Source organism: Enterobacter sp. CP102 (genome assembly GCF_025152625.1).
In the GTDB taxonomy this organism is placed as follows: Bacteria; Pseudomonadota; Gammaproteobacteria; order Enterobacterales; family Enterobacteriaceae; genus Enterobacter; species Enterobacter soli.
Window position 1 is genome coordinate 228,572 of sequence record NZ_CP104014.1, and the last position, 115,343, is coordinate 343,914.

Below are 115,343 nucleotides of genomic sequence, written 5' to 3' on the forward strand. Positions count from 1 at the left end.
AAGCCCCAGGCCTTTCAGCTCGGCGTATTCGTCCTCAGACAGGGGCTGAACTTCCATCTGTAACGACGAAAACTCGCGGCGAATGGCCGGAAGATGCTGGCGAAAATAGTCCATCCCGACTTTTCCCTGATGCTCTCCGGTCACCAGCAGCAGATGCTCGAACCCCATCTCGCGTATGGCGGCACACTCGCGGGCGATCTCCTGGTCATCCAGCGTTTTGCGTTTGATGCGGTTGCTCATGGAAAAACCGCAGTAGGTGCAGTCGTTGGCGCACAGGTTAGAGAGATAGAGTGGTACGTAAAAGCTGACCGTGTTGCCAAAACGCTGCCGGGTAAGACGCTGCGCGCGGTGGGCCATCGGCTCCAGATAAGCGCTGGCCGCAGGGGAGAGCAGGGCCATCAGATCCTCACGGGTCAGATGGCGGGCAGCTAACGCTCGCTCCACATCTGTTGATGTTTTACTGTTGATGCGCAGGCGAATATCGTCCCAGTTGAGCTGCCGCCAGCGGTCGGTAAAGGTGGTCATCAGAGCGCCTCCAGAAAGCCGGTCAGCGGGCTGGTGGCCTGTGCCTGAAAACTGCGTGACCCGGGACCAGACTGACGTGCCAGCACGCCTGCGTCCACCGCCAGACGAAACGCCCGCGCCATCATTACGGGGTCGTCTGCCACCGCAATTGCGGTGTTGACCAGGACGGCATCAGCCCCCATTTCCAGCGCCTGCGCGGCGTGGCTGGGAACGCCAATTCCGGCGTCAACCACCACCGGCACGGTTGCCTGCTCGATGATGATCTCCAGCATGGCGCGAGTTTCCAGCCCCTGATTGGAGCCAATAGGCGCACCCAGCGGCATCACGGCGGCGCAGCCCACTTCTTCCAGTCGTTTGCACAGTACCGGATCGGCCCCGCAGTAGGGCAGAACGGTAAAACCCAACTGGACCAGCTTTTCGGCCGCTTTCAGGGTTTCGATGGGATCGGGCAGCAGCCAGCGGGCGTCAGGATGAATTTCAAGTTTCAGCCAGTGCGTCCCCAGCGCTTCTCGTGCCAGCTGGGCGGCAAAAATTGCCTCTTCTGCGGTTTTGGCCCCGGAGGTGTTTGGCAGCAAGGTCACGCCAGCCGCCAGCAGTGGCGCGAGTATAGCATCGCTGTGATTACGCAGATCAACGCGCTTCATGGCGAGCGTCACCAGCTGGCTACCGCTCTCCCGGATGGCATCGACCATCAGCTGCGGTGACGCGAATTTCCCGGTTCCGGTAAAGAGGTGTGAATCAAAGGTTTTATCGGCAATACGTAACATCTCAACCCCCTGCGATAACCTGAAACAGCAGGATGTTGTCGCCGTCGCGCACCTGCTGATGCTCCCACTGCTCGCGCGGCAGGATCTGTTGATTAAGTGCCAGGGCTGTTCCCGGCTTCAGTTGACGCAATTTTTCGAGCAGCGCGGCGATGGTCAGCCCGTCGTCGCACTTCAGCGGTTCGTCATTAAACAGAATGCGCATTCTGGCCTCCACACACCGAGCATTGGCTTGCGCGGTGTAACGCCAGATGCCGCCAGCCGCCCGAGCGGGCGTCAAACAGCCGCAGCGTATTGCGCTCCGTCTCCATATCGCTGAGTAACTTAATGGCCTCCAGCGCCTGCAATGTCCCCATGATGCCTACCACCGGGCCAAGAATGCCCGCCGTGCGGCAGTTGCGTTCCGGCTCTGCATCATCCGGCCACAGGCAGCGATAGCAGCCCTGCGCCCAGGGCGGCGTGAGCACCATCATTTGCCCACCGAAGCCGACCGCACTGGCGGTGATAAGCGGCGTGTTATGTGTTACGCAGGCGACGTTGATGGCCTGGCGGGTTGCCATATTGTCGGTGCAATCCAGCACCACATCCGCCAGCGCCACTTCGCGTTGCAGGTCTTCACCCGCCAGACGCTGTTGCAGGGCGATAAGTTCGATATCAGGGTTGAGCTGGTTCAGCCGCTGCCGGGTGATACGCGCTTTGGGCTGGTTAATATCGTCGGTGGTAAAGAGGATCTGGCGTTGCAGGTTGCTGAGATGAACATCGTCATCATCCGCCAGCACCAGAGTACCCACGCCCGCACCTGCCAGATACAGCGCGGCGGGCGTCCCTAATCCGCCCAGCCCGACAACGAGCACCCGGCTTCCAAGCAGCTTTTTCTGGCCGTCGATGGCGATATCTTCCAGCAGGATCTGCCGGCTGTAGCGCATAAAGTCGCGATCATTCATCACCTGCTCCTGCCAGCGTTAAGAGCTGTGCGGTTGCCGCCTGCCAGTCTGGTGCCTGGGTAATGGCGCTGACGACGGCAATACTACCCACGCCGGTTTCGAGCACGGCGGGGGTGCGTTCAAGGCTGATACCGCCGATGGCGACGGTTGGGTAATCAGTCAGTCGCTGAATATGACCGGCCAGCTGCCCAAGCCCCTGGGGTGCTGAAGGCATCTGTTTGGTCTGTGTCGGGAAGACGTGGCCAAGTGCGATATAAGACGGGCGTGCGGCGAGCGCCACATCGATCTCCATATCGTCGTGCGTTGAAACCCCCAAACGCAGACCGGCTTTACGGATAGCGTCCAGATCGGTTGTCTCCAGGTCTTCCTGACCCAGGTGCACGCCGTAAGCCTGGTGCTTAATAGCCAGTCGCCAGTAGTCGTTGATAAACAGGCGGGCGTCATAACGACGCCCCAGTTCAATGGCAGCGACCACATCGGCCTCCACCTCTTCATCACGTTTATCTTTGATGCGCAGCTGGATGGTGCGAACGCCTGCCTCCAGCAGGCGTGCAATCCACGCAACGCTATCCACTACCGGGTAAAGCCCTAGCCGAAAGGGAACCGGTGGAAAATCGGGCTGATACATTACGCCTCCTCTTTTTTGAGGTAGATTTCGCCGCCTTTTGCGCGGAAGTTATCAGACATGTCCGCCATACCCACTTCAATAGCCTGTGACGCCGCGTAATCACGCACTTCCTGGGTGATTTTCATGGAGCAGAATTTCGGTCCGCACATGGAGCAGAAGTGCGCCACTTTGCCGGATTCCTGCGGCAGGGTTTCGTCGTGGTAGGCGCGGGCGGTGAACGGGTCGAGCGCCAGGTTGAACTGATCTTCCCAGCGGAATTCAAAGCGTGCTTTCGACATGGCGTTATCACGGATTTGCGCGCCCGGATGGCCTTTCGCCAGATCCGCGGCGTGGGCGGCAATTTTGTAGGTGATCAGACCCTGTTTGACATCTTCTTTGTTCGGCAGGCCGAGGTGTTCTTTCGGCGTGACGTAACAGAGCATGGCGCAGCCGAACCAGCCGATCATCGCCGCGCCAATCCCGGAGGTAAAGTGGTCGTAGCCTGGCGCGATATCCGTGGTCAATGGCCCCAGCGTGTAGAACGGCGCTTCGTGGCAGTGCTCCAGCTCTTCGGTCATGTTGCGACGGATCATCTGCATAGGCACATGCCCCGGGCCTTCAATCATCACCTGCACGTCATACTCCCAGGCAATTTTGGTCAGTTCGCCCAGCGTGTGCAGTTCGGCAAACTGCGCTTCGTCGTTGGCATCCTGAATCGAGCCCGGGCGCAGGCCATCGCCCAGCGAGAGCGAAACGTCGTAGGCCGCGCAGATTTCGCAAATCTCGCGGAAGTGCTGATACAGGAAGTTTTCCTGATGGTGCGACAGGCACCATTTGGCCATGATTGAACCGCCGCGCGAGACAATCCCGGTCAGGCGTTTGGCTGTCATCGGCACGTAGCGCAGCAGCACACCGGCGTGGATGGTGAAATAGTCCACACCCTGTTCAGCCTGCTCCAGCAGCGTATCGCGGAAAGCTTCCCAGGTGAGGTTCTCGGCGATGCCGTTTACTTTTTCCAGCGCCTGATAAATGGGCACCGTACCAATCGGCACCGGGCTGTTACGCAGGATCCACTCGCGGGTTTCGTGGATGTAACGCCCGGTTGAGAGGTCCATCACCGTGTCTGCGCCCCAGCGGGTAGACCAGACCAGTTTTTCCACCTCTTCTTCGATGGAAGAGGTCACCGCCGAGTTACCAATGTTGGCGTTGACCTTCACCAGGAAGTTACGCCCGATGATCATTGGCTCGGATTCAGGGTGGTTGATGTTCGCAGGGATAATGGCGCGCCCGGCGGCCACTTCGTCACGCACAAATTCCGGGGTGATGTTTTCCGGCAGACGCGCACCGAAACCTTCCCCAGGATGCTGATGGCGCAACACTTCACCACGAATACGTTCACGGCCCATATTTTCGCGGATGGCGATGAACTCCATTTCCGGTGTGACGATACCCCGGCGGGCATAGTGCAGCTGGGTTACGCATTTGCCCGCAGTGGCGCGTTTCGGGGTCAGCAGGCCGGCGAAACGCAGCTCGTCCAGGCCGTCGTCGGCCAGGCGCTCTTTGGTATACGCGGAGCTTTGCTCGTTGAGTTCTTCGCTGTCATTACGGGCGTCAATCCACGGCTGACGCAGCTTTGCCAGACCGTGCTGAACGTTGATCGCAATCTCAGGGTCGCCATACGGGCCAGAGGTGTCATACACCGGGATCGCTTCGTTATCTTCAAACTGCGGATCTTCTTTGCTGCCACCAATCAGCGTTGGGCTAAGCTGGATTTCACGCATCGGGACGCGAATATCCGCCTGAGAGCCGGTAATGTAAATGCGTTTTGAGTTCGGGAAAGCGGTGCCTTCCAGGGTGTCGATGAAGTGTTGTGCTTGTGCGCGTTGTTCGCGACGGGTCAGTTTAGTGGTAGACATAGCTCATTCCAAAAGTGAAGGACATGGCTTGTCAGACGACGGATGAAGCAAGAGGAGATCGCCCGGGGGCGATACAACAGCAGTGTGACTCTTGTTCCCTTCGCAGGTATTAGCCTGATCAGGTTCCGCGGATCCCGAATTAACGGTCTCAGCCCGCGTTTTTGCAAACGCTGGGCACTCCGACAAGAAAAATCCCCCTCGTGAGAGGGGCGAATGTTTGTAAACTACTCGTTAACGATTAAGAACTCAAGCAGGGCGCGCGACGTTCTCTTCGTTGCTGATGTTCAAATCATTATCCAGCGCCAGGGCGATCAGCTTGTCTTCCAGCGTGAATCGCTCTTCCAGAGCCTCGCCAAGATCGGACAGCGCCCGCTGGAACTCAAGATAGTTATCGTGATCGATAGCGTTCTCAAGCGTGGAATCGTAGTAGTCCATGATCTGCTGGGTGTTGGCTTCCAGCAGCGGATAGAGTTTGCTGGCCGCTAAATACGGCGTTGTCCCTTCCATTTCGCGGATAATGCGTTCATAAATATTGAAATGGCCGTCGGACAGATAGTCGACCAGGCCCTGACAAAAATCATCCAGCGCTTTTTCGTTGAGGCGCATGTACGATTCTTTGCCAGGCTTAATGCCGACCAGATTGTAATAAGCCACGAGCAGATGCTTGCGTACATGTAGCCAGCGATCCACCAGTTTGTTACTTCCTCCAACGCGCTCTGTCAGGCTTTCCAGCTGGTTTAACATGTTCGACTCCACAAGGTTTAGAATTGAATCTGCTTATCCAAAATGTAACCACGATGCTAACAACATGTCAGTGAAGCGAAGGTAGTGCAATAGATATGGATCGTATTATTGAAAAATCAGATCTCGGTTGGTGGTTAGTCTGTCACGAACAAAAATTATGGTTGCCCGCTGGGGAATTACCCTATGGCGCGGCAGAAAAATTCGATCTTGTGGGCCAGCCTGCACTGAGGATCGGCGAGTGGCAGGGCGATCCGGTGTGGATGATCCTGCAGGCTCGCCGTCAGGATATGGGATCGGTTCGTCAGGTACTCGATCTTGATGTTGGGCTGTTCCAGCTGGCTGGCCGCGGTGTGCAGCTGGCGGAGTTTTACCGCTCGCATAAATACTGCGGCTATTGCGGCCATACCATGCATCCGAGCAAAACCGAATGGGCGATGCTGTGCAGCCACTGCCGGGAACGCTACTACCCGCAAATCGCGCCGTGCATCATCGTTGCTATTCGCCGGGAAGACTCTATCCTGCTGGCGCAACACACCCGTCATCGCAATGGTGTGCATACCGTGTTAGCCGGATTCGTTGAAGTGGGTGAGACGCTGGAGCAGGCTGTGGCACGGGAGGTTATGGAAGAGAGCGGCATTAAGGTGAAAAACCTGCGCTATGTTACTTCACAACCGTGGCCGTTCCCGCAATCACTGATGACCGCCTTTATGGCCGAATACGACAGCGGCGAGATTGTTATCGACCAGAAAGAGCTGCTGGAGGCGAACTGGTATCGTTACGACGATTTACCGCTGTTACCGCCGCCGGGCACCGTGGCGCGCCGGCTGATTGAAGATACCGTCGCAATGTGTCGGGCTGATGCTGAGTGACATGTTACACTGAGGCCATGACGCTTAAGGAACTGCAAAAATGACCGAACTGAAGAACGATCGTTATCTGCGTGCGCTGCTGCGCCAGCCCGTTGATGTCACTCCGGTGTGGATGATGCGCCAGGCTGGCCGCTATCTCCCGGAGTACAAAGCCACCCGTGCCCAGGCGGGGGATTTTATGTCGCTGTGCAAAAACGCGGAACTGGCGTGTGAAGTGACGCTCCAGCCGCTGCGACGTTATCCACTGGATGCAGCGATCCTCTTTTCGGACATTCTGACTATCCCTGATGCCATGGGGCTTGGGCTGTATTTCGAAACCGGCGAAGGCCCGCGTTTCACCTCTCCGATTAAGAGCAAAGCCGACGTCGATAAGCTGCCGATCCCTGACCCTGAGGGTGAGCTGGGCTACGTGATGAATGCGGTACGCACTATCCGCCGTGAGCTGAAAGGCGAAGTGCCGCTGATTGGCTTCTCTGGCAGCCCGTGGACGCTGGCGACTTACATGGTTGAAGGTGGCAGCAGCAAAGCCTTTACCGTAATCAAAAAGATGATGTATGCCGAGCCGCTGGCGCTGCACGCGCTGCTCGACAAGCTGGCGAAGAGCGTCACGCTGTATCTGAACGCTCAAATTAAAGCGGGTGCGCAGTCGGTGATGATTTTCGATACCTGGGGCGGTGTGCTGACCGGGCGTGATTATCAGCAATTCTCGCTCTATTACATGCACAAAATCGTCGATGGCCTGCTGCGTGAAAACGAAGGCCGCCGCGTACCGGTAACGTTGTTCACCAAAGGTGGCGGTCAGTGGCTCGAAGCGATGGCAGCAACGGGCTGTGACGCACTTGGGCTGGACTGGACCACCGATATCGCCGATGCGCGTCGCCGTGTAGGCGACAAAGTGGCGCTGCAGGGTAATATGGATCCCTCCATGCTCTATGCACAGCCTGCGCGTATCGAAGAAGAGGTGGCAACCATTCTGGCGGGCTTTGGTCAGGGCGAAGGTCACGTCTTTAACCTCGGTCACGGCATTCACCAGGATGTGCCGCCAGAGCACGCGGGCACGTTTGTGGAGGCAGTACACCGGTTGTCTGCGCAGTACCACAAGTAAGGAATCGCTATGGATCTCGCGTCATTACGCGCTCAGCAACTGGAACTGGCATCATCGGTGATCCGTGAGGATCAACTCGATAAGAACCCGCCGCAGTATATTGGCGGCGCCGATGTGGGGTTTGAGCAGGGCGGGGAGGTGACGCGTGCCGCGATGGTGGTACTGAAGTACCCTTCGCTGGAACTGGTGGAATACAAGGTGGCGCGTATTGCGACCACCATGCCTTACATTCCAGGTTTTCTCTCCTTTCGTGAATATCCCGCGCTGCTGGCCGCGTGGGAGCTCCTCGCGCAAAAGCCTGACCTGTTGTTCGTTGACGGACACGGTATTTCTCATCCGCGCCGGTTAGGCGTTGCCAGCCATTTTGGCCTGCTGGTGGATGTGCCAACGATAGGTGTCGCCAAAAAGCGCCTGTGCGGTGCGTTTGAGCCTCTTTCTGCCGAAGCGGGCGCACTCGGCCCCCTGATGGATAAAGGCGAGCAGCTGGCATGGGTCTGGCGCAGTAAACCGCGCTGTAATCCGTTGTTTATCGCCACCGGGCACCGGGTCAGTCTGGACAGTGCGCTGGCGTGGGTACAGCGTTGCACAAAAGGATATCGTTTACCGGAGCCAACACGCTGGGCGGATGCCGTTGCATCACAGCGACCGGCTTTTATTCGCTGGCAGGAAATTCAGCGATAATTCAGGTAAACTGCCGCTAATTTCCGATTCGAGACATCATCATGTTACAAAACCCGATTCATCTGCGCCTTGAGAAGCTGGAAAGCTGGCAGCACGTCACCTTTATGGCTTGCCTGTGCGAGCGCATGTATCCCAATTACGCCGCGTTCTGCAAGCAGACAGAGTTTGGTGATGGCCATATCTATCGCCGTATTCTGGATCTCATCTGGGAAACGCTGACCGTCAAAGACGCGAAGGTGAACTTCGACTCCCAGCTGGAGAAACTCGAAGAGGCCATTCCGGTGGCGGATGATTTCGATCTGTACGGTGTCTATCCGGCCATTGATGCCTGCGTGGCATTGAGTGAACTGATCCACTCCCGTCTGAGCGGCGAAACACTGGAGCACGCCATTGAAGTCAGTAAGGCATCGATTACTACCGTAGCGATGCTGGAAATGACCCAGGAAGGTCGCGAAATGACCGATGAAGAGCTGCGAGCGAACCCCGCTGTTGAGCAAGAATGGGATATTCAGTGGGAGATTTTCCGATTGCTGGCAGAGTGTGAAGAACGCGATATTGAGCTGATAAAAGGGCTTCGTGCGGACTTACGTGAGGCCGCCGAGAGCAATATTGGTATAATTTTTAACCAATGAGTCAACAAAACGTGATTTAACGCCTGTTTTGTCACTCCTCGACTCTTCCCTTTCGCCCCCCGTCTGGTCTACATTTGGGGGGCGAAAAAAAGTGGCTATCGGTGCGTGTATGCAGGAGAGTGCTTTTTTGGCATTTTCGTCGCACTCGATGCTTAGCAAGCGATAAACACATTGAAAGGATAACTTATGAACAAGACTCAACTGATTGATGTAATTGCGGACAAGGCTGATCTGTCTAAAGTGCAGGCTAAAGCTGCTCTGGAATCTACCCTGGCTGCTATTACTGAGTCTCTGAAAGAAGGCGATGCTGTACAACTGGTTGGTTTCGGTACCTTCAAAGTGAACCACCGCGCTGAGCGTACTGGCCGCAACCCGCAGACCGGTAAAGAAATCAAAATCGCCGCAGCTAACGTGCCGGCATTTGTTTCTGGTAAAGCACTGAAAGACGCTGTTAAGTAAGACGCGTGGCAGTGAACAGTTTTAACGAAGGGGCGGTAACGCCCCTTTTGTCTGTCTGGCGTGGTGCACTCGCGCTGGCAGGCGTGCTGTTGCTGTCAGCCTGTAGTCATGACTCCTCTCTGCCACCGTTTACCGCCAGCGGCTACGCTGACAACCAGGGGGCTGTCAGGATATGGCGCAAAGATTCAGGCGGTGAGGTTCATCTCCTCTCTGCTTTCAGTCCGTGGCATAACGGCAATACTTCAACCGCAGAGTACCGCTGGCAGGACGACACCCTGTCGCTCATCGAGCTGAATATCTACAGTAAGACCCCCGAACATGTTCGTGTGCGCTTTGACGACCATGGCGAGCTGAGTTTTATGCAGCGTGAGGTGAGCGGGCAAAAGCAGCAACTTTCCAGCGATCAAATCGCCCTCTACAAATACCGTGCTGAACAAATTCGTCAGACCAGCGATGCACTGCGCCAGGGACGTGTCGTGCTGCGTCAGGGACGCTGGCATGTGGATGGTACGGTCACTACCTGCGAAGGGCAGACGGTGAAGCCCGAGCTCGAATCCTGGGCAACAGAACACATTCAACGCCGTCAGCGTCATTCATCAATGGAAGTGAGTGTGGCGTGGCTTGAGGCGCCGGAAGGCTCTCAGCTGCTGCTGGTGGCGAACGAAGATTTCTGCACCTGGCAGCCGACAGAGAAGAGTTTCTGAATTCTGTGGACTAAGCCGGATGGCGCTAACGCTTATCCGGCCTACGAACGATCCCCTCTCCCACAGGAAGAGGGTTAGGGTGAAGGTGTGAAATTACTCGCCCTGCTCACGCGCAATCGCGCGGTAACCAATATCCTGGCGGCTGAAGCTGCCGTTCCAGCGAATATCTGCCATCAACCCATACGCACGTTTCTGAGCCTCTGCAACGGTATTGCCAAGCGCAGTCGCGCACAGCACACGGCCACCGTTAGTCAGCACGCGATCGTCATCAGACAGTTTCGTACCCGCATGGAATACCTTACCGCCTTCGGTCTCTTCCAGCGGCAGACCGTGGATTTCGTCACCGGTGTTGTAGTTACCCGGATAACCGCCCGCAGCAATCACCACGCCCAGAGAAGCGCGTTCGTCCCACTCGGAGTTTTTCTCGTCCAGCTTGCCTTCGCAGGCCGCCAGGCATAGATCAACCAGATCGGATTTCATGCGCAGCATGATCGGCTGAGTTTCAGGATCGCCAAAGCGGCAGTTGAACTCGATAACCTTCGGATTACCCTGCTTGTCGATCATCAGGCCCGCATAGAGGAAACCGGTGTACGTGTTACCTTCGGCCGCCATACCTTTTACGGTTGGCCAGATAATGCGATCCATCGTGCGCTGATGCACTTCATCAGTCACAACCGGAGCCGGAGAGTATGCGCCCATACCGCCGGTATTCGGGCCAGTATCGGCATTGCCAACACGTTTGTGATCCTGGCTGGTGGCCATCGGCAGTACGTGCTCGCCGTCGACCATCACGATAAAGCTTGCCTCTTCGCCGTCGAGGAACTCTTCGATAACAATACGGTGGCCAGCGTCACCAAACGCGTTGCCTGCCAGCATATCCTGGACTGCGGCTTCTGCTTCTTCGAGGGTCATCGCCACGATAACGCCTTTACCGGCAGCCAGGCCGTCGGCCTTAATCACAATCGGCGCGCCTTTTTCACGCAGATACGCCAGAGCTGGCTCCACTTCGGTGAAGTTCTGGTATTCCGCAGTCGGAATATTGTGGCGAGCGAGGAAATCTTTGGTGAACGCTTTGGAGCCTTCGAGCTGCGCGGCTCCTTCGGTTGGACCGAAGATTTTCAGGCCCGCAGCGCGGAATGCATCAACCACACCAATGACCAGCGGAGCTTCCGGGCCAACGATAGTCAGGTCGATCTTCTCGTTCTGGGCAAAGCTCAGCAGCGCCGGGATATCGGTCACGCCGATAGCCACGTTTTGCAGCGCAGGCTCCAGCGCCGTACCGGCGTTGCCTGGCGCAACAAACACGGTTTTCACCAGCGGGGATTGTGCTGCTTTCCACGCCAGAGCGTGCTCGCGCCCGCCGTTACCAATCACTAATACTTTCATTGTCTGCTCCGTGGATTAATGGCGGAAGTGGCGCATGTCGGTGAAGATCATCGCAATGCCGTGTTCATCGGCCGCGGCAATCACTTCGTCGTCACGAATGGAACCGCCAGGCTGGATCACACAGGTGATACCCACAGCTGCGGCAGCATCGATACCGTCACGGAACGGGAAGAAGGCGTCAGACGCCATGGCGGAGCCTTTCACTTCCAGACCTTCATCACCTGCTTTAATGCCAGCGATTTTCGCGGAGTAGACGCGGCTCATCTGGCCTGCGCCTATCCCGATGGTCATGTTCTCTTTTGCATAAACAATGGCGTTGGATTTCACGAACTTCGCCACTTTCCAGCAGAACAGCGCATCACGCAGTTCCTGCCCGGTAGGCTGACGTTTGGTGACCACGCGCAGGTCGGCTGCTGTCACCATACCCAGATCGCGATCCTGAACCAGCAGGCCGCCATTCACGCGTTTGAAGTCCAGGCCCGGTACGCGTTCAGCCCACTGACCGCAAACCAGTACGCGCACGTTCTGTTTTGCAGCGGTGATTTTCAGGGCTTCTTCTGTTGCGGATGGCGCAATGATCACTTCAACAAACTGGCGGGAGATGATGGCCTGTGCGGTTTCAGCATCCAGTTCGCGGTTGAAGGCAATAATGCCGCCGAACGCAGAAGTCGGGTCGGTTTTATACGCACGATCGTAGGCATCCAGAATAGAGGTGCTTACCGCCACGCCGCATGGGTTTGCGTGCTTCACGATCACGCAGGCTGGCTCGCTGAACTCTTTTACACATTCCAGCGCGGCATCGGTGTCGGCAATGTTGTTATAAGAGAGCGCTTTGCCCTGAACCTGCTGTGCAGTCGCCACAGACGCTTCTTTTACTTCTTCTTCTATATAGAAGGCAGCTTGCTGGTGGCTGTTCTCACCGTAACGCATATCCTGCTTCTTAATGAAGTTCAGGTTAAGGGTACGTGGGAAGCGACCAGACGGCTCGTTGCTTTCGCCATGGTAAGCCGGGACCAGGCTACCGAAGTAGTTGGCGATCATGCTGTCGTAAGCGGCGGTGTGTTCGAATGCTTTAATGGCGAGGTCGAAACGCGTATCCAGAGTCAGGGAACCTTCGTTGGCATCCATTTCTTTAATAATGGCAGCGTAGTCGTTGCTCTTTACTACGATGGCGACATCTTTATGGTTCTTGGCTGCGGAGCGCACCATGGTTGGGCCGCCGATATCAATATTCTCTACTGCATCTTCCAGAGAGCAGCCTTCGCGGGCAACGGTCTGGGCGAACGGGTAGAGGTTAACAACAACCATATCGATTGGCGCGATATCGTGTTGTTCCATAATACCGTCATCCTGGCCGCGACGGCCAAGGATGCCACCGTGCACTTTCGGGTGCAGGGTTTTCACGCGTCCATCCATCATTTCCGGGAAACCGGTGTAATCGGACACTTCGGTTACCGGCAAGCCTTTATCTGCTAACAGGCGAGCAGTTCCGCCAGTAGAAAGCAGCTCTACACCACGTGCAGAAAGTGCCTGAGCGAATTCGACGATACCGGCTTTATCAGAAACACTGAGCAGAGCGCGGCGGATTGGACGACGTTGTTGCATGGTAAATCCCCTGGATTTCACGATTACAGAGAGCGTTAGATGAATTTTCCACAAAAAAACTCAGCTAACACCCCTAACGGGGCATCCTTGTCAGGCGCGAGCATTTTAACGAAAACGTTTGCGCAACGCTCGCGAATTTTCACTTTTTCGTAGCATTGTGGATAAGTCTGTGTGTAAAAAGGTATAAGGCGGGGTTTTGCTGTGGAATGCAGCAGTCAGTCATTTTTCTGCAATTTTTCTATTGCGGCCTGCGGAGAACTCCCTATAATGCGCCTCCATCGACACGGCGGATGTGAATCACTTCACAAACAACCCGGTCGGTTGAAGAGAAAAAATCCTGAAATAACGGGTTGACTCTGAAAGAGGAAAGCGTATTATACGCCACCTCGCAACGGTGAGCTGAAAGCCGCGTTGCACTGCTCTTTAACAATTTATCAGACAATCTGTGTGGGCACTCAAAGTGACATGGATTCTTAACGTCCTCGGACGATAAATGAATACCAAGTCTCAACGAGTGAACACGTAATTCATTACGAAGTTTAATTCATTGAGCATCAAACTTTTAAATTGAAGAGTTTGATCATGGCTCAGATTGAACGCTGGCGGCAGGCCTAACACATGCAAGTCGAGCGGTAGCACAGGGAGCTTGCTCCTGGGTGACGAGCGGCGGACGGGTGAGTAATGTCTGGGAAACTGCCTGATGGAGGGGGATAACTACTGGAAACGGTAGCTAATACCGCATAACGTCGCAAGACCAAAGAGGGGGACCTTCGGGCCTCTTGCCATCAGATGTGCCCAGATGGGATTAGCTAGTAGGTGGGGTAACGGCTCACCTAGGCGACGATCCCTAGCTGGTCTGAGAGGATGACCAGCCACACTGGAACTGAGACACGGTCCAGACTCCTACGGGAGGCAGCAGTGGGGAATATTGCACAATGGGCGCAAGCCTGATGCAGCCATGCCGCGTGTATGAAGAAGGCCTTCGGGTTGTAAAGTACTTTCAGCGAGGAGGAAGGCGTTAAGGTTAATAACCTTGGCGATTGACGTTACTCGCAGAAGAAGCACCGGCTAACTCCGTGCCAGCAGCCGCGGTAATACGGAGGGTGCAAGCGTTAATCGGAATTACTGGGCGTAAAGCGCACGCAGGCGGTCTGTCAAGTCGGATGTGAAATCCCCGGGCTCAACCTGGGAACTGCATTCGAAACTGGCAGGCTAGAGTCTTGTAGAGGGGGGTAGAATTCCAGGTGTAGCGGTGAAATGCGTAGAGATCTGGAGGAATACCGGTGGCGAAGGCGGCCCCCTGGACAAAGACTGACGCTCAGGTGCGAAAGCGTGGGGAGCAAACAGGATTAGATACCCTGGTAGTCCACGCCGTAAACGATGTCGATTTGGAGGTTGTTCCCTTGAGGAGTGGCTTCCGGAGCTAACGCGTTAAATCGACCGCCTGGGGAGTACGGCCGCAAGGTTAAAACTCAAATGAATTGACGGGGGCCCGCACAAGCGGTGGAGCATGTGGTTTAATTCGATGCAACGCGAAGAACCTTACCTACTCTTGACATCCAGAGAACTTTCCAGAGATGGATTGGTGCCTTCGGGAACTCTGAGACAGGTGCTGCATGGCTGTCGTCAGCTCGTGTTGTGAAATGTTGGGTTAAGTCCCGCAACGAGCGCAACCCTTATCCTTTGTTGCCAGCGGTCCGGCCGGGAACTCAAAGGAGACTGCCAGTGATAAACTGGAGGAAGGTGGGGATGACGTCAAGTCATCATGGCCCTTACGAGTAGGGCTACACACGTGCTACAATGGCATATACAAAGAGAAGCGACCTCGCGAGAGCAAGCGGACCTCATAAAGTATGTCGTAGTCCGGATTGGAGTCTGCAACTCGACTCCATGAAGTCGGAATCGCTAGTAATCGTAGATCAGAATGCTACGGTGAATACGTTCCCGGGCCTTGTACACACCGCCCGTCACACCATGGGAGTGGGTTGCAAAAGAAGTAGGTAGCTTAACCTTCGGGAGGGCGCTTACCACTTTGTGATTCATGACTGGGGTGAAGTCGTAACAAGGTAACCGTAGGGGAACCTGCGGTTGGATCACCTCCTTACCTTAAAGAACCTGCCTTTGTAGTGCTCACACAGATTGTCTGATGAAAAGTAAATAGCAAGGCGTCTTGCCGAAGCAGACTTCAGTGTCCCCTTCGTCTAGAGGCCCAGGACACCGCCCTTTCACGGCGGTAACAGGGGTTCGAATCCCCTAGGGGACGCCACTTGCTGGTTTGTGAGTGAAAGTCACCTGCCGATATATCTCAAAACTGACTCAGTGAGTCACATTTGAGATATTTGCTCTTTAAAAATCTGGATCAAGCTGAAAATTGAAACGACACATCTTAATGGTGTGTTCGAGTCTCTCAAATTTTCGCAAGTCGATGATGAATCGAAAGAAACATCTTCGGGTTGTGAGGTTAAGCGACTAAGCGTACACGGTGGATGCCCTGGCAGTCAGAGGCGATGAAGGACGTGCTAATCTGCGAAAAGCGCCGGCGAGGTGATATGAACCTTTGACCCGGCGATGTCCGAATGGGGAAACCCAGTGTGTTCCGACACACTATCGTTAACTGAATACATAGGTTAACGAGGCGAACCGGGGGAACTGAAACATCTAAGTACCCCGAGGAAAAGAAATCAACCGAGATTCCCCCAGTAGCGGCGAGCGAACGGGGAGCAGCCCAGAGTCTGAATCAGCTTGTGTGTTAGTGGAACGGTCTGGAAAGTCCGGCGATACAGGGTGATAGCCCCGTACACGAAAGCACACTTGCTGTGAACTCGAAGAGTAGGGCGGGACACGTGGTATCCTGTCTGAATATGGGGGGACCATCCTCCAAGGCTAAATACTCCTGACTGACCGATAGTGAACCAGTACCGTGAGGGAAAGGCGAAAAGAACCCCGGCGAGGGGAGTGAAAAAGAACCTGAAACCGTGTACGTACAAGCAGTGGGAGCACCTTCGTGGTGTGACTGCGTACCTTTTGTATAATGGGTCAGCGACTTATATTCTGTAGCAAGGTTAACCGTATAGGGGAGCCGAAGGGAAACCGAGTCTTAACTGGGCGTTAAGTTGCAGGGTATAGACCCGAAACCCGGTGATCTAGCCATGGGCAGGTTGAAGGTTGGGTAACACTAACTGGAGGACCGAACCGACTAATGTTGAAAAATTAGCGGATGACTTGTGGCTGGGGGTGAAAGGCCAATCAAACCGGGAGATAGCTGGTTCTCCCCGAAAGCTATTTAGGTAGCGCCTCGTGAACTCATCTTCGGGGGTAGAGCACTGTTTCGGCTAGGGGGCCATCCCGGCTTACCAACCCGATGCAAACTACGAATACCGAAGAATGTTATCACGGGAGACACACGGCGGGTGCTAACGTCCGTCGTGAAGAGGGAAACAACCCAGACCGCCAGCTAAGGTCCCAAAGTCATGGTTAAGTGGGAAACGATGTGGGAAGGCACAGACAGCCAGGATGTTGGCTTAGAAGCAGCCATCATTTAAAGAAAGCGTAATAGCTCACTGGTCGAGTCGGCCTGCGCGGAAGATGTAACGGGGCTAAACCATGCACCGAAGCTGCGGCAGCGACACTATGTGTTGTTGGGTAGGGGAGCGTTCTGTAAGCCGTTGAAGGTGGCCTGTGAGGGTTGCTGGAGGTATCAGAAGTGCGAATGCTGACATAAGTAACGATAATGCGGGTGAAAAGCCCGCACGCCGGAAGACCAAGGGTTCCTGTCCAACGTTAATCGGGGCAGGGTGAGTCGACCCCTAAGGCGAGGCCGAAAGGCGTAGTCGATGGGAAACAGGTTAATATTCCTGTACTTGGTGTTACTGCGAAGGGGGGACGGAGAAGGCTATGTTAGCCGGGCGACGGTTGTCCCGGTTTAAGCATGTAGGCGGAGAGTTTAGGTAAATCCGGACTCTTTTTAACGCTGAGGTGTGATGACGAGGCACTACGGTGCTGAAGTAACAAATGCCCTGCTTCCAGGAAAAGCCTCTAAGCATCAGGTAACATCAAATCGTACCCCAAACCGACACAGGTGGTCAGGTAGAGAATACCAAGGCGCTTGAGAGAACTCGGGTGAAGGAACTAGGCAAAATGGTGCCGTAACTTCGGGAGAAGGCACGCTGATATGTAGGTGAAGCCCCTGCGGGTGGAGCTGAAATCAGTCGAAGATACCAGCTGGCTGCAACTGTTTATTAAAAACACAGCACTGTGCAAACACGAAAGTGGACGTATACGGTGTGACGCCTGCCCGGTGCCGGAAGGTTAATTGATGGGGTTAGCGGCAACGCGAAGCTCTTGATCGAAGCCCCGGTAAACGGCGGCCGTAACTATAACGGTCCTAAGGTAGCGAAATTCCTTGTCGGGTAAGTTCCGACCTGCACGAATGGCGTAATGATGGCCAGGCTGTCTCCACCCGAGACTCAGTGAAATTGAACTCGCTGTGAAGATGCAGTGTACCCGCGGCAAGACGGAAAGACCCCGTGAACCTTTACTATAGCTTGACACTGAACACTGGTCCTTGATGTGTAGGATAGGTGGGAGGCTTTGAAGTGTGGACGCCAGTCTGCATGGAGCCATCCTTGAAATACCACCCTTTAATGGCTGGTGTTCTAACGTAGACCCGTAATCCGGGTTGCGGACAGTGTCTGGTGGGTAGTTTGACTGGGGCGGTCTCCTCCCAAAGAGTAACGGAGGAGCACGAAGGTTAGCTAATCCTGGTCGGACATCAGGAGGTTAGTGCAATGGCATAAGCTAGCTTGACTGCGAGAGTGACGGCTCGAGCAGGTGCGAAAGCAGGTCATAGTGATCCGGTGGTTCTGAATGGAAGGGCCATCGCTCAACGGATAAAAGGTACTCCGGGGATAACAGGCTGATACCGCCCAAGAGTTCATATCGACGGCGGTGTTTGGCACCTCGATGTCGGCTCATCACATCCTGGGGCTGAAGTAGGTCCCAAGGGTACGGCTGTTCGCCGTTTAAAGTGGTACGCGAGCTGGGTTTAGAACGTCGTGAGACAGTTCGGTCCCTATCTGCCGTGGGCGCTGGAGAATTGAGGGGGGCTGCTCCTAGTACGAGAGGACCGGAGTGGACGCATCACTGGTGTTCGGGTTGTCATGCCAATGGCATTGCCCGGTAGCTAAATGCGGAAAAGATAAGTGCTGAAAGCATCTAAGCACGAAACTTGCCCCGAGATGAGTTCTCCCTGACCCTTTAAGGGTCCTGAAGGAACGTTGAAGACGACGACGTTGATAGGTCGGGTGTGTAAGCGTAGCGATACGTTGAGCTAACCGATACTAATGAACCGTGAGGCTTAACCTTACAACGCCGAAGCTGTTTCGGCGGACGAGAGACAGAAGATTTTCAGCTTTGATACAGATTTAACAGAATTTGCCTGGCGGCTTTAGCGCGGTGGTCCCACCTGACCCCATGCCGAACTCAGAAGTGAAACGCCGTAGCGCCGATGGTAGTGTGGGGTCTCCCCATGTGAGAGTAGGGAACTGCCAGGCATCAAATAAGTAGAGAGGCCATCCGAAAGGATGGCCTTTTTGCGTTTACGAACCACCGTTTTTTGCAGGCCAGGTAAGGCAAAGCCGCCACCCGGCAAGTCAGACCGCACGATCCCTCCTTGAAACTTTCTCACCTTTCACTTGCAGGCTCGACATTCAGGCTATTTCTGCGTATCGTTAGCTGTCTGGATGTCTAAACGTTTATACGTATGCTGTGAGGATATAAGGTTATGCCGATTCGGGTGCAGGACGAGCTACCAGCCGTCAATTTCTTACGTGAAGAAAATGTCTTCGTCATGACAGCTTCACGTGCAACAGGTCAGGAAATTCGCCCGCTGAAGGTGCTTATTCTCAATCTGATGCCGAAAAAGATCGAAACAGAGAATCAGTTCCTGCGTCTGCTGTCGAACTCGCCGCTTCAGGTGGATATCCAGCTGCTGCGGATCGATGCCCGTGAATCGCGCAACACCCCTTCTGAGCATCTGAACAACTTCTACTGCAACTTCGACGATATCCGCGACGAAAACTTCGACGGCTTGATCGTGACTGGCGCACCGCTGGGTTTGGTAGAGTTTAATGACGTTGCGTACTGGCCGCAGATCAAGCAGGTGCTGGAGTGGGCAAAAGATCACGTCACCTCCACACTCTTTGTCTGTTGGGCGGTACAAGCGGCACTGAATATTCTTTATGGCATCCCGAAACAAACCCGCACTGAAAAGCTCTCAGGCGTCTACGAACACCACATTCTTCATCCTCATGCGCTGCTGACGCGTGGTTTCGATGACTCCTTCCTCGCCCCGCATTCCCGCTATGCCGATTTCCCGGCGCAGCTGATCCGCGATTACACCGATCTCGAGATCCTGGCGGAAACGGAAGACGGAGATGCTTACCTGTTTGCCAGCAAAGACAAGCGTATCGCGTTTGTGACCGGGCATCCTGAGTACGATCCAAACACCCTCGCGGCGGAGTTTTTCCGTGATGTTGAAGCCGGTTTGAGCCCGGAAGTTCCTTATAACTATTTCCCAAAAGACGACCCGCAAAACAAACCTCGGGCCACCTGGCGCAGCCACGGAAATCTGCTCTTCACTAACTGGCTCAACTATTACGTCTACCAAATCACGCCATACGATCTGCGCCACATGAATCCGACGCTGGAGTAATTCACTACTCCGGACGATCCTAAAGCGTTTCAGCTATTCAGATCAGGCACCTTCGGGTGCCTTTTTTATTTCCGAAATAACACTCAACATCGAGTAAAACTTTAACTCCTTATTAATCAATACATTGCATTCAATTAATAATTAAAATGGAAATTGTTTTTGATTTTGGAAAAATTATAGATAGTCTTAATTCTGCTGAGCGAAAACCACACAACGATCTTTCGCTCGCATCGGGGGAGTGTTTTTGGATCTTTGATGAGGAGCAGAATAATGACTCAACAGGCAACCACGGCCGACGAACTGGCCTTTAACCAGCCACATGGCGAACAAGAACAACAAATCTTAACGCCAGAAGCCGTAGAATTCCTGACCGAGCTGGTGACCCGCTTTACGCCAAAGCGCAATAAACTGCTGGCGTCACGCATCCATCAGCAGCAGGAAATAGACGATGGCAAGTTGCCTGGGTTTATTTCGGAAACCGCTTCCATTCGCCGTAGTGACTGGACAATCCGCGGTATTCCTGAAGATTTGCAGGATCGTCGCGTCGAGATCACCGGCCCGGTAGAGCGCAAAATGGTGATCAACGCCATGAATGCCAACGTTAAAGTCTTTATGGCCGATTTTGAAGACTCTCTGGCCCCGGACTGGCGTAAAGTCATCGACGGGCAAATTAACCTGCGTGATGCCGTGAACGGCACCATCAGCTATACCAACGAAGCCGGGAAAATCTACCAGCTCAAACCGAACCCGGCTGTTCTGATTTGCCGTGTACGTGGCCTGCACCTGCCTGAAAAGCATGTCACCTGGCGCGGGGAAGCCATTCCTGGCAGCCTGTTCGATTTTGCCCTCTATTTCTTCCACAACTACAAAAGCTTGCTGGCGAAAGGCAGCGGCCCCTATTTCTACCTGCCAAAAACTCAGGCCTGGCAGGAAGCGGCCTGGTGGAGTGAAGTCTTCAGCTATGCAGAGGATCGTTTCGACCTGCCGCGCGGCACCATCAAAGCCACGCTGTTAATTGAAACGCTGCCGGCGGTCTTCCAGATGAACGAAATTCTGCACGCGCTGCGCGACCACATTGTTGGCCTGAACTGCGGACGCTGGGATTACATCTTTAGCTATATCAAAACCCTGAAAAATCACCCCGACCGCGTGCTGCCGGATCGTCAGGTTGTCACCATGGACAAACCGTTCCTCAGCGCCTATTCGCGTCTGCTGATTAAGACCTGCCACAAGCGCGGTGCGTTTGCGATGGGCGGTATGGCGGCATTTATTCCAAGCAAAGATGCCGAGCGAAACAACCAGGTGCTCAACAAGGTGAAAGCCGATAAAGAGCTGGAAGCACGTAACGGCCACGACGGCACGTGGATTGCACACCCGGGCCTGGCCGATACGGCGATGGAGGTGTTCAACCGCGTACTGGGCGACAACAAAAACCAGCTGTTTGTCACGCGCGAAGAGGATGCGCCAACCGCAGAAGAGCAACTGCTGGCGCCGTGTACGGGTGAACGCACCGAAGAGGGGATGCGCGCCAATATTCGCGTTGCCGTGCAGTACATCGAAGCGTGGATCTCCGGTAACGGCTGCGTGCCAATCTACGGTCTGATGGAAGATGCCGCCACGGCGGAAATCTCCCGCACCTCTATCTGGCAGTGGATCCATCACCAAAAAACGCTCAGCAACGGCAAGCCGGTAACCAAATCCTTGTTCCGCCAGATGCTGGCCGAAGAGATGCTGGTTATCCAGGACGAACTGGGCGAGCACCGCTTCAGCAGCGGGCGTTTTGACGACGCTGCGCGCCTGATGGAGCAAATCACCACATCAGATGACTTAATCGACTTCCTCACCCTGCCAGGCTACCGCCTGCTTGCGTAATCCACCACATAACAATATGGAGCATCTGCACATGAAAACACGTACCCAACAGATCGAAGAATTACAAAAAGAGTGGACACAGCCGCGCTGGGAAGGCATTCGTCGCCCTTACAGCGCCGAGGAAGTGGTGAAATTACGTGGCTCGGTCAACCCGGAGTGCACACTGGCGCAGCTGGGTGCGGCCAAAATGTGGCGTCTGCTGCATGGCGGCTCGAAAAAAGGCTATATCAACAGCCTGGGAGCGCTGACGGGTGGTCAGGCGCTGCAACAGGCGAAGGCGGGTATTGAGGCGGTTTACCTGTCAGGCTGGCAGGTGGCGGCGGACGCGAACCTCGCCTCCAGTATGTATCCGGATCAATCGCTCTATCCGGCAAACTCTGTGCCGTCGGTCGTGGATCGGATCAACAACACCTTCCGTCGTGCGGATCAGATCCAATGGTCCGCGGGTATTGAACCAAACGATCCGCGTTATGTGGATTACTTCCTGCCGATCGTTGCCGATGCTGAAGCCGGTTTCGGTGGCGTGCTGAATGCGTTTGAGCTGATGAAATCGATGATTGAGGCCGGTGCAGCGGCCGTACACTTCGAAGATCAGCTGGCATCGGTGAAGAAGTGCGGACATATGGGCGGCAAAGTGCTGGTTCCGACTCAGGAAGCGATTCAGAAACTGGTTGCAGCGCGTCTGGCGGCGGATGTTCTGGGGGTTCCGACGCTGGTGATTGCCCGTACCGATGCGGACGCGGCGGACCTGATCACCTCTGACTGCGACCCGTACGACAGCGAGTTCATCACCGGCGAGCGTACCAGCGAAGGCTTCTACCGCACTCATGCTGGCATTGAACAGGCGATCAGCCGCGGTCTGGCCTATGCACCGTATGCAGACCTGGTATGGTGTGAAACCTCGACACCGGACCTGGCGCTGGCAAAACGCTTTGCCGATGCCATTCACGCGAAATATCCGGGCAAACTGCTGGCCTATAACTGTTCGCCATCCTTCAACTGGCAGAAGAATCTGGACGACAAAACGATCGCCAGCTTCCAGCAGCAGCTGTCGGATATGGGCTACAAATACCAGTTCATCACCCTGGCGGGTATCCACAGCATGTGGTTCAACATGTTCGACCTGGCCCACGCTTATGCGCAGGGCGAGGGGATGAAGCACTATGTTGAGAAAGTACAACAGCCAGAGTTCGAGGCCGGTAAAGAGGGCTATACCTTCGTTTCTCACCAGCAGGAAGTGGGAACAGGCTACTTCGATAAAGTCACCACCATCATTCAGGGGGGCGCTTCCTCCGTGACGGCCTTAACGGGATCGACGGAAGAAGCACAGTTCTGATGTTTTCCCCCTCTCCCCTATGGGGAGAGGGTTAGGGTGAGGGGGAATAAGATGTCGCGTGGCCTGGAATTATTGATTGCACAAACCATCCTGCAAGGCTTTGACGCGCAGTATGGTCGTTTTCTGGAAGTGACGTCCGGTGCACAGCAGCGTTTTGAACACGCCGACTGGCACGCAGTCCAGCAGGCCATGAAGCAGCGTATCCACCTCTACGATCACCATGTGGGTCTGGTGGTGGAACAGTTGCGCTGTATTACCGATGGCAAAAGCCCTGATGCGGCTTTTTTGCTGCGCGTTAAAGAGCACTACACCCATTTATTACCCGATTACCCGCGCTTCGAAATTGCGGAGAGCTTTTTTAACTCTGTCTATTGCCGGTTATTTGACCACCGCTCGTTATCTCCCGAGCGGTTATTTATTTTCAGCTCCCAGCCCGAGCGCCGTTTTCGCACCATCCCGCGGCCACTGGCGAAAGACTTCTTTCCCGATAACGGCTGGGCGTCTCTGCTACACCGCGTGTTAACCGATTTACCGCTGCGCTTGCCCTGGCAGAACAAAACCAGAGATATCGGTTTTATCATCGCGCATCTCGGTGAAACGTTCGGTGAAGAGGTACTCGCTCACAGCCATCTTCACGTTGCGAATGAGCTTTTTTACCGCAATAAAGCCGCCTGGCTGGTCGGTAAACTGATTACGCCCACCGCTACCGTACCGTTCCTGCTGCCCATTCACCGCAGCGATGAGGGTGAGCTGTTTGTCGATACCTGCCTGACAACCAGCGCTGAAGCCAGCATTGTTTTTGGTTTTGCCCGTTCCTATTTCATGGTGTACGCCCCGCTGCCAGCGGCTCTGGTGGAGTGGCTGCGTGAGATCCTGCCGGGGAAAACCACCGCCGAGCTGTATATGGCGATTGGCTGTCAGAAGCACGCCAAAACCGAAAGCTACCGGGAATATTTGCACTACATCTCCACGGCTGATGAACAGTTTATCGAAGCCCCCGGCATTCGCGGGATGGTGATGCTGGTGTTCACCCTGCCAGGTTTCGATCGGGTGTTTAAGGTTATCAAAGACAAGTTCGCCCCACAGAAAGAGATGACCGCCGCTCATGTCCGGGCCTGCTATCAACTGGTGAAAGAACACGATCGCGTCGGGCGCATGGCGGATACCCAGGAGTTCGAAAACTTTGTGCTGGATAAGCAGCAGATTGACCCGGCGCTCATGGCGCTTTTGCTTCAGGAAGCCCCGGCAAAGATAACCGACCTGGGCGATAAAATAGTCATCAGCCATCTCTACATAGAGCGCCGCATGGTGCCGCTGAATATCTGGCTGGAGCAATCGGAAGGGCAAGGATTGCGGGATGCTATTGAAGAGTACGGCAATGCTATCCGCCAGCTTGCCGCCGCCAATATCTTCCCGGGCGATATGCTGTTTAAAAACTTCGGTGTCACCCGTCATGGGCGTGTGGTGTTCTACGATTACGATGAAATTTGCTATATGACCGAAGTGAATTTCCGCGACATTCCGCCGCCTCGCTACCCGGAAGACGAGATGTCCAGCGAGCCGTGGTATAGCGTCTCGCCGGGGGATGTTTTCCCGGAGGAGTTTCGTCACTGGCTATGTGCCGACCCGCGCATCGGGCCGTTATTTGAAGAGATGCACGACGACCTGTTCCACGCCAGTTACTGGCGCGGGTTGCAAACGCGGATCAAAAACGGGCACGTGGAGGATGTGTACGCCTACCGGCGTAAGCAGCGGTTTTGCATCCGGTTTTCTCCCTCTCCCTGTGGGAGAGGGCCGGGGTGAGGGCATCAGGCCGCTCTCAACCTTAACGGATCCCACCATACGCCAGCGTCACCTCTTTTGCCGCCTTAATCACCAGCGCACCCAGCTCGGTTACCCGGTCATCGGTCATGCGGGAGATGGGCCCGGAGATGGAGATGGCCGCAAACGGTTCGCGATGTTCGTCAAAAATACAGGCCGCGAGGCAGCGCAGGCCCAGGGCATGTTCTTCATCATCAAACGAATAGCCACGCTTGCGCGTCAGGGCTAAATCTTCTTTCAGATGGACCGGGGAAACCAGCGTCGCGTGGGTGTAGGCGTGCAGCCCTTTGCGGTGCAGTAAGCCGGTGACCTGCTCTTCGCTCAGCTGCGAGAGAAACGCTTTGCCCGCCCCGGAGGCATGCATCGGCAGTTTGCCGCCAATCGGGGCAGACATACGCATCAACTGGGTACACTGCACCTGGTCGATGATGATCGCCTGATGGTCGCTCTGGTCCAGAACGGCCAGGTTCACTGTTTCACCGGAGTCTTCCATTAGCTTGCGCAGAATAGGGTGCACAATGGCCAGCAGGTTACGGCTTTGCAGGAAGCTACTGCCGACGATAAACGCATGTGCGCCCACCGCCCAGTGCCCCAGCTCGCCCACCTGACGCACAAAGCCCAGCTGCTGCATGGTGGTGAGCAGGCGGTGAGTGGTGGAGTTCGGCAGGCCAGCCTGTTGCGCCAGCTCCGTCAGGGCCACGCTGCTGTGCGACTCGGCTATCCATTCCAGCAGCTTCAGACCGCGAGTCAGCGATTGAACCTGTCCGCCCTGTTGTGCGGCGGTGGTGGCAGCAGGTTTTCTGCCGCGTTTAGCGGGAACGGTAGCGACCATGACGATCTCCTTTTTCTGTATCGTGGAAATCATTTTCGTTTTATTTGCTGGTTTTGCAACCGTTATCCTGACTGATCGGATGAGTGATGGTGAACATGTCTCATGTTACCGCTGTGTGACTTTTCCACTCTGCCAGATTATGCCAGTATGGACTGCTGGCCTTTTGGCCTGGTTGAGCGTTGTCGGGAGCAAGTGTGAGCAGCAAAGTAGAGCAACTGCGTGCGCAGTTAAATGAACGAATTCTGGTGCTGGACGGCGGCATGGGCACCATGATCCAGGGCTATCGTCTGAGTGAAGACGATTTCCGCGGCGAGCGTTTTGCCGACTGGCCATGTGACCTGAAAGGGAACAACGACCTGCTGGTGTTAAGCAAGCCGCAAGTCATTGCGGATATCCACAACGCCTATTTCGAAGCGGGTGCGGATATCGTTGAAACCAACACCTTTAACTCGACAACTATCGCCATGGCGGATTACCAGATGGAATCCCTGTCGGCGGAAATCAACTTTGCCGCTGCGAAGCTGGCGCGCGCCTGTGCAGATGAATGGACGGCCCGCACGCCGGATAAACCGCGCTACGTTGCCGGGGTACTTGGCCCGACAAACCGCACGGCGTCGATTTCACCGGACGTGAACGATCCGGCGTTTCGTAATATTAGCTTCGACCAGCTGGTGGCCGCGTACCGCGAATCCACCAAAGCGCTGGTGGAAGGCGGTTCCGATCTGATCCTGATTGAAACGGTATTCGATACCCTCAACGCCAAAGCCGCGATTTACGCGGTGAAAGAGGAGTTCGAGTCGCTGGGCGTTGACCTGCCGATCATGATTTCCGGCACCATTACCGACGCCTCCGGCCGTACCTTGTCCGGCCAGACAACCGAAGCCTTTTATAACTCACTGCGCCACGCCGAAGCGCTCTCCTTCGGCCTGAACTGCGCGCTGGGGCCGGATGAACTGCGCCAGTACGTGCAGGAGCTTTCCCGTATCGCGGAATGCTACGTCACCGCCCACCCGAACGCCGGTCTGCCGAACGCGTTCGGTGAATACGATCTCGATGCCGACACCATGGCGGCGCAAATCCGCGAGTGGGCCGAGTCAGGCTTCCTGAATATCGTGGGTGGCTGTTGCGGTACCACACCAGAACATATCGCGGCCATGAGCAATGCGGTCGCCGGGTTACCGCCGCGCAAGCTGCCAGAGCTGCCCGTCGCCTGCCGTTTGTCTGGCCTTGAGCCGCTGACCATCGGCGACGACAGCCTGTTTGTGAACGTCGGTGAACGTACTAACGTTACCGGCTCCGCGAAGTTCAAGCGCTTGATTAAAGAAGAGAAGTACAGCGAAGCGCTGGACGTTGCCCGCCAGCAGGTTGAAAGCGGCGCACAGATTATCGATATCAACATGGATGAGGGGATGCTCGACGCCGAAGCGGCGATGGTACGTTTCCTCAACCTGATTGCCGGTGAGCCGGACATCGCCCGCGTGCCGATTATGATTGACTCCTCGAAGTGGGAGGTCATCGAAAAAGGGCTGAAATGCATTCAGGGTAAAGGCATCGTTAACTCCATTTCGATGAAAGAGGGGATCGATATCTTTATCCACCACGCGAAGCTGGTTCGCCGTTACGGTGCAGCCGTGGTGGTCATGGCCTTTGATGAAGTCGGCCAGGCTGACACCCGCGAGCGCAAGATTGAGATTTGCCGCCGCGCGTACAAAATTTTGACCGAAGAGGTGGGCTTCCCGCCGGAAGATATCATCTTCGACCCGAACATCTTCGCGGTGGCGACCGGGATTGAAGAGCACAACAACTACGCCCAGGACTTTATCGGTGCCTGTGAAGACATCAAACGCGAGCTGCCACATGCGCTGATCTCCGGCGGTGTGTCGAACGTGTCGTTCTCATTCCGTGGTAACGACCCGGTGCGTGAGGCTATCCACGCTGTGTTCCTTTACTACGCTATCCGCAACGGGATGGATATGGGGATCGTGAACGCCGGGCAGCTGGCGATTTACGACGACCTGCCGGCAGAACTGCGCGATGCGGTGGAGGACGTAATCCTCAACCGTCGTGATGATGCCACCGAGCGAATGCTGGATCTGGCAGAGAAATACCGTGGCAGCAAATCGGATGAAGCTGCCAACGTTCAGCAGGCAGAGTGGCGCTCCTGGGATGTGAGAAAGCGTCTGGAATATTCGCTGGTTAAAGGGATTACCGAGTTTATCGAACTGGATACCGAAGAAGCGCGTCTCCAGTCCGCACGCCCGATTGAAGTGATCGAAGGGCCGCTGATGGACGGCATGAACGTGGTCGGTGACCTGTTCGGTGAGGGCAAAATGTTCCTGCCACAGGTGGTGAAATCCGCCCGCGTGATGAAGCAGGCGGTGGCCTACCTTGAACCCTTTATCGAAGCCAGCAAAGAGAAAGGCTCCAGCAACGGGAAAATGGTTATCGCCACCGTGAAAGGCGATGTTCACGACATCGGCAAGAATATCGTCGGCGTGGTGTTGCAGTGTAATAACTACGAAATTATCGATCTTGGCGTGATGGTGCCCGCGGATAAAATCCTCAAAACCGCACGTGAAGTGAATGCCGACCTGATTGGCCTTTCCGGGCTGATCACTCCGTCACTGGACGAGATGGTCAACGTGGCGAAAGAGATGGAGCGTCAGGGCTTTACCATTCCGCTGCTGATTGGCGGGGCGACCACCTCAAAAGCGCATACCGCGGTGAAAATCGAGCAGAACTACAGTGGCCCGACGGTCTACGTGCAAAACGCCTCGCGTACCGTGGGGGTTGTCTCTTCGCTGCTTTCCGCCACGCAGCACGATGATTTTGTGGCACGTACCCGCAAAGAGTACGAAACCGTCCGTATTCAGCACGCGCGCAAAAAACCACGCACCCCGCCGGTCTCGTTACAGGCCGCGCGTGATAACGATCTGGCGTTCGACTGGTCCAGCTATACGCCGCCGGTTGCGCACCGTCTGGGCGTGCAGGATGTGACGGCCAGCATTGAAACGCTGCGTAACTACATCGACTGGACGCCGTTCTTTATGACCTGGTCGCTGGCGGGGAAATACCCGCGCATCCTCGAAGACGAAGTCGTCGGTGAAGAAGCACAGCGCCTGTTTAAAGACGCGAACGAGATGCTCGACACGTTGAGCGCAGAGAAAACCCTCAACCCGCGTGGCGTAGTGGGTCTGTTCCCGGCAAACCGCGTGGGCGACGATGTTGAAATCTACCGTGATGAAACCCGTACCCATGTGCTGGCCGTGAGCCGCCATCTGCGCCAGCAAACCGAGAAAGTGGGTTTTGCGAACTACTGTCTGGCCGATTTCGTGGCACCGAAGCTTTCCGGTAAAGCCGATTACATCGGCGCATTTGCCGTAACCGGTGGTCTGGAAGAAGATGCGCTGGCGGATGCGTTCGAAGCACAGCACGATGATTACAACAAAATCATGGTCAAAGCGATTGCCGACCGTCTGGCAGAAGCCTTTGCCGAGTACCTGCACGAGCGCGTGCGTAAGGTACACTGGGGTTACGCGGCCAATGAGAACCTCAGCAATGAGGAGCTGATCCGCGAAAACTACCAGGGCATTCGCCCGGCACCGGGCTACCCGGCCTGCCCGGAACACACTGAGAAGGGCACCATCTGGGAGCTGCTGGATGTGGAAACACACACCGGCATGAAGCTGACCGAATCCTTCGCCATGTGGCCTGGGGCATCTGTTTCTGGCTGGTACTTCAGTCACCCGGACAGCAAGTACTTTGCCGTGGCGCAGCTTCAGCGCGATCAGATAGAAGATTATGCGCAACGTAAAGGGATGAGTGTTTCTGAAGTGGAGCGCTGGCTGGCGCCGAATTTAGGTTACGACGCGGACTAAGGTCACTTTTCCTTACAACAAACAGGGCGCTCATTGGGCGCCCTGTCTCTTTCTTACGTTTAAACCCTTATACTGAAAGAAGGTTCTTTCCATATCGCCCGGTGGGCTTTGTTAACCGGGCCTGCGCGTAGGCCGGATAAGGTGTAGCCGCCATCCGGCAAGACAACGCGCGCTGAACCTCAGGAAAATCGATAACGATAAGGAGGACCTCCTTCTGTGCTGACTTTGTTACACCTGCTCTCCGCAGTGGCATTGCTGGTATGGGGCACACATATTGTCCGTACCGGTGTGATGCGCGTATTCGGTGCGCGCCTACGAACCGTTCTCAGCAGCAGCGTTGAGAAGAAGCCGCTCGCCTTCTGTGCGGGCATCGGCGTGACGGCGCTGGTGCAAAGCAGTAACGCCACCACCATGCTTGTCACCTCGTTCGTGGCGCAGGATCTGGTGGCGCTAACGCCTGCGCTGGTGATTGTGCTGGGTGCCGATGTGGGGACCGCGCTGATGGCGCGTATCCTGACGTTCGATCTGTCATGGTTGTCGCCGCTGCTGATTTTTATCGGCGTTATCTTCTTCCTGGGCCGTAAGCAGACCCGCGCCGGGCAGCTCGGGCGAGTGGGCATTGGCCTGGGGCTGATCCTGCTGGCGCTGGAGCTGATTGTGCAGGCGGTAACGCCCATTACGCAGGCCAACGGCGTGCAGGTGATTTTCGCCTCGTTGACGGGCGATATCATGCTGGATGCGCTGATTGGTGCCGTCTTTGCCATCGTCAGTTATTCAAGCCTGGCCGCCGTGCTGCTGACCGCGACCCTGGCGAGTGCCGGGGCCATCTCGTTCCCGGTGGCGCTGTGTCTGGTGATTGGTGCGAACCTTGGCTCTGGCCTGCTGGCGATGCTTAACAATAGCGCCGCCAATGCCGCGGCCCGCCGCGTTGCGCTCGGCAGCCTGCTGTTTAAGCTGGTGGGAAGCCTGATTATTCTGCCATTTGTTCACCTGCTGGCAGGGATCATGCAAAAGCTGCCTTTGTCGGACGCCGAGCTGGTTATCTATTTCCACGTGTTCTACAACCTGGTCCGCTGTCTGGCGATGGTGCCTTTCGCTGCACCAATGGCCCGCTTCTGCGAACGTCTTATCCGCGATGAACCTGAGCTGGACGCCCGGCTGAAACCGAAGCATCTGGACACCTCTGCGCTGGACACCCCGGCCCTGGCCTTAGCCAATGCCGCCCGCGAGACGCTGCGCATGGGGGATGCGATGGAAACGATGCTGGAGGGGCTGCAAAAGGTTATGCACGGCGAGCCTCGGGAAGAAAAAGAGCTGCGCAGGCTGGCAGATGATATAAACGTGCTTTATACCGCCATCAAGCTCTATCTGGCGCGAATGCCTCAGGACGAGCTGGCGGAAGAGGAGTCGCGCCGGTGGGCAGAAATCATCGAAATGTCCCTCAACCTGGAGCAGGCCTCTGACATCGTCGAACGTATGGGCAGTGAAATAGCCGATAAATCGCTGGCTGCGCGCCGTGCGTTCTCGGTTGAAGGTCTGAAGGAGCTGGAAGCCCTGCACGAACAGCTGTTGAGTAACCTCAAGCTGGCGATGTTGGTCTTTTTCTCAAGCGATGTGCCAGGCGCGCGCCGTTTACGCCGCAACAAACACCGTTTCCGCATTCTTAACCGCCGTTACTCTCATGCGCACGTTGAACGACTGCACCAGCAAAACGTGCAAAGCATTGAAACCAGCTCTCTGCACCTGGGGCTGCTGGGCGATATGAAACGTCTTAACTCGTTATTCTGTTCCGTGGCCTACAGCGTGATGGAACAGCCGGATGAAGACGACGAACGGGACGAGTATTAATCTCTGAAAGCGCCTCGCAGAACAGCTTTACGAGGCGTGCTTCCGTTTTAAATGTGTTCTAGCTTAAATGCGGGATGCGCTCGATTTTCTTATCAATGGCTACTAAGGCATTTTTTCTCAGCCGCAAGGTAAGGTATATTTCGCCTCTACAGGAGAAACTATGCTGCCAACTCAATCAACCCGATTAAACAAATACATTAGCGAGAGCGGGATCTGCTCACGTCGCGAGGCTGACCGTTACATTGAACAGGGTAACGTGTTCCTCAACGGCAAACGCGCCACCATCGGCGACCAGGTGGTACCTGGCGATGTGGTCAAAGTGAATGGTCAGGTCATCGAACCCCGCGATGCTGAAGACCTGGTGTTTATCGCGTTGAATAAACCGGTTGGTATCGTCAGTACCACGGAAGATGGCGAGCGAGACAACATTGTCGATTTCGTTAATCACAGCAGCCGTGTCTTCCCGATTGGCCGACTGGATAAAGACTCCCAGGGGCTGATTTTTCTCACCAACCACGGCGACCTGGTAAACAAAATTCTGCGTGCCGGAAACGACCACGAGAAAGAGTACATCGTTACGGTGAATAAGCCGGTCACTGACGAGTTTATCCGTGGAATGGGCGCTGGCGTGCCGATTCTGGGCACCGTTACCAAAAAGTGTAAGGTGAAGAAAGAAGCCCCGTTCGCGTTTCGCATTACACTGGTACAGGGCTTAAACCGCCAGATCCGTCGTATGTGCGAGCACTTTGGTTATGACGTGACGAAGCTGGAACGCACCCGAATCATGAACGTCAGCCTGTCCGGTATTCCATTGGGCGAGTGGCGCGACTTAACGGGTGACGAGCTGATTGAGCTGTTTAAGCTGATTGAGAATTCATCTTCTGAAGCGAAACCAAAAGCGAAAGCCAAACCGAAGACCCAGGCGGTTAAACGCCCGGTGGTGAAAGCCCCGCAGGCAGAAGACAAAGGGCGAGGTAAACCGGCTAACGGAAAACGCTTTACCCAGCCCGGGCGCAAAAAGAAGGGGCGCTAATCAGCGCCGTCCACGGGTAGAGGTATTTGCCGACCAGGAAAACGTCGCCTCTGCAGCGGGTTTATAAGCCTGCTGTTTCTTCAACTTGCGGGCTTTTTTTGCCTCTGCTTCACGCTGTTCCATCAGTTTGTCGATGTACTCTCTTTTTACCTGATTGGTTTCGCCGTTAGTCAGTGTGCGGCCATGGGCGATACGGGCGCGGTCGAGAAGCGTCTTAAGTTCACGCTGCTCGGCTTCCGTCATATCTTGCTGGGTCAATCGTGGTGTCGCCATCGCTGAAGCCTCCTGTGGAAGAGGCTTCAGTGTAAAACAAGTGGCGGCAATTAACCTTGTTTCACCACATCTTTTTTCGGTTGTTCTTCAATAGGTTTGCCAGACCAGTAACCTGCCAGCAGAGAGCCTGAAAGGTTATGCCACACCGAGAACAATGCGCCAGGCAGAGCGGCCAGCGGCGAGAAGTAGATTTTACCGAGTGCCGCGGCCAGGCCAGAGTTTTGCATTCCCACTTCAATCGCCAGCGTGCGGCAGGTGGATTCATCAAAGCCAAACAGTTTGCCACCCCAGTAGCCACCCAGCAGGCCAATGGTGTTATGCAGCACCACCGCAATGATCACCACAAAGCCGACAGACGCAATGTGCGAGGCGGAACCCGCTACCACGGCGCTGATGATTGCCAGAATACAGACCATCGAAAATGCCGGCAGACAGGGTTCGACCGCCTTCACCACGCGCGGGAACAAATGGTGGATAGCCAGACCCAGCGCAATCGGGATCACCACGATTTGCAGAATGCTGAGCAGCATCCCCATGACGTCTACCTGAATATGCGCATCCACATACAGGCGGGTTAACAGCGGCGTGGCAATCACGCCTACGAGCGTAGACACGGACGAGATGGTCACGGAGAGCGCAACATCGCCTTTCGCCAGATAGATCATCACGTTGGATGCCGTACCGCTCGCCACGCTGCCTACCAGCACCATCCCGGCGGATAAATCTGGCGGCATCTTAAAGGCCATCGCCAGCAGCCAGGCCGCGAGCGGCATCACCAGATAATGCAGGAAAATACCCGCGGCGACAGGCGCAGGGCGCGACAGCACGCGTTTAAAGTCGTCAATTTTCAGGTGCACGCCCATACCGAACATAATCAGCATCAGCAGCGTGGTGACCCAGGGGCCGATGCCCGTGAAGCTGGTGGGAGTGTAATAAGCGAGTACAGAGAGCAGCAGTGCCCATAACGGGAACAGCCGGGTGATGGCGGATAACATAGTTAATTCCTTGCAGTATTGTCGTGTTGTTTAGTTATGAAAAAGCCGGGTCTGTGCCCGGCTTATAGATGTTGTTTATCGTGCTAACGAATTTTATTCAAACAAATTCTGATGAAGTTTTTGCACGACAAGCTCTGCCTGATCGGCAGGGACCAGGAAGCACAGGTTGTAGCTGGAAGCGCCGTAGCAAATCATGCGAATGTTGAACGGGTCGAGCACGCCGAAGACCTCTTTGCCCACGCCACAGGCGCGTGACAGCTTGTTCCCGATGATGGCAACCAGCGCCAGGTTCTCTTCCACTTCCACGCGGCACAGCTCAGACAGCTCAATCAGCAGCGATTGGGTCAGCAGGGTATCGCCAGTAGAGGTTGAACCGGTGGTGTCCAGCGTCAACGCGATGCTCACTTCGGAGGTGGTGATCAGGTCTACGGAGATATTGTGGCGCGCCAGGATCCCAAACACTTCCGCCAGGAAGCCGCGGGAGTGCAGCATGTTCAGGCTGTGCAGCGTAACCAGCGTCTGGCGACGGCGCAGAGCCAGTGCGCGGAACAGCGGTGGGTTCTCGGTTTTTTTGCAGACCAGCGTACCACCCGCTTTCGGATCTTTGCTGGAGCCAACGAACACCGGAATATCGCTGCGCACGGCTGGCAGCAGCGTTGCAGGGTGCAGCACTTTCGCGCCGAAGGTAGCCATTTCAGCCGCTTCTTCAAACGCGATCACATCAATTCGTTTCGCCGCGGAAACGACACGCGGGTCGGTGGTGTAGATGCCCGGGACATCGGTCCAGATATCCACACGGGTCGCGTGCAGCGCTTCGCCCAGCAGTGCGGCGGTGTAGTCACTGCCACCACGGCCAAGGGTAGTGGTACGGCCTTTCGCTTCGCTACCGATAAAGCCCTGGGTGATCACGATACCCTCTGCCAGACGCGGTGCCAGCTGCTGGGTGGTCAGCTCGGCCAGTACGTCGACGTCTGGCTCGGCGCGGCCAAAGCGGTCGCTGGTGCGCATGATTTTACGGACGTCAAACCACTGCGCCTGAACTTCACGTTCACGCAGGATCTCAACGAACAGCAGGGTAGACATCAGCTCGCCGTGGCTAACCAGTTCGTCAGTCAGGGCGGTAGAGGTTGCCAGCGATGCGGCTTCCGCGAGCGTGGTGATGTTTTCGAGCAGGCGCTCAACTTCTTCGCGGATGACGTTCGGATTCTGCATCCGCTCGAGGATGTTGAACTGAATTTTGCGCAGCGCGTCGAGCTTCACGAAACGTTCTGTCGCTTCCAGTCCTTCAGACAGAGAAACCAGCAGGTTCGTCACGCCAGCGGATGCAGAAAGCACCACCAGGCGGGTATTCGGATCGGCTAGCACCACATCGGCGCTGCGGTTCATGGCATCGTAATCAGCCACACTGGTGCCGCCAAATTTAGCGACCACAAAACTCGTCATAACAACCTCGTGTCAGGGAATGAATAAAGCGACCTTGGCACAAGAATGAAACGAAAACAGGTGCAGGCGCAAATACGGCCCTATAAATAAAATGTGGGGGAGGTCCTGTCAATGCTGGGATTATGCGGATTTTTCATGGGGGGGCACCCCTCAGTAACAGGACTTATAACAAGCCGCTATTTTATTCTGCAAATCAGGACATTCTGAACGACATTCAACCCCCTCGGGGGCGGGTTTTAGCAGCTATACTTTTCGGGTCTTTTCACCTGCGTTTGATGCAGGCCAGGGCAATGGCATAAAAACCATCACAATTTTTATTCGCAGGCGCTACAATCGACCGCAGTCACAATTCTCAAATCAGAAGAGTATTGCTAATGAAAAACATCAACCCAACGCAGACCGCTGCCTGGCAGGCACTACAGAAACATTTTGATGAAATGAAAGACGTCACTATCGCGGATCTGTTCGCGAAAGATGCCGATCGTTTCAGCAAGTTCTCCGCGACCTTCGACGACCTGATGCTGGTGGACTTCTCCAAAAACCGCATTACCGAAGAGACACTGGCAAAATTGCAGGATCTGGCGAAAGAAACCGCGCTCAGCGATGCGATTAAATCCATGTTCTCTGGTGAGAAGATCAACCGCACCGAAGACCGTGCTGTGCTGCACGTTGCACTGCGTAACCGTAGCAATACTCCAATCATCGTCGATGGCAAAGATGTGATGCCAGAAGTGAACGCGGTACTGGAGAAGATGAAAGCCTTCTCTGAAGCGATCATCTCTGGTAGCTGGAAAGGCTACACCGGCAAAGCCATCACCGACGTGGTGAACATCGGTATCGGTGGTTCTGACCTCGGCCCATTCATGGTCACCGAAGCGCTGCGTCCGTACAAAAATCACCTCAACATGCACTTCGTTTCTAACGTCGATGGTACGCACATCGCTGAAGTGCTGAAGAACGTGAACCCGGAAACTACCCTGTTCCTGGTGGCGTCTAAAACCTTCACCACGCAGGAAACCATGACCAACGCCCACAGCGCGCGTGACTGGTTCCTGGAAACCGCCGGTGACAACAAACACGTCGCGAAACACTTCGCCGCGCTGTCGACCAACGGTAAAGCGGTTGGTGAGTTCGGTATCGACACGGCAAACATGTTTGAGTTCTGGGACTGGGTTGGCGGCCGTTACTCTCTGTGGTCTGCAATCGGTCTGTCCATCATCCTGTCTGTTGGCTTCGACAATTTCGTTGAGCTGCTTTCCGGCGCACATGCGATGGATAAACACTTCGCCTCCACCGCGCCTGAGAAAAACCTGCCAGTGCTGCTGGCGCTGATCGGTATCTGGTACAACAACTTCTTCGGCGCTGAAACCGAAGCTATCCTGCCGTACGACCAGTACATGCACCGCTTTGCTGCCTACTTCCAGCAGGGCAACATGGAATCCAACGGTAAATACGTTGACCGTAACGGCAATGCCGTGGACTACCAGACTGGCCCAATTATCTGGGGCGAGCCAGGCACCAACGGCCAACATGCGTTTTACCAGTTGATCCACCAGGGTACCAAAATGGTACCGTGCGATTTCATCGCGCCTGCGATTACCCATAACCCACTGTCGGATCACCACCCGAAACTGCTGTCTAACTTCTTTGCTCAGACTGAAGCGCTGGCGTTCGGCAAGTCCCGTGATGTGGTTGAACAGGAATACCGCGACCAGGGTAAAGATCCGGCGACTCTGGATCACGTTGTGCCGTTCAAAGTGTTCGAAGGCAACCGCCCAACCAACTCCATCCTGCTGCGCGAAATCACGCCGTTCAGCCTGGGTGCGCTGATTGCCCTGTATGAGCACAAAATCTTTACTCAGGGCGCGATCCTGAACATCTTCACCTTTGACCAGTGGGGCGTTGAGCTGGGCAAACAGCTGGCAAACCGCATTCTGCCGGAGCTGGGTGATGACAAAGCGATTAGCAGCCACGACAGCTCTACAAACGGTTTGATTAACCGTTATAAAGCATGGCGTGCATAATTAATATGTCATGAAAAATGCCGGCGAAATGCCGGCATTTTTTTATCGGATAATTCCTGATGTCTGTTATTTAACTCAAATTCCCGTGATGAGTTTAATCTGAAAAAAGCCGTTAACCTGTTAATTACTGCGGTTTATTTTAGGAATATACGGAGAATAAATTTGGCTGGCTATTATTATAACTTATTGAATAAAAATGATTTAATATTAACTTAATTATTCTCGTGTATCGCTAATATCCAATATTCTGAAAACCTCCCCTCTATTTACCCGTACGGCAATCCCTCTGCTTTAGTTGTGTATACTCGATTCCGCTCGAAATTCTTTTTGGGCACATCTCCATTCATTCAATGAAGGGAAATTGTTATGAAGAAAGTACTGTATGGCATTTTTGCCATATCTGCGCTTGCGGCGACATCTGTATATGCGGCTCCGGTTCAGGTCGGGGAAGCGGCAGGGTCGGCAGCGACGTCTGCGTCTGCGGGGAGTTCTACCGCAGCCAGCGCCAGCACCGTAAGTTCAGCCGTGGGTGTCGCGCTGGCGGCAACCGGTGGCGGTGATGGCTCCAATACCGGAACCACGACCACCACGACGACCAGCACCCAGTAATACCGGGTGTTTTAATCATAACCACACTTCGGTGTGGTTATTTCGCCCCTTCGGAGAAGAGTCGTGAAGCGACCTGCAATCATCCTGATTTGCCTGCTTTTACAGGCGTGTTCAGCCACCACTAAAGGGCTGGGAAACTCGCTGTGGGACAGCATGTTTGGTACGCCTGGCGTGCATCTTACCGATGACGATATCCAGAACATGCCCTATGCCAGCCAGTACATGCAGTTAAACGATGGCCCGCAGCTGTTTGTGGTGCTCGCTTTCGATGAAAACGGGCAGCAGAAATGGGTGACGCAGGATCAGGCCACCATCGTGACGCAACATGGTCGTATCGTAAAAACGCTGCTCGACGGCGACAACCTGCTTGAGGTCAACAACCTTGCGGCGGACCCGCTCATCAAGCCGAATCAGATAACCGACGGTGCAAGCTGGACGCGCAGGATGGGCTGGACGGAACACAAGCAGGTGCGCTACGCCACGGCGCAGTCTGTATTCCGCTGGGACGGTACGGACAGCGTTAGCGTGGGCAGTGATGAAACCCGGGTTCGCGTGCTGGATGAAGCGGTCACCACCGATCAGGCAAGCTGGCATAACCGCTACTGGGTGGATGATGAAGGGCAGATCCGCCAGTCGCTACAGTACCTCGGCGCCAATTTCTTCCCGGTAAAAACCACTCTGATCAAGGCGGCGAAACCATGAAAATCCGCACTAGCATGGCGCTGATCCTGTGCCTTGCCGCGCCACTGGCCTGGTCTGCGGGCACGGTGAAGGTTTACACGCCTGGCAGCACACAACCCAAAACCTTAACCAATGCCGGGCATCTGCTGGATCTTGTCGGCCAGCCAAGGCTGGCAAACAGCTGGTGGCCCGGGGCTGTGATCAGCGAGCACCAGGCAACGGTGCTGGCAGAACAAAAACAGCGCGCGTTGCTCGCAAGGTTAACCGGCCTTGCGGAACAGGAAGATGGTGATGATGCGGCGGCAATCAACAGCGTTCGCCAACAGTTGCAGGCGCTGAAGATAACCGGCCGCCAGCAGATCAATCTCGACCCGGATGCGGTGAGAGTGGCAGAGAACGGCAACCCAACGCTTGAAGGGGAATATACGCTCTGGCTTCCGGCTCAGCCTTCAACCATCACCGTGATGGGGCTTGTCAGCAGTCCGGGTAAAAAGCCTTTCACGCCAGGACGCGATGTGGCGAGTTACCTTGATGAGCAGAGCGCGTTGAGCGGTGCGGATAACAGTTACGCCTGGGTGGTTTATCCCGACGGGCGCACGCAAAAAGTCCCCGTGGCCTACTGGAACAAGCGCCATATCGAACCCATGCCCGGCAGCGTGATTTTTGTCGGCTTTGCCGACCACTTCTGGACGAAGGCATATGACGGACTCAACGCCGATATCCTTCACACCCTGATGCAGCGGATTCCGGATTAATGAAAAGAACTTATCTCTACAGCATGTTGGCGCTGTGCGTAAGCGCTGCCTGCCATGCAGAAACGTATCCGGCGCCGGTGGGTCCATCGCAATCGGACTTCGGCGGTGTCGGCTTAATGCAAACGCCCACGGCGCGCATGGCGCGTGAAGGGGAACTGAGCCTTAACTATCGCGATAACGATCAGTACCGCTATTATTCTGCTTCTGTGCAGCTGTTTCCGTGGCTTGAAACCACGCTGCGTTATACCGATGTGCGCACCAAACAATACAGCAGCGTAGAAGCATTTTCCGGCGACCAGACTTACAAAGATAAAGCCTTCGATGTCAAACTGCGCCTGTGGGAAGAGAGTTACTGGATGCCGCAAGTCTCAGTAGGGGCAAGGGATATCGGCGGTACAGGCTTGTTTGATGCAGAGTACATCGTTGCCAGCAAAGCCTGGGGTCCGTTTGATTTCTCGCTGGGTATGGGCTGGGGTTATCTTGGCACCAGCGGTAACGTGAAAAACCCGTTTTGTTCCTACAGCGACAAATATTGTTATCGCGACAACAGCTACCAGAAAGCTGGCTCCATCAACGGCGACCAGATGTTCCATGGCCCGGCCTCGCTGTTTGGCGGCGTAGAATACCAGACGCCATGGCAGCCATTACGCCTGAAGCTGGAGTACGAGGGGAATAACTACAGCGATGATTTCGCCGGGAAGATTGAGCAGAAGAGCAAGTTTAACGTCGGCGCCATTTACCGCGTCACCGATTGGGCCGACGTTAACCTCAGCTATGAGCGCGGTAACACCGTGATGTTTGGTTTCACCCTGCGCACCAACTTCAATGATATGCGGCCGCATTACAATGACAATGCGCGGCCTGCATACCGGCCGGAGCCGCAGGACGCCATTATTCAGCACTCCGTAGTGGCCAACCAGCTGACGCTGCTGAAATACAACGCGGGCCTGGCGGATCCGAAAATTCAGGTGAAAGGCGATACGCTTTACGTCACCGGCGAGCAGGTGAAATATCGCGACTCGCGCGAAGGGATCGAGCGCGCCAACCGGATCATCATGAACGATCTGCCGGACGGGATCCGCACGATCCGCGTGACGGAAAACCGACTTAACTTACCGCAGGTGACCACGGAAACGGATGTGGCCAGCCTGAAGCGCCATCTGGAAGGCGAACCGCTGGGGCATGAAACCGAGCTGGTGCAAAAACGCATTGAGCCCGTGGTGCCTGAAACCACTGAGCAGGGCTGGTATATCGATAAATCGCGCTTTGATTTCCACATCGATCCGGTGCTGAACCAGTCCGTCGGCGGGCCGGAAAACTTCTACATGTATCAGCTGGGCGTCATGGCCACGGCGGATCTGTGGGTCACTGACCATCTGCTGACCACCGGTAGCCTGTTTGGCAATATTGCCAACAACTACGACAAATTCAACTACACCAACCCGCCGAACGACTCGAAGCTGCCGCGGGTGCGTACCCGCGTGCGTGAGTACGTGCAGAATAATGCCTATGTGAACAACCTCCAGGCGAACTACTTCCAGTACTTCGGCAACGGTTTCTACGGCCAGGTGTACGGCGGCTATCTGGAAACCATGTACGGCGGCGCGGGGGCAGAGGTGCTTTATCGGCCTGTCGACAGCAACTGGGCGTTTGGTGTGGATGCCAACTATGTGAAACAGCGTGACTGGCGCAGTGCGCAGGACATGATGAAGTTCACCGATTACAGCGTGAAGACGGGTCATCTGACGGCCTACTGGACGCCATCGTTCGCACCAGATGTGCTGGTCAAAGCCAGCGTCGGGCAGTATCTGGCGGGGGATAAAGGCGGTACGCTGGATATCTCTAAACACTTCGACAGCGGCGTTGTGGTGGGCGGTTATGCCACCATTACCAACGTGTCACCGGATGAATACGGGGAAGGGGACTTCACCAAAGGGGTGTATGTGTCGATTCCGCTGGATCTGTTCTCCACCGGGGCGACGCGCAGCCGCGCGGCAATTGGCTGGACGCCGCTCACGCGTGACGGTGGCCAGCAGCTTGGACGTAAGTTCCAGCTGTACGACATGACCAGCGATAAGAACATTAACTTCCGCTGATACTTGTTTGCCCGGTGGCGCTGCGCTTACCGGGCCTACAAAAAACACTATCGTAGGCCCGGTAAGCGCCAGCGCCACCGGGCGCATTACAAGTGGCGCAGCAGCCTCGCTGGGTTACCGGCATAGACACCTTTCTCGACGATCGATTTCGTTACCACACTTCCAGCGCCAATCACCACGCCATCGCAGATGGATACCGCCAGAATGGTTGCGCCGCTGCCTATTGAGACATCATTCCCTACGGTAATACGCCCCCAGCTGTCGCGGTCTGCGTCAGGTTTACCGTTACGAAACATATCGTTGGCAAACATCACCCCGTGGCCGATAAAACAGCGTTCGCCAACAGTGACGTACTCACAGATAAACGTGTGGGACTGAATTTTGCTGTCGTCGCCAATGCGTGTATTGCCCTGGATTTCAACAAAGGGCCCGACGAACACCCCGTTGCCTAACACGCAGTCATACAGGTTCGCGGGTTCGTATACGGTCACATTGTCGCCGTAAGTCACGTTGCGAATGCCGGTTGGTTTGCGATCCATCGGTGTGCTCCCTACATAAAACATAATTAAAAAATATAGATCCCCGTCACATTTTTGCGTTATACAGGAACCTCGCCCTGGAGAATGAGGTGCTGTATGACATCCCTGACTCGTCCGCGCGTTGAGTTTATCTCAACAATCCTCCAGACCGTGCTGAACCTCGGTCTGCTGAGCCTTGGCCTGATACTGGTCGTCTTTCTGGGCAAAGAAACGGTGCATCTGGCGGATGTGCTGTTCGCCCCTGAGCAAACCAGCAAATATGCGCTGGTAGAAGGACTGGTGGTCTACTTTCTCTACTTTGAATTTATTGCCCTGATTGTGAAGTATTTTCAGTCAGGCTTTCACTTCCCGCTACGCTATTTTGTCTACATTGGGATCACGGCAATAGTGCGGCTGATCATCGTCGATCATAAATCCCCCCTTGATGTGCTGATCTACTCGGCGGCGATCCTGCTGCTGGTGATAACCCTATGGCTGTGCAACTCTAAGCGGCTGAAACGTGAATAAAAAAATGGCGGCCCGAAGGCCGCCTAACAACAGTCACAAGTTGGGTCAATACAATACGTCAAAGTTGAGGGTTGCAGTGGCATAACACAATGAAACTTAACCTTTTACACCGCCCGCCGTCAGGCCGTTAACCAGCCAGCGCTGCGCCAGCAGGAACACCACGGTGATCGGGATGGCAGAGAGCACAGCCGCCGCGGCAAAGTCGCCCCACAGGTAGTTTTGCGGGTTGAGGTATTGCTGCATCCCAACGGCCAGGGTGTAGCTGTTTACATCGCGCAGTAACAGAGACGCGACCGGCACTTCAGTGATGGCGGCGATAAACGACAGGATAAACACCACCGCCAGGATAGGTACCGACAGCGGCAGCAGCACCAGACGGAACGCCTGCCATGGGGTTGCGCCATCCAGCGCCGCCGCTTCTTCCAGCGAGCCGTCGATGGTTTCGAAATAGCCTTTGATGGTCCACACATGCAGTGCGATACCGCCAAGATAGGCGAAGATCACACCGCCATGCGTGTTCAGGCCGATAAACGGTACATACTGGCCCAGGCGGTCAAACAAGGCATACAACGCGACCAGAGACAGTACCGCCGGGAACATCTGGAAAATCAGCATCCCTTTCAGCAGCGCGGCTTTGCCCGGGAAGCGCATACGGGCGAAAGCATACGCACAGGTGGTCGAGAGCGTGACGATACCAATCGCGGTGATACCGGCGATTTTTATCGAGTTCCACAGCCACAGCAGCACCGGGAACGGTGGCGGTGTGACGCGGCCATCTGCATGTTCCACGCTAAAGCCAAGCGCTAACTTCCAGTGTTCCCAGGAGATTTCATCCGGGATCAGGCTACCTGTCGCAAAGTTACCCGAGCGCAGGGAGATGGCGATGACCATCAGCAGCGGGAACATGATTGCCGCGATAAAAATCAGCAGGCCTAAATGCGTCGCGAGGAGGCGCAATTTCTGAGATTTGGGTTGTACCATTGCCATGATCGATGCCCTCCTTAGTCAAATTTCATTCGTGTAGCTTTCAGGTTCACAATCGCCAGAGCGCCTACCAGCAGGAAGATCAGGGTGGCAATCGCCGCCGCCAGACCGAAGTCCTGACCCCCGCCGCCTTCGAAGGCGATACGGTAGGTGTAGCTCACGAGCAGGTCGGTATAGCCTGCAGGCGTTGTGGTGCCAAGACGGTCAGGACCGCCGTTGGTCAACAGCTGAATCAGTACGAAGTTGTTAAAGTTAAATGCAAAGCTGGCAATCATCAGCGGCGTCAGCGGTTTAATAAGCAGCGGCAGCGTGATTTTAAAGAAGTTCTGGAACGGGCCAGCGCCATCCATTGCCGAGGCTTCGTACAGGTCGTCCGGGATGGCTTTCAGCAGGCCCATGCACAGGATCATCATGTACGGATAACCCAGCCAGGTGTTCACGATGATAATCATCGAACGGGCCGTCGTCGGGTCGCTGAACCAGGCCGGTTTGATACCGAACAGTGCGCTCAGCATCATGTTGATTTCACCGAAGCTCTGGTTAAACAGCCCTTTGAAAATCAGAATCGATATAAACGATGGCACGGCATACGGCAGGATAAGCAGCACGCGGTAAATCGCTTTGCCTTTCAGGGATTCCCACTGTACGAGACATGCCAGCACCATGCCCACGGCAACGGTCAGGATCACGGTCAGTACCGAGAACACCACCGTCCAGACAAAAATCGCGAAGAACGGTTTCTGGATCCCTTCGTCGGTAAAGACGCGGGCAAAGTTGTCCCAGCCGATAGTCACGGTATAACCCGGGCTGAGCTTGTCATCACCCCATTTGCCATCGGCGGTGATGGACTGATAAAAACCGATGTCGTTGTTCGGACGGTACTTCACGCCACTCTGATTGTTGGTGAGCGTGCCGTCATTGGCCAGCGTGTAGAGCGGTTGCGTACCGGAGAACTGGCGCAGTGAGCTCATGGTCACTTTGCTTTCATCGGGCAGCATAGCGGTCAGTTGAGTCAGCGCTTGACGGTTCTGGGTAATGATACGCAGGTTGGCGCGTTCACCTTCCGGCAGGGCTGCCTCTTTTAAGGCCAGCTTCTGTTCGCCACCGAATTTGAAGGTGTCGGAAACAAAGTTTTTGCCGCTCTCTTCGTCAGTGAGTGCTAACTTCCACTCGTCGCCCGCAGGATACAGGCCGAAGTTGAAGGTTTTACCCGCCTGGTATGAGCGGTCCAGAAGCACCTGCGTTGCGCGTTCTTGCGCCAGCTGGTTGGTGCTGCTGTAGTTAGTAAAGGCGATAGCAATGGTACAAATCAGCGGGAACAGGACGAACAGCCCCATCCCGGCGACACCCGGATAAACGTAACGCCAGGCGTAGGCTTTACGGTTAGCGAAAATATACAGGCCAGCAGAGCTTAAAATAAGCGTCATGATGGCGAACAGGTACTCCCCCTGTACGTACATTAAAACAATCAAGTAGCCCACCAGCAGGCATAACAAACCAATCACTGACCATTTCAGTGTGTCGCTTTGCCACCAGTGTTTCTTTTTAATGACATCCATGGGGTTCTTCCTCTACAACGGTGAAAACTTATTGTCAGGTGGCGCTGTGCTTACCTGACCTACGGATCGTGCCGTAGTCGTAGGGCGGGTAAGCGCAAGCGCCACCCGCCGTTTTTCTGACTTACTTGGTGATACGACCCTGAGCATCTTTCAGCGCAGCATCGACAGTCTGACGACCGCTTGCGGCGTTGATTACCGCAGTACGGGTGGCATACCAGAATGCGGCCATCTGTGGGATGTTCGGCATGATTTCGCCTTTCTGGGCGTTATCCATGGTGGCCGCGATCCGTGGGTCTTTCGCTAACTGATCCTGGAAGGATTTCAGCGCAACAGCACCCAGCGGTTTGTCCTTGTTCACTTCATCCAGACCCTGATCGGTCAGCAGGTAGTTTTCCAGGAACTCTTTCGCCAGCTCTTTGTTCGGGCTGGCGGCGTTGATACCTGCGCTCAGCACGCCAACGAACGGTTTAGACGGCTTGCCTTTGAAGGTTGGCAGCAGCGTTACGCCGTAGTTGATTTTGCTCTTGTCGATGTTGGTCCAGGCCCACGGACCGTTGATGGTCATCGCGGTTTCGCCTTTGTTGAACGCTGCTTCCGCGATGGAGTAATCGGTATCGGCGTTCATGTGTTTGTTCTTGATAAGGTCAACCAGGAAGGTCAGACCCGCTTTCGCGCCAGCGCTGTCCACGCCCACGTCTTTCACGTCATACTTGCCGTTTTCAAATTTGAACGCGTAGCCACCGTCAGCAGCAATCAGCGGCCAGGTGAAGTACGGCTCTTGCAGGTTGAACATCAGCGCAGATTTACCTTTCGCCTTCAGCTCTTTATCCAGGGCAGGGATCTCTTCCCAGGTTTTCGGTGGGTTTGGCACCAGGTCTTTGTTGTAGATCAGAGAGAGGGCTTCAACCGCGATTGGGTAAGCGATCAGCTTGCCGTTATAGCGAACGGCATCCCAGGTGAACGGGAACAGTTTGTCCTGGAACGCTTTGTCTGGCGTCACTTCAGCCAGCAGGCCAGATTGTGCGTAACCGCCGAAACGGTCATGCGCCCAGAAGATGATGTCCGGGCCATCGCCGGTTGCAGCAACCTGCGGGAATTTCTCTTCCAGTTTATCCGGGTGTTCAATAGTGACTTTGATACCGGTGTCTTTCTCGAATTTTTTACCCACTTCGGCCAGGCCGTTATAGCCTTTGTCGCCGTTAATCCAGATAACCAGCTTACCTTCTTCAATTTTGGCGAGAGCCGGTGCGGAAATCATCATTGCTGCCAGGGCGGACAATGCGAAAACGCGTGCGCCAGTCTTGATCTTCATATCTGCCATCCTTTTTTGGTGATGTGCTCGTGGATACACTGAGGTGGTTCAACGTGACTCAGTCTCCTTATTTGACATCCTCTTTCCATCCTCCTGAGCCCTACGCCCCACCCCCTGTTTGTGTGATCTCTGTTGCATAAATTTAAGTTATGAGTGCTGGCGCACACAAAAACACGCTGAATTTTGCAGGCCGCTTCACGATTTTCGTATCAGCGCCCCAGACGCGGTCGCAGAGCCTGCTCTCTCATCCTCCCGCCTCCTCCCCCATAAAAAAGCCGGGGGGTGGAGGATTCACGAAAGTAATGGATACCCCATAGTGAACTTATCTTGAATGTTTCTGTCGGTGACAGGTTGTAACGAAGGGAGAAGGGCATGGCGAGCGTACAGCTGCGTAATGTAACGAAAGCCTGGGGCGACGTAGTGGTGTCGAAAGACATCAATTTGGACATCAACGAAGGTGAATTCGTGGTGTTTGTTGGCCCATCAGGCTGCGGTAAATCAACTCTGCTGCGTATGATTGCCGGTCTTGAAACAATCACCAGTGGCGATTTGTTTATTGGTGAAACCCGTATGAACGACATCCCGCCTGCCGAACGTGGCGTAGGCATGGTGTTCCAGTCTTATGCACTTTATCCGCACCTCTCCGTTGCCGAAAACATGTCATTTGGCCTGAAGCTGGCAGGGGCGAAAAAAGAGGTGATCAACCAGCGAGTGACTCAGGTCGCCGAAGTTTTACAGCTGGCGCACCTGCTGGAGCGTAAACCGAAAGCGCTCTCCGGTGGTCAGCGTCAGCGTGTGGCAATTGGCCGTACGCTGGTGGCGGAACCACGCGTGTTCCTGCTTGATGAACCTCTTTCTAACCTGGATGCCGCACTACGTGTCCAGATGCGTATCGAAATCTCCCGTCTGCACAAGCGCCTTGGCCGCACCATGGTTTATGTCACCCACGATCAGGTCGAAGCAATGACCCTGGCCGACAAGATTGTGGTGCTGGACGCCGGTCGCGTGGCGCAGGTGGGCAAACCGCTGGAGCTTTATCACTACCCGGCAGACCGCTTTGTTGCGGGCTTCATTGGCTCGCCAAAGATGAACTTCCTGCCGGTAAAAGTGACAGCTACCGCGATTGAACAGGTACAGGTGGAGCTGCCAAACCGCCAGCAAGTCTGGCTGCCGGTTGACAGCGCCAACGTACAGGTAGGGGCGAATATGTCCCTCGGCATTCGCCCTGAACATTTGCTGCCGAGCCACATCGCTGATGTGACGCTGGAAGGTGAAGTTCAGGTCGTAGAACAGCTTGGTCACGAAACACAGATTCATATCCAGATCCCCGCCATCCGTCAGAACCTGGTTTACCGCCAGAATGACGTGGTGTTGGTAGAAGAGGGTGCCACATTCGCTATCGGCTTGCCGCCAGAGCGTTGCCATCTGTTCCGTGAAGATGGCACTGCATGTCGTCGGTTGCACAAAGAGCCAGGCGTTTAAGCAATCCCAATAAAAGGCACGAAACCATCAGGTGAAGTGTTCAAAGAAAAGCAATGATCTCAGGAGATAGAATGATGATTACTCTGCGCAAACAAGTCCCTCTGGCGATCGCCATTGCGGCAGGCATCCTGTCTGCCCAGGCAGGAGCCGTAGACTTTAAAGGTTATGCTCGTTCCGGCATTGGCTGGACCGGGAGTGGCGGTGAACAACAATGTTTCCAGGCAACAGGTGCTCAAAGTAAATACCGTCTTGGTAACGAATGTGAAACGTATGCCGAGTTAAAACTGGGCCAGGAAGTATGGAAAGAAGGCGATAAGAGCTTCTATTTCGATACTAACGTAGCGTATTCCGTTTCTCAGCAGAACGACTGGGAATCCACCAGCCCGGCTTTCCGTGAAGCTAACGTGCAGGGTAAAAACCTCATCGACGCACTGCCAGGTTCTACCATCTGGGCAGGTAAGCGTTTCTATCAACGTCATGACGTCCACATGATCGACTTCTACTACTGGGATATTTCTGGTCCTGGTGCGGGTATCGAAAACATCGATCTGGGCTTCGGTAAACTCTCTCTGGCAGCGACCCGTTCTTCTGAAGCGGGCGGTTCTGGCACCTTTGCTGACCGCGACTCACTGGGTAACCGTGTTTATGACAACCTGGTACCGAACGATGTCTTCGACGTCCGTTTAGCGCAGATGGAAATCAACCCAGGCGGTACGCTGGAGTTCGGTGTTGACTACGGTCATACCAACCTGCCAGACGACTACTCTCTGGCACCGGGCGCGTCTAAAGACGGCTGGATGTTCACCGCTGAACATACCCAAAGTATGCTGAAGGGCTTCAACAAGTTCGTTCTGCAATACGCAACTGACTCTATGACCTCCAACGGTAAAGGCCGTCCTGAAGGTGGTAGCATCAACAACAACGGCGACATGTGGCGCGTGCTGGACCACGGTGCGATCTCTCTGGGCGACTCCTGGGACCTGATGTACGTGGGTATGTACCAGGACATCAACCTGGATAACAACAACGGCACCAAATGGTGGACCGTCGGTGTTCGTCCTATGTACAAATGGACGCCAATCATGAGCACCTTGCTGGAAGTTGGTTACGACAACGTCAAATCTCAGAAAACTGACGATACCAACAGCCAGTACAAAATCACCCTGGCACAACAATGGCAGGCAGGCGACAGCATCTGGTCCCGTCCGGCTATCCGTGTCTTCGCAACCTACGCCAAGTGGGATGAGAAATGGGGCTACGCGAACAGCGACTCCGGTACCGGTTATGATTCCGGCGTAGCGTACAGCGACACTTCCGCGAAAACCTTCAGCCGTGGCGACTCTGATGAGTGGACCTTCGGTGCCCAGATGGAAATCTGGTGGTAATACGTAAGACCTGACGTAATGACCTAAAAAGAGGGGCGAAAGCCCCTCTATCCTTAGGGTGCTGCGCGCTATTGCCTGGCCACCGCAGTGCTCACGCTATCAGAGGTAATAACAATGAAAATGAAGAAAAGTCTCGTCGCGCTGTGCCTCTCTGCGGGGCTGCTGGCCAGTGTTCCGGCTATCACCTTTGCAGATGTGAATTTCGTTCCTCAGAATACCAGTGCTGCGCCGGCAATCCCGGCTGCGGCGCTCCAGCAACTCGCCTGGACTCCGGTTGATCAATCTAAAGTCCAGTCAACGCAGCTCTCTGCGGGTGGCCAACAGCTGAATGTGCCGGGGATTACTGGCCCGGTTGCCGCCTTTAGCGTACCGGCAAACATCGGTGAACTGACGCTGACCCTGACCAGTGAAGTGAACAAGCAAACCAGCGTATTTGCGCCGAACGTGCTGATCCTTGATCAGAATATGACGCCATCCGCCTTCTTCCCAAGCGAGTACTTTGGCTACCAGGAGCCTGGCGTGATGAGCGCTGACCGTCTGGAAGGGAAAATGCGCCTGACGCCTGCGCTGGGCCAGCAGAAGATTTATGTTCTGGTCTTCACCACCGAGAAAGACTTGCAGCAGACCACCAGGCTTATCGACCCGGCAAAAGCCTATGCCAAAGGCACAGGCAACTCCGTACCGGATATCCCGGACCCGTTAGCGCGCCACGTAACTGATGGCCTGCTGAAGCTGAAAGTCTCAACTAACAATGCGTCCAGTGTCCTGGTGGGCCCACTGTTTGGCTCTTCCGGCACCGGCCCTGTGACCGTGGGTAATACCGCCGCACCTGTTTATGCTGCTCCAGCGGCTGCACCGGCTGCCGCTGCATCTCAGGCTCCGGCAAAACCATCCGAACCGGTGCTCAACGATACCGAATCTTACTTTAACAACGCCATTAAGCAGGCTGTTAAGAAAGGCGATGTCGATAAGGCGCTGAAACTGCTAGATGAAGCTGAGCGTTTAGGTTCAACCACTGCCCGTTCCACCTTTATCAGCAGTGTAAAAGGCAAGGGGTAACCGTCTCCCCACAGTGCTGATTTGTTAGTTTTAGTGCGCCTGAGTGGGCGCACTTTTTTTTGTGTCGCCCGCGCTGTTGCGCCATTGTTGCGATAGTGATCGCTAAATAACGTTTGGCCGCCCTCAATCTGCTTTTCTGCGATACAATGCCATTACGTTATGTATCGGAGAGTCTGGCATGTCACACCCTGCGCTAACGCAACTGCGTGCGCTGCGCTATTTCGACCAAATACCTGCGCTTGACCCGGAGCAACTTGACTGGTTGCTGCTGGAAGATTCCATGACTAAACGTTTTGAGCAACAGGGCAAAACGGTCACCGTGACGCTGATTCAGGAAGGGTTTGTCACCCCTGAGGCGATTGCCAGTGAATTGCCGCTGCTGCCAAAAGAAGAACGCTACTGGCTACGTGAGATTTTACTCTGTGCTGATGGCGAGCCGTGGCTTGCCGGGCGGACAGTTGTGCCAGAATCCACCTTGTCCGGGCCGGAATTAGCACTGCAACAACTGGGGAAAACGCCGCTGGGGCGGTATCTTTTCACCTCCTCCGAACTTACCCGTGATTTTATTGAGATTGGTCGCGATGCCGAACTGTGGGGGCGCCGTTCCCGCCTTCGCCTGAGCGGTAAACCGTTAATGCTGACGGAGCTTTTTTTACCGGCATCGCCGTTGTACTGAGAGGAAGAAAAAATGGAGTGGAGTCTGAAGCAGAACAAGCTGCTGGCCTATCACCGCTTAATGCGTACTGATAAACCCATCGGTGCGTTACTGCTGCTGTGGCCGACCCTGTGGGCGCTGTGGGTCGCAACCCCGGGGTTGCCGCCGCTGTGGATCCTGGCGGTGTTTGTTGCGGGCGTCTGGCTGATGCGTGCGGCAGGCTGCGTCGTAAACGACTATGCCGACCGTAAATTCGACGGCCATGTGAAACGCACCGCTAACCGCCCTCTGCCAAGCGGACAGGTCACGGAAAAAGAAGCGCGCACGCTGTTTATCGTGCTGGTGGTGCTCTCCTTCTTGCTGGTGTTAACCCTCAACACCATGACCATCCTGCTTTCTGTCGCGGCACTGGCGCTGGCCTGGGTGTATCCATTTATGAAGCGCTATACCCATCTGCCGCAGGTGGTGCTGGGTGCGGCGTTTGGCTGGTCGATTCCGATGGCATTTGCGGCAGTCAGCGAATCGGTGCCGCTCAGCTGCTGGCTGATGTTCCTCGCCAATATCCTGTGGGCTGTGGCGTACGATACGCAATACGCGATGGTCGACCGTGACGATGACCTGAAAATTGGTATCAAATCAACGGCGATCCTGTTTGGCCGTCAGGACAAACTGATTATCGGGATTTTGCAGGTTGCAGTGCTGGCGCTGATGGTGGCGATTGGTCGCCTGAACGCCCTGAACTGGGAGTTTTACTGGTCAGTGCTGGTTGCCGGGATGCTGTTTGTGTATCAGCAAAAGCTGATTGCGAAGCGCGAGCGTGAAGCCTGCTTTAAAGCATTCCTGAATAATAACTACGTGGGCCTGGTGCTGTTTTTGGGGCTGGCGATGAGTTATTTTGCCTGAAAAAAGCCCGGTGGCGCTAGCGCTTACCGGGCCTGAGTATCGTCCAGAATCGTAAGCCGGGTAAGGCGAAGTCGCCACCCGGCTTTTTCACATCATTCGTCCTGCGTCGCGCTCTCAATCGTTAAACGCACATCAGACGTAATCAGTTCAGCCAGCATCTGGTAAACCTTCAGCGTCTCTTCCGGCTCAGCATCGCCGGTATCACTGATAAACCCTTCATCACGCAGCGTCAGCACTAAAGAGCTGAATACCGCCTTGTCGAAGAACTCCGGCGCGTTAATGCCGTGCAGTACCGACAGGCGCTGTGCCAGCGTGCGGCTCTCTTTCTCAAGCGTGCCGCGGTTGATGGATGGGTTAGCGCTCAACAACCAGAACGTAATGGCATAGCGTTGCAGGGTTTCACGCGCGCCAGCCGCCAGCAGTTGCAGGGTGCGGGAGCGAGACGGGTTGATATGCAACTCGTCGTTATTAACGGTGATAAGCCCCTGACGACGCAGCTCTTCGGTCAGTTTATCCAGCTCTGCCGCCAGCTCGGTTTTACTCCAGCGCAGGAATAGCTCGGCTTTCAGCATCGGGTACAGCGCGTCGACATGGCGCAGCAGTTCCTGACGAGAAATGCGACGGTGCTGGGTAATAATGGCGGCCATCAGCGAAGGCAGCATCAGCATATGCGCGATGTTGTTACGATAGTAAGTCATCAGCACCGCCTGCTCGCGCGGCAGAATGATGATGTCGCCAATCGTATCTTTCTCAACTTCGAACTTATTCATCTGCAAGGCATGATCGATAAGCTCGCTGGCGGTAGCGGCTGGCGCCGTCGAATCCACTGAGTACGGAACATTACGCATAATGTCCAGATAGCAATCGAGCTGCTCGGTAAGCTGTTCACGGGTCAGTGAACGCTGACGCGATGCCAGCAGCGCGGTACAGCACAGGTTCATGGCGTTGGCCGCGCCTGCGTTGTTAATACGCACCATCAGCTCGGCGGCAATGCCGTTCACCGTTGGCGTCAGCCAGGCAGGGCGTATTGCTTCGATGGGGTCGATAGACTCGCGCCATTCCGGAACGTGGTGGTTAAGGTAGTTCATCAGCGGCATCGGCTCGCCGAAGTTTACATAGCCCTGACCCAGATTACGCAGCTTGCTCAGACCACGCAGCATCTGCGGCAGGCTCTCTTTCTCTTTGGTCGCACCGCGCAGCTCTTTGGCGTACGTACCCACTTCCATCACGTGCTCGTAACCGATGTAAATCGGCACCAGCGTAATGGGGCGAGTACCACCGCGCAGCATGGCCTGGATAGTCATCGACAGCGTGCCGGTTTTCGGATCAAGCAGACGGCCTGTACGGGAACGCCCGCCTTCCACGAAGTACTCAACGGAATAACCACGGCTGAACAGCTCGCCCAGATATTCGCGGAATACGGTGGAATAGAGCTTGTTGCCCTTGAAGGTACGACGAATAAAGAAGGCACCCAGGCGGCGGAAGATCGGCCCTGCTGGCCAGAAGTTCAGGTTAATACCGGCTGCAATGTGCGGTGGCACCAGGCCCTGATGGTAAAGCACATAGGAAAGCAGCAGGTAGTCCATATGGCTGCGGTGGCAGGGCACATAGACAATTTCGTGGCCATCATGCGCCAGCTGACGCACGCGCTCGGCGTTGTGGACGTTGATCCCCTGATAGAGACGGTTCCACGTGAAGCTCAGGATACGATCGGACAGGCGAATCATCTCGTAGGAGAAGTTCGCGGCGATCTCTTCCATCAGCGCGATGGCATTTTGCTGCGCTTTCTCGTGCGAAATTTTCTTGCTGCGCGCTTCGTCTTCCACGGCACGGGCAATAGCTTTAGACGCCAGCAGCTTATTGAACAGGTCCTGACGCGCCGGGAGGCGCGGCCCCACAGCTGCAAGACGCTGGCGCGCAAAGTGCATACGTGCCACGCGAGCCAGTTTTTGCGCGATGATTTTATCCGTACCGTGTTCGTCTGCCATGCGGCGCAGCGACACAGAAGGCGAGAAACGCACGAAGCTGTCGCGGCCAAGCCAGGACACCGCGAAGAATTTCTGGATGCCGTTGAGCATCCGCAGCGGTGGGTTTTCTTCCCCTTTTTCGCGGCCAGGGCGACGACCAAACATCACCGATACCGGCACCATCTGCACATCCAAATCTGGATTGCTGCGGTGCAAATCGAGGTAGTCGTGGAACAGCTTGATGGACTCTTCTTTTGGCGTGTAATAGGTAAACACGCGCGGCCCACCGTGGATGAACACGTAGCGCGGCAACAGCGTACCGTCGATTTCCAGCGGTTCAAGCGGATCGGGTAAATCATGCGCCAGACACTGGGCGCGGAGCGTGAGCAAGTCTGCCTTCGAGTTGTAAGGCAAAACATACATAATAGGGCGAGAGGTATCGAGCCCTAATTCCAGCGCGGGTTCAGCTGGGATAGACTTGCTTTTTACCAGAACGGTTAATGGTAAATTAAGTAATTTGTAGTAAATTCGTGGCCAGCCGGACATAAACGATGTAAAGCCTCTGGTTAATAATGCAATTGCGGCGCAAGGATAACAGAAAGCGCGCAAAATTTCTGTTGTTACCCGTCATACTTCGGGCGGCAGTAAACGCACTGTGTCTATAGTTACTGACGCTATTTCTAATAAAAGGTTCTTTTAATGGCCAATAATACCACTGGGTTAACCCGAATCATCAAAGCTGCCGGCTATTCATGGAAAGGTTTCCGTGCCGCGTGGATCAATGAAGCTGCTTTTCGTCAGGAAGGCGTTGCCGCTATCGTGGCGGTAATCATTGCCTGTTTTCTTGATGTCGATGCCATAACGCGCGTTCTTCTTATTGGTTCTGTGCTTTTGGTGATGATAGTGGAAATTCTCAATAGCGCTATTGAGGCCGTTGTTGATCGTATTGGCTCTGATTTCCATGAGCTCTCGGGTCGTGCAAAAGATATGGGCTCTGCCGCCGTGTTGCTGGCGATTATCACTGCGGTGATCACCTGGGTCACGCTGCTTTGGTCGCATTTCCGATGAGCCTCGAGGAATAATTAAGTCCCTGGTTTTTTGTGCAGTTTTTGGTTCCAAAATCGCCTTTAACTGTATATACTCACAGCATAACTGTATATACACCCAGGGGGCGGAATGAAAGCGTTAACGACCAGGCAGCAAGAGGTGTTTGATCTCATCCGGGATCATATCGGCCAGACGGGAATGCCACCTACGCGTGCGGAAATCGCGCAGCGTCTGGGCTTCCGTTCTCCAAATGCTGCTGAGGAACACCTTAAAGCGCTGGCGCGTAAAGGCGTGATTGAGATTGTTTCTGGTGCTTCACGCGGCATCCGTCTGCTGGTAGAAGAAGAGACGGGCATTCCGCTGGTTGGCCGCGTCGCGGCAGGTGAACCTTTGCTGGCACAACAGCATATTGAAGGTCACTATCAGGTCGATCCTGGCATGTTCAAACCGAGCGCGGATTTTCTGCTGCGCGTCAGCGGTATGTCCATGAAAGACATCGGTATTCTCGATGGTGATCTGCTGGCGGTTCATAAGACACAAGATGTGCGCAACGGCCAGGTAGTGGTAGCGCGTATTGATGATGAAGTCACCGTTAAGCGCCTGAAAAAACAGGGCAACACTGTGCAGCTGCTGCCGGAAAACAGCGAATTCACCCCCATCGTGGTGGATCTTCGCGAACAAAGCTTCTCCATTGAAGGTCTGGCGGTTGGCGTCATCCGCAACGGAGAATGGCTGTAATCTCTTCCTGACAGGCTACGGAACCTCCGTAGCCTGATTCATTTCTCACTCCCGGTATTTTTCATGTCACTGCTGACTGCTTCTGATAAGGCATTGTGGCGTCTTGCACTGCCGATGATTATTTCCAATATCACTGTTCCTCTTTTGGGGCTGGTCGATACGGCGGTTATTGGACATCTGGATTCACCGGTCTATCTGGGCGGCGTGGCGATTGGCGCAACGGCAACCAGCTTCCTCTTTATGCTACTGCTTTTTTTACGCATGAGCACCACCGGGCTGACGGCACAGGCGTTTGGCGCAAAAGATCCCCTACGTCTGGCACGTGCGCTGGTACAGCCGTTAATTCTGGCTCTGGGTGCGGGCGTGCTTATCGTTGTGCTGCGTACGCCACTCATTGAGCTGGCATTGCATATAGTCGGTGGCAGCGAAGCGGTGCTGGAGCAGGCACGGCGCTTCCTCGATATTCGCTGGCTAAGCGCCCCGGCATCGCTGGCAAATCTGGTTCTGCTGGGCTGGTTGTTGGGCGTCCAGTATGCCCGCGCCCCCGTTATCCTGCTGGTTGTCGGGAACGTCCTGAACATAGTGCTCGATCTCTGGCTGGTCATGGGGTTGCACATGAATGTTCAGGGCGCGGCGCTGGCAACGGCTATTGCCGAATATGGCACGCTGATTATCGGGCTGTGGATGGTCTGGCGTGTGCTGGTGATGCGGGGCATAACACCTGCGCTGCTGAAGGCCGCCTGGCGCGGCAATATCCGCAAGCTGCTGGCGCTTAACCGGGATATCATGCTGCGCTCGCTGTTACTGCAACTGTGCTTTGGTGCGCTGACCGTCTTTGGTGCGCGGCTTGGCCAGGAAATCGTTGCCGTCAACGCGGTGCTGATGACGCTGCTAACCTTTACCGCTTACGCCCTCGACGGCTTTGCCTATGCGGTAGAAGCCCATTCCGGGCAAGCGTATGGCGCGCGTGAAAGCGGGCAATTGCAGGATGTCTGGCGCGCCGCATGTCGGCAGGCTGGGCTGGTGGCGCTGGCATTTGCGCTCATCTACGCCTGCTTTGGTGAGCATATTGTTGCGCTGCTCACGTCATTACCTGCACTGCGTGAGCTGGCAAGCCACTACATCATCTGGCAGGTGATCTTACCGGTTGTGGGCGTCTGGTGTTATTTACTCGATGGGATGTTTATTGGCGCAACGCGTGGCGCGGAAATGCGTAACAGTATGGCGGTCGCGGCGGCTGGGTTTGGTTTAACCCTGCTCACGGTACCGTATCTGGGGAATCATGGGTTATGGCTGGCCCTTGCAGTCTTTCTTCTTTTGCGTGGCCTCTCGCTGGCGTTTATCTGGCATCGGCACTGGAGAAAAAATACCTGGTTTTCATCCCGTCACGATCTTTCATGATGGTAAAAGATTCTGAATAATTCCATGAGTGCCAGATGCTCAACTAAAATTATTATCACGTCCAGCATGAAATGAAGGTTTCGGGCGGCCCTTTCACTCTTTAACGATGAGGACCTGATGATGAATAAAGACGAAATCAGCGGCAACTGGAAACAGTTCAAAGGTAAAGCGAAAGAGCAATCGGGTAAGCTGACCGATGACGATATGACGGTCATCGAAGGTAAGCGCGATCAGCTTGTCGGTAAAATTCAGGAACGCTATGGCTACGCCAAAGATCAGGCGGAGAAAGAAGTCGGCGACTGGGAAAAGCGTAACGACTATCGCTGGTAGACCGGTATTACCCGCAAGTACAAGGATGTACACCCTGAGGGCGGCCCTGAGCCGCCTTATCTTTTGTCGTTAGCGCGGTTTTTTCTTTACCAGGATGGAGTGGTCATGCTGGCAGGCATCCTGATGGCTGCATGATTCGACCTCCACGCACGCAGAGCATAATCCGTGTGCTTCAATCACATTATGGCGCAGGGCGAAGCCCATTTTGGCTGCCAGCGTATGCATAATGTCTTCAACACCTTCCGCACACTCTTCTTTCACCACGCCACAGCGGTCGCAGATAAACATGGCCGAGGTGTGGGTCGGCTGATCAAACAAATGGCACAGCACATAGCTGTTTGTTGATTCGACCTTGTGCACAAAGCCCTGCTCCAGCAGGAAATCCAGCGCGCGATAGACGGTAGGCGGCTTGGCCTGCGGCTCGCTTTCGCGCAGCAGGTCGAGTAAATCATACGCACTGATGGCGCCCTGTTGCAGGCTCATCAGACGCAATACCTCAAGGCGCTGTGGGGTCAGGCGCACATTGCGTTGCGCACAGAGCTTCTCAGCTTGCGCCAGCAGCTCTTTTGTGGACTTATCCATTTAGCACCTCGGCTGTCTATGGGATGGAAAACCCTCACTTTATCATGTTCTGTTAAAAACACCGAGAGCCGCCAGGTGTGCTATACCTGACGCATCGCAATCCGGGGAAACACGTAATGAAAAGACCTGACTGTATTCGACACTGGCGCGATGTCGAAGGCGCTGATGATTCCACTTATCCCGACAGCACTGAGCGTTTTTCCATTGGCGCGCCGCTGGCCCGTAAACTTGGCCTGGGGCGGATTGGTATCCATCACGAGCGCCTGCCTCCCGGGCGGCGTACGTCGTATCCCCATGCGGAAAGCGACGAAGAGGAGTTTATCTATGTGCTGGAAGGCTACCCGGAGGTCTGGATAAATGGCTATCTGTGGAAGCTGGAGCCGGGTGATAGCGTGGGGTTTCCGGCCGGAACCGGGGTGTGCCATACCTTTATCAACAATACGGATGAAGAGGTCCGGCTGCTGGTCGTTGGCGAGGCCAACAAAAAGCACAACCGCATCTATTATCCGCTGAATCCGGTTTATGCCGCCACGCGGGAAGACCGGTGGGTAGACCATCCGCCGCAGTTTTTTGGCCCGCACGATGGAAAACCTGGGCGAAAATAATTTCCTCTTCTATAAATATTGAGGGCCATCACAAAAAACAACAGGCCTGTTGGTGATTTAACTTAGGGAAATAGCGGGTCTTTTTGTACTTATTCACAGCAATAGTTCGTTCCTGTTTGGGTGATAACAGACAGGGGTTATTTCATAACAGACTATAAGACGAGCATACTGTGAAGAAACATTTTAAATTTTCGGTGGTTAGCATCGCTGTCTCCTTGTTTATGGCAAATCAGGCGGGAGCAGCCAATACCTGGACAGAAGCGCGTAGTGACGCGATGGGTGGCACGGGCGTAGCGGCAGGCAGCTATGGCAGCGGGGTGTTAATCAACCCGGCATTGCTGGCAAAAGCGAAACCTGACGATGATGTCACCCTTATTTTACCCTCCATTGGTGCGCAGATTTCTGATAAGGACAATCTGCGGGATAAGATTGATGACATCAGCGATGACGTGAACCGTTATCGCAGCACGCTGGATAGCATCAATCTTATCGATCTGTTAAATCCTCTTAGCCCTGCATCGCGGGAAGTTTCTTCTGCAGCAGGCGACCTGGCCGATCAGCTGGACTCACTGAAAGGAAAAACCGCCAGCGGTAAAGCAGGTGGTGGGATCGCTGTAAGCATTCCTAATGATGTGCTCTCGGTGGCATTTGTGGCAAAAGCCAACGCGCGTGCACGCGTGAGTTCTTACATCGATCAGGGCGATACCGACAAACTGCGGGCAGTGGAAGCCGCGCCATCTGCTGTGTTTGGCGTTGACCCGAACGATTTGAAATCAAAAGGTTTTGGCCGTGCGGCAATTGTTTCAGACTACGGCGTGGCGGTGGCTCGTCAGTTTGATATCAGCGGCGTGCCAGTGTCTGTGGGGATCACCCCGAAGCTGCAACAAACCTGGCTGTATAACTACACGGTGTCTATCTACAACTTCAACAGCGATGACATCAACAGCAGCCGTTACCGTAATGATGACACCGGGTTTAACGTCGATGCGGGTATTGCCGCTGACTTTGGTGATAACTGGACCGTCGGCCTGACCGGGCATAACCTCTTCTCGCGCGATATCGACACTAAAGAGGTGGACGGCGTGCGCGATACCTACCAGATAAGCCCAGTTGTTACTGCAGGTGCAGCTTGGCATACCGATCTTCTGACCCTGACCGCGGATGGCGATCTGACGGAAACCAAAGGCTTTAAAAGCGAAGAGAACTCTCAGTACGTGGGCGTAGGTGCAGAAGTCACTCCGCTGAGCTGGCTGGCTGTTCGCGCCGGTTACCGGGCTGACGTCAAGAATAACGACAGCAACGTCTTTACGGCGGGTGTCGGGTTCGCGCCGCTCAACACGGTACATGTCGACCTGATGGGCCTGTACGGTGAAGACGAAACCTGGGGGGCGGGAGCACAGCTGACGCTGACATTCTAAAGTGCACCGGAGGCGCTGCGCCTCCGGCTTTTCTTTGTGCTATAGTAGCGCCCCTTTTCCACCAGATGCTTAAAACTTAGCCATGTCGTCAGAATCACAGACTGTTTTTCCTGCACACCGTTTCTCCATTGCGCCGATGCTCGACTGGACGGACAGACACTGCCGCTACTTCCTGCGTCAGCTCTCCCGCCACACGTTGCTGTACACCGAAATGGTGACAACCGGCGCGATCATTCACGGGAAGGGCGACTATCTGGCGTACAGCGAAGAAGAACATCCGGTTGCATTGCAGCTTGGCGGGAGCGATCCGGCCGCGCTGGCGCAGTGCGCGAAGCTGGCTGAGGAACGGGGTTACGACGAGATTAACCTCAACGTCGGCTGCCCGTCCGATCGCGTGCAGAACGGCATGTTCGGCGCGTGCCTGATGGGCAATGCGCAGCTGGTCGCAGACTGCATCAAAGCGATGCGTGATGTCGTCTCCATACCGGTAACGGTCAAAACCCGTATCGGTATCGACGATCAGGACAGCTATGAATTCCTGTGTGACTTCATCAATACCGTTGCCGGAAAAGGCGAGTGCGAGATGTTTATCATCCATGCGCGTAAAGCCTGGCTTTCTGGCCTTAGCCCGAAAGAGAACCGCGAAATTCCACCGCTGGACTACCCGCGCGTCTATCAACTGAAGCGTGATTTCCCGCAGCTGACGATGTCGATTAACGGCGGAATTAAATCGCTGGAAGAAGCCAAAGTGCATCTCGACCATATGGATGGTGTGATGGTGGGCCGTGAGGCGTACCAGAACCCGGGCATCCTGGCGACGGTTGACCGTGAAATCTATGGTGTGGAAGGTGCTGATACGGATCCTGTTTCGGTGGTGCGAGCCATGTATCCGTACATTGAACGCGAGCTGAGCAACGGTACCTACCTTGGCCACATTACCCGCCACATGCTTGGCCTGTTCCAGGGGATCCCGGGGGCGCGTCAGTGGCGTCGTTACCTCAGCGAGAACGCGCATAAAGCCGGTGCAGACATCGAGGTGCTGGAGCACGCGCTGCGTCTGGTTGCTGATAAGCGATAAATTTCACCAAAACATAGTTAAATTCACCACGCCCTGCACATTGTTGTGGGGCGTTTTGTTTTGATAACAATGAGTTAGGTTTGGCACGTTTTTTGTAATGCTCAATGCATCATTGGGGCATTACCTGGGAGAGAACCATGCTCGAACTACTTTTTGTGATTGGCTTTTTTGTCATGCTGCTGGTGACCGGGGTATCGTTGCTTGGCATCCTGGCGGCGATGGTGGTGGCAACGATTGTCATGTTTATTGGTGGTTTATTTGCCCTGACGATCAAACTGTTACCGTGGTTACTGCTGGCAATTGTTGTTGTGTGGGTGATTCGGGCGATTAAATCACCAAAAGTCCAAAATTATCAGCGCAATAACCGTTTTCGTTACTAAGGTATTGAGGGGTTCGTCACATACCTGCAACTTTTCCGGCATCATTGCTTAGAACAGAATAGGATTTAGTTATCGATTCTGTCACTATGACTGCCGCTAAAGAATTCATCGAGCTGTACCCTACATACAGCCGAACTAAAAAAAGAAAGGGCTTCCCACGGGAAGCCCAATTTCTTTTTTCCCCCTCATAATTCAAGCCGCAGATGCGTTGGCTGCTTTCACTCACCCCAGTCACTTACTTGAGTAAGCTCCCGGGGATTCATTCAATTGCCGCCTTTCTGCAACATGAATTATTTAGGGGAAAAGGGAATAAGCAGACTCGACCCCTGCGTCACCCGACTCTCCAGTACCTCATGTGCGCGCTGCGCATCCGCCAGCGGATATTTCTGCGCATCTGCCACGTCCACTTTAATCACCCCGCTGGCGATCAGTGAGAACAGTTCGTTGCTGGCTTCCTCCAGCTCTTCCCGGTTAGTGATGTAACCCTGAAGAGAAGGGCGCGTGACATACAGCGAGCCTTTCTGGTTCAGAATGCCCAGGTTAACGCCGGTCACGGCGCCGGACGCATTACCGAAGCTCACCATCAGGCCGCGGCGTTGCAGGCAGTCCAGCGAAGCTTCCCAGGTGTCTTTGCCCACTGAGTCATACACCACGCGCACTTTTTGACCGTGAGTGATCTCTTTTAACCGCTCAACAATGCTCTCTTCGCGGTAGTTAATCACTTGCCATGCGCCAGCCTGCAATGCGCGCTGTGCTTTTTGCGCATTGCCTACGGTGCCAATCAGTTTCGCACCTAATGCTTTTGCCCACTGGCAGGCGATCAGGCCCACGCCGCCCGCGGCGGCATGGAACAGGAACTGTTCGTCGGGTTTGATCTCGTAGGTTTTGCGCAGCAGATAGTAAACGGTCAGCCCTTTGAGGAACGAGGCCGCCGCTTGTTCAAACGAAATGGCATTAGGTAAAAGGGCGGCTTTATCGGCCGGGACGTTATGTACGGAACTGTAAGCCCCCAGTGCCGATTGCGCATAGACTACGCGGTCACCTTCTTTAAGGTGCTTAACGGCACTGCCCACTTTAATCACTACGCCTGCCGCTTCGGTTCCCAGCCCGCTTGGCAGAGACGGTGGCGGATAGAGCCCACCGCGAATATAGGTATCGATGTAATTGATGCCGATGGCTTTATTTTCCACCTGAACGTCGTTTTCACCCGGTGCGGCGGGGGTAAACTCCACGGCTTTGAGTACCTCAGGGCCACCATGCTTGTGAAATTCAATACGCGTTGCCATGCTTCCTCCATAAGAAAATGTGGTAATCTTTCGACCCACTCTTTATCTCGGTAACTCCATTCACTATGGCAGGAAACAAACCCTTCAACAAACAGACTGAACCCCGTGAACGTGATTATCAGGTCGCCGGGTTAAAAGTCCCGCCGCACTCGATTGAAGCGGAACAGTCGGTGTTGGGCGGTTTAATGCTGGACAACGAACGCTGGGACGATGTCGCCGAGCGCGTGGTCTCTGAAGATTTCTACACCCGCCCGCATCGCCATATCTTCACCGAAATGGCGCGCCTGCAAGAATCGGGCAGCCCGATTGACCTGATTACGCTCGCGGAATCGCTGGAGCGGCTTGGGCAACTCGATAGCTGCGGCGGATTTGCCTATCTGGCAGAACTCTCCAAAAACACGCCAAGTGCGGCGAATATCAGCGCCTATGCTGATATCGTGCGTGAACGTGCCGTTGTTCGTGAAATGATTTCGGTGGCTAATGAAATCGCCGAAGCGGGCTTTGATCCACAGGGGCGCAGTAGCGAAGATCTGCTCGACCTGGCTGAATCTCGTGTGTTTAAAATTGCCGAAAGCCGCGCGAATAAAGACGAAGGCCCTAAAAATATTGCCGATGTGCTCGACGCCACCGTTGCGCGTATCGAACAGCTCTTCCAGCAGCCGCACGACGGCGTAACGGGCGTCAATACCGGCTACGACGACCTCAACAAGAAAACCGCCGGTCTACAGCCGTCGGACTTGATTATCGTCGCGGCGCGTCCTTCGATGGGTAAAACGACATTTGCGATGAACCTCGTCGAAAATGCGGCGATGTTGCAGGATAAGCCGGTTCTGATTTTCAGCCTCGAGATGCCATCAGAACAGATCATGATGCGTTCTCTGGCATCGCTGTCGCGCGTGGATCAGACCCGAATTCGTACCGGTCAGCTCGATGACGAGGACTGGGCGCGCATCTCCGGCACCATGGGGATCCTGCTGGAAAAACGTAACATCTATATCGATGACTCCTCCGGCCTGACGCCAACGGAAGTGCGTTCACGTGCGCGCCGTATTGCCCGCGAACATGGCGGTATTGGCCTTATCATGATCGACTACCTCCAGCTGATGCGCGTGCCGTCGCTTTCTGACAACCGTACGCTGGAAATCGCAGAAATTTCCCGCTCGCTCAAAGCGTTAGCTAAAGAGCTACAGGTTCCTGTTGTGGCCCTGTCACAGCTTAACCGCTCCCTGGAACAACGTGCGGATAAACGCCCGGTCAACTCCGACCTGCGTGAATCCGGCTCCATCGAACAGGATGCGGACTTAATCATGTTTATCTATCGTGATGAGGTTTATCACGAGAACAGCGACCTGAAAGGGATCGCGGAAATCATTATCGGTAAGCAACGTAACGGCCCAATCGGTACGGTACGCCTGACCTTTAACGGACAGTGGTCGCGTTTCGACAACTATGCCGGCCCTCAATATGATGATGAGTAATTTCTAAGGAATTCAAATGCAAGCGGCAACTGTTGTTATTAACCGCCGCGCTCTGCGACACAACCTGCAACGTCTGCGTGAACTGGCACCCGCCAGCAAGCTCGTTGCAGTCGTGAAAGCGAACGCTTACGGACACGGTCTTATTGAGACCGCGCGAACGCTCCCCGATGCCGATGCTTTTGGCGTCGCCCGTCTTGAAGAAGCTCTGCGCCTGCGTGCAGGCGGAATTACCCAGCCCGTTCTGCTGCTCGAAGGCTTCTTTGAAGCCAGCGACCTCACCACCATTGCCGACCAGCACCTGCATACCGCGGTCCACAACGAAGAGCAACTTGCCGCGCTGGAAACCGCTGAGCTCAGCGAGCCGGTAACCGTGTGGATGAAGCTCGATACCGGGATGCACCGTCTGGGCGTGCGCCCGGAGAAGGCGGATGCGTTTTACCAGCGCCTGTGTCAGTGCAAAAACGTGCGTCAGCCGGTCAATATCGTCAGTCACTTTGCCCGTGCCGATGAGCCAGAATGTGGCGCCACGGAGCAACAGCTCGATATCTTTAACACCTTCTGCGAAGGCAAACCGGGAATGCGCTCTATTGCCGCCTCCGGCGGTATTTTGCTCTGGCCGCAGTCCCACTTTGACTGGGCGCGTCCTGGCATCATTCTCTATGGCGTTTCGCCGCTGGACAGCAAGCCCTGGGGGCCGGATTTTGGCTTCCAGCCGGTGATGTCGCTGGTATCTAACCTGATTGCCGTGCGCGAGCACAAAGCGGGTGAGCCTGTGGGCTATGGGGGAACCTGGGTCAGCGAGCGCGATACGCGGCTTGGTGTGGTGGCGATGGGGTATGGCGATGGTTATCCACGCGCTGCGCCGTCCGGTACTCCGGTGCTGGTTAATGGCCGAGAAGTGACGATTGTTGGCCGCGTGGCGATGGACATGATTTGCGTTGACCTGGGACCGGAAGCTCAGGACAAAGCGGGCGATGATGTGGTGATGTGGGGCGAAGGATTACCCGTTGAGCGCATTGCTGAAATAACGAAAGTGAGTGCTTACGAACTTATCACGCGCCTGACCTCAAGGGTGGCGATGAAATACATTGATTGACCCACAACTGGAGTGAGAGCGTTACTCTCACTCCATGTTTATTAACATCCCCTCGATCTTCTGCCATATCCGGTTTATTGTTGAAATCCCTGCCTCATCGATTTCCGGAGAACCATCGCGTGTTTCAGAAAGTTGACGCCTACGCCGGCGACCCCATTCTCTCCTTAATGGAGCGTTTCAAAGAAGATCCTCGCAGCGACAAAGTGAACCTGAGCATTGGCCTGTATTACAACGAGGATGGCATTATTCCTCAGTTGCAGGCGGTGGCAGAAGCCGAAGCGCGTCTTAATGCTGTGCCTCATGGCGCATCGCTTTATCTGCCGATGGAGGGGTTAAATGCTTACCGTAACACCATTGCGCCGCTGTTGTTTGGGGCCGATCATCCGGTGCTTGCGCAAAAACGTGTCGCCACCATCCAGACGCTGGGCGGCTCGGGTGCGCTGAAGGTCGGCGCAGACTTCCTGAAAAAATATTTCCCGGATTCCGGCGTGTGGGTCAGCGATCCTACGTGGGAAAACCACGTGGCTATCTTCGAAGGCGCGGGTTTTAAGGTTGCGACTTACCCGTGGTTCGACAATGAAACCAACGGTGTCCGTGTAGAGGCACTGCTGGAAAAACTGAGCACCCTGCCAGAGCGCAGTATTGTGCTGCTGCACCCGTGCTGCCACAACCCAACGGGCGCAGACCTCACCAATCCTCAGTGGGATGCGGTGATTGAGATACTGAAAGCGCGCAACCTGATCCCGTTCCTCGACATTGCCTATCAGGGCTTTGGCGCAGGTATGGAGGAAGATGCCTATGCGATCCGCGCCGCTGCCAGCGCCGGGTTACCTGTACTGGTCAGCAACTCGTTCTCTAAAATCTTCTCCCTGTATGGTGAGCGCGTTGGCGGCCTGTCTGTGGTCTGTGAAGATGCAGAAGCCGCAGGGCGCGTGCTGGGCCAGCTGAAGGCAACCGTACGCCGTATCTACTCCAGCCCACCAAACTTTGGTGCGCATGTGGTGGCGACCGTTCTCGGTGACGAACAGCTGAAAGCGTCCTGGCTTGCCGAAGTGGAGGCCATGCGCAAACGCATTCTGGCGATGCGTCAGGAGCTGGTTAACGTGCTGAAAGAGGCCGTACCGGGACACAATTTTGACTATCTGCTTAAACAGCGCGGTATGTTCAGCTACACCGGTCTGAGTGCGGCACAGGTTGACCGTCTGCGTGATGAGTTCGGCGTTTACCTGATTGCCAGCGGCCGTATGTGTGTAGCTGGTCTGAATGCCAGTAACGTACAGCGCGTGGCGCAGGCGTTTGCTGCGGTAATGTAAGTACTCACTATTCATTTCTCCCTCTCCCTGTGGGAGAGGGTTGGGGTGAGGGCATCAGGCTGCTAAGAAATCTTGCCCGGTGGCGCGGTGCTTACCGGGCCTGCGCCTTTCATCCGCGCTTTGTGATCTTCTTCTTTTTATTCAGATCCATAAGCAAAAACTCCTTTCATTCGACTCCCTCAGGGGTTATGGTCGGGTAGTTTTTTGACCATTCGCTCAAAATAAAACGATAACAAACTGAATATTCAGGGGAAAATATGCGCAAGATCACACTGGCGCTCAGCGCCGCCTGCTTATTGTTCTCGCTTAATAGTGCAGTCGTTGCGCGAGCTTCTGCGCCCACACCGGTTTACACCGGAACCACCGCCGCCATCCTTGCTGAACAAGCACCGATCCACTGGGTTTCTGTGGCACAGATTGAAAACAGCCTGATGGGGCGCCCGCCGATGGCCGTGGGTTTTGATATCGACGACACCGTATTGTTCTCAAGCCCGGGCTTCTGGCGCGGTAAAAAAATGTACTCACCGGACAGCGAAGCCTATCTGAAAAACCCGGAGTTCTGGGAAAAAATGAATAATGGCTGGGATGAGTTCAGCATTCCGAAAGAGGTGGCTCGCTCATTGATTGCCATGCACGTTAAGCGTGGCGACAGCATTTACTTTGTGACCGGACGCAGCCAGACCAAAACCGAAACGGTATCCAAAACCTTGCAGGACGATTTTCTAATCCCTGCCGCCAACATGAACCCGGTGATTTTTGCGGGTGATAAACCTGGCCAGAACACCAAAACACAGTGGCTGGAGCAGAAAAATATCAAAGTATTCTATGGTGATTCAGATAACGATATCACCGCCGCTCGTGATGTGGGTGCCAGAGGGATCAGGGTGTTACGTGCCTCTAATTCGACCTACCGACCGCTGCCAATGGCGGGAAGTTTTGGCGAAGAGGTGATTGTGAATTCTGAATACTGAGGTATGCTGATTTTTTGTACAAATCAGGCCTGCCGGGTTTACCTTTTGTCGTCTTGCTGCACACTTAAAGAGGCAGGTACTCAGGTCGCGTTCAACCCATTTACAGGTGAGCAAAGATGACAATCTCGGAGATACTTCAATATTGCATGAATAAGCCCGGCGCAGAGCAAAGCGTCCACAGTGACTGGAAAGCCACGCAGATAAAGGTTGGCGATGTGCTGTTTGCCATGGTGAAAGAGGTTGAAGGTCGCCCGGCGGCATCGCTGAAAACCAGCCCGGAGCTGGCTGAACTGCTACGCGAGCAGCACCATGATGTCCGGCCAAGCAAGCATCTCAATAAAGCCCACTGGAGCACCGTCTATCTTGATGGTTCGTTGCCCGGCTCGCAAATCTACTATCTGGTGGATGCGTCTTATCAGCAGGCCGTTGAGCTGCTGCCGGAATCGACCCGACAACAGCTCTCCGTATGACGATTACAGCAAAGGCTTGAGGAAACGTGCGGTGTGCGACGCTTCGCACTCTGCAACGGTTTCTGGCGTACCGGACACGAGAATTTCACCGCCGCCGCTACCGCCTTCAGGGCCGAGATCCACAATCCAGTCTGCGGTTTTAATCACGTCGAGGTTGTGTTCAATCACCACAATGGTGTTGCCCTGATCGCGCAACTGATGCAGCACGTCGAGCAACTGCTGAATATCCGCAAAGTGCAGGCCTGTGGTCGGTTCATCCAGAATGTACAGCGTCTGACCGGTGCCGCGCTTGGACAGTTCACGCGCCAGCTTCACGCGCTGCGCCTCACCGCCCGACAGCGTGGTTGCTGACTGCCCAAGACGGATATAGGTCAGCCCTACATCCATCAGCGTTTGCAGTTTACGCGCCAGCGCAGGTACGGCATCAAAGAACTCGCGCGCCTCTTCAATGGTCATATCCAGCACTTCGTGGATGGTCTTGCCTTTGTATTTAATCTCCAGCGTTTCGCGGTTATAACGCTTGCCTTTGCACTGGTCGCACGGCACGTAGATATCTGGCAGGAAGTGCATCTCTACCTTGATAACACCGTCGCCCTGACAGGCTTCACAACGACCGCCGCGTACGTTAAAGCTGAAACGTCCTGGCGTATACCCGCGCGAGCGGGATTCCGGCACACCGGCGAAGAGTTCACGTACAGGCGTGAACACGCCGGTATAGGTTGCCGGGTTGGAACGTGGCGTGCGGCCAATCGGGCTCTGATCGATATCGATGACCTTATCGAAATGCTCCAGCCCCTGAATATCGCGGTACGGTGCTGGTTCAGCAAGCGTAGCGCCATTAAGCTGGGTCTGCGCAATCGGGAACAGCGTATCGTTGATGAGCGTCGATTTACCGGAACCGGAGACCCCGGTAATACAGGTAAACAGGCCGACAGGCAGTGTCAGGGTCACGTCTTTCAGGTTGTTGCCGCGCGCACCGGAGAGTTTCAGCACTTTTTCCGGGTTCGCCGCCACGCGCTGTTTCGGCACCTCAATCTTGCGCTTGCCGCTCATGTACTGGCCAGTCAGCGATTCCGGCACCGCCATAATATCCTTGAGCGTCCCTTCCGCCACGACCTGGCCGCCGTGCACGCCTGCGCCCGGGCCGATATCGATAACGTGGTCAGCGGCACGAATAGCATCTTCATCGTGCTCGACCACAATCACCGTGTTGCCGAGGTTACGCAGGTGGATAAGCGTACCGAGCAGGCGTTCGTTATCGCGCTGATGCAGGCCGATAGACGGCTCATCCAGCACGTACATCACGCCCACTAAGCCCGCACCAATCTGGCTTGCCAGGCGGATACGCTGCGCTTCACCGCCGGAGAGCGTTTCAGCCGAGCGGGAAAGCGTCAGGTAGTTCAGACCAACGTTCACCAGGAATTTCAGGCGATCGCCAATCTCTTTCAGTACTTTTTCTGCGATTTTCGCGCGCTGGCCGGAAAGCTTCAGGTTAGTGAAGAAGTCCATCGCGTGGCCGATGCTCATGTCTGAGATGGTCGGCAGCGCGGTATTTTCGACAAACACATGACGCGCTTCGCGACGCAGACGCGTGCCGTCGCAGGTGGCGCAGGAGCGGTTGCTGATAAATTTCGCTAGCTCTTCACGCACAGCGCTGGATTCCGTCTCTTTGTAACGGCGCTCCATGTTGTGCAGCACGCCTTCAAACGGGTGACGGCGCACGGAGGTATCGCCACGATCGTTCATGTATTTGAATTCGATATTGTCTTTACCGGAACCGAAGAGGATCACTTTGTGCACGTTTGCGCTCAGGCTGGCCCACGGAGCCTCAACGTCGAATTTATAGTGTTCTGCCAGCGACTTGAGCATCTGGAAATAGTAGAAGTTGCGCTTATCCCAGCCGCGGATCGCGCCGCCAGCCAGGGACAGCTCCGGATTCTGAATCACACGGTCCGGGTCAAAATACTGCTGCACGCCCAGGCCGTCGCAGGTCGGACATGCCCCCGCCGGGTTGTTGAATGAGAACAGGCGTGGTTCCAGCTCGCGCATACTGTAGCCGCAAATCGGGCAGGCAAAGTTCGCTGAGAAGAGCAGCTCTTCGGCTTTCGGGTCGTCCATGTCGGACACCACGGCGGTGCCGCCAGAGAGTTCGAGCGCTGTTTCAAACGATTCGGCCAGACGTGTCGCCAGATCCTCGCGCACTTTGAAACGGTCAATCACCACTTCGATGGTGTGTTTCTTCTGCAATTCCAGCTTCGGTGGATCAGACAGGTCACACACTTCGCCGTCGATACGCGCACGGATGTAGCCCTGGCTTGCCAGGTTTTCCAGCGTTTTGGTGTGCTCGCCTTTACGCTCTTTAATGATAGGCGCGAGCAGCATCAGGCGTTTGCCTTCCGGCTGTGCCAGCACATTATCGACCATCTGGCTCACGGTTTGTGCGGCCAGCGGCACATCGTGATCCGGGCAGCGCGGCTCACCTACGCGTGCAAACAGCAGACGCAGGTAGTCATGAATTTCGGTAATCGTACCCACGGTTGAACGCGGGTTATGTGAAGTCGATTTCTGCTCAATAGAGATAGCAGGTGACAACCCTTCAATATGGTCAACGTCCGGCTTTTCCATTAACGACAGGAACTGCCGGGCGTAGGCAGAGAGCGATTCAACGTAACGACGCTGTCCTTCGGCGTATAAAGTGTCGAAAGCCAGTGAGGATTTGCCAGACCCCGAAAGCCCGGTCACGACGATGAGTTTATCGCGAGGGATAATGAGGTTGATATTCTTGAGATTGTGGGTGCGGGCGCCCCGAACTTCGATCTTATCCATTCACCTTTCCCGGTAGGAACACTGTTTGCCTGGTTTGTTTGAAGGACAACCGGCTGTCAGAAACGGCTAATTATGACACAAATTGACCTGTTTGAATATACAGTATTGGAATGCATTTTCTGATTCTCTGTGTAACAATGTCGAGTTCGCGAGAGATTTCTGAACTGGCTACGCAACTATGCAAATTGCCGCGTGGAAATGATACACTCGCGCGTTTACACTATTAAGAAACGTATTCAGGAGACACGAACATGGCCAGCAGAGGCGTAAACAAGGTGATTCTCGTCGGTAATCTGGGCCAGGACCCGGAAGTACGCTATATGCCGAGTGGTGGCGCAGTTGCCAACATTACGCTGGCTACTTCCGAATCCTGGCGTGATAAAGCGACCGGTGAAATGAAAGAGCAGACCGAATGGCACCGTGTTGTGCTGTTCGGCAAACTGGCTGAAGTGGCGGGTGAGTACCTGCGTAAAGGTTCTCAGGTTTACATCGAAGGCCAGCTGCGTACCCGTAAATGGACCGATCAGTCCGGTGCTGAAAAATACACGACCGAAATCGTGGTCAACGTCGGCGGCACCATGCAGATGCTGGGTGGTCGTCAGGGCGGTGGCGCACCAGCAGGTGGCGGCCAGCAGCAGGGCGGTTGGGGTCAGCCTCAGCAGCCACAGGGCGGCAACCAGTTCAGCGGCGGCGCGCAGTCTCGTCCGCAGCAGCAGTCTGCTCCGGCGCCATCTAATGAGCCGCCAATGGACTTCGACGACGATATCCCGTTCTGATTTCTGTCAGGCATAAAAAAACCTCGCATTTGCGAGGTTTTTTATTGTGCTCATCAGTACCCGCAGGAATTACTCTGTCAGGTAATTACCATCGGCCAGTCCGGCGGAGTGTGGCTCATTGCTTCAACCATGACGACTTTCACATTTTCCCAGATGGTTGCGATATCCAGCAGGGTGATGCCAAGCAAGCCCGTTGCAAACCAACATGCCGCGCCCAGTCCCAGCACGGTGCTGATCACCGCAAGGCCAGCATAGTCAGATTTACGAAATTGAATATTCAGCGTGCTGGCTAAAAACATCAAAACCGCACTGAACAACGGCCAGCGCAGGAGAACCATGCTGGTGGTAATGGTTGCCATAAACCTATCCTCGAAAAGCAGACGAACGACTGAAACAGTGTTTTGAGTTACATAAGATATGTGAACTATATCACACTTGCTGTTTTATTCGCCAGTGTCAGGATGATGAAAATAGTGGCAGGTATAGACACGAGATATGCTTTTGAACGCAAGTGAAAATATATCTTTGCAGGCTAATGGTGGGCTTTCCTCACTCTTTGTAATGAATTCATTGAGATAGCCAAACCTCTGCAATATTTCAAAAGTTGTATAACGTTTACAGCATAAACCCTATAGATTATGCTTGAGTGGACAAATAAATGTACTCGTAACTAATAATTCAGGTTTTTGAATTTTTTGGTTTTTTTCTGATGCGTATCATTTTCATTACACACAGAGTGTTATTTCATTATTCTGAATTTTTATTCAGTAATTAACGTTTTTTTTAATCTGAATATATGTTGCGGTCGGTCTATCATTTAATGACCTGCGAACAAATGATGAAAGAAAAACGACGCGATATTGTTAATGACAGTATGCAGGCGCTGCACGCACTGGCGAAGCTTATGCCACTGCTTAATTCTCAGTGCTCTTTATCGGAAATGCTGGACACTATTAACCGGGTTTTAGGTTCAACACTTGCCTGGGTCAGCGTTGATGACGATGACGGATTGCAACGAGTGGTGTGCGCAGGTGACGTCACCTGTCACTCTTTTGACGTGACTGATTTTCTTGCCAGTACCGCGCTGCAGCGCCATAACCGATCATGGCGGGTGGTGTACTGGAAAGAGCATATCGGCCGCGCGCTTTTTCCTGCCCAACATCCGGGCTACACGCAGTTACAAAGCGGTGTTTTATGCAAACTCTCTTCACACGACTGGCACTGTAGTGGCTATTTCTTTTTAGCGTTTGATGAACGACTCAATTCTCTCCCGATCCTTAAAAATATCGTGGTGGTGCTGGTTGAGAAGCTAAAAGACTATTTTGAAGAAATTATCGCGCGAGAAAAAACGGCGCAAGAAATGCAACGGGTAGTCACGCAGTATAAAACCTTGTTCGAGCGAGCCCCGGTGCTCATGAACTCCTTTGACAAACATAACCGTTGTGTATTGTGGAATGCAGAGTGTGAAAAAGTGTTTGGCTGGAGTATGGCGGAGGTCGCTGCGCATTCCGATCCGCTGGTTCTTTTCTATCCTGATCCTGAAGAGCGTCGACGGGTGCGGGAGTCTGTGCATGTTTCTCCCCTTAAAGATATGTATGAATGGCATCCTCTGCGCAGAGACGGGATGCAGCTAACCATTCTGTGGTCTAACATCTTGTTACCCGACAACTCGATTCTGAATATTGGTCTGGATATTACCGAGCGGAAAAAAGCTGAACAGCAGCTGGCGGTTAAGGCCACCACTGACGATCTCACCGGCTGTTTTAACCGCTCAGCAATTTTGCAAAAGCTTAAATCGGCGCTGGCGGCGAATTCGCGACAGGATGTAGACAGCCACTTCTGCGTGCTGATGTTCGATCTGGATTATTTTAAACAAATCAACGATGAATGGGGGCATCTGGTTGGCGATGCCGCACTGATCCATTTTTGCGATCGGCTACGGGAAATCAGCCCGGCCGGATCGGCACTGGGGCGTGTGGGCGGTGAAGAGTTTTTACTGTTGCTGGCGCGAACAGACGGCGATGCCGCAACACGACTCTCCAACCAGTTACGTCACATATTGAAGGTAAAACCCCTGATGGTCGGCGACAGAAAGCTGGAGCTTGCTTTTAGTGCTGGTGTGGTTGAAGTGGGCCAGGGTCAGCGCGATACCTCGGCATTACTCACGCGAGCAGATAAAGCGTTATATGATGCGAAGCGTACAGGAAGAGGAAAAACAGTGCTGGCTTCTGATTATTTATAAATCGAATCAGGGATGACTTATCGCCAAATGGCATAAAATTTCATGTTCAACGTGTTCTTTTTTCATGCTGCCAATAGTTTAGCTTAATCACCGATCCTCTGTTGTGTTATCTTAAAACCTCCCGCTCAGACTGGATAATTATTTTCCTTAATAGAAACGGAACGAATACTTTCAGTTTGGCTTACGGGAGAATATTATCGGCATAACGAAAATTAAGATTTTTAATACTAAAAGTCAGTTGCTAACTTCGCATGATTCATGCAACGTAATCACCTGTTTATCAAAGCATCCGGCCTTCATTACTACAGGCGTACAAAATGCAGGGATATAGGGCGGGAAATGAATCGTAGCGCACGGCGCAAGATGCTAAGGGTGGTAGGGATCATCATGGTAGTTCTGCTACCGGTGATGCTTGCGCTATGGTTTGCCCAGCTCAGAGCCGTAACAGAAACAAGTGCCCAATTACGAACATTTGCCGAGCTGGCGTTAGATAAAACAGAGCTTGTAATTCAACAAGTTGACCTGGCGCGTAATGACGCCGAAAAATACCGGGGTAAATTGTGTACGCCTGGACATCGTCAATATATGTTGAACGTTGTGCGTGGCCGTTTGTTCGTCGCTGATTTAATTTATGCTGAAGGTCAGAATTTTCTTTGTTCGACAATTCTTACGCCTGAACACCCTTACTTAATATCTCCCGCCAATTACAAACGTAAGCCTGACGTTGCTATCTATTATTATCGCGATACGCCATTTTTTACCGGTTATAAAATGACGTATATGCAGCGCGGGAATTATGTCGTTGTGGTTAATCCACTTTCTTACAGCGAGGTAATGTCGAACGATCATTCGCTGGCGTGGGGAGTATATGACACCGTTACCAATGCATTTTTTTCAGTCAGCACGCAGGCCAACGTTTCATTATTAAATTCGATGATTCGACATAAGGAATCGACATTTCAAAAAGATGAGCGTTTCTACACGATCATAAATTCCGAAAAACGCCCTATTGCCGCCATCGTTTCGACATCGAATAAACGTTTTTATGAAACGCTCTATCACCAGGCAACTCTGACGCTGCCGCTGGGGATGATTTGTAGCGTTATTATACTGCTGGTGTGGTCACGCACCCATCGTGAACTCAATTCACCAGGACGATTGCTGCACCGGGCGCTGAATAAGCGCCAGTTGTGCGTTCATTATCAACCCATTATTGATATTAAAAATAACCGCTGCGTGGGTGCGGAAGCTCTGCTGAGATGGCCTGGGTTTAACGGTCAGATAGTGATGAGCCCTGCGGATTTTATTCCACTGGCCGAAAAAGAAGGGATGATCGAACGCATTACCGATTACGTTGTTGAAGAGGTCTTCAGCGATCTGGGTAATTTCCTGGCTGAAAATCCCCATCTTTATATCTCGATTAACTTATCGGCTGCGGATTTCCACTCTTCGCGCCTGATCGCTCTGATCTCGGATAAGGCCCGCTTCCACTCGGTTCGCGCGCAGCAGATCAAAATTGAAGTGACGGAACGCGGGTTCATCGATGTTCCTAAAACGACGCCGGTTATCCAGGCGTTCCGCCAGGCGGGTTATGAAGTGGCTATCGATGACTTCGGTACAGGCTACTCGAACCTGCATAACCTCTATTCCCTGAACGTCGATATCCTCAAGATTGATAAATCTTTCGTCGACACACTGACAACCAACAGCACCAGCCACCTGATTGCCGAGCACATTATCGAAATGGCGCAAAGCCTGCGCTTAAAAACCATCGCGGAAGGGGTGGAAACGGCAGAGCAGGTGAGCTGGCTGTTAAAGCGTGGTGTGCAATATTGTCAGGGATGGCACTTCGCGAAAGCGATGCCGCCGCAGGAATTTATGACCTGGCAGCAGCAGCCTTTACGCTAAACGTATTAATTCAACTGATGACGATAATCGCTCGGCGTGCGGTCGAACTCGCGGCGGAACACGCGGGAAAAGGTCTGTTGCGATACATAACCCAGATCCATGGCGATATCAAAAATAGGCCGTTGCGTAGAGCGCAACGCCTGCGCTGCCAGCAGTAGCCTGCGCTGACGAATGTAATCGCCCAGCGTTTGATGCATGACTGTGCGGAACATTCTCTGTAAATACCATTTCGAATAGCCCGACTTCTTAGCGACCACATCAATGTTCAACGGTTGGTCGATATGTTCATCAATCCATTCAATAAGTGTCTGAATAATTTGCTGATGCGACATAAGGTTGCCCCTCTGTAGATACAACTATCTCTGTTGATTCGTCGTTTTCTCTGCGGGGGAGTATAATTCCTCAAGTTAACTTGAGGTAAAGAGGTTTTATGGAAAAGAGATTACCGCGCATTAAAGCGCTCTTAACCCCTGGTGAAGTGGCAAAGCGAAGCGGTGTAGCGGTATCGGCGCTCCACTTCTATGAAAGCAAAGGGTTAATTAAAAGTATTCGTAACGGCGGGAACCAGCGTCGTTACACGCGCGATGTGCTCCGCTACGTGGCCATTATCAAAATTGCGCAACGAATCGGAATTCCCCTGGCCACCATCGGCGATGCGTTTGGCGTTTTGCCGGAAGGACACACGTTGAGCGCAAAAGAGTGGAAGGAGCTTTCCTCCCAGTGGCGTGACGAACTGGACAGGCGCATTCATACCCTGGTGGCATTGCGCGATGAACTGGACGGCTGTATTGGCTGTGGGTGTTTATCTCGCAGCGACTGCCCGTTGCGTAACCCCGGCGACAGGCTGGGCGAGCAAGGAACGGGCGCGCGGTTGCTGGAGGAGGATTGAGTATGTGCGGCCGGTTTGCCGGGTGGCGGCTGCGCCTTACCCGGCCTACAAAACCGAGAACGTAGGCCGGGTAAGCGAAGCGTCACCCGGTAAAAAGCATAATAAAGAACTAAAGCGCCACAAAGGGCGCTTTAGTTTTTCCCGGTCTTTGTCTTTCACTCTATCCCGCTGGTTCACGGGAGGGTTTCCCCCGACATCAGCACCCCTCATGTCGAGCAAGTTGGGGAGGTTCCGGATTGTGCTGACACTTTAATTCTATGCAAGGAGCTGATTTTCGCCAGCGCCAGAGTTCACTTTTTAGCCAAATTATTTTCGCGGTGTTATTCAATTTTCTATAGTTAATCAGTATGAATCACAGGAGAACATGATGATCACCGTACACCATCTTAATCAGTCGCGTTCACAGCGTGTGATTTGGGCGCTGGAAGAACTTTCTTTGCCTTATCAGATAGTTCACTACCAGCGCGAAAAGAACATGCTGGCACCTGCGGCGCTGCGAAAAGTGCATCCGCTGGGTAAATCCCCGGTGATTGAAGATAACGGACTGATTCTTGCGGAGTCGGGCGCCATTCTGGAATATCTCCAGGAAACCTATGACGCAGAGTTTCAGCTTAAGCCACGGGATCCGGCGCATAAGGTGCAATACCGTTTCTGGCTGCACTATGCAGAAGGTTCTCTTATGCCGCTGCTGTTGATGAAGCTGGTCTTTGCAAGCCTGGGAAAACCGCCTATCCCGTTTGGCCTGCGGGCGCTGGGTAAGGTGCTGGGGCAAGGAGTACAAAAGGCGTGGCTCAATCGACAGCTGGAAACCCACGCGCGCTATATCGAATCTTATCTGAGCGAAAACAGCTGGTTTGCCGGCGAACACTTCAGCATGGCCGATATTCAGATGAGTTTTCCGGTTTTTGCGCTGCTGACGCGAGGTGGCGTTGAAAACCTGCCGCATATTCATGCCTGGAAGAAAAGGGTGGAAATGCGTCCGGGATGGCAGCGTACTCTCGAACAAGGCGGGCCGTTCGATATCCCAGGCGAAGGCTGAAATGTTACTAAATTGCGCACAGACGATAACGTTTGCGCATCCTCTGGTTAATTCTTCATCGTCATAAGGTAATTTTAGCGAAAAACGAGAAAGTTAAGTTGAAAAGGGCGGTGATTAGGCTAGATAATCGTTTGCCTTAATTTGACCACCCGTTTTGTAAGCGCGGAGCTAAACGTTTGCTTTTTTTGTGACGCCCCTATTCGTCGCAAACGTAGCACAAGGATTTGACGTTTTGCTGGCAGTGGAGTCTCCACCACGTTTACGGACTTTCTATAAAAACTCTCAGGGGATGTTTTCTATGTCTACGCCATCTGCGCGTACTGGCGGTTCACTTGACGCCATGTTTAAAATTTCTGCACGCGGCAGCACCGTGCGCCAGGAAGTCGTTGCCGGTCTGACAACGTTTCTGGCGATGGTTTATTCCGTCATCGTTGTACCGGGGATGCTCGGTAAAGCAGGCTTCCCGCCTGCGGCTGTTTTTGTTGCCACCTGCCTTGTGGCCGGTGTGGGCTCCATCGTGATGGGCCTGTGGGCGAACCTGCCACTGGCCATCGGCTGTGCCATCTCTCTGACCGCATTTACCGCATTCAGCCTGGTTCTGGGTCAACACATCAGCGTGCCTGTTGCGCTCGGTGCCGTGTTCCTGATGGGTGTCCTGTTTACGGTGATTTCTGCAACCGGTATTCGTAGCTGGATCTTGCGCAACCTGCCGCACGGTGTGGCGCACGGTACGGGGATCGGTATCGGCCTGTTCCTGCTGCTGATCGCGGCTAACGGTGTTGGTCTGGTTATCAAAAACCCACTGGACGGCCTGCCGGTTGCCCTGGGTCACTTCGCCAGCTTCCCGGTTATCATGTCTCTGATTGGCCTTGCAGTGATTATCGGTCTGGAAAAACTGAAAGTTCCGGGCGGTATCCTGCTGACCATTATCGGTGTTTCCGTTGTTGGCCTGATTTTCGATCCGAACGTTCATTTCTCCGGTATCTTCGCCATGCCATCCCTGAGCGATGACAAAGGCAACTCCCTGATTGGTAGCCTGGATATCGTTGGCGCGCTGAACCCGGTGATCCTGCCAAGCGTACTGGCGCTGGTGATGACGGCGGTGTTTGATGCCACCGGTACTATCCGTGCGGTAGCAGGCCAGGCGAATCTGCTGGACAAAGACGGCCAGATTATCGACGGAGGTAAAGCACTGACCACCGACTCCCTGAGTAGCGTCTTCTCAGGCCTGGTAGGTGCAGCGCCAGCGGCGGTGTACATCGAGTCCGCAGCGGGCACGGCGGCAGGCGGTAAAACCGGCCTGACAGCCATCACCGTTGGCGTGCTGTTCCTGCTGATCCTGTTCCTCTCCCCACTTTCTTACCTGGTGCCTGCGTATGCAACGGCACCGGCGCTGATGTATGTCGGCCTGCTGATGCTGAGCAACGTGGCTAAAATCGATTTCGCTGATTTCGTTGATGCCATGTCAGGCCTGATTACTGCGGTGTTCATCGTGCTGACCTGTAACATCGTTACCGGCATCATGATCGGTTTCGCATCGCTGGTGATTGGCCGCCTGGTGTCCGGTGAGTGGCGTAAGCTGAACATCGGTACTGTGGTCATCGCAATTGCGCTGGTCGCGTTCTACGCGGGTGGCTGGGCGATTTAAGTTATCGATTTATGCGAAAACGGGTGGCTTTGGCCGCCCGTTTTTATTTTCGGAACACACATCGTTGCCAATTGCGTTACTCTCTGGAAGATAGAATAGAGGCACGACGCCTTCCGTTGTACACAAGAATCATCGCAAACAGGGAACGCATGGAAATCTTCTTCACAATACTCATCATGACCCTTGTGGTCTCGCTATCCGGGGTTGTCACCCGCGTACTGCCGTTTCAGTTACCCCTGCCATTAATGCAAATTGCCATCGGTGCGCTGCTGGCATGGCCGACTTTTGGTTTACACGTCGAGTTCGACCCGGAGTTGTTCCTCGTGCTGTTTATCCCGCCACTGCTGTTTGCTGATGGCTGGAAAACCCCGACGCGAGAATTCCTTGAGCACGGGCGAGAGATCTTCGGCCTGGCGCTGGCGCTGGTGGTCGTGACCGTGGTGGGCATCGGGTTCCTGATTTACTGGGCGGTGCCGGGTATCCCGCTGATCCCGGCCTTTGCGCTGGCGGCAGTGCTGTCGCCAACCGATGCCGTGGCGCTTTCCGGCATTGTCGGTGAAGGCCGTATTCCGAAGAAAATCATGGGCATCTTACAGGGGGAGGCGCTGATGAACGACGCTTCCGGCCTGGTAGCCCTGAAGTTTGCCGTGGCGGTGGCGATGGGGACAATGGTCTTCACCGTGGGTGGCGCCACTCTGGAATTCTTTAAGGTGGCGATTGGCGGTATCCTGGCAGGCTTCGTGGTGAGCTGGCTGTATGGCCGTTCACTGGGCTTTCTCAGCCGCTGGGGCGGTGATGAACCTGCCACGCAGATCGTGCTGCTGTTCCTGCTGCCGTTCGCTTCTTATCTGATTGCTGAACATATTGGCGTGTCGGGCATCCTCGCGGCGGTTGCGGCAGGGATGACCATCACCCGTGCGGGTGTTATGCGCCGTGCGCCGCTGGCGATGCGTCTGCGTGCAAACAGTACCTGGGCGATGCTGGAGTTCGTGTTTAACGGCATGGTATTCCTGCTGTTAGGCCTGCAACTGCCGGGCATTCTGGAATCTTCACTGGTGGCGGCAGAAGCCGACCCTAACGTTGAAACCTGGATGCTGTTCACCGATATCGTGCTTATTTACCTTGCGCTGATGCTGGTCCGTTTTGGCTGGCTGTGGACGATGAAGAAATTCAGCGTGCGCTTCCTCACGAATAAGCCGATGGAGTTTGGTTCATGGACCACGCGCGAGCTGCTGATTGCCTCTTTTGCCGGGGTGCGCGGGGCGATCACCCTTGCCGGTGTGCTCTCCATTCCGCTGCTGCTGCCGACGGGCGATGTCTTCCCGGCTCGTTACGAGCTGGTGTTCCTGGCGGCGGGCGTGATCCTTTTCTCGCTGTTTGTCGGCGTAGTCATGCTGCCAATCCTGCTCCAGCATATCGACACGGGCGACTCGACTCAGCAGCATAAAGAGGAGCGTATTGCCCGCGCGGCGACGGCAGAAGTGGCGATTGTCGCGATCCAGAAAATGGAAGAACGCCTGGCGTCAGATGCCGAAGAGAACATCGACAACCAGCTGCTGACAGAAGTGAGTTCACGCGTTATCGGGAACCTGCGCCGCCGTGCCGACGGGCGAAATGATGTGGAGAGTTCGCTTCAGGAAGAGAATCTGGAGCGCCGCTTCCGCCTTGCGGCGTTGCGTTCAGAGCGTGCCGAGCTGTATCACCTGCGCGCCACGCGTCAGATCAGTAATGAGACGCTACAAAAACTATTGCACGATCTGGATCTGCTGGAAGCGTTGTTGATAGAAAATCAGTAGTGCTTTTTGCCCGGTGGCGCTGCGCTTACCGGACCTACGTGCTCGATCGGTTCCCTCTCCCTGTGGGAGAGGGTTAGGGTGAGGGGATCCAAAACCCCTCACAACACTGCAACCACGCCTGCGCGCTGTGCGACAAATAGACCCCTTCGCGCCAAATCATTCCTAGCTGCCAGTGCAAATCGCTCTCCAGCGGGATCCAGCGCAGGGTGTTTTTATCCAGCCGCTCGCAGATAGGCTGCGGCAAAATCGCAATCCCCACCCCTGCCTGAACCATGGCCGCCAGAAAGTCCCACTGACCGCTTCGCACCGCAATGCGCGGTTTCACGTTGTGCTGGTTAAACAGCGCCATCAGCTGACGGCTGAGGGCAAAATCTTCGTTGTAGATAAGCAGCGGGTGCTCGCCCAGCAGTTCGGGTTTTACCGAGTCTATCTTCAGCCAGTCGCCGGAGCGTGGTACCAGCACGCACAGTGGATGACTAAAGAGCGGCAGGGTGGCCAGCCCGCTTTCTTCTTCAACGGGAAGCGCGGTCATCGCCACGTCCAGCTCACCGTTGGTGACGGCCTGCTGCACGGTTAAGCCGCCGAATTCGGAAATTTTCAGTTCCACGCCAGGGTAGCGCTGGCGGAACAGGCCGATCGGCCCGGCCATCATCATCCCCACCATCGGCGGGATGCCCAGACGCAGCAGGCCTTTGGTCAGATGGTTAATATCACCCAGCTCCGCTTCCAGCTGGCGAAACTCCGCCAGGATAGCCAGCCCGCGCTCAAACACCACGCGGCCGGTATCGGTCAGCAGCAGCTTGCGGCCGTCGCGAATAAGCAGCGTACAATTCAGTTCATCTTCGAGGTTTTTCAGCATCTTGCTGATGGTAGGTTGGGTGACAAATAACTTCTCCGCTGCGCGGGTAAAACTCTGCTGACGAACCACTTCGACAAAATAGCGCAGCGTTCTTATGTCCATGATTATTCCTCGAAACTATGCATTTGATGATTTTAATTCATTTCAGTCCATTACGTGTGGTCACTATACTGGCGCTTCATCGCATTTTTGAGGAAATCCCCCATGGCCGTGGCGTTAAGTCGTGTTACGCCTGCCGTTGTGCAACGACTTCAGGTACCGGTTCAGGTACTGCTCTATGCCGCGCTGTTTGTTTTCGCGGAATATCTTGTCAGCTGGCTGCATCTGCCGCTGCCTGCCAATCTGGTCGGGATGGTGCTGATGCTGACGCTCATTCTTTGCCGCGTTGTTCCCCTCAACTGGGTCCGCGCTGGTGCTCGCTGGTTGCTGGCAGAAATGCTGCTGTTCTTTGTCCCGGCGGTGGTGGCGGTAGTGAACTACGCGCAACTGCTGATGGTCGACGGCTGGCGTATTTTTGCTGTTATTGCCCTGAGCACGCTGATGGTGCTGGGCGCGACGGCCTGGGTAGTGGATAAAGTCTATCGGTTTGAAATCAGCAGGCAGAAGCATGACTAACTTTCAGATAAGCGTGCTGTGCCTGATTGCCACCCTGGTTATCTACTTTGCCAACAAGCGTCTGTATCGCCGTTTTCACGCCCTGCCGCTGATGCCGCTGGTGTTCACGCCGATCCTGCTGGTGCTGATGCTGGTGTTCGGGCACATCTCCTGGCAGAACTACATTGGTGAATCCCACTGGCTGCTGTGGCTGCTCGGTCCGGCAACTATCGCTTTTGCGGTGCCGGTATACGACAACCTGGCGATCATCAAACGCCACTGGATGTCGCTGAGTGCGGGCGTGATTACCGCCACGGTGGTGGCGGTGTGCAGTTCGGTCTGGCTGGCGCGGCTGTTTACCCTGTCGGATGAAATTCAGCGCAGCCTGGCCGTGCGTTCGGTGACCACGCCGTTTGCACTGGCGGCAGCGAAACCGCTCGGCGGGCAGCCGGATCTGGTGGCGCTGTTTGTCGTCGTCACCGGAGTCTTCGGCATGGCGGTAGGCGATATGCTGTTTCTGCGCTTGTCTATCCGTGAAGGGATGGCAAAAGGGGCCGGGTTTGGCGCCGCTTCCCACGGTGCAGGAACCGCACGTTCTTACGAACTCGGTCAGCAGGAGGGCGTGGTCGCAAGCCTGGTGATGATGCTTTCGGGCGTGGTGATGGTGCTGATTGCGCCGCTGGTGGCGTGGGTGATGTTTTAAACTCCCCGGCCAGATGACCGGGGAGGAAGAGCAGCTTAGTGCGCGCGGCCTTGTTCGACGCCCAGGCCGGTTTGTGAACGGATAAACTGGGCGCGGAATTTCTCGCGTTCCAGGTTCCCCTCCGCTGTGTTATCGGTGGCGGAGAAGATCCAGATCCCGATAAACGCCACGGCGATAGAGAACAGCGCCGGGTACTCATACGGGAAGATGGCTGTCTCGTGACCGAGGATCTGCACCCAAATCGTCGGGCCGAGGATCATCAGGATCACCGCCGTCAGCAGACCCAGCCAGCCACCAATCATCGCGCCACGGGTGGTCAGTTTTGACCAGTACATCGAGAGCAGGATAATCGGGAAGTTGCAGCTTGCCGCAATCGAGAAGGCCAGCCCCACCATAAAGGCGATGTTCTGTTTTTCGAACAGAATGCCCAGCAGGATAGCCACAACACCCAGCACCAGCACCGTGATTTTGGAGACTTTCAGCTCATCGCGCTCGCTGGCCCCTTTACGGAATACGTTGGCATACAGATCATGCGATACCGCCGATGCGCCAGCAAGCGTCAGCCCGGCAACCACTGCAAGGATGGTGGCAAAGGCCACAGCCGAGATAAAGCCGAGGAACAGGTTACCGCCCACCGCGTCCGCCAGATGCACCGCCGCCATGTTGTTACCGCCAATCAGCGCGCCCGCAGCATCTTTAAACGCCGGGTTTGCCCCTACCAGCATGATGGCGCCAAAACCGATGATAAAGGTCAGGATGTAGAAGTAACCCATAAAACCGGTGGCATAGAAGACGCTCTTACGCGCTTCACGCGCATCTGACACCGTGAAGAAACGCATCAGGATATGCGGTAAACCCGCGGTACCAAACATCAGACCCAGGCCGAGAGAGAGCGCCGATATCGGGTCTTTCACCAGCCCACCCGGGCTCATGATCGCTTCCCCTTTCGGGTGCACCGCCATCGCTTCGGTAAACAGGTTATTGAAGCTGAAGCCGACATGCTTCATGACCATAAAGGCCATAAAGCTTGCGCCAAACAGCAGCAGCACGGCTTTGATGATTTGTACCCAGGTGGTCGCAAGCATCCCGCCGAACAGCACGTACATCACCATCAGCACGCCGACCAGTACCACGGCCACGTGGTAGTTCAGGCCAAACAGCAGTTCGATAAGCTTGCCTGCACCCACCATCTGGGCAATCAGGTACAGCGCCACAACCACCAGCGATCCGCAGGCAGAGAGGGTACGAATCGGGCCTTGTTTCAGGCGATACGATGCCACATCAGCAAAGGTGAAGCGTCCGAGGTTACGCAAGCGTTCGGCAATCAGGAACAGAATGATTGGCCAGCCCACGAGGAAGCCGAGGGAGTAAATCAGGCCGTCATAACCGGAGGTGTAAACCAGCGCTGAGATCCCCAGGAACGACGCAGCAGACATAAAGTCGCCGGCAATTGCCAGCCCGTTCTGGAAGCCGGTAATGTTGCCGCCCGCGGTGTAGTAATCATTACGCGAGCGTACGCGTTTCGACGCCCAGTAAGTGATATAGAGCGTCAACAGCACGAAAATCAGGAACATGATGATCGCCTGCCAGTTAGTTGGCTGGCGTTGGACTTCGCCGGTAATGGCATCGGCTGCGTTTGCCGCAAAGGGAAGTGTGGCGGCAAGCGCCGTCAGGACTCGCTTCATGATGCTTTTACCTCACGCAGGACTGCTTTATTAAGACGATCAAACTCGCCGTTCGCACGCCAGACGTACACGCCGGTCAGCACAAACGAAATGACAATCACGCCAATGCCAATGGGGATCCCGCGCGTGACGCTGGTACCCTCATGCAGCGGGGTCCCGAGCCAGTGCGGGGCAAAGGCGATAAGCAGAATAAAGCCGACGTAAATAATCAGCATGATGATGGAAAGTAAGAAGGCAAACCGTTGCCGTTTTTCGACGAGCTCCCTGTAGTGCGCACTATTCTCTATCTGCTGACAAATATCGTTATTCATCACAGAGTCTCCAGAGTTTTGTAGGGTAGGTGTTTGTAGTTATTCCCTCTCCCTTGAGGGAGAGGGTTAGGGTGAGGGGGTAAGGTGCGGTCTGATGCCCTCACCCCGGCCCTCTCCCACGGGGAGAGGGAGAAAACAGCATTACGATGGCATTGCGATGGCTTGCTTCTCTTCGAGCAGTTTTTCCACCACGCCAGGATCGGCGAGCGTTGAAGTATCACCGAGGTTACTGGTGTCACCGGCCGCGATTTTGCGCAGAATACGGCGCATAATTTTGCCGGAGCGGGTTTTCGGCAGGGAGTCCGTCCAGTGCAGAACATCCGGTGTGGCAAGCGGGCCAATCTCTTTACGTACCCAGTTGCGTACCTCAGCATACAGCTCTGGTGACGGCTCTTCACCGTGGTTCAGCGTAACGTACGCGTAAATCGCCTGGCCCTTAATGTTATGCGGTATACCCACCACGGCAGCTTCGGCAATCTTCGGATGCGACACCAGCGCAGATTCAATCTCCGCCGTACCCAGGCGGTGGCCGGAAACGTTCAGCACATCGTCCACGCGTCCGGTTATCCAGTAATAACCATCTTCATCACGACGTGCGCCGTCGCCGCTGAAGTACATGTTTTTAAAGGTGGAGAAGTAGGTCTGCTCGAAGCGCTCGTGATCGCCGAACAGGGTACGCGCCTGGCCTGGCCAGGAGTCGGTGATGACCAGGTTACCTTCGGTTGCGCCTTCCAGCGGATGGCCTTCGTTATCCACCAGCGCAGGCTGTACGCCGAAGAATGGGTTGGTTGCAGAACCCGCTTTCAGCTGGGTCGCACCTGGCATTGGGGTGATCATGAAGCCGCCCGTTTCGGTCTGCCACCAGGTGTCCATCACCGGGCATTTCTCGTTACCGATTTTCTTCCAGTACCACTCCCAGGCTTCCGGGTTGATGGGCTCGCCCACTGAACCGAGAATGCGCAGGGAAGAGCGGTCAGTGCCTTCGATGGCTTTGTCGCCTTCCGCCATCAGCGCGCGGATCGCCGTTGGCGCGGTATAGAGGATGTTGACCTTGTGTTTGTCGACCACCTGGCACATGCGCGCCGGGGTCGGCCAGTTCGGTACGCCTTCAAACATCAGGGTGGTAGCGCCGCAGGCCAGCGGGCCGTACAGCAGGTAGCTGTGCCCGGTGACCCAACCCACATCGGCGGTACACCAGTAGATGTCGCCCGGGTGGTAGTCGAACACATATTTAAACGTGGTTGCCGCATAAACCAGATAGCCGCCAGTGGTATGCAGCACGCCTTTTGGTTTACCGGTGGAGCCGGAGGTATAAAGGATAAACAGCGGGTCTTCCGCGTTCATCTCTTCTGGCTGGTGCTGGTCGCTCGCGTTTTCAATCAGATCGCTCCACCACAGGTCGCGACCCTCTTTCCAGTCGATCTTACCGCCGGTACGCTTGAGCACCACAACGTTGCTGACGCTTTTCACATTCGGGTTTTTCAGCGCCTCATCGACGTTTTTCTTCAGCGGGATACCGCGACCGGCGCGCACGCCTTCGTCGGCGGTGATCACCAGTTTAGAATTTGAATCGACAATACGACCGGCCACCGCTTCTGGCGAGAAGCCGCCGAAGATGACGGAGTGAATGGCGCCGATGCGCGCGCACGCCAGCATGGCCACCGCCGCTTCCGGTACCATTGGCATATAAATAGCCACGACGTCGCCTTTTTTAATGCCCTGCTCCAGCAGCACGTTGGCAAAGCGGCACACGTCGCGGTGCAATTCTTTATAGGTAATGTGTTTGCTCTGAGAGGCGTCGTCGCCTTCCCAGATGATAGCCGTCTCGTTCCCACGTTCGGCAAGATGGCGATCCAGACAGTTCGCCGCCAGGTTCAGCGTGCCATCTTCATACCATTTAATGGAGACGTTACCTGGCGCAAAGGAGGTGTTTTTCACCTTCTGATAAGGTTTGATCCAGTCAAGAATATGACCCTGTTCACCCCAGAAGATATCCGGGCTGGAGACGGATTGCTGATACTTCTCGTGGTACTGCTCCGGGTTGATCAGGCAACGGTCCGCAATGTTTGCGGGAATGTCGTGTTTATGGATTTGGCTCATGGCTTTTTTTCTCCTTGTAAGATGTTAATAATATGTCGCAAAAACGTTAATTGTAGGGGCTTTACAAGCTTTGTTTATTATTTGGGCGGCAGATCACGCATTGTTTGAATAGTATGAAAAATGAGCGAATGAAACTTTGAAGGGAAATAATTTAGTTGAAGGATTATTCACAATTGTGCAGAAAAAAGCGTTTTTATAACAAAAGGTTATTTATAAGAATTATTACAAATTAGCGTCATAGCCCCTTTTTGTAGTGAAAAGCCTCGTTCTTTAAGGCTTGCGCAGGATGCCGTACAAATGATACTCATACGCCGCGTTAAAAAATCCCATAAACCAACGCAACACAATTCATACCCTTTCAGTATGTTTCCATATTCATGCAGTTTTGGTGAACTGGATGCTTCATTGAGGAAGTCTGTTTCTATGAAAAACGTTAAAGTCAGCCTGGCCTGGCAAATCTTGCTAGCCCTTGTGCTGGGTATCCTGCTGGGTAGTTACCTCCATTATCATAGCGACAGCCGCGAGTGGCTGATTGCGAACCTGCTCTCTCCGGCAGGCGATATCTTTATTCATCTGATCAAGATGATTGTTGTCCCTATTGTTATCTCTACGCTGGTGGTTGGCATTGCGGGCGTGGGCGATGCAAAACAGTTAGGCCGTATCGGCGCGAAGACCATCATTTATTTCGAAGTGATCACGACGATAGCCATTATCCTGGGTATCACCATGGCGAATGTGTTCCAGCCAGGTTCCGGGATCGACATGTCGCAGCTGGCGACCGTGGATATTTCGAAATACCAAAGTACGACCGCGGATGTGCAAAGCCATGCCCACGGGCTGATGGGGACGATCCTGTCGCTGGTGCCGACCAACATTGTGGCATCGATGGCGAAAGGCGAAATGCTGCCAATCATCTTCTTCTCTGTGCTGTTTGGTCTGGGGCTTTCTTCCCTGCCAGCAACGCACCGTGAACCGCTGGTGACGGTATTCCGCTCTATCTCTGAAACCATGTTCAAAGTCACCCACATGGTGATGCGTTATGCGCCGGTAGGGGTGTTTGCCCTCATCGCCGTCACGGTAGCGAACTTCGGTTTTGCTTCTCTGTGGCCGCTGGCGAAGCTGGTTATCCTGGTGCACTTCGCGATCTTGTTCTTCGCGCTGGTGGTGCTCGGGATTGTGGCGCGCATTTGTGGGCTGAGTATCTGGATCCTGATCCGCATTCTGAAGGACGAGCTGATTCTGGCGTACTCCACTGCCAGCTCTGAAAGCGTGTTGCCGCGTATTATCGAGAAGATGGAGGCCTACGGTGCGCCAGCTTCTATTACCAGCTTCGTGGTGCCGACCGGTTACTCCTTTAACCTGGATGGCTCAACGCTGTACCAGAGTATTGCCGCCATCTTTATTGCCCAGCTGTACGGTATCGATCTCTCGCTGTGGCAGGAAATCGTACTGGTGCTGACCCTGATGGTGACCTCAAAAGGTATCGCAGGCGTGCCGGGCGTGTCGTTCGTGGTGCTGCTGGCAACGCTGGGTAGCGTCGGTATTCCGCTGGAAGGCCTGGCATTTATCGCCGGTGTTGACCGTATCCTCGACATGGCCCGTACGGCGCTGAATGTGGTGGGTAACGCGCTGGCGGTGCTGGTTATTGCCAAGTGGGAACACAAATTCGACCGCAAAAAAGCGCTGGCGTATGAACGTGAAGTGCTGGGTCGTTTTGATAAGACGGCTGACCAGTAATGTAAAAAAGCCCGGTGGCGCTGCGCTTACCGGGCCTACTGTACTATTCGCGCGGAGAACATTACTCCCCGCTCAACGCATCGAACTCTTCACATCCCGTATCAAACCCTTCGGAACAGCTCAGGTTTAACCAGTACAGCGCCTTCTGTTTATTCGGCGTGATAAAGCCTTTTTCGCCCTGCTGGAACAGCATTCCCGCCCAGTATTCGGCATATCCGGTGCGCGATAATGACGAACTGCGTTTGAACCAGGATGCCGCTTTTGCATCGTCCTGAGCCACTTCAACACCGTTGGCATAAATCAGCCCCAGCAGCAGTTGGGCGTCGACTGCGGAGTCGCTATCAATATCTTCGGTGGCCGTTTGCAGCAATTTGATGGCCTGCGGGTAATCGGTTTTGCCCGCCTGAGTGTTCACCAGCACGCGCGCCAGCATAATTGCGCCACGTTTGCTGCCCGCAATGGTTGCCTGCTGCGCCAGTGCCTTAGCTTGCGCATAATTTCCCTGGGTAAAGAGGATTTGCGAGAGCAGCCCCATGGCGTCAACATCGCCACCTTTTGCGGCTTTCTCGGCCCACAGCGCCGCTTGCTTGCTGTCGCCGGAGCTAAAGTACGTATCGGCCAAATAATACTGGGCACGGGCGTCACCCGCTTCAGCCTGTTCCTTGTATTGGCTGCCAATTTCATCCGCGTAAGCGAATGACGTAATAAGGAACAACAGCAGAAAAATATGTTTCATGGGTTCTTATCATCTGGGTACATGCCGCGCAGTATAATCGCGGCGACAGAAGAAAAAAATGGGTGCATTAAGACCTCAGCATCCTACAAGCCGGGCGGAAGCATCGTTCCGCCCGATGAGATTAGCCTGCAAGGCAGGCTAATTTCGCCGCCACCTCCTGATGTTCACTCTTTATTGTCAGCTCGCACAACCTTCCGCGATTAATAAAGGTAAAAATCACTATGGTCAGGCAGATAATAAAGACAATGCCTAACACAGTTTTTAATGGCGTCATGCCTTTTACTCCTTGTGTAAAAAAGAATAAGAGGCTACTCTCAACCTGTTGGTTGTTGAGGGGTAGCCTCGGGTGAATGAAAATTTCCCGGGGCTTTCCACTTTCTGTCCCTCAACATGCTCAAGACAGAAAGTCTTAAGCACTCGCCGCACATCTTATCTCTCTGAAATAAAATGCAAAGATGTAATTCTTTTTCGCGCGAATTACATTATTTCTGCGAGCCGATTTCCAGAACAATAATTGAAATTTTTAATGGTTTAAGCGGAAATAAAAAGGGAGTGAATATCTCACTCCCTTTATTCATCGTTTAATTAACGGCTTCACCCCATTGCACTTTCACGCAGACGGGCTTTCAGCTTGTTATATTCGTCGATGACATACTGTTCGGCAGCATGTTGATCGGCAATCGGCTCTACGCGCACGGCGCAGTATTTATACTCCGGCGTTTTGGTTATCGGGCTTAAGTTCTCCGTCACCAGTTCGTTACAGGCACCGATCCACCACTGGTAGGTCATATAGACCGCCCCTTTGTTGGGTCGATCGCTGACCTGCGCGCGGGTGATGATGCGGCCTTTACGTGAGTTCACCCACACCAGAGCTTCATCCTCAATGCCAAGACGTTCAGCGTCGGCGGTGTTGATCTGCGCATAGCCTGGTTCATCCGCCAGGGCGGCCAGCGCAGCACAGTTGCCGGTCATTGAACGACAGGAGTAGTGGCCCACTTCACGCACGGTGGAGAGCACCATCGGATACTCATCAGTGAGTTTATCGATTGGCGCGACCCAGTCGCAGGTGAAGAACTGTGCCAGCCCGTTCGGGGTGTCGAATTTCTCCTGGAAGAGATACGACGTACCCTGATCGGCGTCTGACTCATCGCGGCATGGCCACTGGATATACCCCAGTTCACCCATTTTGTCATAGGTGGCCCCGTAGAAGTCCGGGCACAGATGACGCAACTCGTCCCAGATTTCCTGGGTGTTGTTGTAGTGCATCGGATACCCCATACGGGTGGCGATTTCGCTGATAATCTGCCAGTCGGTTTTCAGATCCCACTTCGGTTCGACCGCCTTAAAGAAGCGCTGGAAGCCACGGTCTGCCGCCGTATAAACACCTTCATGCTCTCCCCATGACGTTGACGGTAAAATCACATCCGCCGCCGCCGCGGTTTTAGTCATAAAGATATCCTGGACAATCACCAGCTCCAGATCCTCAAACCCTTTACGCACTGCAGACAGCTCGGCATCGGTCTGGAGTGGATCTTCACCCATGATGTACGCCGCACGCACTTCGCCATGCGCCGCACGGTGCGGCAGTTCGCTGATGCGATAGCCAGTATGTTCAGGCAGGCTTTCCACGCCCCAGGCCTTCGCGAACTTCGCGCGGTTTTCCGGGAACTTCACGTATTGGTAGCCCGGATAGGTATCCGGCAGCGCGCCCATGTCACATGCACCCTGCACGTTATTCTGACCGCGTACCGGGTTCACACCGACATGCGGTTTCCCCAGGTTGCCGGTCAGCATGGCAAGGCTCGTCAGGGAGCGCACGGTTTCCACGCCCTGATAGAACTGGGTCACACCCATCCCCCACAGAATAGCTGCGGTTTTTGCTGTCGCGTACATCCGTGCAGCCTGGCGGATCTCCTGTGCGCTGACGCCGGTTATCGCTTCAACCGACTCTGGCGTGTAGCCTTCGACAATTTTACGATACTCTTCAAAGCCTTCCGTACGGGTGGCGACAAACGCCTTGTCGTACAGATTTTCCTCAATAATGACGTGGCCCATCGCATTCAACAGCGCGATGTTCGAGCCGTTTTTCAGTGCGATGTGCATATCCGCAATGCGCGCAGTTTCAATTTTGCGCGGATCGCAGACGATGATTTTCGCCCCGTTGCGTTTCGCGTTAATCACGTGGTTCGCGACGATAGGGTGAGAATCCGCCGGGTTATAGCCAAATATAAACACCAGATCGGTGTTATCTATCTCGTTGATCGCATTACTCATTGCGCCGTTACCAACCGACTGGTGCAGACCTGCAACCGATGGGCCGTGTCAGACGCGAGCGCAGCAGTCGACGTTATTGGTACCAATAACGGCGCGCGCGAATTTTTGCATTACATAGTTGGTTTCATTACCGGTCCCGCGTGATGAACCGGTTGTCTGAATCGCGTCCGGGCCATACTTGGCTTTGATGGCGCTCAGGCGCGTGGCGACGTAATCCAGCGCTTCGCTCCAGGAGACGGATTCCAGCTTGCCACCGCGTTCGCGGCGGATCATCGGGGTTTTCAGGCGCGGGGTCAGGATCTGGGTATCGTTAATAAAATCCCAGCCGTAGTAGCCTTTCAGGCACAGCGTGCCCTGGTTGGTTTTCCCCTGTGCCGCCTCCGCCCGTACGATTTTACCGTTATCGACCACCAGGTGGATCTTGCAACCTGAGGCACAATAAGGGCAAACCGTGACGACTTTTTTCATCGCTTTTGCTCCAGTTAAACAGTTCTTTTGCACCTATTATGCAGCTTCTATGCCATGTTTTTATTGTGGGTATCCCCAGACTTTACGGCCTATTTCTGGACAAAACGCTGACGAAAAACAGGCAATCGTCAAAATTGACGTGTCGAAGGTGCAGGGGATGTGACCTGGATTGAAATTCCATCACGAAAAAATGGAATTGGCTGGAGCCGATTGCAGAATGGATCAGACTTAACTCTACTGCTCTGATGGAAGATGCGATGAAACCGGCGATTCTGGTGGTTGATGACGATACCGCAGTGTGCGAACTGCTACAGGACGTGCTTAACGAGCACGTCTTTACGGTGTTGGTTTGTCATAACGGCCAGGATGCCCTGAGCCTGGCGCAGCAGGAGCCAAACATTGCGCTGGTATTGCTGGATATGATGTTGCCGGATATCAACGGCTTGCAGGTGTTATTGCAGCTGCAGAAACTGCGCCCGGAGCTGCCCGTTATCATGCTGACGGGGCTGGGTAGTGAATCGGATGTGGTGGTTGGTCTGGAGATGGGCGCTGATGATTACATCGGTAAGCCGTTTAACCCGCGTGTGGTGGTGGCCCGCGTTAAAGCCGTACTGCGCCGCACCGGCGTGCTGGCAACAGAAGCTGCCGCTCCGCGCGCACCGGGGATCGCCTTTAATGGCTGGACGCTGGATACCACCCGCTGTGAACTGAGCGATCCGCAGCGCAATACCGTGTCGTTAACGCAGGGTGAGTACGGCCTGCTGCTGGCACTGACGCAAAACGCCCGCCGGGTACTGAGCCGCGAGCAGTTGCTTGAGCTTACCCACAGCGAAAGCGCCGAGGTGTTCGACCGCACTATCGACGTGTTGATAATGCGTCTGCGGCGTAAAATCGAGGCCAACCCGCATCAGCCAGCGCTGATTAAAACCATTCGCGGGCTGGGCTACGTCTTTGCCACTGATGTTTCTCACAACGAAAAAGCTGCTTAACGGTTCTCTTTGATAAACATCTGCAACTCAGCCAGGGTCTTCGCGCCATCAATGGCGTTGGCCGCCAGCAGGCTTGTCCGTGCGCAGGCGTGGGCCAGATAAATACTCTCTTCCAGCGGTAGTGATTCATGGCAGCCGTATAAAAAGCCCGCGCAAAACGCATCGCCGGCGCCCACGCTGCCAATGATCTCCTCTTGTTCCAGCATCCATGATGGGATCCAGCGACCCGCTGCACCCGGTGCTTCACCCCAGGCGCCTTCCGGGCAGTGGATCACCACGCGCTGCCTGACGCCCGCCGCCAGTAATTGCGCAGCCGCTTCGGCGATGTGGGCGATATCCGGGGCATCGTTGCTGTCGCGCATCTCCAGGCCGCTAAACTCCCCGGCTTCCAGTTCGTTAATCACCAGATAGTCGAGATGGCGCAGGGCAGGGAGCACCAGCGGCTGATAGCGCGGGTCGCCCTTACGGGAGACGAGATCGAGCGAGGTTTCATACCCCTGGTCGCGCATCTGGGCCAGCAGGCGTGCGCTGCGCGTGCCAAATTCATCGTCCGGCATATCCAGGCTGTCGAGCAGCAGTAAATACCCCAGGTGGAAGATTTTCATCGTGCCATCAAGCCGGTCGAAGGCGGGGAGATCCAACAGGCGGTTTGCCCCTGGCGAGTGAAAGAAGGTGCGCTGCCCGCTGGGGTCGGTCATCACCTGCGACATCGAGGTAGGGGCAAAGTTGGTGCGCTGTACGCGCTGGCGGTTGACGTGATACTGGTCGAGCATCGCCAGAATATAATCCCCGTCGCCATCTTCGCCAATCAACCCCACTGCCTGTAAAGGCAGGCCGACATGCATTTTCGCCAGCGTCAGTAAAACGTTCAGCGGCGCACCGCCGGTTGAGCGCTCGCTGTGGGTGATTTCCGCCAGCCAGCCGCGCTCCGGCCATTGCACTATCTGATGAACATGATCCACCAGCATATTACCTGCGGCGATGATCCCTTTGCGTTCCATTATGCCCGTCCCGCGCTGCCGAAGATGCGCATCTGTTCTGCCACCGTGTCGGTAATAGCCTCTTCTATGCCCAGCAGCAGCTCGGCAAATTCGTCATACAGCGGCTGACGGTGCGACATCCGGTGTTCCACCGACGCCAGTGCCGCCTGCGACATGCCGGTGTAGAAATTGATTTTGTGGATCCCCAGCTCAATGGCGCGGCGGAAATCGGCATCGCTAATACCAGAGCCGCCGTGTAATACCAGTGGCAGGCCGGTTTGCTGGCGAATGGCGTCCAGACGCGGGAAATCGAGTTTGGGTTCGCCTTTGTATTTGCCATGGGCATTGCCGATCGCCACCGCCAGCGCGTCGATGCCGGTCAGGTCGACAAATTCACGCGCCAGGTGCGGGTCGGTAAAGAAGGCTTCATCCGCATGGCCATACAGCGCACCGCCTTCATCGCCGCCCACGGCACCCAGCTCCGCTTCAACGGAAACCCCCACCGCATGACACATCTTCACTACTTCCCGGGTCTGGCGAATGTTTTCTTCATAGCTCAGGGTTGAGCCATCGAACATCACCGAGCTGAATCCTAAGCGCAGGGCACGCACAACGGCTTCAAAATGCAGTCCGTGGTCGAGGTTAAGTACCATGGGGATATCGTGCCGGGCGGCCTCGAATTTGACCGCTTCGACAAGCGAGTCCAGCGACACATATTTAAAATGCACTTCCGCGATGTTGATGATAAAAGGCGACCGCTCCTGCTTTGCTGCGGCAAACAACGCGCGCAGGAAGTGGGAGTCGAGAACGTTAAATGCACCCAGCGCATAATGGTGTTCCCTGGCGTGCTCAAGACCGTCGGCAAGAGAAATTAATGGCATCATTCACTCCTTAAATCCGAAACAGGTTGTATTCGTTGCACAGCACCAGCACCGCCGGTTCGTCTTCTTCGATATTGTTGTAGCGGGCAACAGGCTGTAAAAAGTGATTGTCGTGTTCATCGTCATTGACCGACGACACTTCGCCGACCAGCACATCACCAAAGCCGCGCTCACCCCAGAAGCTGTGGTACAGGCCGGGCGTCAGGCAGATACTTTCCCCCGGAGCCAGGCGCAACTGGCTGCCGGGCGCGTGGGTCTGAAGGCAGCCATCGATGGTCACGGTAACGTCGGTATTTTCCGTTTCTTCATGCGCCCCGGCGTTCCATAACTCAATAATCAGATTGCCGCCGCCGCGATTAATGATGTCCTCGCGTTTACGCCAGTGAAAATGCATGGGAGTAACCTGGCCGTCGCGCACGTGCATGATTTTTTCGGCATAGCATTTTTCATACGGCACGCCGTTGGGGGAGCCGTTGCGCAGCGTAAACAGCGTTAACCCCTGCGCGGCAAAGTTGTTACCGCCAAACGCGGTGACGTCCCAGCCGAGCTTGAGGTCGAACACTTCACGCCATGCGCCCTGGTCGAGCTGTTGCCATTGGGTTGGCGGGAAGCTGGCAAAGGGGGGCAGGTGAACATCGTGCATGGAAAAGAACTGCCGCGTATGGCCGAGGATTTCGTTGATTTCGGAGCGTTTCATGGGGACTCCTTGAAAGCAGTTCCCTCTCCCGGTGGGAGAGGGTTAGGGTGAGGGCATCAGGCCGCACAACCGTTACTTAACCGTCCATCCCTTATACGTACCGACGTTCTTTTTATCGATCATCGTCACCGGGATCAGCACAGGCTCTTTCGGCGCAGGTTTGCCCTGTAGAATGTCATAGCCGATTTCTACCGCTTTTGCCGCCATCACCTGTGGATCTTGTGCCGGGGTCGCCACAAACAGGGAGTTTTCCCGTTTCAGCGCCTCTTCACCATCCGGGCTGCCATCCACGCCGACGATAAAGAACTCACTGCGTTGCGCCTGTTTCGCTGCCAGATCGGCCCCGATCGCCGTTGGATCGTTAATCGCGAACACGCCGTCGATCTTCGGATTGGCGGCCAGCAGGGAAGTCATTACCTCCAGCCCGCCTTCACGACTGCCTTTGGCGTTCTGGTTGTCCGACAGCACTTTGATATCCGGGTGACGTTTAAACTCGGTCTGGCAGCCTTCCACACGGTTTTGTACCGCAGAAACCGGTGGTCCGTTGATGATCACCACATTGCCTTTGCCTTTGAGACGATCGGTAATGTACTTACAGGCCATTTCCCCCGCCTGAGTGTTATCGGAGGTGATCGTTGCATCAGCCCCTTCCGCCGCCACGTCAACCGCCACCACGACGATCCCGGCATCTTTCGCGCGTTTTACCGCCGGGCCGATCCCTTTAGAATCCGCCGCGTTGAGGATGATCATGTCGACTTTTGCGGCGATAAAGTTATCAATCTGCGCCACCTGCTGACCCAGATCGTAACCGCTGGAAACCAGCGTCACTTTAACGTTATCACCGGCCAGTTTGCGTGCTTCCAGCTCGGCACCTTTGGTGATCTGCACGAAGAACGGGTTAGCCAGGTCACCCACCGTCACGCCGATGGATTTCAGGTCTTTCGCCTGCGCAAATGGAGCTGCGGCAAGCAGTGCGCCAGCACAGAGCGCGGTCACTAAGGGCTTCAATCTCATGCTGTATTCCTCACTCGTAGGGTTTTGTTGTTATGCACTTTGATGGTGTCGGGTACGGTATTTGTCGATCAGCACCGCAATGATGATCACCGCCCCTTTGATCACCAGTTGCCAGAAATAGGAGACGCCCATCAGCGTCATGCCGTTGTTAAGTGTCGCGATGATCAATGCGCCCACCAGCGTGCCGGTGATCGTGCCGATCCCGCCGACAAAACTGGTGCCGCCGAGGATCACCGCGGCAATCGCGTCCAGCTCATAGCCCATGCCTAAGTTGCCGTTGGCGCTGTAAAGGCGCGACGCGCTCATCACCCCTCCTAAGCCCGAAAGCAGGCCGCTCATGCCATACACAAACAGCAGAACCAGCCATACCTTGATACCGGTTAAGCGTGCAGCCTGCATGTTGCCGCCCACCGCGTAGATATGAACGCCCAGCGTGGTCCGGCGCAGGATGAACCAGCAAATCGCGATAACGACCAGCGCGATCACCACCAGCCACGGCACGGGGCCGAGATAGTTATTGCCGATCCACTCAAAGTTGATGTTTGAGTTGATAACAGTTGTACCGTCTGCCAGCAAATAGGCCGCGCCGCGCAGGGCCGTGTAGGTGCCGAGGGTGACGATAAATGGCGGTAGCCCGGCAAAGGCCACCAGCGCACCGTTGAATAACCCCAGTACCATACCCAGCATCAGCGCCGCCGGAATCGAGAGCATGGCGAACTCAGGAATGAGTGACACCACCATGGCCGCCACCGCCGTGGTGCCCAGAATCGACCCCACGGAGAGGTCAATCCCGCCGGTTAAAATGATGAAGGTCATTCCCGCCGCCAGCACAATGTTGATAGACGCCTGACGGGTAATGTTGAGCAAGTTACTTTCGGTGAAGAAGTTAGGCGCGATAACGCCAAATACCGCCACAATCAGAATTAATATCGGCAAAATGCCGACCGTTTGCATCAGATCGCTCATCAGCATTTTTTTTGCGGAGGCGGATTTCGCCACCTGTTGCGGATTGGTTGAATTGGTCATGATTACACCGCCTGATGATGAGAGTCGTTCACGCCGGTAGCCAGCGTCATAATGTTTTCCTGGGTGATGTCGTGCCCGTGCAGCTCGCCCGCAATGCTGCCTTCGCGCATCACATAAACCCGGTCACTCATGCCCACCACTTCCGGCAGCTCGCTGGAGATCATTAAAATGGCCACCCCCTTGCGCGCCATCTGGTTCATGATGCGGTAGATTTCGCTTTTAGCGCCGACGTCCACGCCGCGCGTTGGCTCATCCAGAATCAGAATGCGCGGGCCAATCGCCACCCAGCGCGAAATCAGCAGCTTTTGCTGATTCCCGCCGGACAACCCACCCGCCCGCACCTGGGAGTGGGGAACGCGAATATTGAGCAGGGCAATGGCATCATCGGAGATGGACTGGGCCTTTTTCCGATTCAACATGCCGAAGGTGGCGTCGCGTTCAAGCGTCGCCATGGTGATGTTCTCCTGCGCCGCCAGCTCCAGGAACAGCCCTTGCTCCTTGCGGTTTTCGGTCAGAAAACCGATGCCGTTTTCGATGGCCGCACGTGGGGAGTGGATTACCACCGGCTCGCCGTCGACCTCAATCATGCCCCCCGTGGCTTTGCTTACGCCGAAGATCAGCTGCGCCAGTTCGGAACGTCCGGCCCCGACCAGCCCCGCCAGCCCGACGATTTCACCGGAACGCACCTGCAGGCTGCACGGCTGCACTTTTTTGCCGTCAGTCAGGTGGTGCACGTTAAGGCGCGGGCTGCCGAGCGGGATATCGCGCTCTTTGTTGAACAGGTCGCTTAACGGACGCCCGACCATCATCCTGACCAGCTCAGAGGCGTTGAGTTTGTCGCGGATCAGGCTGCCTACGTACTGCCCGTCACGCAGAACGCTGACGCGGTCGGAGAGTTCATACACTTCCGCCATGCGGTGGCTGATATAGATAATCGCCATCCCTTCATCACGCAGGCGCAAAATCAGCTCAAACAGGCGATGGGTTTCCCGTGAAGAGAGGGCGGCGGTGGGTTCATCCATCACCAGAATGCGGCTTTTACGGTGCAGCGCGCGGGCGATCTCCACCTGCTGCTGTTCGGCGATGGTGAGTCTCATCACCAGGTCAGTCGCTTTGAAGTGCGCACCCAGGCGGTCAATAACGGCCTGAGCCTGGGCGGCCATCTCTTTACGCTGCACCAGCCCGCCGCGCGACAGCTCGCTGCCAAGGAAGATGTTTTCGGCAACGGTCAGGTTGGGAGCGAGCTGCATCTCCTGATAAATCAGGGTGATGCCTGCGGCCAGCGCATCTTTTGGGCCTTTGATATGGAACGGCTGGCCGTCGATCAGGATCTCGCCGCTGCTGGCGGTATAGGCCCCGGCGAGGATCTTCATCAGCGTGCTTTTACCCGCGCCGTTTTCACCCATTAGCGCGTGGATCTCACCGGGGAAAACCGTCAAATCCACACCCTTGAGCGCGTGGAAATTGCCAAACGTCTTGGCAATGTTGCGCATCTCTAATACCGGGGTTCTGCTCATGGCGGATCTCCTGCAAATGTCGATATCCGCACTTCATCACAGGTTCGTAAATGCAAAATGTCAGAAGCTGTTCATATTTGTCATAGTTATGAATAGCTAATCGCCGTCACATTTTTCTTTTCCCTCTCCCCGTGGGAGAGGGCCAGGGTGAGGGCATCAGACCGCAAAGGAGCCTAAGCAGATGCCATCACGCCGTCCCCCGTTCTTCGCCAGTGCCCGCGGACGCCTGCTGATTTTTAATCTGCTGGTGGTGGCGGTGACGTTAATGGTCAGCGGCGTGGCGGTGCTTGGTTTTCGTCATGCCAGCCAGATCCAGGAGCAGGTGCAACAGCAAACGCTGGATGACATGACCGGCAGCATGAACCTGGCGCGCGATACGGCGAATGTGGCCACGGCGGCGGTGCGACTCTCTCAGGTGGTGGGGGCGCTGGAATACAAAGGTGAAGCCGACAGGCTGAAGCAAACGCAAATGGCACTGCGTCATTCGCTGGAGCAACTTGCCGATGCGCCACTGGCTCAGCAGGAGCCGGCGCTGGTGGCGCGAATTATTCGCCGGAGCAATGAATTACAGCAGAGCGTGACGGGGATGCTGGAGCGCGGGCAGCGCCGACATCTGGAGCGTAACGCGCTGCTCAGCTCGCTCTATCAGAGCCAAAGCTACCTGCGCCATTTGCAGGACATTAGCCGCCGCTTTGGCAGCAATGTGCCGGATGCGCAGCAGCTTATGGAGATGGACCGGCTCATCATCGCCGCCATCGAAACACCTTCGCCACGCGCCACGGTTCAACAGCTGGATGCGGTAACGGCAACCTTACCCCGCAGCGCCGCACAGCCGGTGGTGAACATGGTCCTGCCCGACTTTGTCAACGAACTGCGCAAGCTCGGCCCGTTGTCTAACCAGCTGGAAGAGAGCGATTTGTCTATCAGCTGGTATATGTTTCACATCAAGGCGCTGGTGGCTATTTTAAACAGCGACATCAATCAGTACGTTGAACAGGTCGCACAAGCCTCCACCCTGCGTACCGCCCAGAGCCATCAGGAGTTGCGCTCCATCAGCGTTTTTATCAGCGTGTTTGCCCTGCTGGCGCTGATTATCACCGGCTGCGCCTGCTGGTACATCTACCGCAACCTCGGGACTAACCTGACGGCTATTTCCAGAGCGATGTCGCGCCTTGCTCACGGTGAACAGGATGTTTCGGTGCCCGCGCTGCAGCGGCGCGATGAGCTGGGTGAGCTGGCGCGCGCGTTTAACGTTTTTGCCCGTAACACTGCGTCGCTTGAGCACACCACCCGGTTGCTGAAACAAAAAACCTCGCAGATGGAGATAGACCGCATAGAGCGTCAGGGGCTGGAGGAGGCGCTGCTGCATAGCCAGAAGATGAAGGCCGTCGGGCAGCTGACGGGCGGGCTGGCGCATGATTTTAACAACCTGCTGGCGGTGATTATCGGCAGCCTGGAATTAACCGACTCCGCCTCGCCGGATGCGCCGCGGATCAACCGGGCGCTCAAGGCGGCCGAGCGCGGAGCATTGCTGACCCAGCGTTTGCTGGCGTTTTCCCGCAAACAGTCCCTGAATCCACACGCGGTCGAGATGAAACCGCTGCTGGAAAACCTCGGCGAGCTGATGTGTCACTCGCTGCCCGCTACCATCACGCTGGATATCGAAGCGCAGTCCCCGGCCTGGCCGGCGTGGATTGACGTCAGCCAGCTGGAAAACGCCATTATCAACCTGGTAATGAACGCCCGTGATGCCATGGAAGGGCAAAGCGGGGTGATTAAGGTTCGCACCTGGAACCAGCGCGTCACCCGCAGTGACGGACGCAGGCAGGACATGGTGGCGCTGGAGGTTATTGATCATGGCAGCGGGATGTCGCAGGAGGTGAAATCCCAGGTCTTCGAGCCGTTTTTCACCACCAAGCAGACCGGCAGCGGTAGCGGACTGGGGCTGTCGATGGTTTACGGATTTGTGCGCCAGTCCGGGGGGCGCGTGGAGATAGAAAGCGCGCCGGGGCAGGGAACCACGGTGCGGCTACAGCTGCCGCGCTCAACGCTTGCGCCCGTTCCCCGGGATGAGACGCTGGCTGCGGCCACCGCATCAGACAGCGATCGGCTGGTGCTGGTGCTGGAGGATGAGAGCGATGTTCGCCAGACCCTGTGCGAGCAGCTTCACCAGCTGGGTTACCTGACGCTGGAAGCGGAAAGCGGCGAGCAGGCGCTGGACATGCTGAATGCCTCGTCGGATATTGGCATGTTTATCAGTGATTTAATGTTGCCAGGCGGCTTAAGCGGCGCAGAAGTGATTAACCTGGTGCGAACCCAGTTCCCGCAGCTACCGGTGTTGCTGATGAGCGGCCAGGATCTCCGTCCGGCGCATAACCCGCAGCTGCCGGACGTGGCGTTATTACGCAAACCTTTTACCCGTGTACAGCTGGCGCAGGCGTTACGTAAGGTGACAACATAAACTGGCTGCGTGCGAGAGCGGCGGCGCCCTGCGCCCCGTTAAATGCCGACGACGAGGCGGTAATAAACCGCACGGCTTCATAAGGCAGAGGACGGCGCAGATGACGTTTAATACCGCTTATCAACGCTTCGCGCGGAAAATCGGCCATATCCATCACTCCACCGCCGAGGATCACCGCGTCCGGGTCGAACAGGTTCACGCTGGTGGCAATAGCGCGTGCCGCATGGTCGAGCAGCTGCTGAACAAAGGGTTCATCGCGAGCGGCGGTGAAGATATCGCCAATGGCGTACTCACGCGGCTCTTGCTCATACCACTGTTTCAGGGCAATACCCGAACAGACGGTTTCCAGACACCCGGCGTTACCGCAGCCGCACTGGCGAGACATATCACCCTGCGGAATATGGCCGAGTTCACCTGCCACGCCGTGCGCACCCGTCCAGGGGGCGCCATTAAGCCACACGGCAAACCCCATTCCCGTCCCGAGATAAGCCGCCAGAACCTGTTGCTGCTGTAAGTTGTGCTGCACCACGTCATACGAGAGTTGCAGGTTAACGTCGCGGGAAAACTCCACCGGACAGCCCAAGGCCGCCTCCAGTTTTCCGGCCAGGTCGAGTAGCGCATTGGCCTGAAGCGGCAGATTCGGCGTTGAGATAATGGTGCGTTTGTCTTTGCCAACCAGCGCCGGAAAACCCATCACCAGGCCCCGGCAGCAAACCTGATAGTGCCGAAGCTGCGTATGAATCAACTCCGCCACGCCATTCACCACGCCGGGGCGAATGACATCGGCTGTGCGCTGTTTTTCACAGTGCAGCACGGTGCCATCGCCTGCCAGCAGGCAAAAACGGATATGGGTTGCCCCCATATCGACTCCGGCTACAACATCAGGCTGTTTTTGCATGAGGAACGACCTCGTTTCGTGCCGACAGGATCTGCCCGGCCATCAGTTGCCATGCATCGCCGATATTCTCAGCGTGGTTAAACAGACCCGAGGTGCCGACGATAAACACATCTGCGCCTGCGGCCATCAGTTTGTGATAGGTGCCCTGGTTACAGGAGCCGTCGATCTCAATTTCGTAGCTCAGCCCTTCGCGCTCGCGCCAGGCCTTCAGCTCGGCGATTTTGTCCAGCATTTCCGGGATAAATGGTTGTCCGGCAAAGCCGGGATCAACGGTCATCACGGTAATTTTGTCCGCCTTATGAATATAGTATTTCATCGCCTCGACCGGGGTTTCCGGGTTGAGGATCAGGCCCACTTTCATGCCGTGACGGCGGATTTCGTCAATCAGACGAAACGCCTGGCCGTTAATCGTTTCCGGGTGCAGGGTGATGAAATCGGCTCCGGCCTGTGCCAGCTGGCTGATGTAATCCTGCGGGCGGGTCACCATCAGGTGACAATCCAGCGGTTTGGTGGCGAGCTTCTTCACCTGGCTGACAAAAAACGGGGACAGCGTCAGGTTCGGCACAAAATGGCCATCCATGATGTCGATATGGAAGTAGTCCGCGTGCTGGTCAATGAATTCGATCTGTTCTTTGAATTTCAGCAGATCCATACACATCAGGGAGGGTGAAATTTTCATAGTGAATTCCTTACTTACTGATCAGTCTATCGAGGGCGACAGCGGCGATAATCAACCCGCCCATCACCACCAGCTGGTAATAGGTTTGTACTTGTAAGATGTTGAGTCCGTTATTGATGGTGCCGATGATAAGACCGCCAATCACGACCGAGAAAATGCGACCCTTGCCACCGAAGAAGCTGGTGCCGCCGATAATGGCGCTGGCGATGGCATAGGTTTCAAACCCCATCCCGGCCAGCGGTTCTGCAGCGCCCAGACGTGCGGTAGAGACAACGCCCGCAAGCCCTGCACACACACCGGAGATAATGAACACCACCAGAATGTGAAACTTCACATCGATACCGGAATAAAACGCTGAATTCTTATTGCCGCCCAGAGCGTAGATGTTGCGCCCGAGCCGCATTCGGGTGGTGAGGAACCACAGGATCACCGCCACAATCAGCGAGAAGATAACCGGCACCGGGATACCTAACACGCTGGCGGCAAAGAAGTTCACGAAGTCGAACGAGAAGCCGTACACCGAGTTAGCATCGGAAATCACCAGCGTAATGCCACGGAAAATGGCGTTAGTGCCGAGGGTGATAATGAACGGATGCAGTCCGGTCCAGTTCACCAGACAGCCGTTAATCGCCCCCAGCGCACCGCCGACCAGCACGCCGCCAATCAGTGCCGCGAGGAACGGATCGACGCCAGCCAGCATCAGTTTGGCGGTCACCATGCCGGACAGCGCCAGAATGGCCCCCACGGACAGGTCGATACCCGCGACCAGGATGGCAAAGAACTCGCCCATCCCAATCAGCACCGTCACCGAACTCTGGACAAAAATCTGGGTGATGTTGTTGGTGGTCAGGAAATATTCCGTCGACAGCGTGCCAAAGATGGCCACGATAATCGCGAGGATGAAAAAGGTGCCGTATTTGTCCCAGAACAACGCGAAGTTAAACGGCTTTTTCTCGGCCATATCGCTTTTCACTCTTGTGGTAATGCCCATGCCATGATCTCCTCTTCGCTGATGTTGTCGCGATTGGTCAGGATTTGCGTGAGTCGCCCTTCGCAGAACACGGCGATGCGGTCGCAGACGGCGATAATTTCAGGTAATTCAGATGACACCATCAGGATGACCTTGCCTTCGTCGGCCAGCCCGCGCATCACCTTGTAGATTTCGGCTTTTGCGCCGACGTCGATGCCGCGGGTGGGTTCGTCAAAAATAATGACGTCCGGGTTGCAGCACAGCCATTTGGAAATCAGCACCTTCTGCTGGTTACCGCCGGAGAGCTCGGTAATGTTCTGTTCAACGTTATGGCATTTCAGCGCCAGCAGCTGCCGCTGTGTTTCGGCGGTTTTACGCTCCTCGCTTTCGCGAAACAGACCCATTGCCCCTTTGTAGCCACCGCTCTTCAGGCTGTGGCTGATGGCCATGTTCTGGGCGATAGAGAAGTTGGGGAAAAAACCGTTATCCCGGCGGCTTTCGGTGATGTAAGCCATCCCTTTTTTCAGTGCGTCCAGCGGCGAGCGTGGGGAAATGGTTTTGCCGTTAAGGCGGATCTCACCGCTTGCACGTTTATCCACACCGAACAGGCAGTTCATCAGCTCGGTACGCCCGGAGCCGACCAGCCCGGCGAAGCCGAGGATTTCGCCACGATTTACGCTGAACGAAATATCGCGCACCTTTTTCTTGTCGCGGCTGGTGACGTTTTTCACCTCAAAGACCGTGTCGCGCTCGACGTTGCCGGTGCTCTCTTTCATGGCGTTAAAGCGGTTTTGCAGCTCGCGGCCCACCATCAGGCGCACGATGTCGTCGTTGGAAACATCGCTCACCATGCCACTGCACACGCTGCTGCCGTCTTTCATTACCGTATAGCGGTCGCAAATGCGGCGTATTTCCGCCAGCTTATGTGAGATATACACAATCGCCGTGCCTTCTTTGCGTAGCTGATTCATGATCAGGAACAGGTAATCAACCTCTTTATTGGTTAACGAAGAGGTTGGCTCATCCATAATGATCACTTTGGCGTCGAGCATTAAGGTTTTGGCAATTTCCAGCATCTGTTTGTGGCTGATGGATAAATTCGCCACTTTTTCATCTAAATCCACTTTTAGCCCGATGCGTAATAACATCATCGCGCCACGAACACGCATTTCTTTCCAGTCGATAAGAGTGACACCACAGACTTTCTTCGTCAGATGGCGACCGATATATAAATTCTCCAGCACGGTTAATTCATCAATAACGCTGAGTTCCTGATAAATAATGCCGATACCCAGCTGTGCCGCCAGTTTATGATCGAGTTTGTCGTAATGGGTTTCATTAATGGTAATAGTGCCTTTGGTCGGTTCATGTATTCCCGACAATACTTTCATTAAGGTTGATTTACCGGCACCATTTTCCCCTAATAACGCGTGGATCTCGTGGGGATATATAGTTAAATCAACCGATTTTAATGCGTGAACCGGACCAAAGGATTTGCCGATCCCCGCCATGGATATATATGGCGTGACCATGTTTACTTCCTTCTCTTTTCACCCTCTCCCCGTGGGAGAGGGTTGGGGTGAGGGCATCAAGCCGCACCAAACCTAACCTGTGGGAGAGGGTTGGGGTGAGGGCTTTATTATTTCGTCACCAGAATCGAATCCACCAGCTTGAATTCAGGCGCTTTTTCCAGGGGGATTACCTTGCCGGTCTTCGCGGCATCGACCATCAGCTTCAGGCCGGTTGCCCCAATATCCGCCGGGTTTTGCGCCACGGTGGCGGTCATCTGTCCGGCATCCACCATTTTGCGGGCTTCCGGGATACCGTCGGTGCCAACGACCAGCACCTGGCCTGTTTTACCGGCATTCGCCACGGCCTGTGCCACGCCCATGGCCATGGTATCGTTTGCGCAGTAGAACGCTTTCAGATTCGGGTTACGTTGCAGAACGTTTGTCGCGACATCCAGGGCTTTAATGCGATCCCAGTCGGCAGGCTGGCTAGCAACCAGCTTGATTTGGCTTGCTTTTTTGAAGGCTTCCGTCGCGCCGTTGCGGCGTGCTTCACCTGATGCGTTACCGGCTTTCCCTTCAATAATAGCGACTTCTCCGCCCTGCGCACCGAGCTTATCGATAATAAAACCGGCGCCTTTTGCACCTACGGCCACGTTATCTGTGGTGACGAAACCTTCGACGTTACCACCGGCTTTTTTCAGGTTATCCATATCGATTTTTTCATCGAGGTTCACCAGATAAATGCCCTTTTGCCAGGCGCGCGCCACGGGCATCACCAGATTCACGGACGAGAGAGGGGCAAAGGCAATGCCTTTATAATTTTTATTACTCAGGTCTTCAAAAAGCTGCAACTGAGACTGGAAATCACCTTCAGAAGGAGATGCAAAAATATCGACGCTGACGCCAAGGGTTTTGGCTTCATCTTCAATCCCTTTCTTCATATCCACCCAGAATGGGTTGGAGAGCGTTTTTAACACCACCGCGTAATCGGCGGCAGCAAACGCGCTGGTGGATAACATTAAGCCCATAGCGGCGCCGCTGAAATATTTCAGATATTTATTCATAGCAGTGTTCTCAATGTAGGGTATATTTTTGTTAATCCCGTTTAAAAACGGGATTAACATTTTTATTTACTTCAGCGCGCCCGGGGAAAAGAAATCCACAATTGCGCCAGTTTTTTGCATGTTCAGTGTGGCCTGTTCAATATTCTGTTGTGCTACGGAAACAAATAATGCATCTAATAATGTGAGTTGTAATATACGCGCGGAGGCGTTTCGCCCTAATAAAGGCGTCTCTGGTGCTGGCGAACAAATAATATAATCGGCAAGTTTCGCAATCGGTGAATGGTAGCTATGGGTGATACAAATAATTTTTGCCCCATTCTTTTTCGCTAACTCGACTGCGGCTTTCACATCGCTGGTACGCCCGGAATGGGAGACAACCAGTACCACATCACCTTCTTTCAGCAGCGATGCGGACATCATCATGATGTGCGCGTCCTGATAAGACTGGCAGCGCACGCCGATGCGTAAAAACTTGTGCTGGATGTCGGCACAAATGGCGTTGGAGCCGCCGACTCCGTACAGATCGCGCTGGTTTGCCTGAGCAAAGAAACGCGCTGCGCGGTGAATTTCATCCACGTTAACAATCGACTGGCCTTCCATAATGGTGCGCAGCGTAATGTTAAACACTTTATTGACCACATCCTGTGGCGCTTCATCGAAAGCGAGCTCGGCAGGCAGCACCTGTTCGGATTGCGAAAAGTAGTCGATCAGCGCCGCGCGCAGGTTACGAAAACCGCTAAAGCCCAGCAGCTTTGCCACTTTCACAATCATGGCTTCAGATACCATCAGCGTTTCGGCCACATCTTTGATAGCTGATGCACCGCTCATATTGCCTGGCTGAAGCAGCCAGTCGACGATACGGCTTTCGTTATCCGTCATTCCTTCCTGCTTCATACGCAGGTAAGGCGCAAGGCCGATGCCATTGGGTAGCTCTTTTTCAAATTCTGACTGGCTCATCGCTCTCTTTTGTCCTTAAAAATGAAGACGACACTATATCACCACATCCGCGCGGGGAAATATGCTGGTTACTTCACAATAATTATAAATTCATAAAGTTTTATTGTTTGTGAAGTTTTGGTGTAAGGCTGTTTTATTAATGCAATTAAAATCAAATGGTTGTGTGATATTGCTTTGAATCTCTTTACACAAAAGAGGGCGTGGGGCTTCAGATTCGCTATTGAAATGTGAAAATCAGGGGTGTAGAACACGGACAGAACTCGATGGTTTTGGGGTTTTCTTGCACTACAAACCGGTCTAAATCACAAAACTCATCGAGTTCGTAAAGTTAACCCACTGCGAGGCATATCATGAGAAGGATTGCATTTGGCTGCGATCACGTTGGTTTTATCCTGAAAGAGGAGATCCTGGCCCACCTGAGCGCCCGTGGCGTAGAGGTGGTGGACAAGGGTGCCTGGTCACAAGAGCGTACCGATTACCCACATTATGCCAGCGCCGTTGCGCAGGCCATTATCAATGGCGAGGTTGAAAGCGGTATTTTGATCTGCGGCACCGGCGTTGGGATCTCTATCACCGCCAACAAATTTCCCGGCATTCGTGCGGTAGTCTGTAGCGAGCCCTATTCCGCACAGCTTTCCCGCCAGCATAACAATACCAACGTGCTGGCCTTTGGCTCGCGGGTGGTTGGGCTGGAGCTGGCAAAAATGATTGTCGATGCCTGGCTTGATGCGGAGTTCGAAGGCGGGCGACATCAGACCCGGGTAGAGGCGATCGCGGCGATTGAACGCGAGAAGAATTGAGATTCCTCTGCTACCTCCTGCTCCTGCGGTTCAATACAGTAAAGTCAGCCCCCCTGCGAGACTGGCTTTATGAAACGTTACTCTACCGCTCTGTTATTGGGTTTGCTGTCCCTGACCAGCCAACTGGCTCACGCCGATATCGTTGATGATGCCATTGGCAATATTCAGAAGGCGATTAATGACGCCTATAACCCCAGCAGCAGTAGCAGCGATCGCAGCAGTGATGACGACGATCGTTATGACACCAGTCGTTCCACGGACAGCCGTCAGTATGACGACCGCCGCAGGCAGCTTGAGGACCGGCGTCGCCGTCTGGATGAACGTCAGCGTCAGCTTGATGACGACAGGCGTCGTCTGGAAGATGACGAGCGCAGGCTGGAAGAGGATTACGATCGCGGATAAGTGCGGCCTGTTGCCCTCTCCCACGGGAGAGGGAGAAGCCTAATCCAGCACCAAGACCATTCCGTCATACCCTGCCTCTATCCCCTCCGGCAGCGGGTTATCCATCATCCACACGTCAAACTGGTGGCTGATATGCGTCAGTATCACCTGCGGACAACCAATCACCTCGTTCAGGGCTATCACCGTGTTTAAATCACTGTGGTTACGTGGCGTCTCTTCACGCGGCGCGTGGCTACAGTCGATGATGATGACCTGCGGCTGGTTGTTGAGCAGAAACTTCACCGTTTTATCCGGCAAGCCAGCGGTATCCGACAGCCACGCCACGCGGCTGTGTGCGCTCTCCAGCAGATAACCGAAGGTCAGTTTTGAGTGATTGAGCGGCAGCGGCGTAACCCGTAATCCCTGAAGCTCAAACACCACGAACGGCGCAACGGTATGGCTAAAATCGAGCAGCCCCGGGTGTTTGAAAAGATCGTCGCAGCCTTCGTCATCCGGCGGGCCATACACCGGAATGGTGGCTCCCACACCCCAGCGCAGCGGGAACAAGCCCTGGACATGATCCATATGATAGTGAGTGAGTAAAAACTGCTGGAAGCTGCCTGCCGGCCAGTCGTCCATCAGATGCGGGATCCCCGCGTCCAGCAGCGTTACCGCGTCATTGAATTTGACCACCGCGCTACAGGGGCGGCGGCGGTGGTCATCCTGCAAACGCGCCCGCCGACAGGCCGCGCAGTCACAACCAAACACCGGCACCAGCTGTGCCCCACCTGTACCCGTCAGCGTGATCGTCAGACTCATAACGCACCTCTACAGCGGTTTAGTGAACCGGAAATGGCTCTGGGTATACCCTTCACGAACGTAAAAGCGGTGTGCATTGGTGCGCTTCACGCTGGTGGACAGCTCGGTTAACTCGGCACCCGCCTGGCGAGCGTAATCTTCCGCCCACGCCAGCAGCTGACTGCCTATCCCCAGGCTTCGTGCCTGCGGCATCACTACCAGCTCCTGGATCTCACCAATCCATCTGGCGTGGTGCAGATGAAACTGCATATGCAGCCCAATCATGCCGATAATCGTTCCGTCGAGCACCGCCAGCTGATAGTGCATATTGCGGTCCTGAAGATTGGCGAGAAACCCCGCGTGAAACGCCTGATGGTCGAACTCGCTTTGCTTTAGCTCGCAAATCAGGCCGTAAACGGCGGAAGCATCATCAGGCGTGGCAGGGCGAAGCTGGCAGTCAGGCATGTTGTTTTTCCTTTTGACGGATAAGTGAGAGGAAATTATCCACTGACTGTAACAAACTTCCGTCGTTGTTGAGGATATGACATTGCGACGGGGTATACCGCGCCGCCCGCTCCAGCCGCAGGTCTATCTCCCGCGCGTTTTCACGCCCACGGCTTTGCAGCCGGCTTCGCAGAACATCTGGCGATACCTGGAGGCACACCGGAAGCAGCGCGGATTCGTATCTGGCGCGGGCCTGGGTCAGATGGGCGCGCGAACCGTTCACCAGCACGTCAAACCCCGCGTGGAGCCACAAATCTATCTCCACGCCAACGCCGTAGTAAAAGCCGTTCGCGTGCCAGCTCAGCGCCAGTAAATTCTGCCCGGCGCGGGTAAAAAACTCCTGCTCGCTCAGCGAAATATGATTCTCACTTCCGGCGTTCGCCGCGCGGGTAATATAACGATGCGCGACCAGCAGCTGTGAATGCTCCCGCTGGCGTAACGCCGACAGCAGGCTGTCTTTACCGGAGCCCGAAGGCCCCATTAACCAGATTAGTCTTCCCATCTAGAACACCCGTTTTCCCTGACGCCATACATGGTCGATATGGATGTGCTCGCCCTTACGATGGGCCAGCACCAGATCCGCCCGTTTACCTTCACCAATCACACCGCGATCCTGAAGATGCAGCGCGTCGGCCGGGTTCTTCGTCACCAGACGGATCGCCTGCGGCAGGGTGAAGGTGTTGCTTTCGTCATCCGCCACCCGGAATGCCGCATCCAGCAGGCTGGCGGGGTAGTAATCGGAAGAGAGGATATCCAGCAGCCCGAGCGAGGCCAGTTTGCTGGCAGCCACGTTGCCTGAGTGGGAGCCGCCGCGCACGATGTTTGGCGCGCCCATCAGCACGTTCATGCCGTGCCTGCGCGAGGCCTCTGCGGCATCGAATGTGGTCGGGAATTCGGCGATCACGCAGCCTCGCTGATGCGACTCAGCCACATGCTCATGCGTGGCATCATCGTGGCTGGCCAGCGCAATATTACGGTCACGGCACATGGCCGCAATGGAAAGACGGTTAGGCTGCGACCAGCGGGCAGCCAGTGCGAGCTGTTCTTCCTCGTAGCGCGCCATCTCGTCATGAGTGAGGGAGTATTTTCCCTGATAGTACTCGCGATATTTTTCGATATTGGCAAACTGGCGCTGCCCCGGCGAGTGATCCATCAACGACACCAGGGTGACGGGCTCACGCCCAACCAGCTTCTCAAACAGCGGCAGCGTAGTGTGATGCGGCAGTTCGCAGCGCAGATGCAGACGATGCTCGGCACGGTTGAGTCCGCGCTTTTGCGTCTCTTCCACGGCGTTGATCATCTTTTCCAGATTCTCAAGGCGATCGCCACCGTCGCGTACGTCACCAATGGCTACCGCGTCCAGCACGGTCGTGATCCCGCTGGCGACCATCAGCGCATCGTGGCTGCTCATCGCCGAATGGGCGGGCCAGTCAACCTTTGGCCGTGGGGTAAAGAATTTATCCAGATTATCGGTATGCAGTTCGATAAGCCCCGGCAGCAGCCAGCCGCCTTCGCCGTCCATCGCTTCAGGCGCGCGGCTCTGGGTTTCAGCAAACGCGCGGATCACCCCGTCCTGGATCTCAATCGAACCGCCAACCACTTCATTTTCCAGCACCAGTTTTACGTTATTAACGATCATGCGTTGGTCCCCACCGGGTGCAGTCTGTCTGCCACGCGCGAACGCACAGTTTCGTCGTGGAAGATCCCCACGATCGCCGCGCCGCGTGTTTTGGCCTGTTCGATCAGCTCAACCACGGCTGCGCTGTTTTTGCTGTCCAGCGAGGCGGTAGGTTCATCGAGCAGTAAAATCGGGTAATCGACGATAAACCCGCGCGCAATGTTTACGCGCTGTTGTTCACCGCCGGAAAACGTGGAGGGGGCGAGATGCCACAGGCGCTCCGGCACGTTGAGGCGCGTCAGCAGGCCCGCCGCTTTGGCGGCGCAGGTTTCACGCGGCACGCCCAAATCCAGCAGCGGCTGCATCACCACGTCCAGCGCGGAGATCCTGGGGATCACCCTTAGAAACTGGCTCACCCAGCCGATCGTTGATCGGCGGACTTCCAGCACTTTGCGTGCCGGGGCCTGCACCAGATCCACCCACTCATCATTGTGGCGGATGCGAATGTGGCCTTCGTCTGGCAGATAGTTGGCATACAGCGAGCGCAGCAGGGTGGATTTACCGCTGCCGGAATGGCCATGCAGCACCACGCATTCGCCCTTGCTGACCTCAAGCGAGGCATTTTGCAGCACCGGCAGGCGCACGCCGTTTTGCTGGTGGAGCACAAAGGTTTTACTGACATTTTCAACGTGAATCATTTTGGCCTCGTGGCGTTTTCTTGCCGGGTGGCGGCTTCGCCTTACCCGGCCTACAGGTGCGGTGTTCGTAGGCCGGGTAAGCGCAGTGCCACCCGGCAACAGCAACATCAGTTCTGCAAAACAGACGACACCAGCAGCTGCGTGTACGGATGGTGCGGATCGTCCAGCACGCGGTCGGTTAAACCACTTTCCACCACCTGGCCCTGTTTCATCACCAGCAGGCGGTCGGCCAGCAGGCGCGCAACACCCAGATCGTGGGTGACAATCACCACGGCAAGGTTCAGCTCTACCACCAGGCCGCGCAGCAGGTCGAGCAGGCGAGCCTGTACAGAGACGTCGAGCCCACCGGTCGGCTCATCCATAAACACCAGCTTCGGATGGGTGACCAGGTTGCGGGCGATTTGCAGACGTTGCTGCATCCCGCCGGAAAATGTTGTCGGCAGGTCGTCGATACGCGAGGCCGGGATTTCAACTTCTTCCAGCCAGTGCTGCGCAGTGGCGCGGATATTGCCGTAGTGTCGCGCGCCGGTTGCCATCAGCCGCTCGCCGATGTTTCCGCCCGCCGATACCTGGCGACGCAGGCCGTCCATCGGGTGTTGATGCACCACGCCCCATTCGGTGCGCAGCAGGCGGCGGCGTTCGGCTTCGCTCATTCCGTACAGGGATTGGCCTTCGTATAAGATGTCGCCATTCTGCGGCGTCAGGCGCGCAGAGATGGATTTCAGCAAGGTGGTTTTGCCCGAGCCGGACTCGCCGACAATCCCGAGCACCTCCCCCGGCCATAGCTCAAAAGAGACATCGCTGAAGCCTTTGCCAGGCGCATAAAGGTGGGTCAGATTGTTGACCGAAAGCAGCGGTTTCATTGGCCTTTCGCCTCGCTCTGTTGGCGGCAGAAATCGGTGTCGGAACAGACAAACATCCGTTTGCCGGTGTCATCCAGCACCACTTCATCCAGATAGCTGTGTTTTGACCCGCAGATGGCGCACGGCTCATCCCACTCCTGCACCGTAAACGGGTGATCGTCGAAATCGAGGCTTTCCACCCGGGTATAAGGCGGCACGGCGTAGATGCGCTTCTCGCGCCCCGCGCCGAACAGCTGGAGTGCGGGCATCATGTCCATTTTGGGGTTATCGAATTTCGGGATTGGTGACGGGTCCATCACGTAGCGACCGTTGACCTTCACCGGGTAGGCGTAAGTGGTGGCGATATGACCGAAGCGGGCGATATCTTCATACAGCTTCACCTGCATGATGCCGTACTCTTCCAGGGCGTGCATGGTGCGGGTTTCGGTTTCGCGCGGCTCGATAAAGCGCAGCGGCTCCGGAACAGGGACCTGGAAAATCAGGATCTGATCTTCAGCGAGCGGTGTTTCGGGAATGCGGTGGCGGGTCTGAATAAGCGTTGCGTCTTCCGTGCGCTCGGTGGTGTTTACCCCCGTTACGCGCTTAAAGAAGTTACGAATCGACACGGCGTTAGTGGTATCGTCCGCGCCCTGGTCGATGACTTTCAGCACGTCGGCTTCACCAATCACGCTGGCCGTGATCTGAATACCGCCGGTACCCCAGCCATAGGGCATTGGCATCTCGCGGCCGCCAAACGGCACCTGATACCCCGGGATCGCCACGGCTTTTAAAATGGCGCGGCGGATCATGCGTTTGGTTTGCTCATCAAGATACGCGAAGTTGTAGCCATTTAAGTTAGCCATGCGATCGCTCCCGTTGCAGGCGTTTCAGCAGGTCCAGTTCGGCCTGGAAATCAACGTAGTGCGGCAGCTTGAGGTGTGAGACAAAACCTGCGGCTTCCACGTTATCGGCATGAGCCAGCACGAACTCTTCGTCCTGAGCCGGGCCGGCGATATGTTCACCGTAGTCGGGTGCCTGCAACGCGCGGTCGACCAGCGCCATCGCCATCGCCTTGCGCTCGCTCATGCCATACACCAGGCCATAGCCGCGCGTAAAGTGGGGCTCGTCGTCTTCTGGCGCCACAAAACCGTTGACCATTTCACACTCGGTCATCAGCAGCTCGCCGACGTTCACCGCAAAACCCAGCTCTTCCGGCACAATTTCCACATCGATATAGCCGCTGCGAATTTCCGCGGCAAACGGGTGGTTACGTCCGTAACCGCGCTGCGTAGAGTAGGCGAGCGCCAGCAGATAACCTTCGTCGCCGCGCATCAGCTGTTGCAGGCGCGATGAGCGTGAGCAGGGGTAAACCGGGGGCGTGCGGGTGATGTCGTCTGGCGTGCTGCCGGTGTCTTCTTCAGCTTTTGCCAGCCTCTGATGTGCCAGCAGGCTAAATACGTGCGGAGAGGCCTCCTGCTGCGGCTCGGCTGTGTTCAGCGAGGGGGCTTCACCGTTTGCCAGCAGCGTGAAATCCAGCAGGCGGTGCGTGTAATCGTAGGTCGGGCCAAGCAGCTGGCCGCCGGGGATATCTTTGTACACCGCAGAGATACGGCGCTCTAAGCGCATGTCGGCTGAATTAATCGGCTCGCTTACCGCCAGTCTGGCAAGGGTGGTGCGGTAGGCGCGCAGCAGGAAGATGGCTTCGATGTTATCACCGCTGGCCTGCTTGAGCGCCAGTGCGGCCAGCTCGCGGTCTGCAATACCGCCTTCGGT

Annotated in this window: 101 protein-coding genes, 1 tRNA gene, 3 rRNA genes and 1 riboswitch (2 of these 106 running past the window's edge); of the genes, 55 read left to right on the forward strand and 50 right to left on the reverse strand. The window is 55.0% G+C overall.

Annotation, left to right across the window (positions count from 1 at the left end):
- The 7 genes from thiH to rsd all read right to left on the reverse strand — a co-directional run.
- Positions 1–525, reverse strand: the 5' portion of a protein-coding gene (gene thiH / locus N1249_RS01085; RefSeq protein ID WP_259833860.1) for a 2-iminoacetate synthase ThiH. Its footprint begins 609 nt before the window's first position; 525 of the gene's 1,134 nt are visible here — the first part of the coding sequence; its start codon is at positions 523–525; its stop codon lies beyond the left edge, outside the window.
- Positions 525–1,292 (reverse strand): thiazole synthase, encoded by a 768-nt coding sequence (thiG, locus tag N1249_RS01090; RefSeq protein WP_259833862.1) that lies wholly within the window; start codon positions 1,290–1,292, stop codon positions 525–527. Before thiG ends, thiH begins: the two co-directional genes overlap by 1 nt.
- A gap of 1 nt (position 1,293) precedes the next feature.
- On the reverse strand, positions 1,294–1,494 hold the full coding sequence (gene thiS, locus N1249_RS01095) for a sulfur carrier protein ThiS (protein WP_259833865.1): 201 nt from the start codon (positions 1,492–1,494) through the stop codon (positions 1,294–1,296).
- The gene (locus tag N1249_RS01100) at positions 1,478–2,233 is read right to left on the reverse strand and encodes a thiazole biosynthesis adenylyltransferase ThiF (protein ID WP_259833867.1); all 756 of its coding nucleotides are present in this window, start codon (positions 2,231–2,233) and stop codon (positions 1,478–1,480) included. Before N1249_RS01100 ends, thiS begins: the two co-directional genes overlap by 17 nt.
- Positions 2,226–2,861, reverse strand: coding sequence for a thiamine phosphate synthase (thiE, locus tag N1249_RS01105; protein WP_259833868.1), 636 nt, complete (start codon positions 2,859–2,861; stop codon positions 2,226–2,228). The genes N1249_RS01100 and thiE overlap by 8 nt, the downstream gene beginning before the upstream one ends.
- Positions 2,861–4,756, reverse strand: a complete 1,896-nt coding sequence (gene thiC, locus N1249_RS01110) for a phosphomethylpyrimidine synthase ThiC (RefSeq protein ID WP_259833871.1) — start codon at positions 4,754–4,756, stop codon at positions 2,861–2,863. Before thiC ends, thiE begins: the two co-directional genes overlap by 1 nt.
- A gap of 78 nt (positions 4,757–4,834) precedes the next feature.
- Positions 4,835–4,948, reverse strand: a riboswitch (TPP riboswitch).
- A gap of 54 nt (positions 4,949–5,002) precedes the next feature.
- Positions 5,003–5,500 (reverse strand): sigma D regulator, encoded by a 498-nt coding sequence (rsd, locus tag N1249_RS01115; protein ID WP_259833872.1) that lies wholly within the window; start codon positions 5,498–5,500, stop codon positions 5,003–5,005.
- A 95-nt stretch (positions 5,501–5,595) separates the two neighbouring features.
- Between rsd and nudC the strand changes: the two genes are divergently transcribed.
- The 6 genes from nudC to N1249_RS01145 all read left to right on the forward strand — a co-directional run bounded on the left by nudC (position 5,596) and on the right by N1249_RS01145 (position 9,950).
- A complete protein-coding gene (gene nudC / locus N1249_RS01120) occupies positions 5,596–6,369 on the forward strand; it encodes an NAD(+) diphosphatase (protein ID WP_259833874.1) in 774 nt (257 codons plus the stop codon).
- A 40-nt stretch (positions 6,370–6,409) separates the two neighbouring features.
- On the forward strand, positions 6,410–7,474 hold the full coding sequence (gene hemE / locus N1249_RS01125; protein ID WP_259833876.1) for a uroporphyrinogen decarboxylase: 1,065 nt from the start codon (positions 6,410–6,412) through the stop codon (positions 7,472–7,474).
- 9 nt (positions 7,475–7,483) lie between these two features.
- The gene (nfi, locus tag N1249_RS01130) at positions 7,484–8,155 is read left to right on the forward strand and encodes a deoxyribonuclease V (RefSeq protein WP_259833879.1); all 672 of its coding nucleotides are present in this window, start codon (positions 7,484–7,486) and stop codon (positions 8,153–8,155) included.
- 41 nt (positions 8,156–8,196) lie between these two features.
- On the forward strand, positions 8,197–8,787 hold the full coding sequence (locus N1249_RS01135; protein ID WP_014068465.1) for a YjaG family protein: 591 nt from the start codon (positions 8,197–8,199) through the stop codon (positions 8,785–8,787).
- A gap of 186 nt (positions 8,788–8,973) precedes the next feature.
- On the forward strand, positions 8,974–9,246 hold the full coding sequence (gene hupA / locus N1249_RS01140) for a nucleoid-associated protein HU-alpha (protein ID WP_002445246.1): 273 nt from the start codon (positions 8,974–8,976) through the stop codon (positions 9,244–9,246).
- A gap of 11 nt (positions 9,247–9,257) precedes the next feature.
- Positions 9,258–9,950 carry a DUF1481 domain-containing protein gene (locus N1249_RS01145; RefSeq protein WP_259837930.1) on the forward strand — a complete coding sequence of 231 codons (693 nt, stop codon included), beginning with the start codon at positions 9,258–9,260 and terminating at the stop codon, positions 9,948–9,950.
- A gap of 93 nt (positions 9,951–10,043) precedes the next feature.
- Here N1249_RS01145 and purD read toward each other — a convergent pair whose 3' ends face one another.
- Positions 10,044–11,336: a phosphoribosylamine--glycine ligase gene (gene purD / locus N1249_RS01150; RefSeq protein WP_259833881.1), complete on the reverse strand. Its 1,293-nt coding sequence runs from the start codon at positions 11,334–11,336 to the stop codon at positions 10,044–10,046.
- A 15-nt stretch (positions 11,337–11,351) separates the two neighbouring features.
- The gene (purH, locus tag N1249_RS01155) at positions 11,352–12,941 is read right to left on the reverse strand and encodes a bifunctional phosphoribosylaminoimidazolecarboxamide formyltransferase/IMP cyclohydrolase (protein ID WP_259833884.1); all 1,590 of its coding nucleotides are present in this window, start codon (positions 12,939–12,941) and stop codon (positions 11,352–11,354) included.
- Positions 12,942–13,505: 564 nt separating this feature from the next.
- On the opposite strand from purH, the gene N1249_RS01160 reads away from it, so the two are divergent.
- From N1249_RS01160 to aceK, 8 genes are all read left to right on the forward strand, one after another.
- A 16S ribosomal RNA gene (locus tag N1249_RS01160) occupies positions 13,506–15,045 on the forward strand.
- Between the two features lie 86 nt (positions 15,046–15,131).
- Positions 15,132–15,207 (forward strand) — tRNA-Glu (locus N1249_RS01165).
- Between the two features lie 193 nt (positions 15,208–15,400).
- Positions 15,401–18,305: ribosomal RNA gene (locus N1249_RS01170) — 23S ribosomal RNA — on the forward strand.
- Positions 18,306–18,377: 72 nt separating this feature from the next.
- A 5S ribosomal RNA gene (gene rrf / locus N1249_RS01175) occupies positions 18,378–18,493 on the forward strand.
- Together the 16S, 23S and 5S rRNA genes with 1 tRNA gene alongside form the textbook arrangement of a ribosomal RNA operon.
- Before the next feature lie 230 nt (positions 18,494–18,723).
- Positions 18,724–19,653, forward strand: a complete 930-nt coding sequence (gene metA / locus N1249_RS01180; RefSeq protein ID WP_014068469.1) for a homoserine O-succinyltransferase — start codon at positions 18,724–18,726, stop codon at positions 19,651–19,653.
- Between the two features lie 270 nt (positions 19,654–19,923).
- Positions 19,924–21,525: a malate synthase A gene (aceB, locus tag N1249_RS01185; protein ID WP_259833888.1), complete on the forward strand. Its 1,602-nt coding sequence runs from the start codon at positions 19,924–19,926 to the stop codon at positions 21,523–21,525.
- A 31-nt stretch (positions 21,526–21,556) separates the two neighbouring features.
- Positions 21,557–22,861 (forward strand): isocitrate lyase, encoded by a 1,305-nt coding sequence (aceA, locus tag N1249_RS01190; RefSeq protein WP_259833891.1) that lies wholly within the window; start codon positions 21,557–21,559, stop codon positions 22,859–22,861.
- Positions 22,862–22,912: 51 nt separating this feature from the next.
- A complete protein-coding gene (aceK, locus tag N1249_RS01195; RefSeq protein WP_259833894.1) occupies positions 22,913–24,664 on the forward strand; it encodes a bifunctional isocitrate dehydrogenase kinase/phosphatase in 1,752 nt (583 codons plus the stop codon).
- 22 nt (positions 24,665–24,686) lie between these two features.
- Here aceK and iclR read toward each other — a convergent pair whose 3' ends face one another.
- Entirely contained in the window at positions 24,687–25,514 is an 828-nt protein-coding gene (gene iclR, locus N1249_RS01200; protein WP_072250767.1) for a glyoxylate bypass operon transcriptional repressor IclR, read from the reverse strand.
- A gap of 194 nt (positions 25,515–25,708) precedes the next feature.
- Here iclR and metH point away from each other — a divergent pair, with 194 nt between their 5' ends.
- The 3 genes from metH to rluF all read left to right on the forward strand — a co-directional run bounded on the left by metH (position 25,709) and on the right by rluF (position 32,273).
- A complete protein-coding gene (gene metH / locus N1249_RS01205; RefSeq protein WP_259833899.1) occupies positions 25,709–29,392 on the forward strand; it encodes a methionine synthase in 3,684 nt (1,227 codons plus the stop codon).
- A 216-nt stretch (positions 29,393–29,608) separates the two neighbouring features.
- A complete protein-coding gene (locus N1249_RS01210) occupies positions 29,609–31,240 on the forward strand; it encodes a Na/Pi cotransporter family protein (protein WP_166718246.1) in 1,632 nt (543 codons plus the stop codon).
- Positions 31,241–31,400: 160 nt separating this feature from the next.
- Entirely contained in the window at positions 31,401–32,273 is an 873-nt protein-coding gene (rluF, locus tag N1249_RS01215) for a 23S rRNA pseudouridine(2604) synthase RluF (protein ID WP_259833903.1), read from the forward strand.
- Here rluF and N1249_RS01220 read toward each other — a convergent pair whose 3' ends face one another.
- The 3 genes from N1249_RS01220 to lysC all read right to left on the reverse strand — a co-directional run bounded on the left by N1249_RS01220 (position 32,274) and on the right by lysC (position 34,984).
- Complete coding sequence (locus tag N1249_RS01220; protein ID WP_259833904.1) at positions 32,274–32,546, reverse strand: DUF3811 domain-containing protein; 273 nt, start codon at positions 32,544–32,546, stop codon at positions 32,274–32,276. It lies immediately after the preceding gene.
- A 50-nt stretch (positions 32,547–32,596) separates the two neighbouring features.
- A complete protein-coding gene (gene panS, locus N1249_RS01225; RefSeq protein WP_259833905.1) occupies positions 32,597–33,541 on the reverse strand; it encodes a ketopantoate/pantoate/pantothenate transporter PanS in 945 nt (314 codons plus the stop codon).
- 93 nt (positions 33,542–33,634) lie between these two features.
- A complete protein-coding gene (gene lysC, locus N1249_RS01230; protein WP_259833906.1) occupies positions 33,635–34,984 on the reverse strand; it encodes a lysine-sensitive aspartokinase 3 in 1,350 nt (449 codons plus the stop codon).
- A 374-nt stretch (positions 34,985–35,358) separates the two neighbouring features.
- Between lysC and pgi the strand changes: the two genes are divergently transcribed.
- The 5 genes from pgi to N1249_RS01255 all read left to right on the forward strand — a co-directional run bounded on the left by pgi (position 35,359) and on the right by N1249_RS01255 (position 41,149).
- On the forward strand, positions 35,359–37,008 hold the full coding sequence (pgi, locus tag N1249_RS01235) for a glucose-6-phosphate isomerase (protein ID WP_259833907.1): 1,650 nt from the start codon (positions 35,359–35,361) through the stop codon (positions 37,006–37,008).
- A 366-nt stretch (positions 37,009–37,374) separates the two neighbouring features.
- Positions 37,375–37,617, forward strand: coding sequence for an exopolysaccharide production protein YjbE (gene yjbE / locus N1249_RS01240; protein WP_008503423.1), 243 nt, complete (start codon positions 37,375–37,377; stop codon positions 37,615–37,617).
- A gap of 63 nt (positions 37,618–37,680) precedes the next feature.
- On the forward strand, positions 37,681–38,319 hold the full coding sequence (locus N1249_RS01245; RefSeq protein ID WP_259833909.1) for a YjbF family lipoprotein: 639 nt from the start codon (positions 37,681–37,683) through the stop codon (positions 38,317–38,319).
- Positions 38,316–39,053 carry a capsule biosynthesis GfcC family protein gene (locus tag N1249_RS01250; RefSeq protein WP_259833911.1) on the forward strand — a complete coding sequence of 246 codons (738 nt, stop codon included), beginning with the start codon at positions 38,316–38,318 and terminating at the stop codon, positions 39,051–39,053. The genes N1249_RS01245 and N1249_RS01250 overlap by 4 nt, the downstream gene beginning before the upstream one ends.
- Positions 39,053–41,149, forward strand: a complete 2,097-nt coding sequence (locus tag N1249_RS01255; protein WP_166718256.1) for a YjbH domain-containing protein — start codon at positions 39,053–39,055, stop codon at positions 41,147–41,149. The genes N1249_RS01250 and N1249_RS01255 overlap by 1 nt, the downstream gene beginning before the upstream one ends.
- An 86-nt stretch (positions 41,150–41,235) precedes the next feature.
- On the opposite strand, the gene N1249_RS01260 is transcribed toward N1249_RS01255, so the two are convergent.
- A complete protein-coding gene (locus N1249_RS01260) occupies positions 41,236–41,688 on the reverse strand; it encodes an acyltransferase (RefSeq protein WP_259833913.1) in 453 nt (150 codons plus the stop codon).
- A gap of 96 nt (positions 41,689–41,784) precedes the next feature.
- Between N1249_RS01260 and psiE the strand changes: the two genes are divergently transcribed.
- On the forward strand, positions 41,785–42,195 hold the full coding sequence (psiE, locus tag N1249_RS01265; RefSeq protein ID WP_000202963.1) for a phosphate-starvation-inducible protein PsiE: 411 nt from the start codon (positions 41,785–41,787) through the stop codon (positions 42,193–42,195).
- 96 nt (positions 42,196–42,291) lie between these two features.
- Here psiE and malG read toward each other — a convergent pair whose 3' ends face one another.
- From malG to malE, 3 genes are all read right to left on the reverse strand, one after another.
- Positions 42,292–43,182 carry a maltose ABC transporter permease MalG gene (gene malG, locus N1249_RS01270; protein WP_014068488.1) on the reverse strand — a complete coding sequence of 297 codons (891 nt, stop codon included), beginning with the start codon at positions 43,180–43,182 and terminating at the stop codon, positions 42,292–42,294.
- 14 nt (positions 43,183–43,196) lie between these two features.
- Positions 43,197–44,738 (reverse strand): maltose ABC transporter permease MalF, encoded by a 1,542-nt coding sequence (gene malF, locus N1249_RS01275; protein WP_166718258.1) that lies wholly within the window; start codon positions 44,736–44,738, stop codon positions 43,197–43,199.
- A 121-nt stretch (positions 44,739–44,859) separates the two neighbouring features.
- On the reverse strand, positions 44,860–46,050 hold the full coding sequence (gene malE / locus N1249_RS01280; protein WP_259833915.1) for a maltose/maltodextrin ABC transporter substrate-binding protein MalE: 1,191 nt from the start codon (positions 46,048–46,050) through the stop codon (positions 44,860–44,862).
- 372 nt (positions 46,051–46,422) lie between these two features.
- On the opposite strand from malE, the gene malK reads away from it, so the two are divergent.
- From malK to ubiA, 5 genes are all read left to right on the forward strand, one after another.
- Positions 46,423–47,532, forward strand: coding sequence for a maltose/maltodextrin ABC transporter ATP-binding protein MalK (gene malK, locus N1249_RS01285; protein ID WP_259833917.1), 1,110 nt, complete (start codon positions 46,423–46,425; stop codon positions 47,530–47,532).
- 71 nt (positions 47,533–47,603) lie between these two features.
- A complete protein-coding gene (locus tag N1249_RS01290; RefSeq protein ID WP_259833919.1) occupies positions 47,604–48,917 on the forward strand; it encodes a maltoporin in 1,314 nt (437 codons plus the stop codon).
- 114 nt (positions 48,918–49,031) lie between these two features.
- Positions 49,032–49,976 (forward strand): maltose operon protein MalM, encoded by a 945-nt coding sequence (malM, locus tag N1249_RS01295; RefSeq protein WP_259833922.1) that lies wholly within the window; start codon positions 49,032–49,034, stop codon positions 49,974–49,976.
- A 178-nt stretch (positions 49,977–50,154) separates the two neighbouring features.
- On the forward strand, positions 50,155–50,652 hold the full coding sequence (gene ubiC / locus N1249_RS01300; protein ID WP_259833924.1) for a chorismate lyase: 498 nt from the start codon (positions 50,155–50,157) through the stop codon (positions 50,650–50,652).
- A gap of 12 nt (positions 50,653–50,664) precedes the next feature.
- On the forward strand, positions 50,665–51,534 hold the full coding sequence (gene ubiA / locus N1249_RS01305; protein ID WP_166718261.1) for a 4-hydroxybenzoate octaprenyltransferase: 870 nt from the start codon (positions 50,665–50,667) through the stop codon (positions 51,532–51,534).
- A gap of 92 nt (positions 51,535–51,626) precedes the next feature.
- On the opposite strand, the gene plsB is transcribed toward ubiA, so the two are convergent.
- Positions 51,627–54,047 carry a glycerol-3-phosphate 1-O-acyltransferase PlsB gene (gene plsB, locus N1249_RS01310; protein ID WP_259833929.1) on the reverse strand — a complete coding sequence of 807 codons (2,421 nt, stop codon included), beginning with the start codon at positions 54,045–54,047 and terminating at the stop codon, positions 51,627–51,629.
- A 153-nt stretch (positions 54,048–54,200) separates the two neighbouring features.
- Here plsB and N1249_RS01315 point away from each other — a divergent pair, with 153 nt between their 5' ends.
- The 4 genes from N1249_RS01315 (at position 54,201) to N1249_RS01330 (ending at position 57,017) form a co-directional block, all read left to right on the forward strand.
- Positions 54,201–54,569: a diacylglycerol kinase gene (locus N1249_RS01315; protein WP_014068500.1), complete on the forward strand. Its 369-nt coding sequence runs from the start codon at positions 54,201–54,203 to the stop codon at positions 54,567–54,569.
- A 108-nt stretch (positions 54,570–54,677) separates the two neighbouring features.
- Positions 54,678–55,286, forward strand: a complete 609-nt coding sequence (gene lexA, locus N1249_RS01320) for a transcriptional repressor LexA (RefSeq protein ID WP_259833934.1) — start codon at positions 54,678–54,680, stop codon at positions 55,284–55,286.
- Positions 55,287–55,349: 63 nt separating this feature from the next.
- Complete coding sequence (gene dinF, locus N1249_RS01325; protein ID WP_259833936.1) at positions 55,350–56,687, forward strand: MATE family efflux transporter DinF; 1,338 nt, start codon at positions 55,350–55,352, stop codon at positions 56,685–56,687.
- A 120-nt stretch (positions 56,688–56,807) separates the two neighbouring features.
- Positions 56,808–57,017 (forward strand): CsbD family protein, encoded by a 210-nt coding sequence (locus N1249_RS01330; RefSeq protein WP_259837933.1) that lies wholly within the window; start codon positions 56,808–56,810, stop codon positions 57,015–57,017.
- A 69-nt stretch (positions 57,018–57,086) separates the two neighbouring features.
- Here N1249_RS01330 and zur read toward each other — a convergent pair whose 3' ends face one another.
- Complete coding sequence (gene zur, locus N1249_RS01335) at positions 57,087–57,599, reverse strand: zinc uptake transcriptional repressor Zur (protein WP_014068504.1); 513 nt, start codon at positions 57,597–57,599, stop codon at positions 57,087–57,089.
- A 116-nt stretch (positions 57,600–57,715) separates the two neighbouring features.
- On the opposite strand from zur, the gene N1249_RS01340 reads away from it, so the two are divergent.
- The 4 genes from N1249_RS01340 to pspG all read left to right on the forward strand — a co-directional run bounded on the left by N1249_RS01340 (position 57,716) and on the right by pspG (position 61,080).
- Positions 57,716–58,204, forward strand: coding sequence for a cupin domain-containing protein (locus tag N1249_RS01340; RefSeq protein ID WP_259833939.1), 489 nt, complete (start codon positions 57,716–57,718; stop codon positions 58,202–58,204).
- Between the two features lie 170 nt (positions 58,205–58,374).
- Positions 58,375–59,622 (forward strand): conjugal transfer protein TraF, encoded by a 1,248-nt coding sequence (gene traF, locus N1249_RS01345; RefSeq protein ID WP_259833942.1) that lies wholly within the window; start codon positions 58,375–58,377, stop codon positions 59,620–59,622.
- A gap of 82 nt (positions 59,623–59,704) precedes the next feature.
- A complete protein-coding gene (gene dusA / locus N1249_RS01350; protein WP_259833945.1) occupies positions 59,705–60,700 on the forward strand; it encodes a tRNA dihydrouridine(20/20a) synthase DusA in 996 nt (331 codons plus the stop codon).
- Positions 60,701–60,837: 137 nt separating this feature from the next.
- Positions 60,838–61,080 carry an envelope stress response protein PspG gene (gene pspG, locus N1249_RS01355; RefSeq protein ID WP_259833948.1) on the forward strand — a complete coding sequence of 81 codons (243 nt, stop codon included), beginning with the start codon at positions 60,838–60,840 and terminating at the stop codon, positions 61,078–61,080.
- A 290-nt stretch (positions 61,081–61,370) separates the two neighbouring features.
- Here the strand turns inward: pspG and N1249_RS01360 are convergent, their stop codons facing one another.
- Positions 61,371–62,366 carry a quinone oxidoreductase gene (locus N1249_RS01360; protein WP_259833952.1) on the reverse strand — a complete coding sequence of 332 codons (996 nt, stop codon included), beginning with the start codon at positions 62,364–62,366 and terminating at the stop codon, positions 61,371–61,373.
- Between the two features lie 65 nt (positions 62,367–62,431).
- Between N1249_RS01360 and dnaB the strand changes: the two genes are divergently transcribed.
- From dnaB to N1249_RS01385, 5 genes are all read left to right on the forward strand, one after another.
- Positions 62,432–63,844: a replicative DNA helicase gene (dnaB, locus tag N1249_RS01365; RefSeq protein WP_166718268.1), complete on the forward strand. Its 1,413-nt coding sequence runs from the start codon at positions 62,432–62,434 to the stop codon at positions 63,842–63,844.
- Between the two features lie 16 nt (positions 63,845–63,860).
- On the forward strand, positions 63,861–64,940 hold the full coding sequence (gene alr, locus N1249_RS01370; RefSeq protein ID WP_259833954.1) for an alanine racemase: 1,080 nt from the start codon (positions 63,861–63,863) through the stop codon (positions 64,938–64,940).
- Between the two features lie 119 nt (positions 64,941–65,059).
- Positions 65,060–66,253, forward strand: a complete 1,194-nt coding sequence (gene tyrB / locus N1249_RS01375) for an aromatic amino acid transaminase (protein WP_259833955.1) — start codon at positions 65,060–65,062, stop codon at positions 66,251–66,253.
- A 257-nt stretch (positions 66,254–66,510) separates the two neighbouring features.
- A complete protein-coding gene (gene aphA, locus N1249_RS01380; RefSeq protein ID WP_259833957.1) occupies positions 66,511–67,224 on the forward strand; it encodes an acid phosphatase AphA in 714 nt (237 codons plus the stop codon).
- A 116-nt stretch (positions 67,225–67,340) separates the two neighbouring features.
- The gene (locus N1249_RS01385; RefSeq protein ID WP_014068524.1) at positions 67,341–67,694 is read left to right on the forward strand and encodes an MmcQ/YjbR family DNA-binding protein; all 354 of its coding nucleotides are present in this window, start codon (positions 67,341–67,343) and stop codon (positions 67,692–67,694) included.
- 3 nt (positions 67,695–67,697) lie between these two features.
- Here N1249_RS01385 and uvrA read toward each other — a convergent pair whose 3' ends face one another.
- Positions 67,698–70,520 (reverse strand): excinuclease ABC subunit UvrA, encoded by a 2,823-nt coding sequence (gene uvrA / locus N1249_RS01390; protein ID WP_166718273.1) that lies wholly within the window; start codon positions 70,518–70,520, stop codon positions 67,698–67,700.
- 251 nt (positions 70,521–70,771) lie between these two features.
- Between uvrA and ssb1 the strand changes: the two genes are divergently transcribed.
- Positions 70,772–71,296, forward strand: coding sequence for a single-stranded DNA-binding protein SSB1 (gene ssb1, locus N1249_RS01395; protein WP_014068526.1), 525 nt, complete (start codon positions 70,772–70,774; stop codon positions 71,294–71,296).
- Between the two features lie 77 nt (positions 71,297–71,373).
- Here ssb1 and N1249_RS01400 read toward each other — a convergent pair whose 3' ends face one another.
- Entirely contained in the window at positions 71,374–71,655 is a 282-nt protein-coding gene (locus tag N1249_RS01400; RefSeq protein WP_014068527.1) for a YjcB family protein, read from the reverse strand.
- A gap of 479 nt (positions 71,656–72,134) precedes the next feature.
- Here N1249_RS01400 and N1249_RS01405 point away from each other — a divergent pair, with 479 nt between their 5' ends.
- Together N1249_RS01405 and N1249_RS01410 are read left to right on the forward strand one after the other, a co-directional pair.
- Positions 72,135–73,538: a sensor domain-containing diguanylate cyclase gene (locus N1249_RS01405; protein ID WP_259837935.1), complete on the forward strand. Its 1,404-nt coding sequence runs from the start codon at positions 72,135–72,137 to the stop codon at positions 73,536–73,538.
- A gap of 339 nt (positions 73,539–73,877) precedes the next feature.
- A complete protein-coding gene (locus N1249_RS01410) occupies positions 73,878–75,446 on the forward strand; it encodes an EAL domain-containing protein (RefSeq protein WP_259833959.1) in 1,569 nt (522 codons plus the stop codon).
- Between the two features lie 5 nt (positions 75,447–75,451).
- Here N1249_RS01410 and soxS read toward each other — a convergent pair whose 3' ends face one another.
- On the reverse strand, positions 75,452–75,778 hold the full coding sequence (gene soxS / locus N1249_RS01415) for a superoxide response transcriptional regulator SoxS (RefSeq protein ID WP_003860277.1): 327 nt from the start codon (positions 75,776–75,778) through the stop codon (positions 75,452–75,454).
- A gap of 98 nt (positions 75,779–75,876) precedes the next feature.
- Between soxS and soxR the strand changes: the two genes are divergently transcribed.
- The 4 genes from soxR (at position 75,877) to N1249_RS01435 (ending at position 80,818) form a co-directional block, all read left to right on the forward strand.
- Positions 75,877–76,335, forward strand: a complete 459-nt coding sequence (soxR, locus tag N1249_RS01420; protein ID WP_259833961.1) for a redox-sensitive transcriptional activator SoxR — start codon at positions 75,877–75,879, stop codon at positions 76,333–76,335.
- 367 nt (positions 76,336–76,702) lie between these two features.
- Positions 76,703–77,374 carry a glutathione S-transferase family protein gene (locus N1249_RS01425; RefSeq protein ID WP_259837937.1) on the forward strand — a complete coding sequence of 224 codons (672 nt, stop codon included), beginning with the start codon at positions 76,703–76,705 and terminating at the stop codon, positions 77,372–77,374.
- A 298-nt stretch (positions 77,375–77,672) separates the two neighbouring features.
- Entirely contained in the window at positions 77,673–79,022 is a 1,350-nt protein-coding gene (gene ghxP / locus N1249_RS01430) for a guanine/hypoxanthine transporter GhxP (RefSeq protein WP_259833963.1), read from the forward strand.
- A gap of 149 nt (positions 79,023–79,171) precedes the next feature.
- Positions 79,172–80,818, forward strand: coding sequence for a Na+/H+ antiporter (locus tag N1249_RS01435; protein WP_259833964.1), 1,647 nt, complete (start codon positions 79,172–79,174; stop codon positions 80,816–80,818).
- A 73-nt stretch (positions 80,819–80,891) separates the two neighbouring features.
- Here the strand turns inward: N1249_RS01435 and N1249_RS01440 are convergent, their stop codons facing one another.
- Complete coding sequence (locus N1249_RS01440; RefSeq protein ID WP_259833966.1) at positions 80,892–81,779, reverse strand: LysR family transcriptional regulator; 888 nt, start codon at positions 81,777–81,779, stop codon at positions 80,892–80,894.
- A gap of 102 nt (positions 81,780–81,881) precedes the next feature.
- Between N1249_RS01440 and N1249_RS01445 the strand changes: the two genes are divergently transcribed.
- Positions 81,882–82,292: a CidA/LrgA family protein gene (locus N1249_RS01445; RefSeq protein WP_166718274.1), complete on the forward strand. Its 411-nt coding sequence runs from the start codon at positions 81,882–81,884 to the stop codon at positions 82,290–82,292.
- Positions 82,285–82,974 (forward strand): LrgB family protein, encoded by a 690-nt coding sequence (locus N1249_RS01450; protein WP_014068536.1) that lies wholly within the window; start codon positions 82,285–82,287, stop codon positions 82,972–82,974. The genes N1249_RS01445 and N1249_RS01450 overlap by 8 nt, the downstream gene beginning before the upstream one ends.
- Positions 82,975–83,009: 35 nt before the next feature.
- Here the strand turns inward: N1249_RS01450 and actP are convergent, their stop codons facing one another.
- From actP to acs, 3 genes are all read right to left on the reverse strand, one after another.
- The gene (gene actP / locus N1249_RS01455; RefSeq protein ID WP_259833968.1) at positions 83,010–84,659 is read right to left on the reverse strand and encodes a cation/acetate symporter ActP; all 1,650 of its coding nucleotides are present in this window, start codon (positions 84,657–84,659) and stop codon (positions 83,010–83,012) included.
- Positions 84,656–84,970, reverse strand: a complete 315-nt coding sequence (locus N1249_RS01460; RefSeq protein WP_259833970.1) for a DUF485 domain-containing protein — start codon at positions 84,968–84,970, stop codon at positions 84,656–84,658. The genes actP and N1249_RS01460 overlap by 4 nt, the downstream gene beginning before the upstream one ends.
- A 141-nt stretch (positions 84,971–85,111) precedes the next feature.
- Complete coding sequence (acs, locus tag N1249_RS01465; protein ID WP_166718276.1) at positions 85,112–87,070, reverse strand: acetate--CoA ligase; 1,959 nt, start codon at positions 87,068–87,070, stop codon at positions 85,112–85,114.
- Positions 87,071–87,493: 423 nt separating this feature from the next.
- Between acs and gltP the strand changes: the two genes are divergently transcribed.
- Positions 87,494–88,807, forward strand: a complete 1,314-nt coding sequence (gene gltP, locus N1249_RS01470; RefSeq protein ID WP_041161982.1) for a glutamate/aspartate:proton symporter GltP — start codon at positions 87,494–87,496, stop codon at positions 88,805–88,807.
- Positions 88,808–88,868: 61 nt separating this feature from the next.
- Here the strand turns inward: gltP and N1249_RS01475 are convergent, their stop codons facing one another.
- From N1249_RS01475 to fdhF, 3 genes are all read right to left on the reverse strand, one after another.
- Positions 88,869–89,543, reverse strand: coding sequence for a tetratricopeptide repeat protein (locus N1249_RS01475; protein WP_259833973.1), 675 nt, complete (start codon positions 89,541–89,543; stop codon positions 88,869–88,871).
- 121 nt (positions 89,544–89,664) lie between these two features.
- Entirely contained in the window at positions 89,665–89,817 is a 153-nt protein-coding gene (locus N1249_RS01480; protein ID WP_166718278.1) for a Hok/Gef family protein, read from the reverse strand.
- Between the two features lie 320 nt (positions 89,818–90,137).
- The gene (gene fdhF, locus N1249_RS01485; protein WP_259833974.1) at positions 90,138–92,285 is read right to left on the reverse strand and encodes a formate dehydrogenase subunit alpha; all 2,148 of its coding nucleotides are present in this window, start codon (positions 92,283–92,285) and stop codon (positions 90,138–90,140) included.
- A gap of 257 nt (positions 92,286–92,542) precedes the next feature.
- On the opposite strand from fdhF, the gene N1249_RS01490 reads away from it, so the two are divergent.
- The gene (locus N1249_RS01490; RefSeq protein WP_014068544.1) at positions 92,543–93,274 is read left to right on the forward strand and encodes a response regulator; all 732 of its coding nucleotides are present in this window, start codon (positions 92,543–92,545) and stop codon (positions 93,272–93,274) included.
- Here the strand turns inward: N1249_RS01490 and N1249_RS01495 are convergent.
- From N1249_RS01495 to N1249_RS01520, 6 genes are all read right to left on the reverse strand, one after another.
- Positions 93,271–94,278 carry a carbohydrate kinase family protein gene (locus tag N1249_RS01495; protein ID WP_259837939.1) on the reverse strand — a complete coding sequence of 336 codons (1,008 nt, stop codon included), beginning with the start codon at positions 94,276–94,278 and terminating at the stop codon, positions 93,271–93,273. The genes N1249_RS01490 and N1249_RS01495 overlap by 4 nt on opposite strands.
- Positions 94,275–95,135, reverse strand: a complete 861-nt coding sequence (locus N1249_RS01500; protein WP_259837948.1) for a ketose 1,6-bisphosphate aldolase — start codon at positions 95,133–95,135, stop codon at positions 94,275–94,277. Before N1249_RS01500 ends, N1249_RS01495 begins: the two co-directional genes overlap by 4 nt.
- A 10-nt stretch (positions 95,136–95,145) precedes the next feature.
- Positions 95,146–95,832: a D-lyxose/D-mannose family sugar isomerase gene (locus N1249_RS01505; protein WP_259833976.1), complete on the reverse strand. Its 687-nt coding sequence runs from the start codon at positions 95,830–95,832 to the stop codon at positions 95,146–95,148.
- A 72-nt stretch (positions 95,833–95,904) separates the two neighbouring features.
- Positions 95,905–96,846: an ABC transporter substrate-binding protein gene (locus tag N1249_RS01510; RefSeq protein WP_166718280.1), complete on the reverse strand. Its 942-nt coding sequence runs from the start codon at positions 96,844–96,846 to the stop codon at positions 95,905–95,907.
- A 30-nt stretch (positions 96,847–96,876) separates the two neighbouring features.
- On the reverse strand, positions 96,877–97,872 hold the full coding sequence (locus N1249_RS01515; protein WP_259833978.1) for an ABC transporter permease subunit: 996 nt from the start codon (positions 97,870–97,872) through the stop codon (positions 96,877–96,879).
- A gap of 2 nt (positions 97,873–97,874) precedes the next feature.
- Positions 97,875–99,389, reverse strand: a complete 1,515-nt coding sequence (locus tag N1249_RS01520; RefSeq protein ID WP_259833979.1) for a sugar ABC transporter ATP-binding protein — start codon at positions 99,387–99,389, stop codon at positions 97,875–97,877.
- A gap of 181 nt (positions 99,390–99,570) precedes the next feature.
- On the opposite strand from N1249_RS01520, the gene N1249_RS01525 reads away from it, so the two are divergent.
- The gene (locus N1249_RS01525; RefSeq protein ID WP_259833982.1) at positions 99,571–101,850 is read left to right on the forward strand and encodes an ATP-binding protein; all 2,280 of its coding nucleotides are present in this window, start codon (positions 99,571–99,573) and stop codon (positions 101,848–101,850) included.
- Here the strand turns inward: N1249_RS01525 and alsK are convergent.
- The 6 genes from alsK to alsR form a co-directional block, all read right to left on the reverse strand.
- On the reverse strand, positions 101,804–102,748 hold the full coding sequence (gene alsK / locus N1249_RS01530) for an allose kinase (RefSeq protein WP_259833984.1): 945 nt from the start codon (positions 102,746–102,748) through the stop codon (positions 101,804–101,806). The two genes, N1249_RS01525 and alsK, sit on opposite strands and share 47 nt — an antisense overlap.
- Positions 102,732–103,427, reverse strand: coding sequence for a D-allulose 6-phosphate 3-epimerase (gene alsE / locus N1249_RS01535; RefSeq protein WP_166718285.1), 696 nt, complete (start codon positions 103,425–103,427; stop codon positions 102,732–102,734). Before alsE ends, alsK begins: the two co-directional genes overlap by 17 nt.
- A 10-nt stretch (positions 103,428–103,437) precedes the next feature.
- Entirely contained in the window at positions 103,438–104,418 is a 981-nt protein-coding gene (gene alsC / locus N1249_RS01540) for a D-allose ABC transporter permease (protein WP_014068554.1), read from the reverse strand.
- Positions 104,397–105,929, reverse strand: coding sequence for a D-allose ABC transporter ATP-binding protein AlsA (gene alsA, locus N1249_RS01545; RefSeq protein ID WP_259833987.1), 1,533 nt, complete (start codon positions 105,927–105,929; stop codon positions 104,397–104,399). The genes alsC and alsA overlap by 22 nt, the downstream gene beginning before the upstream one ends.
- Before the next feature lie 107 nt (positions 105,930–106,036).
- On the reverse strand, positions 106,037–106,972 hold the full coding sequence (gene alsB / locus N1249_RS01550) for a D-allose transporter substrate-binding protein (protein ID WP_014068556.1): 936 nt from the start codon (positions 106,970–106,972) through the stop codon (positions 106,037–106,039).
- A 66-nt stretch (positions 106,973–107,038) separates the two neighbouring features.
- Positions 107,039–107,929, reverse strand: coding sequence for a D-allose utilization transcriptional regulator AlsR (gene alsR / locus N1249_RS01555; RefSeq protein ID WP_259833989.1), 891 nt, complete (start codon positions 107,927–107,929; stop codon positions 107,039–107,041).
- A 350-nt stretch (positions 107,930–108,279) separates the two neighbouring features.
- On the opposite strand from alsR, the gene rpiB reads away from it, so the two are divergent.
- Positions 108,280–108,729, forward strand: a complete 450-nt coding sequence (rpiB, locus tag N1249_RS01560; RefSeq protein WP_259833992.1) for a bifunctional allose-6-phosphate isomerase/ribose-5-phosphate isomerase RpiB — start codon at positions 108,280–108,282, stop codon at positions 108,727–108,729.
- A gap of 69 nt (positions 108,730–108,798) precedes the next feature.
- Entirely contained in the window at positions 108,799–109,131 is a 333-nt protein-coding gene (yjdP, locus tag N1249_RS01565; protein WP_182063326.1) for a DDRRRQL repeat protein YjdP, read from the forward strand.
- 39 nt (positions 109,132–109,170) lie between these two features.
- On the opposite strand, the gene phnP is transcribed toward yjdP, so the two are convergent.
- From phnP to N1249_RS01605, 8 genes are all read right to left on the reverse strand, one after another.
- Entirely contained in the window at positions 109,171–109,929 is a 759-nt protein-coding gene (gene phnP, locus N1249_RS01570) for a phosphonate metabolism protein PhnP (protein WP_259833995.1), read from the reverse strand.
- 9 nt (positions 109,930–109,938) lie between these two features.
- Positions 109,939–110,373 carry an aminoalkylphosphonate N-acetyltransferase gene (phnO, locus tag N1249_RS01575; protein ID WP_259833997.1) on the reverse strand — a complete coding sequence of 145 codons (435 nt, stop codon included), beginning with the start codon at positions 110,371–110,373 and terminating at the stop codon, positions 109,939–109,941.
- A complete protein-coding gene (gene phnN, locus N1249_RS01580) occupies positions 110,366–110,914 on the reverse strand; it encodes a ribose 1,5-bisphosphokinase (protein WP_259833998.1) in 549 nt (182 codons plus the stop codon). Before phnN ends, phnO begins: the two co-directional genes overlap by 8 nt.
- Positions 110,915–112,051 carry an alpha-D-ribose 1-methylphosphonate 5-triphosphate diphosphatase gene (gene phnM, locus N1249_RS01585; protein ID WP_259833999.1) on the reverse strand — a complete coding sequence of 379 codons (1,137 nt, stop codon included), beginning with the start codon at positions 112,049–112,051 and terminating at the stop codon, positions 110,915–110,917. It lies immediately after the preceding gene.
- Positions 112,048–112,728 (reverse strand): phosphonate C-P lyase system protein PhnL, encoded by a 681-nt coding sequence (phnL, locus tag N1249_RS01590; protein WP_259834000.1) that lies wholly within the window; start codon positions 112,726–112,728, stop codon positions 112,048–112,050. Before phnL ends, phnM begins: the two co-directional genes overlap by 4 nt.
- 107 nt (positions 112,729–112,835) lie before the next feature.
- Complete coding sequence (phnK, locus tag N1249_RS01595) at positions 112,836–113,591, reverse strand: phosphonate C-P lyase system protein PhnK (protein ID WP_014068565.1); 756 nt, start codon at positions 113,589–113,591, stop codon at positions 112,836–112,838.
- Positions 113,588–114,433 (reverse strand): alpha-D-ribose 1-methylphosphonate 5-phosphate C-P-lyase PhnJ, encoded by an 846-nt coding sequence (gene phnJ / locus N1249_RS01600; RefSeq protein ID WP_259834001.1) that lies wholly within the window; start codon positions 114,431–114,433, stop codon positions 113,588–113,590. Before phnJ ends, phnK begins: the two co-directional genes overlap by 4 nt.
- Positions 114,426–115,343 carry the 3' portion of a carbon-phosphorus lyase complex subunit PhnI gene (locus tag N1249_RS01605; protein ID WP_259834003.1) on the reverse strand. Its footprint extends 147 nt past the window's final position, so 918 of the gene's 1,065 nt are visible here — the last part of the coding sequence; its start codon lies beyond the right edge, outside the window; it ends in the stop codon at positions 114,426–114,428. The genes phnJ and N1249_RS01605 overlap by 8 nt, the downstream gene beginning before the upstream one ends.

Coding starts and splice junctions, on each gene's coding strand:
- N1249_RS01475 (WP_259833973.1), bottom strand. CDS start 89,543: ATGAAACATATTTTTCTGCTGTTGTTCCTTATTACGTCATTCGCTTAC.
- N1249_RS01435 (WP_259833964.1), top strand. CDS start 79,172: ATGGAAATCTTCTTCACAATACTCATCATGACCCTTGTGGTCTCGCTA.
- aceA (WP_259833891.1), top strand. CDS start 21,557: ATGAAAACACGTACCCAACAGATCGAAGAATTACAAAAAGAGTGGACA.
- hemE (WP_259833876.1), top strand. CDS start 6,410: ATGACCGAACTGAAGAACGATCGTTATCTGCGTGCGCTGCTGCGCCAG.
- pgi (WP_259833907.1), top strand. CDS start 35,359: ATGAAAAACATCAACCCAACGCAGACCGCTGCCTGGCAGGCACTACAG.
- alr (WP_259833954.1), top strand. CDS start 63,861: ATGCAAGCGGCAACTGTTGTTATTAACCGCCGCGCTCTGCGACACAAC.
- ssb1 (WP_014068526.1), top strand. CDS start 70,772: ATGGCCAGCAGAGGCGTAAACAAGGTGATTCTCGTCGGTAATCTGGGC.
- N1249_RS01520 (WP_259833979.1), bottom strand. CDS start 99,389: ATGAGCAGAACCCCGGTATTAGAGATGCGCAACATTGCCAAGACGTTT.
- metA (WP_014068469.1), top strand. CDS start 18,724: ATGCCGATTCGGGTGCAGGACGAGCTACCAGCCGTCAATTTCTTACGT.
- uvrA (WP_166718273.1), bottom strand. CDS start 70,520: ATGGATAAGATCGAAGTTCGGGGCGCCCGCACCCACAATCTCAAGAAT.
- N1249_RS01220 (WP_259833904.1), bottom strand. CDS start 32,546: ATGGCGACACCACGATTGACCCAGCAAGATATGACGGAAGCCGAGCAG.
- alsE (WP_166718285.1), bottom strand. CDS start 103,427: ATGAAAATTTCACCCTCCCTGATGTGTATGGATCTGCTGAAATTCAAA.
- lexA (WP_259833934.1), top strand. CDS start 54,678: ATGAAAGCGTTAACGACCAGGCAGCAAGAGGTGTTTGATCTCATCCGG.
- yjbE (WP_008503423.1), top strand. CDS start 37,375: ATGAAGAAAGTACTGTATGGCATTTTTGCCATATCTGCGCTTGCGGCG.
- soxR (WP_259833961.1), top strand. CDS start 75,877: ATGGAAAAGAGATTACCGCGCATTAAAGCGCTCTTAACCCCTGGTGAA.
- alsR (WP_259833989.1), bottom strand. CDS start 107,929: ATGAGCCAGTCAGAATTTGAAAAAGAGCTACCCAATGGCATCGGCCTT.
- phnO (WP_259833997.1), bottom strand. CDS start 110,373: ATGCCTGACTGCCAGCTTCGCCCTGCCACGCCTGATGATGCTTCCGCC.
- aceB (WP_259833888.1), top strand. CDS start 19,924: ATGACTCAACAGGCAACCACGGCCGACGAACTGGCCTTTAACCAGCCA.
- alsA (WP_259833987.1), bottom strand. CDS start 105,929: ATGGTCACGCCATATATATCCATGGCGGGGATCGGCAAATCCTTTGGT.
- N1249_RS01500 (WP_259837948.1), bottom strand. CDS start 95,135: ATGCCATTAATTTCTCTTGCCGACGGTCTTGAGCACGCCAGGGAACAC.
- malK (WP_259833917.1), top strand. CDS start 46,423: ATGGCGAGCGTACAGCTGCGTAATGTAACGAAAGCCTGGGGCGACGTA.
- alsK (WP_259833984.1), bottom strand. CDS start 102,748: ATGCAAAAACAGCCTGATGTTGTAGCCGGAGTCGATATGGGGGCAACC.
- alsC (WP_014068554.1), bottom strand. CDS start 104,418: ATGGGCATTACCACAAGAGTGAAAAGCGATATGGCCGAGAAAAAGCCG.
- malM (WP_259833922.1), top strand. CDS start 49,032: ATGAAAATGAAGAAAAGTCTCGTCGCGCTGTGCCTCTCTGCGGGGCTG.
- N1249_RS01360 (WP_259833952.1), bottom strand. CDS start 62,366: ATGGCAACGCGTATTGAATTTCACAAGCATGGTGGCCCTGAGGTACTC.
- phnK (WP_014068565.1), bottom strand. CDS start 113,591: ATGAAACCGCTGCTTTCGGTCAACAATCTGACCCACCTTTATGCGCCT.
- panS (WP_259833905.1), bottom strand. CDS start 33,541: ATGTTATCCGCCATCACCCGGCTGTTCCCGTTATGGGCACTGCTGCTC.
- N1249_RS01315 (WP_014068500.1), top strand. CDS start 54,201: ATGGCCAATAATACCACTGGGTTAACCCGAATCATCAAAGCTGCCGGC.
- phnM (WP_259833999.1), bottom strand. CDS start 112,051: ATGATCGTTAATAACGTAAAACTGGTGCTGGAAAATGAAGTGGTTGGC.
- N1249_RS01340 (WP_259833939.1), top strand. CDS start 57,716: ATGAAAAGACCTGACTGTATTCGACACTGGCGCGATGTCGAAGGCGCT.
- phnN (WP_259833998.1), bottom strand. CDS start 110,914: ATGGGAAGACTAATCTGGTTAATGGGGCCTTCGGGCTCCGGTAAAGAC.
- rpiB (WP_259833992.1), top strand. CDS start 108,280: ATGAGAAGGATTGCATTTGGCTGCGATCACGTTGGTTTTATCCTGAAA.
- purH (WP_259833884.1), bottom strand. CDS start 12,941: ATGCAACAACGTCGTCCAATCCGCCGCGCTCTGCTCAGTGTTTCTGAT.
- acs (WP_166718276.1), bottom strand. CDS start 87,070: ATGAGCCAAATCCATAAACACGACATTCCCGCAAACATTGCGGACCGT.
- pspG (WP_259833948.1), top strand. CDS start 60,838: ATGCTCGAACTACTTTTTGTGATTGGCTTTTTTGTCATGCTGCTGGTG.
- malG (WP_014068488.1), bottom strand. CDS start 43,182: ATGGCAATGGTACAACCCAAATCTCAGAAATTGCGCCTCCTCGCGACG.
- N1249_RS01330 (WP_259837933.1), top strand. CDS start 56,808: ATGAATAAAGACGAAATCAGCGGCAACTGGAAACAGTTCAAAGGTAAA.
- N1249_RS01425 (WP_259837937.1), top strand. CDS start 76,703: ATGATCACCGTACACCATCTTAATCAGTCGCGTTCACAGCGTGTGATT.
- lysC (WP_259833906.1), bottom strand. CDS start 34,984: ATGACGAGTTTTGTGGTCGCTAAATTTGGCGGCACCAGTGTGGCTGAT.
- malF (WP_166718258.1), bottom strand. CDS start 44,738: ATGGATGTCATTAAAAAGAAACACTGGTGGCAAAGCGACACACTGAAA.
- rluF (WP_259833903.1), top strand. CDS start 31,401: ATGCTGCCAACTCAATCAACCCGATTAAACAAATACATTAGCGAGAGC.
- plsB (WP_259833929.1), bottom strand. CDS start 54,047: ATGTCCGGCTGGCCACGAATTTACTACAAATTACTTAATTTACCATTA.
- dusA (WP_259833945.1), top strand. CDS start 59,705: ATGTCGTCAGAATCACAGACTGTTTTTCCTGCACACCGTTTCTCCATT.
- N1249_RS01410 (WP_259833959.1), top strand. CDS start 73,878: ATGAATCGTAGCGCACGGCGCAAGATGCTAAGGGTGGTAGGGATCATC.
- phnJ (WP_259834001.1), bottom strand. CDS start 114,433: ATGGCTAACTTAAATGGCTACAACTTCGCGTATCTTGATGAGCAAACC.
- N1249_RS01460 (WP_259833970.1), bottom strand. CDS start 84,970: ATGAATAACGATATTTGTCAGCAGATAGAGAATAGTGCGCACTACAGG.
- malE (WP_259833915.1), bottom strand. CDS start 46,050: ATGAAGATCAAGACTGGCGCACGCGTTTTCGCATTGTCCGCCCTGGCA.
- N1249_RS01445 (WP_166718274.1), top strand. CDS start 81,882: ATGGCCGTGGCGTTAAGTCGTGTTACGCCTGCCGTTGTGCAACGACTT.
- N1249_RS01515 (WP_259833978.1), bottom strand. CDS start 97,872: ATGACCAATTCAACCAATCCGCAACAGGTGGCGAAATCCGCCTCCGCA.
- N1249_RS01490 (WP_014068544.1), top strand. CDS start 92,543: ATGAAACCGGCGATTCTGGTGGTTGATGACGATACCGCAGTGTGCGAA.
- thiG (WP_259833862.1), bottom strand. CDS start 1,292: ATGTTACGTATTGCCGATAAAACCTTTGATTCACACCTCTTTACCGGA.
- phnP (WP_259833995.1), bottom strand. CDS start 109,929: ATGAGTCTGACGATCACGCTGACGGGTACAGGTGGGGCACAGCTGGTG.
- zur (WP_014068504.1), bottom strand. CDS start 57,599: ATGGATAAGTCCACAAAAGAGCTGCTGGCGCAAGCTGAGAAGCTCTGT.
- thiE (WP_259833868.1), bottom strand. CDS start 2,861: ATGTATCAGCCCGATTTTCCACCGGTTCCCTTTCGGCTAGGGCTTTAC.
- N1249_RS01385 (WP_014068524.1), top strand. CDS start 67,341: ATGACAATCTCGGAGATACTTCAATATTGCATGAATAAGCCCGGCGCA.
- dinF (WP_259833936.1), top strand. CDS start 55,350: ATGTCACTGCTGACTGCTTCTGATAAGGCATTGTGGCGTCTTGCACTG.
- N1249_RS01525 (WP_259833982.1), top strand. CDS start 99,571: ATGCCATCACGCCGTCCCCCGTTCTTCGCCAGTGCCCGCGGACGCCTG.
- rsd (WP_259833872.1), bottom strand. CDS start 5,500: ATGTTAAACCAGCTGGAAAGCCTGACAGAGCGCGTTGGAGGAAGTAAC.
- nudC (WP_259833874.1), top strand. CDS start 5,596: ATGGATCGTATTATTGAAAAATCAGATCTCGGTTGGTGGTTAGTCTGT.
- soxS (WP_003860277.1), bottom strand. CDS start 75,778: ATGTCGCATCAGCAAATTATTCAGACACTTATTGAATGGATTGATGAA.
- N1249_RS01450 (WP_014068536.1), top strand. CDS start 82,285: ATGACTAACTTTCAGATAAGCGTGCTGTGCCTGATTGCCACCCTGGTT.
- N1249_RS01250 (WP_259833911.1), top strand. CDS start 38,316: ATGAAAATCCGCACTAGCATGGCGCTGATCCTGTGCCTTGCCGCGCCA.
- N1249_RS01440 (WP_259833966.1), bottom strand. CDS start 81,779: ATGGACATAAGAACGCTGCGCTATTTTGTCGAAGTGGTTCGTCAGCAG.
- psiE (WP_000202963.1), top strand. CDS start 41,785: ATGACATCCCTGACTCGTCCGCGCGTTGAGTTTATCTCAACAATCCTC.
- aphA (WP_259833957.1), top strand. CDS start 66,511: ATGCGCAAGATCACACTGGCGCTCAGCGCCGCCTGCTTATTGTTCTCG.
- N1249_RS01255 (WP_166718256.1), top strand. CDS start 39,053: ATGAAAAGAACTTATCTCTACAGCATGTTGGCGCTGTGCGTAAGCGCT.
- N1249_RS01510 (WP_166718280.1), bottom strand. CDS start 96,846: ATGAGATTGAAGCCCTTAGTGACCGCGCTCTGTGCTGGCGCACTGCTT.
- aceK (WP_259833894.1), top strand. CDS start 22,913: ATGTCGCGTGGCCTGGAATTATTGATTGCACAAACCATCCTGCAAGGC.
- ubiA (WP_166718261.1), top strand. CDS start 50,665: ATGGAGTGGAGTCTGAAGCAGAACAAGCTGCTGGCCTATCACCGCTTA.
- yjdP (WP_182063326.1), top strand. CDS start 108,799: ATGAAACGTTACTCTACCGCTCTGTTATTGGGTTTGCTGTCCCTGACC.
- N1249_RS01480 (WP_166718278.1), bottom strand. CDS start 89,817: ATGACGCCATTAAAAACTGTGTTAGGCATTGTCTTTATTATCTGCCTG.
- hupA (WP_002445246.1), top strand. CDS start 8,974: ATGAACAAGACTCAACTGATTGATGTAATTGCGGACAAGGCTGATCTG.
- thiC (WP_259833871.1), bottom strand. CDS start 4,756: ATGTCTACCACTAAACTGACCCGTCGCGAACAACGCGCACAAGCACAA.
- thiS (WP_259833865.1), bottom strand. CDS start 1,494: ATGCGCATTCTGTTTAATGACGAACCGCTGAAGTGCGACGACGGGCTG.
- N1249_RS01260 (WP_259833913.1), bottom strand. CDS start 41,688: ATGGATCGCAAACCAACCGGCATTCGCAACGTGACTTACGGCGACAAT.
- N1249_RS01135 (WP_014068465.1), top strand. CDS start 8,197: ATGTTACAAAACCCGATTCATCTGCGCCTTGAGAAGCTGGAAAGCTGG.
- nfi (WP_259833879.1), top strand. CDS start 7,484: ATGGATCTCGCGTCATTACGCGCTCAGCAACTGGAACTGGCATCATCG.
- purD (WP_259833881.1), bottom strand. CDS start 11,336: ATGAAAGTATTAGTGATTGGTAACGGCGGGCGCGAGCACGCTCTGGCG.
- alsB (WP_014068556.1), bottom strand. CDS start 106,972: ATGAATAAATATCTGAAATATTTCAGCGGCGCCGCTATGGGCTTAATG.
- N1249_RS01400 (WP_014068527.1), bottom strand. CDS start 71,655: ATGGCAACCATTACCACCAGCATGGTTCTCCTGCGCTGGCCGTTGTTC.
- phnL (WP_259834000.1), bottom strand. CDS start 112,728: ATGATTCACGTTGAAAATGTCAGTAAAACCTTTGTGCTCCACCAGCAA.
- gltP (WP_041161982.1), top strand. CDS start 87,494: ATGAAAAACGTTAAAGTCAGCCTGGCCTGGCAAATCTTGCTAGCCCTT.
- iclR (WP_072250767.1), bottom strand. CDS start 25,514: ATGGTCGCTACCGTTCCCGCTAAACGCGGCAGAAAACCTGCTGCCACC.
- dnaB (WP_166718268.1), top strand. CDS start 62,432: ATGGCAGGAAACAAACCCTTCAACAAACAGACTGAACCCCGTGAACGT.
- ubiC (WP_259833924.1), top strand. CDS start 50,155: ATGTCACACCCTGCGCTAACGCAACTGCGTGCGCTGCGCTATTTCGAC.
- N1249_RS01290 (WP_259833919.1), top strand. CDS start 47,604: ATGATGATTACTCTGCGCAAACAAGTCCCTCTGGCGATCGCCATTGCG.
- actP (WP_259833968.1), bottom strand. CDS start 84,659: ATGAAGCGAGTCCTGACGGCGCTTGCCGCCACACTTCCCTTTGCGGCA.
- N1249_RS01100 (WP_259833867.1), bottom strand. CDS start 2,233: ATGAATGATCGCGACTTTATGCGCTACAGCCGGCAGATCCTGCTGGAA.
- ghxP (WP_259833963.1), top strand. CDS start 77,673: ATGTCTACGCCATCTGCGCGTACTGGCGGTTCACTTGACGCCATGTTT.
- N1249_RS01505 (WP_259833976.1), bottom strand. CDS start 95,832: ATGAAACGCTCCGAAATCAACGAAATCCTCGGCCATACGCGGCAGTTC.
- N1249_RS01405 (WP_259837935.1), top strand. CDS start 72,135: ATGAAAGAAAAACGACGCGATATTGTTAATGACAGTATGCAGGCGCTG.